Origin of the sequence: Kytococcus aerolatus, assembly GCF_900187395.1 — a bacterium.
Lineage (GTDB): Bacteria > Actinomycetota > Actinomycetes > Actinomycetales > Dermatophilaceae > Kytococcus > Kytococcus aerolatus.
Map to the genome: position 1 here is coordinate 228,081 of NZ_FYEZ01000003.1, position 102,277 is coordinate 330,357.

Genomic DNA, 102,277 nt, shown 5'->3' on the forward strand with positions numbered 1-102,277 from the left:
TCTGGTCCGGGAGGGCTCTCGGGGCAGCTCTCGAGGAGGTCTCCTCAGGCGCGGCCGTCGAACATGCTCGTCACCGAGCCGTCGGCGAAGACCTCGTGGATCGCCCGGCTGAGCAGCGGAGCGATCGGGAGGATCGTCAGGCCGTCGAAGCGGCACTCCTCGGCGATGGGGAGGGTGTCGGTGAGGATCACCTCGCGGGCGGCGGAGTCCCGCAGGCGCTCCACCGCCTTGCCGGAGAGGATGCCGTGCGTGGCGGCGATGATGACGCTCTTGGCACCCTGGGCCATGAGCGCGTCCGCGGCCTTGCAGATGGTGCCGCCGGAGTCGATCATGTCGTCGACCAGCACGCAGACCCGCCCCTCGACCTCACCGATGACCCGGTTGGCCATCGACTCGTTCGGGCGGGTGATGTCACGCGTCTTGTGGATGAAGGCCAGCGGCCGGTTGCCCAGCTTCTGCGCCCACTGCTCGGCGACCTTGATCCGACCGGCGTCCGGGGAGACCACGACGATGTCCTCGTCGCCGTACTTGGCGTTCACGTGGTCGGTGAGGATCGGCATCGCCATGAGGTGGTCGACCGGGCCGTCGAAGAAACCCTGGATCTGCGAGGTGTGCAGGTCCACCGCCATGAGCCGGTCGGCCCCCGCGGTCTTGAACAGGTCCGCCACGAGGCGGGCCGAGATCGGCTCGCGCCCCCGGTGCTTCTTGTCCTGCCGGGCATACCCGTAGAAGGGCATGACCACCGTGATCCGCTTGGCCGAGGCGCGCTTCAGCGCGTCGACCATGATCAGGTGCTCCATGATCCAGGTGTTGATCGGGGCGGTGTGGGCCTGGATGACGAAGGCGTCGCACCCGCGGACCGACTCGTTGTAGCGCACGTAGAGCTCGCCGTTGGCGAACTCGTAGGCCTCGGTGGGCACCACCTGCGTGCCCAGCTCACGGGCGATCGAGTGGGCCAGCTCCTCGTGCGCGCGCCCCGAGAACACCATGAGGTTCTTCTCGGTGGTCCGCTGGATGGCCATCGGGATCTCGCTGTCGAGATGGCTCAACGGGGGGACCTGCTCGCCTGCGTCACTCATCGTGCCTCCTGCCTCGGGATACGGTGCAGTGTCTCAGGCCTCGGAGGAGCGCTCGCGCGCCACCTCGTCAGCAGCCTGCGCGGCCTCGGCCGAGGCCGTGCCCGCACGCTTGTCCCGCACCCAGCCCTCGATGTTCTTCTGCGGGGCCACGGTGATCGCCAGGGCACCGGCCGGGACGTCCTTGCGGACCACGGTCCCGGCACCGGTGTAGGCGCCGTCGCCGACGGTCACCGGGGCGATGAACATCGTGTCCGACCCGGTGCGGCAGTGGTTCCCGATGTGGGTGCGCGACTTCGTGACGCCGTCGTAGTTCACGAAGACGCTCGAGGCGCCGATGTTCGAGTGGTCGCCGATCTCCGCATCACCCACGTAGGTGAGGTGCGGGACCTTCGTCCCCACGCCGATCTCGGAGTTCTTGGTCTCCACGAAGGTGCCGATCTTGGCGTCGCGCCCCAGGACGGTGTTCGGGCGGAGGTAGGCGAAGGGGCCGACCGTGGCGCCCTCCCCGACGGTGGAGAGCTCGCCGTGGGTCCGGACCACGGAGGCACCGGCCCCGACCTCGACGTCGGTGAGGGTGGTGTCCGGGCCGAGCACGACGTCGTCGCCGATGGTGCAGGCGCCCAGGAGCTGGGTGTTCGGGCGGATGACCACGTCCCGGCCGAGGGTGACGTCCACGTCGATCCAGGTGCTGGCCGGGTCGACGACGGTGACCCCCTCCAGCTGCCAGTGGCGCACGATCCGGCGATTCATCTCCGCCCCGAGCTCGGAGAGCTGGGCACGGTTGTTCACGCCGGAGATCTGCTCGGCGTCGTCGATGCGGTGGGCGGCCACCGTGCCGCCGGCCTCGCGGGCCAGCTGGAGGACGTCGGTGAGGTACTTCTCGCCCTGGCTGTTGTCGGTGCCGAGGTTCGGCAGGTGCTCGCGGAGCACGGCCGCGTCGAAGGCCCAGATGCCGGAGTTGATCTCCCGGAGGTCGAGCACGTCGGCGTCCTCGCCGCCGGCCTCGCGGGCCGCCAGGGCGTCCTTGTGCTCCATCACCTTGCGCACCGAGCCGTCGGCGTCGCGAACGATGCGGCCGTAGCCGGTGGGGTCCTCGAGCTCGGCGGTGATCACGGTGACCGCGGCTCCCGCGGACTCGTGGGCGGCGGTGAGATCCGTCAGCGTCTGCCCGGCCAGCAGCGGGACGTCACCCATGGTGACGATCACGGTGCCGGTCAGGTCGCCCGGGAGGACCTCCAGGCCGCACTCGGCGGCGCGGCCAGTGCCCTTGATCTCGTCCTGGTCGGCGACGAGGGCGGCGGGGTCGACCTCGGCCACGTGGGCGGCGACGCGCTCCCGCTCGTGGCGCACCACGACCGAGAGGTGCTGCGGCGCGGCCTCGCGCGCGGCGTGCAGAGCGTGCCCCAGGAGGGTGCGCCCGCCGACCGGGTGGAGCACCTTCGGGAGGGCCGACTTCATCCGGGTTCCCTCACCGGCGGCGAGGACGATGACGGCAGCGGGCTGTGCAGTACTCAACAGGACTCCAGCGATCGACGACAGGGGCCGCTGGCAGCGCGACCCGGTTTCGCACCGACTGTACTGCGTCCGCGCCGGGTCACCGCTCGGCTCCCCGGGTAGGAATCGAACCTACGTCCCTTGTCCTGATTCAAAGTCAGGCGGCCCCTACCAGCAGAGCAACCGGGGAACGCCCCCGCAGGGGCCGACCCAGCCTACGTGGCCGGTGGATCAGACGGCAGGGACGCCGAAGAAGGTGGTGCGCCGCGTGAAACGCGCCACATCATCGAGCTCGTAGAAGTCGGCGAAGCGCACCGCCGTCGCGCTGCCGTCCTTCAGGGTGCCCTCGAAGCGACCGTGGCAGGCCACCTGGCTGGTGGCCGGGTCGGCCACCACGCTCTCGAGGACGTGCTCGCCGGAGGCGATCACCCGGTCCCCCGCGTAGAAGGCCCGCAGCGCCTCGTGCCCCTCGAAGGGCTCGTACCCGGGACGCTCGTAGACCGCGTCGGGGGTGAAGAGGGCCAGCAGGGCCTCGAGATCGTCGGCGTCGACGGCGCGGTAGTAGGCACGGACGGCGGCCTCGAGGGCCGCGGCCCGCTCGGCGGGGGACTGGGTGGGGCGCTCGGTGGGGTTCATGCACCCACACTAGGAGCTTTCCCGGCGCACGGGAAGGCTCGGCGGACCGGAAGGGGCCACCCTGATCAGATGTCTCGATGTCGAGATTCTTGGTCGGCGTAGGCTGGACACATGGCCCCCACCCCGCACCCTGACCTCCCGGCCAACCAGCCCGCCGCCGACGAGGTCGACGCCGTCCTGGCGGCCTGGGAGCGGGAGCGGCCCGATCTCGACGTCAGCCCGCTGGGTGTCTTCTCCCGCGTCTCCCGCCTCGCCCGGCTCCTGGACATCGCCCGCCGGGAGGCCTTCGGGGCGGGCGGCCTGGAGGCCTGGGAGTTCGACGTGCTCTCCGCGCTGCGACGCGCCGGCACCCCCTACGAGCTCTCCCCCGGCGCCCTGGTGGCCCAGACGCTCGTCACCAGCGGCACCATGACCAACCGCATCGACCGGCTCACGGCACGGGGCCACGTGGAGCGCGAGCCCTCCCCGACCGACCGGCGCGGCGTCATCGTGCGACTCACCCCCCGGGGGCAGGAGGCCGTCGACGCGGCGATGGAGCTCCTGCTCGCCCACGAGCAGGAGCTCCTCGCTGCCCTCACCCCGGACGACCGTGAGCACCTGGCCGCCACGCTGCGGCAGGTGCTCACGGGACTGGAGGGCTGAGGCCTCCGGGAGTGGCCCGGGTCAGCGGACCTGGGGGAAGCGGCCCGGGTCGTTGGCGGTCTCGCCGTCGTCCACGGCCTCCTTGGCCGGGAGGACGATGTTCGGGTCGGGGGTCCCCACGACGGACTCGTCCTTCATCGGGTAGTCGATCTTCGACAGGACGGCGCGCATGGCCTCCAGGCGGGCGCGCTTCTTGTCGTTGCTGCGGATGACGGTCCACGGGGCGTCACCGGTGTCGGTGTAGAAGAACATCGCCTCCTTGGCCTCGGTGTACGCGTCCCACTTGTCCAGGGAGGCCACGTCGGTGGGGCTGAGCTTCCAGTGGCGCACCGGGTCGGTGTGGCGCTTGGTGAAGCGGAAGGCCTGCTCGGAGCGGCCCACGGAGAACCAGAACTTGAACAGGTGGACGCCGGAGTTCACGAGCATGCGCTCGAACTCGGGGGCGGAGCGCATGAACTCCTGGTACTGCGACGGGGTGCAGTAGCCCATGACGCGCTCGACGCCGGCCCGGTTGTACCAGGAGCGGTCGAAGAAGACGATCTCACCGCCGCTGGGCAGGTGCGGGACGTAGCGCTGGAAGTACCACTGGGACTCCTCGCGCTCGGTCGGCTTCTCGAGGGCGACCACACGGGCACCACGCGGGTTGAGGTGCTCGGTGAAGCGCTTGATGGAACCACCCTTGCCGGCGGCGTCGCGACCCTCGAAGAGGATGGCGATCTTGTCACCGTTGCGCTTGATGTGGTGCTGCATCTTGAGCAGCTCGATCTGCAGGTCGTGCTTGATCTGCTCGTACTCCGCCCGCTTCATCTTCTTGTCGTACGGGTACCCGAAGCGCCACGAGCTGGGCCCCACCGGGGTGCCCTGCGCCTTGAGCGAGGCCTTCAGGTCCTCGAGCCGCTCGGCGATCTCCGGGTCCGGGTTCGAGGGGTCCACGAGGATCGGCACCTGGGCCGGGTCGGCGACGGCCGCCTCGAGGGCCGTCTTGTCGGCGTCCTTGACCTTGCTCCCCGCATCCTTGCTCTGGGACTTCTTGCCGCTCTGGCTGGTGGACTTGCTCGTGGCCATGTGGCCTCCCCGGGTCGATGGGTGCGGACCCCCCATCCTAGGCGGCACCCACCCCGGCCAACGGGAAGCCCCACCGGAGGGCGCCTGCACTCATCGCAAGAGAAGACCACCAGCGCATTTCACGAACCACTGAATTTTCACCACGACCGCCACCCCGGCAGTGGCCGCCTCCGAGCCCGAGCCCCCGCTGGGTCTCACCAGCCTCACCACCTTCCAGGTGGCCACCACCTCCCAGTGCGGAGGCCGCCGGCAGTACAGCATCAGCGGTCAGGACTACAACTCGCACTTCACGATCCAGAACACCAAGCCGGGCGAGCCGATCACGAACATCGCCATGACCTTCTGGCTGCCGACGGACGCCGGGACCGTCTGGTACCCGGCTGGCGGCTCCTCGTCCTGCTGGTCCCGTCCCACCGCCACGGGCAACACGCAGGTACGAAACGGGCTGCTCTACCGCGCCTACACCAGCTCCTTCAGCTGCAGTGCCACCGCGACCGGCACGACCTTCCGCATCCCGAGCTCGCAGATGTTCAACTGGGTCTCCTCCTGCCAGAGCTCCTACACCGCTCCCTCGGGGATCGCCTACAACTACAACCAGACGGCGAACATCCGAGACGAGACGCTCGTGAAGGACAACGGCTGGAACAACACCATGGAGCCCTGGTGACCACCACCGACTGAAGCCAACACCGCAGGGGGCCAACTCCACCAGGGGTTGGCCCCCTGCTGTGCCGCTGCGGTCGTGCCCCTCAAGCGCCCGGGGCCCCCCCGCGGCCGGCGGCGAGCATGTCCTCGCGACTCACGACCTTGATGCGCTCGCGGCCAGCTGCCTCGCCGAGCGCCCGCTCATGGGCGTCCAGCGCGTTCCAGTTCTCCAGCAGCGTGAGCTCCACGCCCTCCGCGCGGAGGGCGTCGAGCAGGTCGTCCGGCTCCGCCGGGGCCGGCGGCAGCGTGTCCACGTCCGCCAGCAGCGACTCGATGGTCTCCTTCGCGTCGGACTTCGTGTGCCCGATGAGGCCCACCGGTCCGCGCTTGATCCACCCGGTCACGTAGGCACCCTGCTTGGGCGCGCCACCCTCCAGGACGCGGCCGGCCTCGTGCGGGATGGTCCCGGTGGTGTGGTCAAAGGGCAGGCCGGGCAGCTCGCTGCTCAGGTAGCCGACGGCGCGGTAGACCGCCTGCACGTCCCAATCGCGGAACTCGCCGGTGCCGGAGACGGTGCCGTCGCCGTTGTACTGCATCACCTCGGTGCGCAGGCCGGTCACCGAGTCGTCCCCCAGCACCTCGACGGGGGCCTGCATGAGGTGCAGGTGGATGCGGTGCGGCGCCCCGGTGGGCTCCTTCTCCAGGTACTTCAGCAGGGTGTCCACCACGAGCTTGGTCGACTTCGCCTTCTGGATGGCCTCCTGGCCGGCGTCGTCGATCTCGAAGCCCTCCTCGGTCATGACCACGTCGACGCTCGGCGAGTGCGAGAGCTCGCGGAACTCCATCGGGGAGAACTTCAGGTGCGCCGGGCCGCGGCGGGCGAAGACGTGGATGTCCTTCGCCCGGTTGGCCCTCAGCCCCTCGTAGACGTTCTGCGGGATCTCGGTGGTGAGCTGCTCGTCGGCCGGCTTGGCCAGCATGCGTGCCACGTCCAGGGCCACGTTGCCGGCGCCGATGACAGCCACCGACTCGGCCTCCAGCGGCCACTCGCGGGGCACGTCGGGGTGGCCGTCGTACCAGCTCACGAACTCGGCCGCGCCGTGCGAGCCCTGCTTGTCGATGCCCGGGATGTCCAGCGGGCGGTCGGCCATCGCGCCGGTGGCGACGATCACCGCGTCGTAGTGGCGCCGGAGCTGCTCGAAGGTCACGTCGGTCCCGAAGTCCACGTTGCCCACGAAGCGGATCCGCTCGGCGTCGAGCACCCGCCGCAGGGCCTTGATGATCTCCTTGATGCGCGGGTGGTCCGGGGCGACGCCGTAGCGCACCAGGCCGTAGGGGGTGGGCAGGCGGTCGAAGACGTCGACGGTCGCCTGCTCGTGCTCCTTGGTGAGGATGTCCGCGGCGTAGATGCCGGCGGGGCCGGCTCCGATGACGGCAACCTTCACAGGGCGCATGGGGACCTCTCGCTCGAGTGCACGGGCTCGACGGGAGGACCCCGGAGCCCGAATGGGCAAGGTCAACCTTACCAACGCGGGAGGGTCGCGCCCGGCACGGGCCACCCTCCCCGGGGACCCGGCTCAGCCGAGCTGCTCGGCCGCCTCCAGCCACTCGGCCTCGGCGGCGTCGTGCTGCTCCCGCAGCTGCGCCTCGCGGGTGCCCAGGGTGGCCAGGCGCTCGGGGTCGGTGGCGGCCTCGGCCATCTCGGCGTGCACCCTCTCCAGCTCCGCGGTGGCCTTCTCCATCTGCTTCTCGGCGCGGGACATGGCCTTGGTGAGCTGGCGCTCCTCGGCCGCGGAGAGCCCCGAGGCACCCGTGGAGCCACCGGCCGGGGCAGCGCTGGCGGGCTCGTCCGCGGCCAGGTCCCGCCCGCCGCGCCCCGTGCCCCGCCCCGCGTCGCGCAGCTCGCGGCGCAGCTCGAGGTACTGCTCGACCCCGCCGGGCAGGTCGCGGATCCGCCCGTCGCCCAGGAGCGCCACCTGCCGGTTGGCCATCCGCTCCAGCAGGTAGCGGTCGTGGCTCACCACCAGCAGCGTGCCGGCCCACCCGTCGAGCACGTCCTCCATCGAGGTGAGGGTCTCGATGTCGAGGTCGTTGGTGGGCTCGTCGAGCATGAGCACGTTCGGCTCGTCGAGCAGCAGCCGCACGAACTGCAGCCGGCGCCGCTCGCCGCCGGAGAGCTCGCTGACCAGGGACTGCTGCCGCTGCCCGGAGAAGCCCAGCCGCTTGGCCAGCGAGCTGGCGGAGACCTCCTTACCATCGAGCACCGTGTAGGAGCGCACCGTCGTCAGCGCGTCGATGACGGTCATCCCCTCCACCTCGTCGAGCTCCCGGAGGTCCTGGCTGAGGATCGCCGGCTGCACGGTCCGCCCCACCTTGAGCTTGCCACCGGCCAGCGGCACCTGCTCCAGGAGGACCCGCAGCAGGGTGGACTTCCCGGCCCCGTTCACCCCGACGATGCCGAACCGGTCCCCCGGCCCGAGGCGCCAGGTCACACCGGCCAGCAGGGTGGTCTGCTCGTCCTCCGGCGCCCCCGGGGGCACACGGACGGTGGCGTTGACCAGGTCGTAGACGTCCTTGCCCAGCCGGGTGGTCGCGAAGCGCGCGAGCGCCACCTCGTCCCGCGGCTCGGGCTCGCCCGCGATGAGCGCGTCGGCGGCCTCGATGCGGAACTTCGGCTTGCTCGTGCGGGCCGGCGCCCCACGCCGCAGCCAGGCGAGCTCCTTGCGCAGGATGTTCTGCCGCTTCTCCTCGGTGGCCTGCTCCACCCGGGCGCGCTCGGCGCGGGCCTGGACGAAGGCCGCGTACCCGCCCTCGTACTGGTGCACCTGCCCCTCGACGACCTCCCAGGTCTGGTCGACGACCGCGTCGAGGAACCAGCGGTCGTGGGTGACCACCACGAGGGCCTGCCCGGAGCGGCGGTTCTGGCGGAGGTGCTCGGCGAGCCAGGCCACGCCCTCCACGTCGAGGTGGTTGGTGGGCTCGTCGAGGAGGACGACGTCCGGGTCCTCCACGAGCAGGGCCGCCAGCGCCATCCGCCGCCGCTCACCACCAGACATGCCGGCCACGGGCGTGTCCAGCCCCCCGAGGCCCTCCGCGTCGAGGCCACCCAGCAACCCGGTAAGGACGCCGCGGACGCGCGCGTCGGCCGCCCACTCGTGCTCGGCCAGTCCGGGCAGCACGACGTCGCGGACGGTCGCGTCGGGGGCGAGGTCGTCGCGCTGGCGCAGCATGCCGACCGTCGCCCCCCGGGAGCGCACCACCCGCCCGGAGTCCGGCTCGGCCAGTCCCGCGAGCACCTTGAGCAGGGTCGACTTGCCCCCACCGTTGCGGCCCACCACGCCGATGCGGTCGCCGTCGTTGAGACCGAGGGTGACCTGGTCGAGCAGGGTGCGGGTGCCGTACACGAGGTGCAGCGCCTCGGCGTTCAGGAGGTTGGCGGGGGGATTCACGGGCGCCACCCTACGGCGCGCACGCCGGACCGCCCGGCGCGCGGGGCCCTCGACCGGCGGGTCGCTCAGTGCCGGGTGTCGACCACCCGCGCGCCGGGGGCCGGTCCGGTCGCGGTGAACACTTGGATCTCCGGGCGCAGCGCCGCCATGCCGACCGAGACGTCGATGGCGTGCTCGCGGCTCTCGCAGAGCAGGGCGACGGTGGGGCCGGACCCGGAGACGAGGCCGGTGACCGCCCCGACCTCCCGGCCGGCGTCCAGCGTCGCCTGCAGCCCGGGCTGGAGGGCGAGCGCCGGCGCCTGCAGGTCGTTCTCCAGGTGGCGGGCGATCTCGTGCGGGTCCCCGGTGCGCAGGGCCTGGAGGAGCTCCTGCGGCGGCTCCGGAGCCGCCGTCCGGGCGGCCGAGGTCTCCGGGGTGGGCGGCCCGTCCCAGCCCAGCTGCCGGTCGAGCTCGCGGTACACGTCCGGGGTGCGCAGGCCCGCGGTGGCCACGCAGAACACCCAGTGGAGCTCCCCCTGAGAGAGGACGGTGGAGAGCTCGTCGCCACGCCCCAGGCCCAGGGCGTTGCCACCCATCAGGCCGAAGGGCACGTCCGCCCCGAGCTCCGCGGCGACGTCCTGCAGGTCCAGCGGCGTGAGCTCCTCGCCCCACAGCTCGTTGGCCGCCAGGAGCACCCCGGCGGCGTCGGCCGACCCCCCGGCCATGCCCCCGGCGACGGGGATGTTCTTCTCCAGGGTGATCGCCACCGGCGACGGGCGCCGCACCCCGCAGGTCCGGGCGTAGTTCTCCCGCAGGAGCTCGGCGGCCCGCCAGGCGAGATTCGTGGGGTCGGCCGGGACACCCTCCCGGAAGGGGCCCGTCACCTGGAGGGAGGTGCTGCGCGCGCGGCGCACGGTCACCTCGTCGCAGAGGTCCACGGCGTGGAAGACGGTGGCCAGCGGGTGGTATCCCGAGTCCGGGTCCGGGGGCCCCACCCGCAGCGCGAGGTTCACCTTGGCGGGCACGCGCACGGTGGCGGCGCGGGGGGCGTCGGTCCGACTCATGGTCCTCACCCTAGGCCGCTCGCGCCGGGCGTGGGGTCTCAGGCGGAGCGGCGGGCAGCCGCCAACCGGATGAAGCCGTCGACGTCGAGGGCCTCCCCCCGGGTGCGCGGGTCGATCCCGGCCGCCACGAGCGCCTCCTCGGCGGCCGGCGCGGAACCCGCCCACCCGGCGAGCGCGGCCCGGAGCGTCTTGCGGCGCTGGGCGAAGGCAGCGTCCACGGCGGCGAAGACCTCCTCGCGGCGGGCACCCAGCGCGGCCTCGTCGCGGGGCTCCACGTCGATCCGGACCAGCCCGGAGTCCACGTTGGGCGCCGGCCAGAAGACGTTCCGCCCGATGCGCCCGGCCAACCGGGTGGGCCCGTACCAGGCACACTTCACGCTGGGCACCCCGTAGACCTTCGAGCCGGGCGGGGCGGACATCCGCTCGGCGACCTCCAGCTGCACCATGACGAGCACGGTGCGCAGGCTGGGGAAGCGCTCGAGCAGCGTGAGCACCACCGGCACGGCCACGTTGTAGGGCAGGTTGGCCACCAGGGCGGTCGGCGCCGGACCGGGCAGCTCGGTGACCTGCAGCGCGTCGGAGTGCACGACCTCGAGCCGCGTCGCGTGCTGGGGCGCCATCGCCTCCACCGTGCCGGGCAGTGCCTCGGCCAGGCGGGGGTCGATCTCCACGACCGTCAGGTGGTCGACGACCGGGAGCAGGGCCAGGGTCAGCGAGCCGAGCCCCGGCCCGACCTCCACCACCGCGTCCCCCGCACCGACTCCGGAGGCCCGCACGATGCGGCGCACCGTGCCCTTGTCGATGACGAAGTTCTGCCCCCACTGCTTCGTGGGGCTCACGCCGAGCCGGTCGGCGAGCTCTCGGATCTGGACCGGGCCGAGCAGGCCCCCGTCCGGGGCCTCGGGGGGTGCAGGGGTGGTCTCGGGCATGGGCTCATTCTGCCCCGCCCCGGGCACCACGGGCCCGCCCCACGCACGAGCCCCCGCCCGGCGCAGCACACCGGACGGGGGCTCGTGGGGCTCTCCCGAGGGGTCAGGGCTCAGCGCACCCCCCGCATCAGCGAGAGGACCGGCTTGGCCACGAGCAGCAGCAGCGCACCGATGCCGAGGGCGACCGCACCCAGGACGCCGAAGTACATGCGCTCGCCCTCCGCGCTGTAGAACTGCGCCAGCAGGCCGGACATCGCCGTGCCCAGGGCGACGGACAGGAAGTACAGCGCCACCATCTGGGTCTGGAAGGCCTCCGGCGCCAGCTTGGTGGTCACCGAGGAGCCGACCGGGCTGAGCATCAGCTCGCCCATGGTCATCACGAACAGGATGCCGACGATCGCCACCACCGGCACCGAGTTCGCCCCCGAGCCGGCCAGCGGGATGAACAGCAGGAAGGCGATGCCGCAGAGGATGACGCCGAGGGCGAACTTCACGGGCGTCGGCGGCTGCCGGCGGGCCAGCTTGGTCCACAGGGCGGCGAACAGCGGCGCGAACAGGATGATGAAGACCGGGTTGATCGAGTTGACCCACTCGATGGGGACCTCCCAGCCGAACAGGTCACGGTTCAGCCGCTTGTCACTGTAGACGGCCAGGACGGTGAACTGCTGCTGGAAGAGCGACCAGAAGGCCGCCGAGGCGAGGAAGAGGGGCACGAAGGCCCAGACCCGCGAGCGCTCGACCTCGGTGACCTGCTTGCTGGTGATCATGACGGCGAAGTAGACGACCGAGGCGATGACGACGAAGACCGTGAGCGTGGTGTCCACGTTCTCCAGGGTGACGACCCTGAAGCCGATGAGCGCCGCGATCAGGGCCAGGGCGGCCAGGGCGGCGAGCACCCAGCGACCGCGCTGGCTCGCAGGAAGGGGGTTGGGCACGTGGTGGACCGACTCCGGGAGGCGCCCCCGACCCCTCCAGTACTGGAGGAGGCCGATGAGCATGCCGACCGCCGCCAGGCCGAAGGCGAGGTGGAAGCCCCACTCCTGGCGGGCCCAACCGGTGAGCAGGGGGCCCAGGAGGCCGCCGATGTTCACCCCCATGTAGAAGATGGAGAAGCCCGCGTCGCGGCGGTCGTCCTCCTTGCTGTAGAGCTCGCCGACGAGGGTGGTGGCGTTGGCCTTCAGACCACCGGACCCGATCGCGACCAGCACCAGACCGATCCCCACACCCAGCAGGCCGGGCAGGAGGGCCAGGGCGAGGTGGCCGCACATGATGAGGATCGCGGAGAAGAACAGGGTCCGCTCCGGGCCGATCAGACGGTCGGCGACCAGCCCGCCGATGATCGTGAACAGGTACACGCTCGCGCCGTAGGCACCGATGATGCCGGCCGCCGTCCCCTCTCCGAGGCCGAGGCCGCCCTCGGAGGTCTCGAAGTACAGGTAGAGCATGAGCACGACCTGCATGCCGTAGAAGCTGAAGCGCTCCCACAGCTCGACGTTGAAGAGATTGGCCAAGACGCCGGGCTGCCCCATGAAGGTGCGTTCGTCCGGGTGCCCGGGGGATGCCTCCCGATCGGGAGGTGCGGCGGTGATGTTCGACATGACGCACAGATTTCCACTCGGAGCGGCACTCACCAAGAAGAACGCTGGCGTGTTTCTCAGCTGCCGGAAGTGATCCGGGGCCTCACCAGGGGCCGTAGGCCCGCTCGGAGTTCTCGGACAGCGCCGTGCAGAGCTCGGGCACCGAGACGTTCAGCGTGCTCGCCATGACCCGCACCGTCAGCGGGATGAGATAGGGCGCGTTCGGCGCCCCGCGGTGCGGGTGGGGGGTGAGATAGGGCGCGTCGGTCTCCACGAGCAGGTTCTCCAGGGGCACCACCGCCAGGGCGTCCCGCAGGGCATGGGCGTTCTTGAAGGTGACCGTGCCGGAGAAGCTCAGCAGGTAGCCGCGCTCGACGCACTCGCGCGCCATCGTGATGTCCCCGCTGAAGCAGTGCATCACCGTCCTCTCCGGGGCACCCTCCTCGGCGAGGACGCGCAGCACGTCGTCGTGGGCGTCCCGGTCGTGGATCTGCAGGGCCTTGCCGAGCTCCTTCGCCTTGGCGATGTGCCAGCGGAAGCTGTCCTCCTGCACGCCCCGCCCCGACTCGTCGGTGCGGAAGTGGTCGAGCCCGGTCTCCCCCACCACCCGGATGCGCTCGCCGCGCAGCAGGCCGTCGATCTCGGCCAGCGCCTCCTCGAGCTCCCCGCGCTCGGCGAGCACGGGCACTTCGTTGGGGTGCAGGGCCACGCCCCCGAGGACCTCCGGGTGGCGGGTGACGACCTCGGCGGTCACCCGGGCGGACTCGCGATCGCACCCGATCTGCACGAGCCGGTCGACCCCGACCGTCCGAGCGGCCTCGATGACACCCTGCACCCCGGCGCCGTCCCCCATCACCACCCCGTCGCGCTCGATGTCGACGTGCGTGTGGTTGTCGACCACCGGCAGCGGCAGCGGGTCGGGCAGCGGGGGCGGGTCGGTGCGCCGCGGGGTCGAGGGCTGGGCGGGCCGGTCGCCGGTCGTGGGGAGCTCGCTCACTCGGTGTCACCCCCGGCGGTCGTGAGGGAGCGCTCCCGGGCGATCGCCTCGTCGTCGAGCTTGCGGAAGATCGGGGTCGGCTTCGCCACCGGGGCACCGACCACCACCTCGCGCGGCGCCCAGCTGACGTCGGCGGCGTAGTCCCCGGTGATGACCGGGTACGGCCGGCCGTCGTCGAGGTCGGTGACCTCCTCCACCCGCGGCATCGGGGCGACGAGAAGCTCCCCGCCCAGCGCCCGCTCCACGTCGTTGGCGGCATTGGGCAGGAAGGGCGAGAGCAGGGTGTTCAGGTCGGTGACCGCCTGCGCGCAGGTCCACAGCACGGTGGCCAGGCGCTCGCGCTGGTCCTCCCCCTTGAGCTTGAAGGGCTCGGTGGTGGAGATGTAGGCGTTGGCCTCGCCCACCAGGCGCATCGCCTCGGCGAGGGCCTGCCGGTTGCGGAAGCGCTCCAGCAGCCCGCCGACGGTCTCGAAGCCGCCGCGGACCTGCTCCAGCAGGGCGGTGTCCACCTCCTGCAGCTCCCCGGGGGCGGGCACCTCGCCGAAGCTCTTCGCGATCATCGAGGCGGTGCGGTTGACCAGGTTGCCCCAGCCGGCCACCAGCTCGCCGTTGGTGCGGCGGGCGAACTCCTCCCACGAGAAGTCGGCGTCGGAGGTCTCCGGGGCGACGGCCGAGAGGTAGTAGCGGATCGCGTCGGCCTGCTGGCGCTCCAGGACCTCGCGCACGAGGATCACGTGGCCGCGGGAGGTGGAGAACTGCCGGCCCTCCAGGGTCATGAACTCCGAGCTCACCACGGTGGTCGGCAGGACGAGCTCCCCGTACGGGCCCACCTCGCCGCCCTTGCTGCCCTGCCCGTTGTGGGCCAGGAGCTCGGCCGGCCAGATCTGCGAGTGGAAGACGATGTTGTCCTTGCCCATGAAGTACGAGCTGATCGTCTCCGGGTCGTTCCACCAGCGGCGCCAGGCCTCCGGGTCGCCCGAGCGGCGGGCCCACTCGATGGAAGCCGACAGGTAGCCGATCACCGCGTCGAACCAGACGTAGAGGCGCTTCGGGGCGTCCTCCCAGTCCGGCAGCGGCACCTTGATGCCCCAGTCGATGTCGCGGGTCATCGCCCGCGGCCGGATCTCGGAGAGGATGTTCCGCGAGAAGGCGATGACATTCGGGCGCCAGGCCCCGGAGGCCTCCCGGCCGTCGAGCCACTCGGAGAGCGCCTCGGCCAGGGCCGGCAGGTCGAGCAGGAAGTGGTTGGTCTCGACGAACTCGGGGGTCTCCCCGTTGATCTTGCTCCGGGGGTCGACCAGGTCGGCCGGGTCGAGCTGGTTGCCGCAGCTGTCGCACTGGTCGCCGCGGGCGTCGGTGGCGCCGCACAACGGGCAGGTGCCCTCGATGTAGCGGTCGGGCAGGGTGCGCCCCGTCGACGGGCTGATGGCCCCCAGCTGGGTCTGCTCCACGAAGTAGCCGTTCGCGTGGACCGCGGTGAACATCTGCCGCACCACCTCGTGGTGGTTGGCGGTGGTGGTGCGGGTGAAGAGGTCGTAGGAGAGCCCCAGCGCGGCGAGGTCCTCGCAGATGCCCCGGTGCTGGACGTCGACGAACTCCTGCGCGCTCATCCCGGCGGCATCGGCCTGCACGAGGATCGGCGTGCCGTGCTCGTCGCTGCCCGAGACCATGAGCACCTCGTGGCCCCGCAGGCGCATGTAGCGGCAGTACACGTCGGAGGGGACACCGAAGCCCGCGACGTGACCCAGGTGGCGGGGGCCGTTGGCGTACGGCCAGGCGACGGCGGCAAGGACTCGGCTCATGCACGGGATTCTACGAGGCGCACCCTCGCCCCGGCCCCGCACGGGCTCAGAGCACCCGGCGGGTGACCAGCCGTTCGTCCCGGGCGGGCACGGCGAGATCCTCCCGGCGGTCCCGCATGCGGCGGTAGCGCCGCCAGGCCCACCAGGCCACCCACAGCAGCACCAGCAGGGCCACGAGCACGAAGAGCGGCGCCATCACGGCCACCAGGCTCAGCGAGATCGCCGCCACGTCCTCGGCCGCCGACACCACCGGCGTCCCGGTCCCCAGGGTGGCGGTGTTCACCATCGGCCGGGCAGAGGCCTTCCCCGAGTGCACCAGGCCGGCCACGATGATGCCGGCGATGACCCCCACCCAGGGGTGCTCGGCCATCCACGCCGAGTTGTCGATGCTCTCCGCCGCCGAGGTGGCCGCGAAGATCAGCCCCCCGGTCATCGGGCGGACGAAGGTGCCGACGGCGTCGTTGAGGTGGTCGACGACGGCCACCTTGTCCACCGTCACCTCGAGGATCAGGAGCAGCCCCGCCCCACCGATGGCCCACCAGGACTCGATCCACGCGAAATCCGCCGGCAGGCGCACCAGATCGGTGTACCGGGCGAAGAGCGCGACGATGAGGAAGGGGACGTAGGCGTTGAGGCCGGCTGCGGCCGAGAGACCGAGGCCAGTCAGGGCAGCGAGCACGGGCACTCCTGGAACGAGGGGGACGGGTTCACGCCCCATGGAACCTCCTCACCCTCGCATCCGATGCCTCCAGACGCCCACCGACGGCGCTTCGTTGTCGAGATGTGACCTGGGACGCACCACGGGGCCACGGGTGCCCCGTCCCACCCCCGACCCCCAGCCGCCCGGGATGATGGGGCCATGACTTCCGGAACCCTGGTCCTGGCCGCCACCCCCATCGGCGACCCGGCCGACGCCGCCCCCCGGCTGGCCACCGAGCTGTCGACCGCCGAGCTCGTCGCCGCCGAGGACACCCGCCGCACGCTGCGCCTGGCGGCCGCGCTGGGGGTGACGATCACCGGGGAGCTCGTGAGCTATCACGAGCACAACGAGGCCTCCCGGACCGGGGAGCTGGTCGAGCGCATCGCCGCCGGCACCCGGGTCCTGCTGGTGACCGACGCGGGCATGCCCTCGGTGAGCGACCCCGGGTACCGCCTCGTCCAGGCCTGCGCCGAGCAGGACCTCCCGGTGACCTGCGTGCCCGGGCCCAGCGCCGCCCTCATGGCGCTGGCGGTCTCCGGCCTGCCGGTGGACCGCTTCTGCTTCGAGGGCTTCCCACCCCGCAAGGCCGGGCCGCGCCGGGCGCTGCTCACCGGGCTGGCCGCCGAGCGTCGGACGATGATCTTCTTCGAGGCCCCGCACCGGCTGGCCGACACCCTGCGGGCCATGGCCGAGGTCTTCGGCGACGAGCGCCGGGCCGCGGTCTGCCGGGAGCTCACCAAGACCTACGAGGAGGTGCGCCGGGGGCCGCTGGCCGAGCTCGCCGAGTGGGCCGTGGAGGGCGCCCGCGGGGAGATCACCGTGGTCGTGGAAGGGGCCCCCGTGCAGCAGGCGGACCCGCAGCAGGCCCTCGCCCGCGTGCAGGATCTCGTAGCCGGTGGGGAGCGGCTGCGGGCCGCCTGCAAGACGGTGGCCGCCGAGACCGGGCTGGCCTCCCGGGATCTCTACGAGGCGGCGCTGGCGGCCGGCTGACAGCTCCCCCGGGGACGGCGAAGGGGGACCCACCCTGCGGTGGGTCCCCCTTCGCCGCCCTGCGGTCAGCGCGATGCCGGCCGGTCAGCGCTTGCGACGGTCCCAGTGGCGGAACCCGGCGGCGCGGGCCGACTCCTCGTCGGCGAACCACACCTCGGCCTGGGTGTCGGCGTACCCCGGGCTCTCGATGGTGTGGAAGAGGCCGGAGTCGGCATTGCCCTTGATGATCCAGCCCTCGGGGCCGGAGCCGTCCGCGGCCGCACGGGCCGAGCCGGGGCCGTAGGGCTCGTCACCGTCGAGCTCGTCGAGCTCGAGGGACTCCTCGGGGTCGACGAGCTCGTCGCCCACGGGCTCCCGGTTCTCCGCGCTGCCCGCGTCCTCCTCGTCGCCCAGCGGGTACGCACCGGCGTCGACGGTCGGGATGGCCTGGGTGCTGTCCGAGGCGAGCTGCGTGGCCCGCTCGTCGTCACCCTCCAGCTGCGAGCCCGCGGCGGCGACACCCCCGGCGGCGCCGGCCGCGGCCACACCGGTGCCGGTGCTCACGACCTGGGTGTCCCCGTCGTCGAGCGCGGCGGCGTCGAAGACGGCCTCCTCCTCGCGGAGGGCCTCCTCCTGACGACGCGCCTCCGCCTCCCGTCGGGCCTCGGCCCGACGGTCACGCTTCTTGCGCTTGCTCCGCTTGGACTCCTTGACCGGGGCGTCCTCGTCGTCCCCGGCCCCGAGCGCCGCGGCACCCGCGACACCGGCAGCACCGGTCGCTGCGGCGCTGCGCTCGCTGTAGCGCACCGCGTCGTCGTCACCACCGGTCGCCGCGGACCCGTCGGCGGGCTCCGCGTCGTCGTCCGCGTAGCGCACGTCGTCACGGTCGTCCTCGACCTCGACGCGGTCGTCGTCCACGTCGGCGATCGCGTCGAGGTGCCGGTCGTACTCGGACGCCGGGATCACCCGGGTCACGGAACGCACGGACCACAGCCAGGTGACCAGCGCACCCAGCAGGAAGGACAGCAGGATCAACCACCAGTTGCCGTTCACGCGTCGTCTCCGATCTCACGGGCGCCGGGCAGGTCGCTGAACGCGTCCTCCTCCGACTCGGCGGGCACGGCCATGCCGATGATGACGTACATCACCAGGGCGCCCAGCACGAAGGCCACCAGCAGCCACAGCCACTGCATCAGGAACTCAGCCATGTTGCCTCTCCTCTCAGTTCACCTGGAGGCTGACGCGGCGATTCTTCGCGCGTCCGTCCTCCGAGTCGTTGGACGCGACGGGCTGGGAAGAACCCGCGCTCTTCTTGGTGATGTCCCCGAAGTCGACACCCGCGACCACGAGGGCCTGCGCCACCTTCTCGGCACGCATCTCGCTGACCCGCTCGTTGAGCTGGTCGTCCGAGCGGTTGTCGGTGTGCCCGACGACGGTCACGGTGACGTCGCAGTCGGCCAGCACGCTGCCGATCCGGTAGACGTTCACGGCCGAGTCCCCGTAGAGCGCGTCGCTGCCGCTCGGGAAGGTGACCGGGTTGGCCGCGAGGATCCGGTCCATCGAGGCCGAGGCGTTCTCGCAGGTGAGGTCCTCCACCTTGCCGACCGCGGCCACGGCGGGCTCGCTGGCCTCGGTCGAGGACGGGCTCGGCGAGGAGTCGGACCCCTTGCCCTGCCCGGACTCGGAGGCACCGTCGGTGGAGCCGGACCCCTCGCCACCGCCACCGGTCGAGGAGGACCCGCCGGAGCCCTTCTCCTCGGTCCCGGACCCGGAGGACCCGCTCCCGCCGGAGGTGGGCTCGGCAGAACCCTCGGAGCCCTTGCCGCTCTCGTCGGACTCGTCACCCTTGCCCGACGTGGACCCGGACTCCTCCGCCGAGCTCGTCGGCGAGGCCTTCGAGGAGGCGCCGTCGCCCTTGGCCTCCTCGTCACCCTTCGAGCCCTCGCCACCCCGGCCACCGGCCGCGATCTTCAGCGCGTCGTCGACGATCTTCGCGTCGGGATAGGCCTTGCCCAGACCCGCGAGGACCTTCTTCCGGGCGGCCTCGTCGGCGATCTCACCGGTGAGGGTCAGCTCGGAGGCGTCACCGTCGATCCGGAGTCCCTCACCACCGGCCTGCAGCGCGGAGGTCAGGCCCCCCAGGGCGGCACCCTCCAGCAGCGGCGCGGACTCGTCGACCTTCACCTCGGCGTTCACGGCGCGCCCCACGTTCGCGTCCTTCACCGCACCGACCAGGGCCTCACGATCGGCCTCGCTGGGGGCGGAGGCGGCGAAGTCCACCTCGTCGGCGCCGCCCCGGTAAGAGACGGCGTCCGCGGCGGCGGCCGCGTCCGAGGACGACCCGGAGGACTCCCCGGAACCGCTCGCGCTGCTCTTCGAGGACTCGTCCCCGGTGGGCTCGTCGTCCTTGCCGCCGAACAGGAAGGAGCCGATGAGCGCCAGCAGCAGCGGGATCAGCGCCAGTGCTGCCCACCACCAGCCCCCGAGGCCCCGGCGGTACCGGCGCGAGACCTCGTACCAGTCCTCGTGCTCGTCGAAGCCGTCACGGTCGTCGAGGCGGTCGTCCCCACCCCACTGATCACTCATCTGCACTCCTCATTCCGCCGGGGACCCGGTCCCATGGCCTTCACGCCTCCCCCGGCGGGTGGGGGGAGGTCGTCTGGGGCGAAGCCTACCCAGCGACCCGCGGCCCACCCCGTGAGGCGTGTGTGATCTTCCTGCCTCACACTGGGAGCCTGTTCGACATCTCCCAGGGGAAGGGGGGAGCGATGGATCGCCCCCGTGGACTGCTCGCGTCCCTCGCCGTCGTGGCGCTCGCCACGGGGTGCTCCAGCGCCGACGAGGAGGCGACGGTGCACTCGTCGGACACCCGGGCCCCGGCGTCCCCCGCGGGTGGGTCGGCCCCGGCCGGCGAGTCGGCCTCCACGGCATCTGGGTCCGACGGCGAGGACGAGCCGAAGATGCTCGACTGCCTCGGGGAGGGCTCCCTCGTCCGTCCGGAGACGCTCAACCTGGACTGCCAGAACACGAACGCCACCCTGAGCCACCTGGAGTGGAACGCCTGGGCCGTCCACGGGGCCCGGGGGCGGGGAGAGCTCAGCGTGAACCCCTGCCGGCCCACCTGCGCCGAGGGTCGGGTGGAGAACTACGCGGTGACGGTCGCGGCACCCCACGCGGAGACCTCGGAGTCCGGGGCCCTGTTCACCGAGGTGGAGGTGCGCTTCACGAGCAAGCGCCCGGTCGGCTCCACGAGCCGCGAGGTCTACGAGCTCCCGCAATGATCCCCCGCCGCCACGCGGCCGGGGACGGGGACTGAGGGCCGGTCAGAGCGCCTCCTGCAGGCGCAGGACGGTCCGGGCACCCCCGGAGCGCGAGCTGGAGAACTCGACGGTCGCCCCCATCGTCTCGGCCTGCTTGGTGATGATCGTCAGCCCCAGCCCGGTGCCCTTGTGCTCCCCGGTCCCGTGGAAGCGCTGCGGACCGCGGTCCACGATCTCCGGCGGGTAGCCCGGCCCGTCGTCGTCCACCACCACGGCGCGCCGGACGACGGTCACGACGCACTCGCCCCCACCGTGCCGCTGCACGTTGACCAGCAGGTTGGCCATGATCCGCTCGAAGCGGCGCGGGTCCACGAGCACCCGGGCCGGGGAGTCACCCCGCAGCTCCACCCGGTCGCAGGGCGCGGAGACCGCGAGGAAGCGGACGGTGCGGTCCACCAGGTCGCCCAGTTCGTGCTCCTCGAGCTGCGCCACCTCGGAGCCGCTCTCCAACCGGGAGACCTCCAGGAGGTCCTCCACGAGCCGTCGCAGCCGCCCGATCTGGTTGCGCACCAGGGTGGTGGCCCGCCCGTCGGGGAGCAGCTCGGCGGCACTCACCAGACCGGTCACCGGGGTGCGCAGCTCGTGCGCCACGTCCGCGGTGAAGGCGCGCTCGGTCTCCAGTCGGCGCTGCAGGGTCGTCGCCATCGAGTCCACCGCCCGGGTGAGGGCGGCCACCTCGTCCTGCCCGCCCTGGTGGGTCCGGGCGCTCGGGTCCCCCTCGGCCATCGCAGTCGCGGCCGTGGCAGCGCGGCGCAGCCGGCGGGAGAGGGCGTTGCCCATCCACCACGAGAGGGCCAGCGAGCCGAGGGCGGCCCCGAGGAAGCCCAGCACGAGGGTGCGGAAGCGCCGGGCGTCCTGCTCGCGGAGCCCGGATCCGTCGACCTCCACCGAGAGCATCACATCCCGGCCGAGGCGCTCCGTGGCCCACATGGTCTCGCCGTCGTAGTAGCTGCGCCGCTCCCCGACCTCCATCCCGGTCACGAGCTCCTGCGGGGGCGCCTGCGGGTCGGTGGTGGCCCCCAGACGCACCCGGCCGTCCAACCGGTAGGAGTCGGCGACCGTCTCGAGCTTGGTGACCGCCTGCTGCCGCAGGTTCTCCCGCGACTGACGGGCCGCCTGCTCCGAGAGGGAGGCCCCCAGCAGGGTGCTGGTGAGCATCGAGACCAGGAGGATCGCCCCCATGATGCGGGTGCGGATGGAGTGCCGCCAGCCCGTGGGCCCGGGACGGTACGCCAGGTGCCCGACGACCCGCATCGGGACGGTGTCGTCCAGCACCCCCTCCCCGGTGCGGGCCGCCACCGACCGGCGGGCTCGCCCACCCGCGTCGGTCGCCGTCACTCGTCCACCAGTTTGTACCCCGCCCCGCGGACGGTGACGATGCGCTCCGCCCCGATCTTGCGCCGCAGACGCTGGACGGTGACCTCCACGACGTGGGTGTCACCCCAGGCGCCGATGTCCCACACGAGCTCGAGCAGCTGCGGGCGGGAGAGGACGCGCCCCCGGTGGTCCAGGAGGACCTCCAGGAGGCGGAACTCGGTGGCGCTCAGGGCGACCTCCTCGCCACCCCGGGTGACGACCATGCCCTCCGGGTCCACCGCCAGGTCCGCCACCCGGATCGTCGTGGTGTCCGGCTGCTGCGGCCCGGTCTCGGTCCGTCGCAGCAAGGCCCGAAGCCGGGCGGCCAGGACCTCGCCGTCGAAGGGCTTGGTCACGTAGTCGTCCGCCCCCGCGTGGAAGCCGGCGAGCTGGTCGTGCGGCAGGTCGCGGGCGGTGAGCAGGATGATCGGCAGGTCGGAGTCCTCCCGCACGCGCCGCGCGAAGGTGATGCCGTCCATGCGGGGCATCATGACGTCGACCACGGCCACGTCGAACTCCCCCCGGCCGAGCACCTCCAGCCCCTCGACCCCGTCCCCGGCGGTGGACACGGCGAAGCCCTGGCGCTCCAGCACCAGGGCGGTGGTCTCCCGCAGCATCTCGTCGTCCTCGACCAGGAGGACGTTCCCCTCAGGCGTGTTCCGACTCACAGGCCCCAGCGTAAGGGGGTGCCCCGCCGGGCCGCGTCCCGCCCCGGGCCCGGTCCGACCACCCTCACGGATTCTGTGAGGAAACTGTGAGGAAGGCGTGCGGACCGTGAGAGATCGGGGGCCCATAGTGGAGTCATCGCAGCGAGGGACACGCTGCGATGACATGACCCGGACGAGCCGTGGAGGGATCGACCGGAACACATGAGCCGCACCGCGGCACCTGGAGAGACAGGGAGTCACCGTACTGAGGGGTCCGGTGGCTCCCTTCTTTTCTGTCCCGTCCCGGCCCGCCGTATGGTCGACCCCGTGAACTTCGAGAAGGTCGTCTTCGGTTTCTTCGTCCTCCTGGCCGCCACCATGAACTTCGGCTACGTCCTGGGGGACATCGGCGACCCGGCCATGCACAACTCCTACGAGCTCTACGTGGCGGTGCTGGTCAACGTGGTGGCGGCCGTCCTGAAGCTCGGGGACCGCACGCACGTGGGCGCCGTCCACCTCGCGGCCAGCCTCGTGGCCTGTCTGCAGCTCGGCGCCGCCTCGGTGATGTGGGTGCTCATCGAGCAGACCGGTGACGCCGCCCCGTCCACGCACGAGATGGCCTCCGTGGTGTCCGTGGCCGCCGGTGCCCTGTTGGCCAATCTCGTCTCCCTGGTGATCCTGGTGGTCGAGACCGTCAACTACCGCGGGCGCTGAGCCGGGGCCCACGTGGTCAACCCGCTCACCCGACTCGCCGCCCACCACCGGGCCTACCGCATCGACTCCCAGCGGCGCCGCAAGGTGCCCGTGCCGGTCGACGACAGCTCGCTCGACGTCCTCCAGCTGGCCCTGCGCCGCATGCGCGGGCCGATCCTGCTGGTGATCGCCGTCTTCGCCATCTCCGTGGTCGGCCTCTCGCTCATGCCCGGGCTGGACGAGGACGGCCAGCCGTACCGGATGACGATCTTCGACTCGCTGTACTTCATGTCGTACACGGCCACGACGATCGGCTTCGGCGAGACCCCGTACACCTTCACCATCCCCCAGCGGCTCTGGGTCACCGGCTCGATCTTCGCCTCGGTGGCCGCCTGGAGCTACGCCCTGACCGCCCTCATCAGCCAGATCACCGCCCCCGGTTTCCGGAAGGCCATGAGCGTGCTGCGCGTGAAGCGGAAGCTCCACCGCACCCGGGAGCCCTTCTACATCGTGGTAGGAAACGGGCAGACCGGGAACGCCGTGGTCGACGGGCTGGTGGCGATCCACCGGGACGCCGTGGTGGTCGACCGCGACGTCGAGCGCCTGGAGCGCCTCACCATGGGGTCGGCCAGCGGTTCCGTGCTCGGTCTCCACGCCGACGCCCGACGCGCCGCCTCCCTGGGGACGGCCGGGTTGGGGAGCCCGCACTGCCACGGCGTCCTGGCCATGACGAACGACGACGAGACGAACCTGTCGATCGTCATGACCGTGAACCTCCTGCGTCCGGACGTCCCGGTCATCGCCCGGGCGCAGAGCATGGCCATGGCCGAGCGGATGCAGGACTTCTACCCCGAGCACGTGGTCAACCCGATGGACGAGTTCGGGAGCTACCTGGCGCTGCGGCTGGAGCAGCCGGTCACGCACCGTCTCACCGAGTGGCTCATGAGCCCTCCGGGCACGGAGCTGGAGGAGGCGGTGTCCGGGCTGGCCGGCGGCCGCTGGGTGGTGGTGAGCGACGGGGAGTTCGGCGAGGAGGTGGCCCGCGACCTGCGCCGGATCGGCCTGGAGGCCGAGCTCGCCCCGCCCACCGGGGCGACGGTGGACGTCTCCGAGGCGACCGGGGTGGTCGTCGGGGCCGAGAGCGACACCGTGAACATGTCGGTCGCCGCCCGGGTGCGGGCGGCGAACCCGGACTGCTTCCTGGTGCTGCGGCAGAAGTCCCTGACCGCGGCCGCCACGGTGCGGGCCTTCGCCCCGGACCTCGTCTTCCACCCGGCCGAGCTGGTGGCCCACGAGGCGATGACCTATCTCGTGAGCCCGAACTACTGGCACTTCGTCCGCAAGGTCATGGAGCGGGACGACGACTGGGCCGCCGAGGAGACGGAGCGGATCGTGGAGCGCGTGGGGACGGGCACCCCGGAGGCGGCACGCCTGAGCGTGACGGAGGAGCGGGCCCCGGCCCTCACCCGCTGGCTGGCCGCCGGCACGGTGACCCTGGGGCAGCTGCTGACCCACCCCGAGAGCGGCGAGTGCCGACAGGTCTACGCCGCCGTCCACGCCCGCGGGAGCCAGCGCACGGTCTCCCCCGGTGACGACCTGCAGCTCCGGGTCGGGGACACGCTCATGGTGCTCGGGACCCCCGCCGGGCTCGACGGGCTCACCGCCACGCTCTACGACGACTCGGCGGTGGAGCACCTCGCCACCGGTGTGCACGTCCCCCGGACCTGGGTCTTCCGGCTGTTCAGCCACCGGGCCGTGCGGCGGGCGCACCGGCGACGGCGGGCGGCACGGGCCGGGCGCGCGGCCCGCTGACGCACCCCGAGGAGCGCAGTGCCGCGCGGGATCAGACTGGCCGCACCATGGCGATCTCCCACACCCCGGTGTCCCCGACGGTGCGGTGCACGAGCTCCTTGCGCCGGGAGGTCTCCTCGAACCCGAGACGGCGGTAGAACGCGATCGCCCGGTCGTTGCCCTCGAGCACCCAGAGGGAGGCCGGGCCGGGCGGGAGCACCGCCTCCACGAGCCGCTCGGCCAGACCGGTCCCCCGCCACGGGGCGGCCACGTTGAGCGCGTGGAGCTCGAGCTCGGTGGGCAGGTCGTCCCGCCGGAGGCCAGCGGTGCACATGCCGGCGACGGTCCCGTCGGCGCAGCGGGCGATCACCGTGTCGGGCAGGTCCGGGCCGGGGCCCTCGGCATCCAGCCGGTCGGCGATCTCCCGCCGAGCTGGGACCGAGCCCTCCGCGTCGAGCCCCTCGAGCAACGCGGCCGGGAGGAGGTCTGCGTAGGCCTCGCGCCAGATGGCCACGTGCGCGTGTGCCCAGGGCAGCGCGTCCTCCGGAGCGGGGCGGGTGATCTCCACGGCGGGTGGTGCGTCCATGACGGGACGCTACCGCCCGTGCCCTCCGCACGTCTTCGCTGTCACCCGCCCGCCCACTGCCGGACGACCATCACCTCTCGCGCACGAGCGTCACCGATTCCGGTGATGGCCGTGCGTGAGAGGTGATGGTCGTCGTGGAAAGGGTTGCGAGGAGGGCGGCAGCGGGCCCTTCAGACGGCGGGGGTGGCCAGCTGCTCCGGCACCCGGCGCAGCAGGTCCGCCAGCTCCGGCATGAGATCGCCCTGCACGGAGGAGGCCCGCCAGGCCAGCACGATGTCGCGGTGCGGCGCGGGGGCGGCGAACTCCACGATCTCGATGCCACCCGGCCCGCCGGGGCGCTCCACGGCCATCCGCGGCATGAGGGTCACTCCGATGCCGGCGGCCACCATGTGCCGCAGCGTCTCCAGCGAGGTGGCCCGGAAGCCGTCCATCTCCACCGCCCCGCTGGAGCGGCACACGTCGAGCGCCTGGTCGCGCAGGCAGTGACCGTCCTCCAGCAGCAGGACCGACTCCCGCCCGAGGACCTCCGCCCCCACCGGACCCTGCCCGGCCAGCGGGTGGCCCGGCGGGACGGCCAGCACGAAGTCCTCCCGGAAGAGCGGCTCCACGCGGAGCCCGGGCTCGGTGAGCGGACCGGCCAGCACGACCGCGTCGAGGCTGCCGCCCCGCAGGCCGGCCAGCAGCTCCGGGGTGCGCTCCTCCACGAGCAGCAGGTCCAGCTCGGGCAGGTCCTGCCGCAGCTGCGGCACCACGTGGGGCAGCAGGTAGGGCGCCAGGGTCGGGAAGATCCCCAGCCGCAGCGACCCGGAGCGCGGGTCCCGGGCCTGCTCGGCGATCCGGCGGATCGCCTCCCCGTGCCCCAGCATGCGCCGAGCCCGGCCGGCGATCTGCTCGCCGGCCGGGGTCAGCATCGTCTGGCGGCCGGAGCGCTCCACGAGGGCACACCCCAGGGCCGCCTCCAGCTTCTTGACCTGGGTGCTCAGCGTCGGCTGGGAGACACCGCAGGCCGCGGCAGCGCGACCGTAGTTCCCGTGGTCGCCGAGCGCCACCAGGTACTCCAGGTCGCGGAGGTTCACTTGCTGGTCACCGTGTCCGCGACGTCGGTGGGCTCGTCCTCGGCGTCGACGACCTTGGTGCCCGCCGCCGTGTCCGCGGCCGACTGGTCGGCCGGGGCGGAGGTGCGGATCAGGTGGTCGAAGGCGCTCAGCGAGGCCGTCGAGCCCGAACCGAAGGCGACCACGATCTGCTTGTACGGCGTGGTGGAGACGTCGCCGGCGGCGAAGATGCCCGGGACGTTCGTCGCACCGCGCTCGTCGATGACGACCTCGCCGCGCGGGGTGAGCTCGACGCCCGACTCCTGGAGGAAGGCCGAGTTCGGCACCAGACCGATCTGGACGAAGATGCCCTCGAGCTCCAGCTCGTGGACCTCCTCGGTGGCGCGGTCCTGGTACGTCAGGCCGGTCACGCGGGAGCCGTCGCCGAGGACCTCCTGGGTGGCGGCGCCGAGGACGATGTCGACATTCGGCAGCGAGCGCAGCTTGTCCTGCAGCACCTGGTCGGCGCGCATCGAGTCCATGAACTCCAGCACGGTCACGTGGCCGACGATGCCGGCCAGGTCGATCGCGGCCTCGACACCCGAGTTGCCACCACCGATCACGGCGACGCGCTTGCCCTTGAAGAGCGGGCCGTCGCAGTGCGGGCAGAAGGTGACGCCCTTGTTCCGGTACTCCTCCTCGCCGGGGACGCCCATGGTGCGCCAGGAGGCACCGGTGGCGACGACCAGCGAGCGGGTGCGCAGCGTGGCCCCGGAGGCGAGCTCGACCGAGTGGTAGCCGCCCTCCTGCTCGGCGGTGGTGACGCCGACGGCCTGCTGGGACTTCACGAGGTCGACCTCGTAGTCGTTGACGTGGCGCTCCATCTCGGCGGCCAGCTTCGGCCCCTCGGTGTGGGAGGTGCCGGTGACGTTCTCGATGGACATCGTGTCGTTGACCTGCCCCCCCATCCGCTCGGCGACCAGACCGGTGCGGATGCCCTTGCGGGCGGCGTAGATGGCGGCGGTCGAGCCGGCGGGGCCACCGCCGAGCACGAGGACCTCGTAGGGGTCGGCCTCGGCCAGCCGCGCGGCGGCCTTCTCGGCGGCCCCGGTGTCGACGCGCTCGATGATCTCCTCGAGGGTCATCCGGCCGGAGCCGAAGTCCTCCCCGTTGTGGAAGACGGTCGGCACGGCCATGACGCCGCGCTCGTCGGCCTCGTCCGGGAAGGCCGAGCCGTCGATGGCCACGTGGGTGATGTTCGGGTTGAGCGTGGCCATGAGGTCCAGCGCCTGCACCACGTCGGGGCAGTTCTGGCAGGACTGGCTGAAGAAGGTCTCGAAGCGGTGCTCGCCCTCGATGTCCTTGATCTGCTCCAGGGTGTCCACGGCGGCCTTGCTCGGGTGACCGCCGATGTTCAGCAGGGCCAGCACGAGCGAGGTGAACTCGTGGCCCATCGGCAGACCGGCGAAGGTCACGGCCGAGGCGTGGTCCTCGGCGGCGCGGATGGTGAAGGAGGGGCTGCGCTCGGCGCGCTCGTCGCCCTCGGCCTCCCGGGCGGTGACGAGATCGGACATCTCGGCGATCTCGGCGCACAGGGCCAGGGTGTCCTGGCTGACCTTGTCGGTGGCACCGGGCTCGACGGTCGTGAGGAGCTCGACGGGGCGCTGGAGATTGCCCAAGAGCTGGCGGAGCTGGTTGGCGAGGTTCTGGTCGAGCACGGGGGCCTCCTGTGACGTGACGGCTCGGGCGGACGGGGTTCAGGTGTGGAAGAGGTGCTGGGGACCGGCACGGGGCGCACGTGGGTGACGTGCGCCCCGCGCTGCGGTCAGGGGATCTCCGCCGGCGGACCGGGACGTGGCCCGCCGGTCAGGCGTTCCTCACGGGGCAGGGTTCCCCGAGGGGTGGGATCAGATCTTGCCGACGAGGTCCAGGGACGGCTCGAGGGTCTCGCCGCCCTCCTCCCACTTGGCCGGGCAGACCTGGCCGGGGTTGTTGCGCACGTACTGGGCGGCCTTGACCTTGCGGACGAGCTCGGCGGCGTTGCGGCCGATGCCCTCGGAGGTCACCTCGGTGAACTGGATGACGCCGTCCGGGTCCACCAGGAAGGTGCCGCGGTTGGCGACGCCCTCGTCCTGGCGCAGGATCTCGAAGTTGTTGGAGATCTGGTGGGTCGGGTCGCCGAGCATCGGGTAGTTCACCTTGCCGACGGTCTCGGAGGAGGTGTGCCAGGCCTTGTGGGTGAAGTGGGTGTCGGTGGAGACACCGAAGACCTCGACGCCCAGGCCCTTGAGCTCCTCGTAGTGGTCGGCGAGGTCGCCCAGCTCGGTGGGGCAGACGAAGGTGAAGTCGGCGGGGTAGAAGAAGAAGATCGCCCACTTGCCCTGGATGTCGGCGTCCGAGTAGTCCTTGAACTCGCCGTTGACGTAGGCGGTGGCCTGGAAGGGCTTGATGGTGGTGTTGATGAGCGACATGCGTACTCCCTCGTGGGTTGCGTGCAGTGAAGTGCTCCCGGCTGCCCCGGTTGCTATAGCCACTGTATATGACTTCGCCCGGAATTCATAGTTGACATCTATGAACAGTGGGTGAACGCTCACTCCCCCGGCAGGGCGTGCACGATGTCGGTGACCAGCCGAGCCGCCACCTTCGCGGTCCGGGAGTCGAGGTCGAGCTGCGGGTTGTACTCGGCCACGTCCACCAGCCGGAGCTTCCCGGAGGCCGCCAGCCGGCGCACGACGGCGCTGCACACCGGCAGCGGCACCCCGAGGGCGGCCGGGGCGCTGACCCCCGGCGCGAGATCCGCCGGCAGCACGTCGAGGTCGATCTCCAGGTGCACGTGGTCCGCCCGGGCGAGCAGCTCGTCCACCAGCGCCAGGGCCCGCTCGGCGGTGGACTCGACATCGGTCAGCCAACGCACCCCCAGCGCGCGGGCGGTGTCGAAGAGGATCGCGGTGTTGCTCGGATCGGCCAGGCCGATGACCGTGTAGTCCAGCGCGCGCCCGGCGGCCTGCTCCGCCCGGGCCATCTGCAGGAAGGGGGTGCCGCTGCTGGGCTCGGGGGCCTCCCGCAGGTCGAAGTGCGCGTCGAGGTTCACCACCACGGTGCGCCCCATCGCCTCGCCCCCGCCGAGGCGCTGCGAGCGGGACCGCCCCAGGTAGCAACCCCATGCGGTCTCGTGGCCGCCACCGAGCACGATCGTCAGGTCGTCGGCGTCGAGGGAGGCGGCGATGGCATCGCCCACCGCGTCGTGCCCCACCTCCAGGTCGGTGCCCTCGTACCCCGTGTCGCCGTGGTCCAGGAGCGTGAACTCGCGGTGGACCGCCAGCCCCGCCAGGGCCTGGCGCAGCAGCGGGGGCGCCTCGGCCGCCCCCGGGCGCCCCTTGTTGCGCCGCACCCCCTCGTCGGAGGCGAAACCGACCACCCCCACCCAGGGACCCTCGCCACTCCCCGCCCGGGTCGCGAGGTGGTGCCACCGGCGGTGCTCGGGGCCGGGTCCGTCGTCCCGGCCGGTCCACGGGGAGTGCTGCTCCGTCTGCGGGAAGTTCGCGCTCATGCCGCCATTGTGGCGTGCGCGGCTCACCTGGGAAGGTCGACTCCCTCGTGCGCCAGGAGCCATCGCTTGACCTCCACCCCGCCGGCGTAGCCGTGGAGGCGCCCGGCGGAGCTCACGACCCGGTGGCAGGGGATGACGATGCTGAACCGGTTGCACCCGTTGGCGGCCCCCACCGCGCGCACCGCCCGGGGGCGCCCCAGCTCCTCGGCGATCTGCCCGTAGGTGCGCACCTCCCCATGGGGGATGCGTCGCAGCGCCGCCCAGACCTCCTGCTGGAAGGCGGTGCCCGTCAGCTCCAGCTCCAGGTCGAACTCCGTGCGCTCACCGGCGAACCACCCCGTGAGCTGGGCAGCGGCGGCGGTGAGGCTCCCCTCGTCGGGCTCCCCGAAGGCGCTGCGGTCCGGCGGCGGGGAGTGCTCGGGCCAGTAGACGCCCTGGAGCACCTCCCCGCGCCCCACGAGGGTGAGCTCCCCCACCGGCGTGCGCAGGACACGGTGGGTGCGAGGGGGCTGCTGCATGGTCGGCTCCCGCCGTCGAAGGGTGATGGGGTCACCGTACCCGTCGTGGGGCATCACCGGCCCTCCCGTGGGGACGAGCCGCTCCCCAGCCCCAGCTCTCCCAGCACCTCGCGCGCCACCGGCGGCGTCTCGATGCGGGCCGCCAGGGCGTGCCGGGCCGCCGCCCGCTCCAGGGCCAGGTGCACCTCGGCGAGCGCCGCCCGGTCCTCGGCTCCGTCCCCCGGGGCCGCGCGCAGGGCCTCCCGGTGCCGGGCGAGACGGGCGGCGTCCCAGGTGCTCACCGGCCCGGAGGGCGAGGTCCCGGCGGGCGCCTCCCCGCTCCCCAGGGCCGCCTCCAGCGAGGCCCGCAGCAGCGGCCCGGCCACCGCGTCCGGCTCGGCCAGCCCGGCCCGGGAGAGCGCCCGGCGCACCGTGGTGACCAGCGCGGCCACCCCCTCGGTGGCCACCGTGACCGCGGCGTCGTGCCGCGGCAGGTCCACCGCCTCGAGGCGCAGCGGCGTGGCCCCCAGCTCGGCGACCAGCGACTGGGCCACCGGGTCCACCTCCACCGGGCACAGGTGGCAGACCACGGCGTCGCGCAGGCGCTGCACGTCCTCGGCCTGCCCGGAGAAGACCATCGCCGGCTGCAGGGAGACGCCCAGCACCGGCAGGCCCGCGGCGAGCGCCGGCGCGAAGAGCTCCACCCCCACCCCGGGCACCGTGTGCACCAGGAGCTGCCCGGGCCGGAGCGCCCCGGCCGTCACCAGACCGTTGACCAGCCCCGCGGCGTCGCGGGCGGGCACCGCGAGGAGCACCAGCTCGGCCTCGCCCGGGACCTCCTCCGGGGCCCGCCGGATGCTGTGCGGCAGCAACCCGTGCGCCCGCTCGGCCCCGGCGTCCCCCACGGAGTGCGCGACCACCCGGTGACCGGCGGCCTCCCAGGCGGCGCCGAGGACCGCCCCGACCCGTCCGGCGCCGATGATGCCGATGCGTAGGCGGGGTGCGCCCGCGGTCTCCTCGGAGTGCATGGCGGTCACCCTACGCAGCCCGGGAGCCGATTTCTGCCCGACCCGGGAGGGTGTGACAGGCTCCCCACCATGCGCACCTGGGAGTGGGAGACCACCGAGCCGGGCGTCCACCGGACCCGGCTCACCGAGCCCGTCGACCCCGTCGCGCTGATCGAGGCGGTGGACGCCCGGCTGGCGGCCGGCGCCCACCGCGTGGAGCTGCTCCTGGACCCCGGCCGACGCGACCTGCGGGCCGTCGCCGTCCGTGCCGGGATGCGCCGCGAGGGGGTGCTCCGCGGGCTGCTCGGCCCGGGGCCGGAGGGGGACGCCCTGGTGGTCTCCCGGCTGGCCGACGACCCGCCCCGCAGCTCCCGCGAGAACCGGCTCGGGGTGCTGGACTCCGCGATGCCGCGCAAGCGCGTCATCGGTCAGGGCGTGATCCGCGACGACCGGGGGCGGGTCCTGCTCTGCGAGCTCACCTACAAGGCCGAGTGGGATCTGCCCGGGGGCATCGTCGACCCCGACGAGGGGCCGGCCACCACCGTGGTCCGGGAGATCGGGGAGGAGCTCGGGGTCGAGCTGCCGCTCGGCCCGCTGGTGTCCCTCAACTGGCTGCCCGCCTACCGCGGCTGGTCGGACGCCCTGCTCTGCCTCTTCGACCTCGGCGTCCACCCGGACCTCACCGAGCGGATGACCCTGGACCCCGGCGAGATCCGCGCCGTCCACTGGTGCACCCCCGAGGACGTGGCGCAGCACGCCGCCCCCTACGTGGCCCGCCACCTCTCCCAGGTCTGGGACGGGCAGGAGCTGCGCACCGGGGCGGCCCTCCTCACGGACGGACGGCCCGTCCCGGCGGGCCCGACGGACTGAGCCCGCCCCCGGGGACCCCGACGACCGCTGCGCTCAGGCGGCCGTGTCGTCGCGGTAGCGCCCCATGGCCGGCGTGGACGGGCTGGTGACCCGCTGGCCCCGACCACCGTCGTGGTCGTCCTCCCCCTCCGGCGGCACCCGGCACAGCCACTGGCTCACCTGACCGACCACCGCCAGCACCACCGAGGTACCCACCTGCAGGCCGGTGCGCAGCACGTCGCCCCGCACGCTCGGCACGTCGGCGTTCGGCAGGGCGGCCACGAGGAGACCGGTGAACAGCCCGGCCAGCGAGGCCCCGGCCCAGGCGGCCGCGATGGCCAGGACCACGACGAGGCGGGCCGTCGTCGGGGCCGGGGAGCGCTCCCGCCAGCGCTGGTCGGCGGCGGCGTCGGCGGTGGTCCGGCTCGAGCGCCACACCCACAGGGCTGCGGCCAGCAGCGCGCCGGCGAAGAGCAGGTCGAGGACCAGGCCCGCTCCTGCCCGGACGGGCACGGGGTTGCCGCGCCCCAGCCACCAGGTGGACAGGCCCCAGCCCACGAGCGAGGCGCCCAGCCAGGTGAGCACGAGCTGCCACGGGCGGGTGCCGGGACCCTGCGGCCCGTCGGTGGGGGTCTGGTGTCGCGGGTCACGGGTCATCGGGCGCCTCCCCAGCGCAGGGCGGGCCAGGGCGGGCCGGGCCGGACCCCTGCGGCGTCGGCGGCCCGGGTCGCCAGGGTGGCGACGGACTCCCCACCCAGCATCGCAGCCGGGTCGACCTGCGACCACGGCACCAGCACGAAGGCCCGCTCGGCGGCCCGCGGGTGGGGCAGCTCCAGCGTGCCCGTGCACCGCAGCTCGGTGCCGGTGCGCGGATCGCCCTGCTGGACGAGGTCGAGGTCGAGCGTCCTGGCCCCCCACCGGAGCTCCCGGGTCCGGCCGTGCTCGGCCTCGATGGCGTGCAGCGCGGCGAGCAGGCGCTCGGCCGGCAGCACGGTCTCCAGCAGGGCCACCGCGTTGAGGTACACCGGCTGCTCCACGCCACCCACCGGGTCGGTCTCCACGAGCGGGGAGAGGCCGGTCAGGCGGGTCCCCGGCAGGTCGCCGAGCCGGGCCACCGCGGCCGCGAGGGTCGCGGCGGCGTCCCCGAGGTTCGCCCCCAGGGCGACGACCGCCGGGCGGGTGCGCTCCCGGGTGGCCGAGACGGTCACGTCCGCGAACGGCACGGTGATCGGCGCCTGCGGCTTGTGGACGGTCACCGTGAGCCGGCGGCAGGCCTCCGCCCCCGGGAGGGCCTCGACCGCGTCGAGGAGCCGCTCGACGAGGGTCTCCAGGAGATCCACCGGCTCCCCGGCCAGCACGGCGTGCAGGGCCTCGGCGGCCTGGCCGTAGTGGAGCGTGGCGCCGATGTCGTCGCCCGCCCCGGCGCCGGGCACCAGCTCGGCCTCCAGGTCCGCGACGAAGTGCTGCCCCTCCTGCCGCTCGTGCTCCAGCACGCCGTGGTGGCCCCGGGCCTCGACCCCGCCGAGCCGGATGACCGGCCCCGCCCCGGGCGTCCGTCCGACCGGGGTGCTCACCCCTCCTGCCAGGGCCGCATCCGGGCGTGCACGCCGAGGGCGTCGACGGTGGGCGTCACCGCGTGGACCCGCACCGCCCAGGCGCCGGCCTGCGCCGAGAGCAGCGAGGTGGCCGCCGTGGCTGCGTCCCGCTCCGGGGCCGGAGCGGGCTCATCCGCCCCTCCGACGGGCACGAGTCCCGCGCGCACCTGGCCGAGGAAGCCCTTGCGGGAGGTGCCGACGAGGGTGCGGCAGCCCAGCAGGTCGGCCCCGCGGACGAAGCGCTCCAGGCCGGCCAGCAGCTCCCAGCTGTGCTCGGGTCGCTTGGCGAACCCGAAGCCCGGGTCCAGCACGATCCGCTCGCGCGGGATGCCGGCCTCCTCAGCGGCCGTCACCCGCTCGGTGAGCTCGGCGAGCACCTCGGCGGTGACGTCCTCGTAGCGCGCCTCGGCGTACATGTCCTCCGAGTGGCCGCGCCAGTGCATGAGCACCAGGTCGGCCTCGGTCCGGGCCACGACGGGCAGCATCTCCGGGTCGGCCAGGCCGCCGGAGACGTCGTTGACGATGCCCGCCCCCGCGGCGACCGTCTCGGCGGCCACGGCGGCGCGCGTGGTGTCGACCGAGATGGTGACCCCCTCGGCGACGAGGGCCTCCACGACCGGCAGCACGCGGCGCAGCTCCTCGGCCTCGTCCACCCGGGCGGAGCCGGGGCGGGTCGACTCGCCCCCGACGTCGACGATCCGCGCGCCCTGCGCCACGAGGCGGCGGGCCTGCTCCACGGCAGCGGCCGGGTCGGCCCAGCGTCCCCCGTCGCTGAAGGAGTCCGGGGTGACGTTGACGATGCCCATCACGAGCGGGGCGGGGCGGGGGGTCGGTGCGTGCATGGTCGCCTCCTCAGCGGTGGCTGGCGATGAGGCTCATCGCCTCGGCCCGGGTGGCCTGGTCGGTGAAGTGGCCGCGCACGGCGGAGGTCACCGTCCGCGCGCCGGCCTTGCGCACCCCGCGCATGGTCATGCAGAGGTGCTCGGCCTCCACGACGACGATCACGCCGCCGGGGTCCAGGTGGTCCACCAGCGCGTTGGCCACCTGGGTGGTGAGCCGCTCCTGCACCTGCGGTCGGCGGGCGTAGAGCTCCACCAGGCGGGCGAGCTTGGAGAGGCCGACCACCGTGCCGCCGCGCGGCGTGTAGCCCACGTGGGCCACCCCGTGGAAGGGCAGCAGGTGGTGCTCGCAGAGCGAGTGCATCTCGATGTCGCGGACCAGGACCATCTCGTCGTGGTCGATCGCGAAGCGGGTCCCCAGGACCTCCGCGGGGTCCCCCTCCAGCCCGGAGGTCAGCTCGGCGAAGGACCGGGCGACCCGGGCGGGCGTCTCCAGCAGCCCGTCCCGGTCCGGGTCCTCGCCGATCGCCAGGAGCAGCTCCCGGACCGCGGCCTCGGCGCGTGCGTGGTCCACGTCAGCCCTGACCGGGGCCCCAGCCGACGGGGCTCGCGCCACCCCCGGCGTGCGGCGGCTGGCTCGGGCCGTCACCGGGACCACCGGTGGCGCCGGGCTCCCCGGCCCCGTGACCGGGGGAGACCGGGCGCTCGTCGACCGGCAGCTCGTGCAGCGGGGTCGTCATGTCCCCGCGGTCGATGGCGGCACGCTCCTCGGGGGTCAGCACCGGCGGCTGTTCGGAGACCGGCCGGTCGTCGCTGGAGAGCCAGGTGGCGCGCACCGGTCGCTTCCGGACCGGCTCGAAGATCTCGGCCAGGCGCGGGGCGTTGATGGTCTCCTTGTCGAGGAGCTCCAGCACCAGGGCGTCGAGGATGTCCCGGTTGTCGTTGAGCGCGTGCCAGGCCTCGTCGTGCGCGGCCTCGATGAGCTCGCGGACCTCGGTGTCGACCACCGCGGCCATCCGCTCGGAGTAGTCGCGGCCGCCCCCCATGTCGCGCCCCATGAAGGGCTCGCCTGCGGACTCGCCGAGCTTCACGGCACCGACCTTGTCGCTCATGCCGTACTGGGTGACCATCTTCCGCGCGATGTCGGTCGCCTTCTCGATGTCGTTCGAGGCACCGGTCGAGGGGTCGTGGTAGATGAGCTCCTCGGCCACCCGACCGCCCAACGCGTAGGCCAGCTGGTCGAGCAGCTCGTTGCGGGTGGTGGAGTACTTGTCGTCCAGCGGCATCACCATCGTGTAGCCCAACGCCCGGCCGCGCGGGAGGATGGTGATCTTGCTGACCGGGGCGGTGTGGTTCATCGCCGCGGCCACCAGGGCGTGACCGCCCTCGTGGTAGGCGGTGACCTTCCGCTCCTTCTCGTTCATGAGGCGGGTGCGCTTCTGGGGGCCGGCCATGACGCGGTCGATCGCCTCGTCCAGGGCCCGGTCGTCGATGATCTGCGCGCCGGAGCGGGCCGTGAGCAGCGCGGCCTCGTTGAGCACGTTCGCGAGATCCGCGCCACTCATGCCGGGGGTGCGGCGGGCGACGGCCAGCAGGTCCACCGAGCCGGCCATCGGCTTGCCCTGGGAGTGCACCTTGAGGATGTCGTGGCGGCCCTTGAGGTCGGGGGCCTCCACCGGGATCTGGCGGTCGAAGCGGCCCGGGCGCAGCAGGGCCGGGTCGAGCACGTCGGGACGGTTCGTCGCGGCGATGAGGATGACGTTGTGCGTGCCGTCGAAGCCGTCCATCTCCACCAGGAGCTGGTTGAGCGTCTGCTCGCGCTCGTCGTGACCGCCGCCCATGCCGGCGCCGCGGTGGCGACCGACGGCGTCGATCTCGTCCATGAAGATGATCGCCGGGGCGTTGGCCTTGGCCTGCTCGAAGAGGTCACGGACGCGGGAGGCACCCACACCGACGAACATCTCGACGAAGTCCGAGCCGGAGATCGAGTAGAAGGGCACCCCGGCCTCGCCGGCCACGGCACGGGCCAGCAGGGTCTTGCCGGTGCCGGGCGGGCCGTAGAGCAGCACACCCTTGGGCACCTTGGCACCGACCTCCTGGAACTTGGCCGGCTCGGTGAGGAACTCCTTGATCTCGTGGAGCTCGTCGACGACCTCGTCGGCCCCTGCGACGTCGTCGAAGGTCACCTGCGGCATGTCCTTGTTGGCCAGCTTGGCCTTGGACTTGCCGAACTGCATGATCCGCGAGCCCCCACCCATCTGCGGGAGGATCAGCAGGAAGAGCCCGATGATGAGCAGGAAGGGCAGCAGCGTCATGAGCATGCTCATGAGGAAGCTGGGGGTCTCCGGGTCGTCGGTGAAGCCCTTCGACGGCGGGTTCTCGTTGAGCGCCTCCACCACGTCCGGCCCACGCGACTCCACGTAGAAGGACTGGATCTCCCGGGCGTTCTGCACGTCCTCGCCGGAGTACTCGCTGCCCGGCTTGAGGGTGAGGTCGACCCGGTCCGGGGTCACCTTCGCCGACTCGACCGTCCCGGCCTCGATCTGCTCCAGCGCCACGGAGGTGTCCACGCGTTCGAACGACTTGTCGCCGCTCAGGCCGAACCAGATCAGGGACGCACCGATGATCAGGAAGATCCAGATCATGGGCGAACGCCACATCTTCTTCATCGTCATCCTCGTGTGGGGGGTGGGCCCGCCGCTGCTCGCGGTGCTCTGGGAACGGGTCGTCGCGGGTCAACGCCCGGGGGCGCCCCAGTGTTCCACAGCACAGTCGTCCCTCCCCGGCCGGCGGTCCGCGCTGTGGAGCGGTGGTCGGTCAGCTGTACATGTGCGGGGCGAGCGTGCCCACGCAGCGCAGGTTGCGGAAGCGCTCGTCGAAGTCCAGGCCGTAGCCCACGACGAAGTCGTTCGGGATGTCGAAGCCCACGTACTTCGCGTCGATCTCGACCTTCTGGGCCTCCGGCTTGCGCAGCAGGGTCGCCACCTCCACGGAGGCTGCCCCGCGCAGCTCGAGATTCTCCAGGATCCAGCTGAGGGTCAGGCCGGAGTCGATGACGTCCTCCACCACCAGCACGTGGCGGTCGGTGATGTCGGTGTCGAGGTCCTTGAGGATCCGCACCACGCCGCTGGATCTCGTGCCCGACCCGTAGGAGCTGATGGCCATCCAGTCCATCGGCACGCTGTACGGCATGGCGCGCATGAGGTCGGAGACGACCATGACGGCGCCCTTGAGGACACCGACCATGAGCACGTCCTTGCCCTCGTAGTCGGCCGCGATCTCCCGGGCCATCCGGTCCAGGCCGGCGAGGATCTCCTCCTCGGTCAGCAGGACCCTCTCGAGGGCATCCCCCATGTGCTCAGCGTCCACCGGTCTCTCCATCCTCGGGCGTACAGGGCTGGGGTTCATTGTGTCCGACCGGGAGGGCCCCACGACCGCGACCCCGTCCCTGCGCCACCGGGCCCACCGGTGGCCGCCGGGCAGGTGCACCGGGCCCTGCCCGGTCCAGCCGGTGAGCAGCCGGTCCAGGCCGGCCAGGTGGGTGTGCGTCGGCACGGGGCCGGCGCCGTGCGTCCGCTGCACCAGCCGGCGCCACACGCGGGGCCGCAGGGCGGCCTCGACCCCCGCCAGCTCCTCCACCGGCCAGGCCGGGCCGGGGTGCTCGGTGAGGGCGGCCGCCCGGCCGGCCGCGAGCGCGTCGAGGAGGTCGGCGTCCGCCCGGAGGTGGTCGGCGCTGCGGGCCAGGGCGGGGACGAGGTCCTCCCCGGCCGCGTCGCCGAGGACGGCCAACGCCTGCCGGATGCGCACCCGCGCGAACCGCGGGTCGTCGTTGTGGGGGTCCTGGTGCGGGGCGAGCCCCTGGTCGGCGCAGGCCTCCCGGGTGGTGGCCCGTCGCAGGCCGAGGAGGGGGCGCTCGTAGGGGCCGCGGCGGGCCGGCATGCCCGCCAGGGAGCGGGTCCCGGCCCCGCGCAGGAGCCCCAGGAGCACCTGCTCGGCCTGGTCGTCCGCGGTGTGGGCCAGCCAGACCCGCACCGACCGGTCAGGGGCCCCCAGCCCGTCGAGCACCTCCGCGAAGGCGTCGTAGCGCGCCTCCCGGGCAGCGGCCTCCGGGCCGTCCCCCCGGCCCACCTCGACGCGGCGCACCAGCACCGGGTCGAGGCCGAGCGCCCGACAGGTGGCGGCGGCCCGGGCGGCCACCTCGGCGCTCCCGGCCTGCAGTGCGTGGTCCACCACCACCGCGCCGCTCAGGACGCGTCCGCCCCGACGGCGCAGCCGGTCGGCCTCGAAGGCCAGCCCGGCGGCCAGCGCCAGCGAGTCGGCCCCTCCGGAGCAGGCCACGAGCACGCCCGCCCCCTCCTCGGCGGCAGCACGCAGCGGGCCCCGCACGGCGTGGCGCACCGCGGCGACGGCAGCCGGCGGTCCGGGCACCTCAGGCGGTCCGTCGCGTCAGGCGCCGGTGTTGCACTCGCAGCCCTGGAGGGCGGCGATGATCTCGTCGTGGGCCTTGCGGGCGACCATCGGCTGGGTGCTGCGTTCGAAGTCGTCGCTGCTCACCACGAAGGTCAGGAGGCGACCGTCCTGGGTCACGGTGCTGCCGGCCATGCCCGAGGCCATCGGGAGGGTGCCGGTCTTGCCGCGCACGAAGCCGCGGGCCTCCTCGCGACCGTCGCCGTAGAAGCGCGGGTCGAGGGTGCCGTAGAGGCCGGCCATGGAGAGGTTGGCCATGATCCGGCCGTACTCCGGGTCCTCCCCCGAGGCGCCCTGGGCGAGGAGCTCGCCGAGCACCTGGACGGGGATCTCGTTCTTGCTCGTGAGGCCGGCGCTGTCGTGCTGCTGGTGGCCGGTGTTGTCGATCCCCCGCTCCTTGGTCATGCGCACCACCCACTGGCCGACGTCGGAGGGGTCGGACTTCTCCACCTTCAGCCCGCCGGTGGCCAGGGCGGCCTGTCGGGTGAGCGTCTCGATGCGGGCGTTGTCGCTGACCTGCATGGCGTGGACGAGCTGGTCGCGGACGGGCGCCGACTTCACGACGGCCAGCGTCTCGCCCTCGGCCTTCTTCTTCGTCCGCGGGATGCCCTTCTCCACCTTGACGCCCTCCTCGTGGAGGCGCCCGGCGAAGGTGCCGGCCACGTTCATCACCGGGTCCGGCGGGCTGGGGTGCAGGTGGCGGGCCCGGTCGTCGAAGAGCTGGGCCATGGTCACGCGACCCGACCACCCCTCGTTGAGGGCCACCTCGGACCAGTCCTCCGACCAGGTCGCCCCGGCCTGCGAGTCGTCGAGGGCCACGGTGAAAGTCTCCGGCAGGTCTTCCCCCGCCTTGCGCTTCTTCTTGATCGCGGCCGCGGTCTGCTTGGCGAGGTCCTGCAGGCCGGCCCGGTTGGCGGTCGCCAGCGGGTTGCCCATGCCGCGGGAGAGCATCGTGTCCCCCCCGGCGACGATGACGATGTTGTTCCCCTCGTCGAGCAGCACCTTGGTCTCCAGGCGCTGGTCGAGATCCCACCCGGACTGGACGATCGCCCCGACCGAGACGAGCTTCGTCATCGACGCCAGGTGGTTGGGTCGGTCGGCGTTCTGCTGGAGGAGCACCTTGCCGGTCCGGGCGTCCCGGATGTCCAGGGAGAGGAAGCCGAGAGTCTCGTCGTCGAGGGTCTTCCCCAGCGCCTTCTTGACGGTCTCCGGGCTGGGCGCCTGGTCGGAGTTCTCCAGGTGGGCGAGCACCTCCGGGGAGTCCCCGGCCTCGGCGGTCACCTTCTCCGCCTCGGCCTTCTCCTGCGGGCCGTCGCTGACCCGCGCGGCCTCGCCGGGGGCCATCTCGTGGCTGATGACGCCCTCCTTCGGGGCGGCCGGTCGCTTGACGGCCGTGGACTCCTCGTCGTCCCCTCCCTGCTCCTGCTCGGCGGGGGCTGCGGTCTCGGGGGCGTTGGTCAGGACGCCCGGCACCTTGTCGTAGACGTCGGCCGTGACGTAACCGGCTGCCAGGGCCACCACGGCCGTGCTGGCGATGAGGGCGTTGCGGGCGGAGGACTTCACCGGGGACCTTTCGGAGGCGGGCGAGGGATGCGACAGACTGGGCCACAGCCTAAACGCCGAGACGAGGAGGTCCCATGGAGTTCGACATGACCGTCGAGATCCCTTCCGGGAACAAGAACAAGTACGAGATCGACCACGAGACGGGCCGGATCCGCCTGGACCGTCTGCTCTTCACCGCCATGCGCTACCCGGCCGACTACGGGTACATCGAGGACACCCTCGGTGAGGACGGCGACCCGCTGGACGCCCTCGTGCTGCTCGACGAGCCGACCTTCCCCGGCTGCGTGGTGCGCGTGCGCCCGGTGGCCGTCTTCAAGATGGTCGACGACGCCGGCGGCGACGACAAGATCCTGTGCGTGGCCTCCGGCGACCCCCGCCGCGACCACATCCAGGACTCCTCGGACGTCTCGGAGTTCACGCTCGACGAGATCCGCCACTTCTTCGAGGTCTACAAGGCCCTGGAGCCGGGCAAGTACGTCGAGGAGGGCTCGAGCTGGGGCGACCGCTCCGAGGCCGAGAAGATCATCACCGAGGCCCTGGAGCGCGCCAAGGAGCAGGGCGTCACCACCGCCCGCTGGCCGCTGCCCGGCCACCAGTCCGACGACACCGAGCGCTCGATCGACCGCGCCGAGGGTGCCGGCGGCCAGGAGAGCCAGGCAGACAAGCCGGAGGCCTGAGTCACCCGCTGACGCCTCTCCGGCACGCACGATGGAGCCGGCACCCCCGCCGTGGGGTGCCGGCTCCTTCGTGTGTGGCTCAGGATGGTGGTCCCCGGGAGGCCCCGCCGACGCCACCGGGGGACGACGGTCACCTGACGCACACGGAGGTCACCGGTTCCGGTGACCCTCGCGTGCATCAGGTGATTGCCGTGGGGAGCTGGGGCACGTGCCCCAGACTCACTCCCAGGGGGAGTAGACGGACTTCTCGCAGGGCGGGAACTCCGCGAGCTCGACGGGGCTCTCGGCCACGTACTCCCGACCATCCACCACGACCAGGTAGGTGACCGTCATGGCGACGTTGGCGGAGTCGGCGGATCGGATGTAGAAGGCCACACGATCACCGCCGGGCTCGATGGTGAAGATGGGCGCTTCGTCCGGAGCCCAGGCGATGGCGCCACCCCTGGCGGTCACTTCCATGATCTCGACGGTGCCCACGGAGCCGGAGATGTTGGTCATGTCGATCTCGACGCGGTAGGCCTTCTGACCGCGGCTCTCACCCGGGAGCTTGCAGCTGCCGCCGCCGGGACCGGCGGCCACGATGGGCTTGTCCGGGCTCGGCTCGGGACTGCCGGGCGAGGCAGCCAGCGAGGGGGCCTGTGCGGCCACGAGCACCGACGGCGCCGACCAGGCCGCGCCCTTGGCCACGGCACGACGGGAAATGTTCGTCATGAATCTGTCCTTTTCACGGTGATCTGCGAGAGGGCGCATTTCGCCTCCCCCGGCGACGGGCACAATCTACCGCCCCCGGTACCGCCGGGTACAGCACCCGGAGCACCTCGCAAAACTAGGACGGAATGGCGGATCTAGCCACAATGACCGACCCACCAAAAATCTTGCGTGAGCACATACCTCCCCATCTTCCGAAATTCCTCCTCGCCAGAATTCCAGCCGAAGGGATCAAAGTGCATCGATGTCGATGTCCCGACCTTCGGAGGGGGTATCGGACCAAGGAAGGCAGGGCACAGCGGCCGTCCCCCCAGCCCCCCCAGACCTGCTTGGGCACACGTCCCCCGACGTCGCGGCGTCGACATACCTCGCCGAGTCCTCGGGCGTCGATCTCGGGTGGAGGAACGACCAGTGGCGGATGCCGGCCCCCCGAGGCGGCAGCGCCGGGGGGCTCTCCCGACCTCCTCGCAGATGAGGTCGGAGCGATCCTCACGGCGATCAACGACTTCTACGGCTGGCCCACGCCCCCGCTGCCCACCGCATTCCATGCCTACCGAGGGCACTGGCAGAACGCCGAGGAGCACGTCTCATTCCACTTCCCACAGTCGGGCCCGATCGTCTCGGGGCCTCTGCTTGGTGGAGCTGCCTGTCGAGATCGAACCGCGACCTGTTCATCTCGCGAGAACTCGGAGACGCTTAGGCGTTGACCCTGCAGTGAAGATCTCCGGGGCGTGCGACCCGCTGGGGTCAGGCGTCGTGGTCGGTGGGGTCGGGTCCTGGGCCTCTTCGTCGACGATGTTGACGTGGCCGGGGGTGGTATTGCGCTTGAAGGGGTGCTTGGGTTCAGGTGTCGTCGTCACGGTCGGCTCCGGGGGGTGGCTTGGGTTGACACGTGAGTGGGTGGGTCGTTGAGTGGGTCCTATTGCTCCCCGTCGTCCCTTCTGGGATTGGCGGGTCTTTTTCGTCGTGGGTGGTGGTCAGTCAAGCCAGCAGAGGGTGCGGTCGGCCGTGTCGCCGAGGAGCTCGACGAGCTGTTCGTGGGTGAGCAGGCCCTCGCCGAGGCAGTGCTCGGCCCAGCGGGAGCGGTGCTCGTCGTCCCTGGGCCAGCTGCCCAGGTCGATGGTGGTCTGCTCGATGGTGGTGATCGGCAGGCCCTCCCGGATCGTGATCTGCGAGGGCTCGAGGCGGGCGGTGTGGGTGGTGATGCCCTTGAGTCGGCGCCTCCTCGGGACCGTGATGTGGATGCCCCACGGCAGGTCGACCGCACCCCACAGATGGGCTGCTGACTGGTGGGAGAGAACGCCCCCGTCGCGGTGCAGGGGGTCGAATTGGAGCTGGAACTGGTCGCGTGAGGTGTCCAGTCGCTGCAGGGCGGTGCGGTAGTCCCCGTAGTCCAGGTCCATGATCGCGGCCACGAGGTAGACGCCCTGCCACTCCCGTGCTCGCAGAGCGACACGGCCACGGTGACAAGTACAGAGAGCATGGTGGAGACGAGCCGAGGATTTGGCTCCAGAATGCGAGATCCCCAGGCCGTGTGACCTGGGGATCTGCATGGAGCCGCCTGCCGGAATCGAACCGGCGACCTGTTCATTACGAGTGAACCGCTCTGGCCGACTGAGCTAAGGCGGCGGACCGACCGCACGCTGCCGTGCGATGCGAGCGCCTACTATACGGCCTGCCGCAAGTCCGGGCGAAATCCGCCACACCGCTCCCACCCCGGCCACACGGTGCGCCCACCCTCCGGCAGGCGCACCTCAGCAGGAGGCGTCCTCCCCCTCGGGCACCGTGCCGGAGAGCAGGTAGGCGTCCACGGCCCCGTCCACGCACGCGTTCCCGCGCCGGTAGGCCGTGTGACCGTCCCCGTCGAAGCGCAGCAGCCGCCCGTTCTCCAGCTCGCCGGCCACCTCCTCGGCCCACTCGTAGGGCGTCGCCGGGTCACGAGTGGTCCCCACCACGAGGATCGGAGCGCTCCCCTTCGCCCGTGCGGTCAAGGGCTCGTCAGGCGTGACCGGCCAGTCCTCGCAGACCGAGCCCTCCCCCCGCATCAGCTCGCCCCACAGCGGAGCAGCCTCGTCGTAGGCGGCCTCCACCTCGGCCCGGCTGCGCCCGCCGCTCCCGGCCGGACGGTCGTTGCAGGTGTAGACGGTGAACGCCTCCATGAGATTCGAGGCGTAGCCGCCGTCCGGGTGGCGGTCGGCGTACTGCCCGGCCAGCCCCATGAGCCCGGACCCGTCCCCGTCCCGCGCCTGCCGCAGGGCGGCGCGCAGGGCCGGCCAGCTGGTCTCGCTGTACATGCCGGAGGCCACCCCGTAGGTCGCCCACCCGACGGTCAGCTCCGTCACCGCCCCGTGGCCCCGGACGGGCAGCGGGTCGGTCTCGGCCTCCTCGAGGAGCTCCTTCAGCCCGTCCACGGCGGCCTCCCGGTCACCACCGAGCGGGCAGTCCCCCTCCTCGACGCACCAGTCGAGGAAGGCGTTGGTGGCCCGCTCGAAGCCCTCGGCCTGACCCACCCCCATCTCCACGGCGTCCAGATCGGTGGGCAGCACCCCGTCGAGCACCATCGCCCCCACCCGCTCGGGGAAGAGCTCGGCGTAGGTGGCGCCCAGGGTGGTGCCGTAGGACTTGCCGAGGTAGTGCAGCTGGCTGTCCCCGAGCACGGCCCGCAGGATCTCCAGGTCCCGTGCGGCGGTCTCGGTGGTGACCTCGCCCAGCCCCTTCCCGAGATCCTGCTCGCAGCCCTCGACGAAGGCCGCCACCTGCCGCTGCCCACGCTTCCGGCCCGCCGCGGAGTCCGGGTCCTCCACGCCTCCGATGAAGACGTCCATCCCCGCGTCGTCGAGGCAGTCCACCGGCTCGGAGGAGCCCACGCCCCGCGGGTCGAGGCCGACCACGTCGTAGCCCTCCCGCACAGCCGGGCCCACGACCTGGTCCGCCGCCCGGGCGTACTCCACCGCGCTGGAGCCCGGCCCACCCGGGTTCACCAGCAGCGAGCCGATGCGGCGGTCGGCGTCCTTCGCCGGGGCGCGGAAGACCGCCAGCGAGACCGTCTCCCCCGCCGGGCGGTCGTGGTCCAGCGGCACGTCCAGGGTGGCGCACTGGCCCCCCTCGCAGTCCTCCCACTCCAGCTCCTGGCCGGTGAAGCGCTCCAGGGCCGGGTCCACCGGCGGCAGGGACTCCTCGGGCGCCGCGGTGCGCAGGTCCTCCGGCAGGGCCCCCTCCTGCCCAGGCAGCGTGCACCCGGCCAGGAGCATCGCGCCACCGGTCAGCAGGGCGAGCGCGTCCCGCCTCACCGGCGCCCTCCGGCCACGGCCAGGTCGCCCTGCAGGCGGTGGACGGCCACGAGCATCGCTTCCAGCGCCAGCAGGGGCGCCACGTTCTCGGTGATGCGGGTGCGGGCCCGGTCGATCTCCTCCAGGCAAAGCAGCAGGTGCTCCGCCGAGGTCGTCCCGGCCAGGCGCTGCAGGTCCGGTGCGGCCTGGACGTTCACCAGCTGCACCGGCCCCTCGCCGTCACCGCTGGCCGCCCCGCAGGCGATGAGCAGGGCGTCCCGGTAGACCGAGGCGAGGTCGACGAGCGTGCGGTCGATGACGTCGCGCCGCCGCCGGGTGGTGCGGGCCTTCTGCTCCTTGGCCAGCTGGTTGAGCTGGGAGCGGATCGCCGGCGGCTGGGTGCGGGCCGTGGGGTCGGCCCCGTTGAGGCGCAGCAGCTCCTCCTTCTCCGCGGCGTCCCGCTCCTCGGCCACGGCCTGCGCCTCGGCGGTGGCCAGATCGTGCAGGGCGGCGGCCTGCCGCAGGGCGTCGCCCAGCCCGGAGAGCTCGGCCGGGATGCGGGTCACCCGGTGGCGGCGGGTGCGGGCCTCCTCGTCGCGGGCCAGCCACCCGGCCACCCCGATGTGGGACTGCGCCGCCCGGGCCGCCCAGGCCGCCATCGCCCGGTCCACCCCCCGGGCCACGAGCAGCTCGGTCACGGCCTCCACCGGCGGGGTCCGCAGCGCCAGCTGCCGGCAGCGCGAGCGGATGGTCACGATGACGTCCTGCGGGGAGGGGGCGCAGAGCATCCAGATGGTGCGCGGGCTGGGCTCCTCCAGCCCCTTGAGCAGGGCGTCGGCGGCCTGCTCGGTGAGCCGGTCGGCGTCCTCCACGAGCAGCACCCGCCACGCGCCGACCGTCGGGTGGTGGGCCGCCAGCAGGGCCAGCTCGCGGGCGTCTCCCACCCCGATGGAGAGCCCCGCGGTGTTCACGACCTCCACGTCGCTGTGCGACCCGTTCGCCACGGTGCGGCAGGACCGGCACTCCCCGCACCCGCCCTCCGGGCACTGCAGGGCGGCGGCGAAGGCCCGGGCGGCGTTGGAGCGCCCCGAGCCGGGCGGTCCGGTGAACAGGTAGGCGTGGGTGAGGCGCCCCGGCTCGGCCACGGCGGCGGCCAGGGTGGCGGCCAGCTCCTCCTGGCCGACGAGCTGGTCCCAGACGGGGGGCAGGGCGGTCATCGCCCGCTCCCCTCCACGCCGTCGACGGCACCGGCGAGCAGGGCGTCCACGGCCCGGCTCACCTCGGCGGCGATCTCCGCGGCCGGGCGGGCGGCGTCCACCACCAGGTAGCGCTCCGGCTCCCGCGCGGCGAGGGCGAGGAAGTGCTCCCGGACGCGGGTGTGGAAGACAGTCGACTCGGACTCCATCCGGTCGGCCTCGCCACCGCGGCGCCCGGCGGCCAGGGCCGGGTCGAGGTCCAGCAGCACGGTGAGATCGGGAAGCAGGCCCTCGGTGGCCCAGCGCGAGAGGCGGTCCACCTCGTCGGCCGCCAGCGAGCGCCCGGCCCCCTGGTACGCGATCGAGGAGTCCATGAAGCGGTCGGTGAGCACGACCGCACCCCGTTCCAGGGCGGGGCGGACCAGCGTGGCCACGTGGTGGGCGCGGTCGGCGGCGAAGAGGAGGGCCTCGGCGCGGGGGGCCACCTCGCCCCCGTGGAGGAGCAGCTGCCGGATCTCTACCCCCAGCGGCGTCCCACCGGGCTCCCGGGTGAGCAGCACCTCCCGGCCCGGCGCCACCCGCTCCAGGTGCTCCCGGAGCAGACGCAGCTGGGTGGACTTGCCGGCCCCGTCCCCGCCCTCCAGGGCGATGAACACACCGCGCATCAGGCGCCCCGGCGCGTCGCAGCCCCCGGGGCGAGCACCTCGTCGTCGGGGCGCAGACGGTCCATGAGCCGGCCGGTGAAGGAGTCCAGGGCCGCGAACTCCTCGTCGGTCATGCCGTCGAAGAAGACGCGGCGCACGTCCCGGACATGCAGGGGGGCGATCCCCACGATCGTGTCCAGGCCCTGCTCGGTGAGGTGCACGACCGCCCCGCGCGCGTCCTCCACGGCGGCCACGCGACGCACCAGGCCGCGCTTCTCCATCCGCCCGACGTGGTGGCTCAGCCGGCTGCGCTCCCACCCGATGCACCGCGCCAGCTCGGAGACCCGCAGGCAGCGGTCCTCGGTCTCGGAGAGCACCACGAGCACCTCGTAGTCGGAGATGGACACCTGCCCCCGCTCCTGCAGCGAACGGTTCAGGGCCGCGTTGATCTCGGTGGTCAGAGCCACCCACCGGCGCCAGACGATCTGCTGGGCAGGGTCCAGCCAGGGTGTGGCCTCGGAATCGCTGGACACATCACTCGTCATGGTGGTCGAGAGTATCGGGAAGATTTCCGACATCGCATAGCACCACGGGCGGGCCCGGCAGATCCCGGCGGCGGCGGCGTCCCCCCACGGGTGGGGGTGCCCAGCACACCCCGTGCCCCTACCGTGACAGGGCACACAGCCCCCTCCCGGCAGGGGGACCACCAGAGGAGGAACGCATGGCCCTGCACGGCAAGCTCTTCAACGACCACTCGGAGATCTCCAGCACCGACCAGTTCGCGCTGCAGAACAAGAAGCTGCTCAAGATCCAGATGCAGTTCGGTCCGGTCTGGGCCCGCTCCGGTTCGATGGTGGCCTACCAGGGCGACATCTCCTTCAAGAACAAGGGCTCCGGTGGGCTGGGCAAGATGTTCAAGCAGGCCGTGACCGGCGAGGGCGTCGACATGATGGAGGCCCAGGGCACCGGTGAGCTCTTCGTGGCCGACAGTGCCTCGGAGATCCAGGTCATCTACATGGAGAACGACGAGCTGAGCATCAACGGTCAGAACGTGCTGGCCTTCTCCGCCTCGATCGACTGGGACATCCACCGCATCCAGGCCCGCGGCGCCGCCATGACCGGCGGCCTCTACAACGTCGTGCTGCGCGGCACCGGCTACGTGGCCGTCACCACCAAGGGCGACCCGGTGGCCCTGGACGTCTCCGGCGGCAACACCTTCGTGGACCCGCACGCCGCCGTGCTGTGGACCGCCGGTACCCGCATGGACGTCAAGGTGGACACCGGCGGCCTGAAGTCGATGGTCCGCGGCGGCACCGGCGAGACCTTCCAGATGGCCTTCGCCGGCCAGGGCTATGTCGTGGTCCAGCCGGCCGAGAACGTGCCGCACGCCTCCGGAGGCGGGAGCAGCACCGGCAGCGGGATCGGCGACCTTTTCAACTGATCCAGCAGCTCCGGGCACCGGGCCCGTGCGCCACGGTGTGACGCAGACCACATGCGCGCTACGGTGGGGTGGACATCTCGCCCACCCCACCGTCGTCTCTGGGAGGCCCACGTGACCACGCCCGACCCGCACACCCTCGCCGTCCACGCCGGACGTCACGACCTCACCGCCCTCGGCGTGCACGCCGCCCCGATCGACCTCTCGAGCACCTCGCCCCTGCCCGACGTGGAGGCCGGCGGTGACGCCTACGAGCAGCTGGCCGGCGGTGGCCGCCCGGGTGAGGGCCAGTCGCACGTCTACCAGCGCCTGTGGAACCCGACCGTCGCCCGCTTCGAGGACGCCCTCGCCGAGCTGGAGCACACCGACGAGGCCGTCGCGTTCGCGTCCGGCATGGCGGCGGTGAGCGCCACCCTGCTGGCCTGCGTGGCCGCCGGCAAGCCCCACGTGGTGGCCGTGCGCCCGCTGTACGGCGGCACCGACCACCTGCTGGGCACCGGGATGCTGGGCACCGAGGTCACCTGGGCCACGCCCGAGGAGGTGGCCGGGGCGATCACCGACCGGACCGGCCTGGTGGTCTGCGAGAGCCCCGGCAACCCCACCCTGGACCTGGTGGACCTGGCTGCCGTCGTGGAGGCCGCCGGGGAGGCGCCGGTGCTGGTGGACAACACCTTCGCCACCCCGATCCTGCAGAACCCGGCCGACCTGGGCGTCGACCTGGTGCTGCACTCCCTGACCAAGGCCATCGGCGGGCACGGCGACCTGCTCGGCGGCGCCGTGGCCTGCAGCAGCGAGTGGGCCACGCGACTGCGCCAGGTGCGCGCCGTGACCGGTGGCCTGCTCGCCCCGCAGGTGGCCTACCTGGCCCACCGGGGCCTGCAGACCCTCGCGGTCCGGGTGGAGACGGCCACCCGCACCGCCCAGGAGGTCGCCGCGTGGCTCGACGGCCACGAGGCAGTGGCCGAGGTCCTCTACCCCGGGCTGGCCACGGGCGAGGACGCCGAGATCGTGGCCCGCCAGATGCGTGGCCCCGGGTCGATGCTGGCCTTCCGCCTCCAGGGCGGGTACGAGGCCGCCTCCCGCACCGCCTCGGCCACGCAGATGATCGTGCACGCCGTGAGCCTGGGTGGCGTCGACACGCTCGTCCAGCACCCGGCCGCACTCACCCACCGCCCGGTGCCGGCGGACGCCCGCCCGGCCGCGGACGTGCTGCGCCTCTCGGTGGGCCTCGAGTCGGCGTCGGACATCATCGCCGACCTGGAGCAGTCGCTGGCGCAGACCGCCTGACACGGACCGGCCCAGTCGCCCGCAGCAGGGGTCGCCCACCCGGTGGTGGACGACCCCTGCGGTCGTGGTGGCTCACCCGCGGCGCAGCGGGAGCGGGCAGGCCTCGGCCAGGTCGGCCACCACGAGCGGGTCGCTCGGCAGCGAGGGCTCCTCCCCGGCCTCGACCTGGTCCCCGGTGAGGGCCGGGTGCGCGCTCAGGGCCTCCAGCTCTGTCGGCTCGAAGACCCGCGACCGGGTGAGCAGCCGCTCCCCCTCCGGGGCGTCGAGGCTGAAGCCGGACCCCCGCCCCGGGACCGCGTCGAGGACCAGCTGGGTGTGCTGCCAGACCGCGAACTGCGAGCCGGAGATCCACACCGGCACGGCGTCGTCGCCCTCGGGCAGCGCACCCGGGGCGTCGCCCACCTCGGCGCCCAGGTCCAGCAGGCCGAGCAGCACGTCCCGGCGCCCCACCCGGAACTGCCCGGCGCGGTAGCACATCGGGGCCGAGCCGTCGCAGCAGCCGCCGGACTGGTGGAGCATCAACGCCCCGTGCCGGTCCCGCAGACGACGCAGCAGGTCCCGACCGGCCGGGAGCGCGACCACCCGCGGCGGCACCGATCCGGCACCGCCCCGGGTGGTGAGCTCAGCGGACACTCAGAACAGCCCCGCCGGGTCGTCGGAGTAGCTCACCAGCAGGTTCTTCGTTTGCTGGTAGTGGTCCAGCATCATGAGGTGGTTCTCCCGCCCGATGCCGGACTGCTTGTAGCCGCCGAAGGCCGCGTGCGCCGGGTAGGTGTGGTAGCAGTTCGTCCACACGCGACCGGCCTGGATGGCCCGCCCCGCCCGGTAGGCGGCGCTGCCATCACGGCTCCACACGCCGGCGCCCAGGCCGTAGAGCGTGTCGTTGGCGATCCGCATCGCGTCGTCGAAGTCCGTGAAGGTGGTCACCGCCAGGACCGGCCCGAAGATCTCCTCCTGGAAGATCCGCATCGAGTTGTCGCCGCGGAAGACGGTGGGCTCGATGTAGAAACCGTCCTCGAGGCCCTCGATCGTGGCCGGGGAGCCGCCGGTGAGGAGCTCGGCGCCCTCCTGGCGGCCGATGTCGAGATAGCTGGAGATCTTCTCGAACTGGTCGTTGGAGGCCTGCGCCCCGATCATCGTGTCGGTGTCCAGCGGGTTGCCGCGCTGGATCTTCTTCACCCGCTCGATGGCCAGCTCGAGGAACTCGTCGGCGATGTCCTCCTGCAGCAGGGCCCGCGAGGGGCAGGTGCACACCTCGCCCTGGTTGAGCGCGAACATCGTGAAGCCCTCGAGGGCCTTCTGCCGGTAGGCGTCGTCCTCGGCCAGGACGTCGCTGAAGAACACGTTGGGGCTCTTGCCGCCCAGCTCGAGGGTGACCGGGATGAGGTTCTCGCTGGCGTACTGCATGATCAGCCGGCCGGTGGTGGTCTCACCGGTGAAGGCGATCTTGCGGATGCGCGGGTTGGTGGCCAGGGCCTGCCCAGCCTCCGCACCGAAGCCGTTGACGACGTTGACCACCCCGTCGGGGACGAGGTCGCCGATGAGGCTCATCAGGTACATGATCGAGGCCGGGGTCTGCTCGGCCGGCTTGAGGACCACGCAGTTGCCGGCGGCCAGGGCCGGGGCGAGCTTCCAGGTGGCCATGAGGAGCGGGAAGTTCCACGGGATGATCTGGCCGACGACGCCCAGCGGCTCGTGGAAGTGGTAAGCCACCGTGTCCTCGTCGATCTGGGACAGGCGCCCCTCCTGGGCCCGGATGGCCCCCGCGAAGTAGCGGAAGTGGTCGATCGCCAGCGGGATGTCGGCGGCCAGGGTCTCGCGGACCGGCTTGCCGTTGTCCCAGGTCTCGGCCACCGCGATCTTCTCGAGGTTCTCCTCCATCCGGTCGGCGATGGCGTTGAGGACCTTCGCACGCTCGGCCGGGCTGGTGCGGTTCCACGTCTCGGCGGCCTTCCACGCCGCGTCGAGGGCCTTCTCGACGTCCTGCTCCCCGGAGCGAGCGGCGCGGGTGAATACCTTCCCGTCAACCGGGCTGGGGTTGTCGAAGTACTCGCCCTCCGCGGGCGGGACCCACTGCCCACCGATGTAGTTGTCGTAGGTGTCCTCGTAGGACATGACCGATCCGTCGGCACCGGGCTGGGCGTAGAGCGTCATCGTGACCTCCTGGATGTGATGGGGTCACTTCACGGTACTCCGGGACGGGGGATCTGACCAGAGGTCGGAGGAGGCGAGCGCCTGGCCCCACGTACGGTGCGGCCATGAGGGGAACCCGACGCACGATGACCGTGACCACGCTCCTGGCCGTTGCCGGGGCCCTGCCCGCTGCAGCGCTGGACGTCCCGGAGCCGCCGGAGTCGGGGAACGTGGCCGATCTGGCCGACGTGCTCACCGACGAGGAGGAGCAGCAGGTCGCCGAGCGCATCGACGCCGGCAACGAGTCGACGGAGAACGCGCGCGTGGCGGTGCTCACCGTCCCCTCGCTGGAGGGTGAGGAGCTCGAGGACTACTCGCGGCGCGTGGCCACCGAGTGGGGCGTCGGCGAGTCCGGGAAGGACAACGGCGTGCTCGTGCTCCAGGCCGCCGAGGAGCGGGAGGTCCGCATCGAGGTGGCCGACGGGGCCCGGGAGCACGTCTCGGACGACGAGGCCGAGCAGGTCGTGGACGTCATGACCGGGCGCTTCGGCGACGAGGACGTGGCCGGCGGCTACACCGAGGGCGTCGACGATCTCTACGCCCTGGCCCGGGACGAGAACCCCTACGCGATGAGCACCGGGGAGAAGGTGGCCGCCTGGGTGGGCGGGGCGCTGGCCTCCCTCGCGCTGGGGTTGCTGGCCTTCTTCGGGGTGCGTAGCGCCCGCCGGGCCGCGGCGAACGAGGCGAAGGAGAAGGAGCTGACGCAGCAGCTCATCGCCGAGGCACGGGCCCAGGACCCGGAGCTGCCCGAGCCCGACGAGGAGGAGCTCGAGGCCTTCCACCGGTACCGCAAGGAGCACCAGGGCCAGCCGCTCCCGGGCGGGGTGCCACTCACCTACGCCGCGTGGCTGCCGCTCTACGCCGCCGCCCCCACCCAGTACGGCGCGGTGGACCCGGCCTCCACGACCACCAGCACCACCTCGTTCGGTGGTGGCGGTGGCTTCACCGGCGGCGGGGCCAGCGGCAGCTACTGAGGCGCGGCCGGCCGGCAGACAGGGGCCTGCTGTGCCCGGTCCGCCGGTCCGCCCGGCGCGGGCGGACCGGGCAGCGCGGGCTCAGCGGGCTGAGGCATCCGTCGCAGAGGGGTCATCTATCAGGTGATGGGTCGACCGTTCCGCTGGCACGTGCCTGCGGAACGGTCGACCTATCAGGCGATATCTGACTCCTGCAGAACCTCTGTGTGCGGGGCGGCAGGAGAACCGGCCCAGGTCCCTCAGGTGTGTGCTGGGCCGGCAGGGGAACCCGCCCGGGCGCCTCAGGCCCCCTGGCGGTCGGCGTTGGCCGCGTGGGCGTCGCAGGCGTACTGTGCGAGCCCCGGCGCGACCTCCTCGTAGGTGCGGCGGAACCGCTCGTCGGTGACGTACAGCTCGCCCAGGCCACGATGGATGGCCGGCGTGCAGTCGTAGAACCAGCGGATCACGTGCTGGCGGTGGGCCTCGGCGGCGTCCATCGCCCGCTCCGAGGTGGCGGGCTCACCGGCCTGCATCGCGGCGGCCAGGTCGGCGAGCAGCTGGTCGGACTCGGCCTTGACCTGCTCCCACTGCGCCTTGTCGTACTGCGCGGTCCGCTGCCGGGACTGCTCCCAGACGGGGCTGTCGCCCCAGCGCTGCTGGGCCTCGGCCTCGTAGTCGTCGAGGTCGGCGGCGAAGGAGTCGCCGAAGATCTCGCGCTGCTCGGCGCGGCTGATGCGGTACGGGTTGGTGTTCTCGGTGGGGTCGTGCTGCGTGGTCATCTCGGCCTCCAGTGCCGTGTCGATGGCGTCGAGCAGCCCGGTGAGCTCCTCGACCTGGTGCATGACCGCCTCACGACGCTCCCGCAGCCGGGTCACCGCGTCACCCTCCTGCTCCACCTGCGCGATCTCCTCCAGGGAGAGGCCCAGGCGTCGCAGGAAGACCACGCGCTCCAGACGGGCGAGGTCCTCCGGGGTGTAGAGCCGGTAGCCGGCCCACGAGCGGTGCGAGGCTCCGGCCACGCCCACCGCCTCGTAGTGGTGCAGCGTGCGCACCGTCGCCCCGAGGATCTCGGCCACCTGGCCGACGGTCAGGTCGTCCTGTTCGGTCATGGCACCACTGCACCGCCTCACGTCGCGTCAGGGTCAAGCATGCACCCGACGGGCAGGTCGCCAGCCCGCACATGATCCTCAAGATTCATCTGGCAGAAACCCCTTTGACACCTTCCTGACATCACAACGCGATGTTATGCCTCAACACACCACCAGTTCACCGAGGAAGGGACCGTGATGCACCACGTGGGGTCCACCACCGCCAGGACCGTCTCGCGCCGCACGCTGCTGACGCTGGCCGGCCTGTCCGGAACCACCATCGCCCTAGGGATCTCGTCACCGGAGCCCGCCGGAGCGACCCCGCCGCCCCGCGAGGACCTCTTCGGCCTCGGAGTCGCCTCCGGAGCACCCTCGAGCGACGGCATGGTGCTGTGGACCCGGCTGGCCCCGGAACCGCTGGCGGAGGACGGCCACGGGGGCATGCCCTCGCAGCCCGTCTCCGTCCGCTGGGAGGTGGCCCGCGACGAGGGTTTCCGCGACGTCGTGCAGCGCGGAAACGCCCTTGCGCAGCCCGAGCTCGCCCACTCCGTGCACCCCCAGGTGAAGGGCCTCGAGCCAGCGACCCGGTACTTCTACCGCTTCCGCGCGGGCCGCTCTATGAGCACCGTCGGCACCTTCCGGACCCTGCCCGCCCCCGGTGCCGCGGTCGACTCCTTCGCCATGGGCGTGGCCTCCTGCCAGGCCTGGTATCACGGCCACTTCACCGCCTGGAAGCACCTGGCCGCCGAGCCGGAGCTCGACCTCACGGTCTTCACCGGGGACTACATCTACGAATACGGCATCCGTTCCGGCGACAACCTGCTGCGCCAGGGGGTGGAGCTCGGACCGGAGCACGCCCGCCCCGTGGAGACCCTGGCCCAGTACCGCCTGCGCTACTCCCTGTTCAAGACCGACCCGCACCTGCAGGCCGCTCACGCTCGTGCACCGATGGTGTTCACCTGGGACGACCACGAGGTGGAGAACAACTACGCCAACTCCCAGTCCCAGTACGGGGTCTCGCCGGAGGACTTTCTCCATCGCCGTGCCGTGGCCTACCGCGCGTATTACGAGAACCTGCCCCTGGGCGCAGAGGCCCTGCCGCGCGGGCCGCACAGCCATATCCACCACAGCTTCGACATCGGGGCCCTGGCGCGGCTCTCGGTGCTCGACAGCCGTCAGTACCGCGACCCGGTGCCGCAGGACCTCTCCGAGGCGGACGACCCGGGTCGCACGCTGCTGGGACGCCCCCAGGAGGACTGGCTCGCTGAGCGGCTCTCCAGCTCGGCTGCACAGTGGAACGTCCTGGCCAACGGCGTGGCCGTGGTGCCGGTGACCGACGATCGCGTGGACCAGTGGGACGGTTTCCCCGCTGCCCGCCGTCGGCTCCTGGACCAGCTCGCCCGCACCTCCGACCCGGTGGTTCTCACCGGCGACATCCACCACCACGCCGCGGCCGAGCTGTGGGCCGACGCCTCGGCACCCCCGGGCGAGAGCGATCCGGTGGCGGTGGAGCTCATCTGCACCTCCATCGGCTCGGACGGCGACGGTCACGCCGGTGGGCACCCGGACTGGACACAGCACCCGTACGTCAAGGCAATGGACGCCCGCCGTGGCTACGTCCACGTGACGCTGACCCCGAGCGAGGCGACCTCGACCTTCGTGGTGGTGCCGTGGGTCGAGGCGGACGACACCGCTCCACGCGAGGTCGCGTTCCGGTTCCGCACTCCCGCCGGTTCCCGCCGCCTGCTGCCGGCTTGAGCCGGCCCACCCCGACATCCTGCTCCGCCCGACCGAGAGGACCCTCGTGCTCCGTCGCCCCGCCCCTGTCACCGACCTGCGCGCCACCGGCAGCCTGATGCGCATCGAGCTGCACTGGACCCCGCAAGACTGGTCCACCCCGGTGGACCACCACCGCGTGCACGCCTTGCCCACCGACCAGGTCACCCACCGGTTCCTCCGCCATCCCGGCGAGGACACGCTCGTCGCGCGCACCATCTACCCCCGCTTCACCCACGACCGTCTGAACCCTGCGGGTCAGGCGTGGACCTACGTGGTGGTCACCGTGGACGCCGCCGGCCAGCGCTCCCGCCCCTCGGCACCGGCCCGGGCCACCTCGACGCGCTCGGTGACCACCGGCCGTCCGGTGGCCACACTCGGGTCGTTCGACCGGAAGAGCCTCGAGCTGCGCTTCGCACCGGCCGGGTACAAGAAGATCCCCACCGCCCACCCCGACGGCGTCATCACCCTCGGGCCGCAGGACGGCACGGCCCAGCTGCCCTACCTGCTGCCGGGCCCGGGGGACCGGTGGGCCGGCTCCCGCGCCTACTCCCTGCGCTGGACCCCGGCCGTCGAGAGCGCACCGGCGCGTCCGGCACTCGCCCTGTGGGGCATCGACACCACGCGCCTGGGCGGCCGCCTCGAGGCTCAGATCGGCGACTGGAGCCACGCATTCGATCTGCCGAAGGGCGCCACCAAGGGGTCCCGCACAGGCGACGCGACGGTCGAGGACAGCCCGCTGCACCCCGTCGAGCTGGAACTCGAGCTGCCTGCGACCGCGCTATCCGCCGCCGCACCGACCCTGGAACTCACCCTGGCCGAGGGCGGATGGGTCGCCTGGGACGCCATCGGGCTGTTCGAACTGGGCTGAGCCTCGGGCGGTCCGGTGTCCTACGGGCGCCGGGCCGCGTCAGGACCTCTTGCGGGTCCCGGCCTTCACGGTGCGCTTCGTGGTGGACGCCGGCTTCTTCGGCGCCGCCTTGCGGACCGGCTTCTTCTTCGGCCCCTCGGCGCGCTTCTGGGCCAGCAGCTCGAAGGCCTGCAGCTCCGAGACGTCCTCCGGCCGCATGGCCCGCGGCACGGTCACGTTCGTCTCGCCGTCGGTGATGTACGGGCCGAAGCGCCCGTCCTTGATGACGACCTTCTTGCCGGAGACCGGGTCCTCGGCGAACTCCGCGATGGGCGGGTTGGCCGCGCTGCGCCCGCGCCGCTTCGGCTCGGAGTAGATCTTCAGCGCCTCCTCGAGGGTGATCTCGAAGATCTGGTCCTCGCTGGCCAGCGAGCGCGAGTCCGTGCCCTTCTTGAGGTACGGCCCGTAGCGCCCGTTCTGGGCGGTGATCTCGGTGCCGGTCTCCGGGTCCTTCCCCACCACGCGCGGCAGGGAGAGGATCTTCAGCGCGTCCTCCAGCGTCACCGAGCGCACGTCCATGCCGCTGAGCAGCGAGCCGGTCCGCGGCTTCACCACGTCCTTGCCGCGCCCGCTGACCTTCTTGCCCTCGGCCTCGAAGCGCGCGACGTCCTCGTCGGTGAACACCTCCGAGACGTACGGGCCGTAGCGCCCGGTCTTGGCCACGATGTCGCGACCAGTCTCCGGGTCCTGCCCCAGCACCCGCCCGTCCGACGCCGCCTCGGCGAGGAACTCCCGCGCCATCGCCGGGGTCAGCTCGTCGGGGGCGATGTCGTCGCTGATGCTGGCCCGCAGCGGCTTCGGCTCCTCGCCCGGCGCGGTGCCTTCGGTGGTGAGCGGCTCGGCGCCCGCGGGGACCTCCCCGGTCGCCGGGTCGGTCCCGGCCGGGGCGACCTCCTCCACGTACGGCCCGTAGCGGCCCACCCGCACGACGATCCCGTCGCCGATGTCGATGGTGGAGACGCCCTTGGCGTCGATCTCGCCGAGGTCCTCCACGAGATCGCGCAGGCCGGCGGTGCTCGTGGCCTCGTCCCCGAAGTAGAAGCGCTGCAGCCAGGCCACGCGCTCCTCCTCCCCGGCGGCGATGGCGTCGAGCCCCTCCTCCATCTGCGCGGTGAAGTCGTAGTCCACCAGCGTCGGGAAGTGCTTCTCGAGCAGGTTGGTCACCGCGAAGGCGAGCCAGGTGGGCACCAGCGCGTTGCCCTGGGTGCGCACGTAACCGCGGTCCTGGATGGTGCCGACCGTCGCCGCATAGGTGGACGGACGACCGATCCCCTTCTCCTCCAGCGCCTTGACCAGCGTGGCCTCGGTGTAGCGCGGCGGCGGGGAGGTCTCGTGCCCGCGGGCCTCGACCGGGTCGGCGTCGAGCACCTGCCCGGCGTGCACCTTGGGCAGGCGGGTCTCCTTGGAGCCCTTGCCCTTGGCCGCCCCCGCGGAGGCCTCTTCGGCGTAGCGCTCGGCGTCGCGGCCCTCCTCGTAGGCCGCCAGGAAGCCGCGGAAGGTGATGACCGTGCCCGAGGCCGTGTACTCGGCCTTGCGGGCCGGCTTCCCGCCCACCTCGGCACCCTCGAGCTCGGCGTCGATGCGGACTGTCGCCGTGGAGCCCTTCGCGTCGGCCATCTGCGAGGCCACGGTGCGCTTCCAGATGAGCTCGTAGAGCGCGTACTCGCTGCCCCGCAGCTCGCCGGCCAGCTGGGCCGGGGTGCGGAAGGTCTCACCGGCCGGGCGGATCGCCTCGTGGGCCTCCTGCGCCCCCTTGGCCTTCGTGCCGTAGTGGCGCGGGGAGTCCGGCACGTACTCGGCGCCGTACAGGTCGCGGGCCTGCTGGCGGGCCGCGGTGATGGCCGACTGCGAGAGTGTCGTCGAGTCGGTACGCATGTAGGTGATGTAGCCGTTCTCGTACAGCCGCTGCGCCACCCGCATCGCGTCCTTCGAGCCCAGGCGCAGCTTGCGGCTGGCCTCCTGCTGGAGCGTGGAGGTGATGAAGGGGGCGGCCGGGCGGCGCGTGTACGGCTTCTCCGACACGTCGGCGACGGCGACCTCGGCGCGGGCGGTCGCGGTGGCGACGGACTCGGCGTCGGCCTGGCGCAGGTGCACCACCTCGGCGGCCTTCTTGAGCTCGCCAGCGTCGGTGAAGTCGCGGCCGGTGGCCACGCGCATCCCGTCGACGCTGTGCAGGCGGGCCACGAAGGACTGCCCGGCGTCGGTGGCGCCGGCCTGCGGGGCGAGGGTGGCCTCGACGTCCCAGTAGGAGGCCACGCGGAAGGCCATGCGGGCGCGCTCGCGCTCCACCACCAGGCGGGTGGCCACGGACTGCACGCGGCCGGCGGAGAGGCCCTGCTTCACCTTGCGCCAGAGCACCGGGGAGACCTCGTAGCCGTAGAGGCGGTCGAGGATGCGGCGCGACTCCTGGGCGTCGACCATGCGGTCGTCGAGGTCGCGGGTGGTGTTCACCGCGTGCTGGATGGCGTCCTTGGTGATCTCGTGGAAGACCATGCGCTTGACCGGCACTTTGGGCTTGAGCGCCTGCAGCAGGTGCCAGGCGATCGCCTCGCCCTCGCGGTCCTCGTCGGTGGCCAGGTAGAGCTCGTCGGCCTCCTTGAGCGCGCGGCGCAGCTCGGTGACCTTCTTCTTCTTGTCGGCGTCCACCACGTAGTAGGGGTCGAAGCCGTTCTCCACGTCCACGGCGAACTTGCCGTAGGGGCCCTTCTTCATGTCCGTCGGGAGCTCGGACGGGGTCGGCAGGTCGCGGATGTGGCCAACCGAGGCCTCGACGCGGTACTCGTCACCGAGGTACTGGCCGATGGACTTCACCTTGGTGGGCGACTCGACGATGACGAGCTTGCTGCCCTTGGCTGCCTGGGACATGGCACTCCTTCTGCCGACCGGACGTGCGCTGGAATCGTCAGCGCTCTGCGGCGCCCGGGCCGACGGGCGTCACCGTAGCCCACGACCGGCGGTAGTAGCCGCGAGGGGGCCGTGCTGGGGCGGCGCCCTTGGCCCTGTGGCAATTTGGGCACGTAACGCCCCAGGATTGCCGTGCCACCCGGCGTGTCGCGGCCATTTGGGCACGTGATGCCCCGGAGTTGCGGGGGCGTGAGGGGCCCGGGTCGGATAGTGACCACTTTGGGGTGAAACTGGTAACCATCGGCGCAGGACGCCTTGCGAGGCGGGCGGATCCTGCGGCACTACGCTGCTGACCATGACCCGCGGGAGGGAGCGTCGCGCGCCCAGTGTCAAGAACCTGGTGCTCTCATGGTTCAGGAGGGACGCCACCCCACAGGTCTTCCTGGTGTACGCCGACGAAGTCCACGGCGAGAGGGAGTTCGTCTGGGAGCCACCCCATCGCAGGACACCGCCGTGGAGATGGTGAGCCGCCCGCCGCCCTTTCCCGGCACCGAGTCCTGGTTCACGGACGCCCCCTGGATCAGGGACGCCGACCCCCAGGACCACCAAGTGTTCGTCGTGATGTCTGGCGAACCCGCGACCTGCTGGGGCAGGGTGGCCTACTCCAGCCGCCAGAGCGCGGAGGACCACGTGGCTCGCGCGGGGGACGGCACCCTGTTCGTCCTGCCTCTGGAGCTCACGGCTTGACCCGGTGTGCGGGACGGAGGCCCGGGGCGGGGACGGCTAGTCGGCCAGAGTGCGCACCTCGTCGGCGAGGTACTCGCGCACAGAGATCTCGTCCGGTTCCGGCGGTGCAGTGCGCCCCTCGGGAAACGGCCGGGCCCGAAACGCCTCCAAGGCCGCCCGGTCGTCCCAGATCTCCAGCAGACAGACCCGGGAGTCGTCCACCGGGTCAGCCGAGACCACGAAATCTATGCAGGCAGGTTCCTGCCGCGCCAACTCCATGACGTAGCGGTGCCCCTCGACCAGATCCCCCCGGCGGGCGGGGTCCACCCGCATCCACCCGGCCACGACGATCGCGCTCATGCTTCCTCCTGGATGATCGCGAGTCCCCCTTCGAGGACCACATGTGAACATCGTGCGCGTGCACCTCAAGGGTAGTAACTGCCAGGGGTGGACATGGCAAGGTGACGCCAATCAGCCAGCACCACGCCTGGTTGTCGGTGGATCCCGGCAGGGTGGGCCCATGGCCACCATCTACTGCACCGCCACCAGCCTGGACGGGTTCATCGCCGACGACGCCGAGAGCCTCTCGTGGCTGTTCAACACCCCCGGGCACGCCGACGACCCGGGCGGCCGCCACGGTGACGGCGACTCGCTCGGCTTCGATCGCTTCTTCGAGGGCGTGGGCGCCATCGTGCTGGGCGCCTCCACCTACGCCTGGCTTGAGCGCGAACTCACCCAGGACGGCGCTGAGTTCACCTGGCCGTACTCCCACCCCACCTGGCTGATGACCCACCGCGACATCACCCCCATCGATGGGGTGACGCGCGCCAGCGGCGACGTCACCGAGCTGCACCCCCAGCTGGTGGAGGCGGCCGGCGACAAGGGCGTGTGGGTGATGGGCGGCGGTGACCTCGCGGGGCAGTTCGCCGATGCGGGGCTGCTCGACACCGTGTGGGTGCACCAGGTGCCCGTCACACTCGGCGCCGGCAAACCACTGCTTCCACGGCGCCTGCGGCTGCGGCGCGAGGCCCTGGAGCGCGACGGCCAGTTCACGGCCATGCGCTTCGCCGTGGTCGGACCCGAACCTCGGGGCTGACCCTCAGCGCACCAGCAGCCCGTCGGCCACCAGGTCCCGCAGCACCGGCAGCACCTGTCGGGCCAGGTCGCTCTGGTCGGCCTCGGTCAACACCGCGATGCCGGCCAGCCCCTGGCGCGCCGTCAGGTCGCCGTCGCACACGCCCACCAGCCCCGCGGTGACCGTGTCCACCTGGAACGCCCGCCGCAGCCCACCGCCCTGCCGGATCAGCACCACCTGCGGGTCCGGATCGCCCGGGTGGGCGTAGTAGCGCTCCTGCGTCACGTCATCGGCGTACTGCCACGCGATGTCCAACAGCTCGTCGTCGGAGTGCTCCGCCAGCCAGGTCCGCGCCCGCACGCCGGCCAGAACGTGCGGCCCCATCGCGGCGTCCACCTGCCCGCGCGCCTCGTCCAGCGCGATCCACGGCTCCCGCTCGACCTCGGGCCGATGCAGGGTGATCACCCCGAACCCGATCGATGCCGTGCCGCGCGCCGCGAAGTCGTCCAACCACGCGCCGTACATGGCCTCGTACTGGCCGTCCCCCGGGGTGTGGCCGCCGTCGCGGGCCCAGGTCTCGGCGTACTCGGCGGGGTCCTGCACCTCGCGCAGCACCACCCACGCGTCCACGCCGAGCCCCGCCAGCCACGGCCGCACCCGGTCGCGCCAGTCCTCATCGGGCCCGATCTCCCAGTTGCCCAGCATCTGCGCCATGCCCCCGGGAGCCAGCAGCGCGGCCACCTGCCCGATCAGCCCGGACGTGATGCCGTCGGCCTCCACCCCACCGTCGCGGTACTCGTACACCGGCACCCCCTTGGTGCGCGGGGTGATGACGAACGGCGGGTTGCTCACGATGAGGTCGAACTCCTCGCCCGCGACCGGCTCGGTGAGCGACCCGTGCCGCAGGTCCAGCTCCACCCCGTTCAGCGCGCACGTGAAGCGCGCGAACTCCAGCGCCCGCTCGGAGATGTCTGTGGCCACCACGCGCTGGGCGTGGTGCGTCAGGTGCAACGCCTGCACCCCGCATCCGGTGCCGATGTCCAACGCGCGCGCCACCTCGGGCCGGGGGGTCCACGCCGCCAGGGTGACGCTCGCCCCGCCGATGCCGAGCACGTGGTCCTCGGGCAGGGGCCCACCGCCGGCCTGCAGCTCCGGCAGGTCGGAGACCACCCACCAGGAGTCGTGTTCCGTGGCGTGGGGGCGCAGGTCGACGGCAGCGCGGTAGGTGTCGCCCTCGACGCGCACGATGCCGAGCGCCAGCGCGCCCTCGGCCCCGAGCGTGGGCAGGGCCGTGGCGAGCTCCTCGACGGTCAGCGGCAGGCCGAGCCCGAGCAGGCGGGTGAGGAGCGCGACCGGCTCGCGGCGACCCCGGGTGGCCAGGTCCGCCGGCAGGGACTGCTCGCGCTCCAGGGCGTCGGAGGCCACCTCGCCGAGGCACGCGCGGATGCCGTCGATCGTGTAGCCGGCCGCGGTCAGGTCGGCGCGCAGGGCCGCGACCTGCGGGGCCAGGTCGGTGCCGTCGGCGGCCACCAGGCGGGGCGGCGGCACGCTGGTGGTGGACGGGGCGGGCTGGCCGGGCTGCGTCGAGGAGCTCACGGGGCCAGTCTCCCAGCCCGGGTCGGTTCCCCGCCGTCACTCCCACCAGGGAGCGCTCACCATGCCCGGCGCGCGGCCCGGCTCGGCGTAGTGCTCGTGCCCGAGCCAGGCGCCGAACGCCTCCTCGGGGAGGGCCAGCATCATCCCCACGTCGCTGACCTGGCTGGCGTGGCACTCCAGGGCGCGGCGCTTCACGTCGAGGACCGGGCGCACGTCGACGTGCCAGTGCAGCTCGGCCTCCGGGGTGCCCAGCGGGTTGCCGTCGTCCATCGGGGCGTCGGGGTCCATGCCAGGCATGCCGGCGGCCCGGGCCTCCTCGAAGGCACGGCGCACGGCGTCGCGGTTCATGCTGGCCTCCAGCAGGCGCGGACGACGGGCGGCGAGCTCGACCGCGGCGTGGGCGACCCGGTGGGCCTTGATGTGGTCGGGGTGGCCGTAGCCGCCGTGCCAGTCGTAGGTGACCAGCACGTCGGCCCCCTCGGCGTCGAGGACCCCCGCCAGGGCGCGGGCGGCCTCGAGGGTGTCGGCGCCGTGGAAGGAGGTCTCCGCACCGTTCTGCTCCCAGCCGGTCATGCCGGAGTCGGCGTAGCCCAGCCAGTGCACGGCCTGCGTGCCAGTCACCCGGGCGGAGGCCTCGGCCTCGGAGCGGCGGCGGTCGACGAGCGTCTCCCCCGGCGCGAGGTCGTCCGGGCAGAAGCCGTGGTCGCCGTTGGTGGCGTACACGACGACCACCCGGTGACCGGCGTCGGCGAGCATCCGCATGGTGCCGGCGGTCTGCGAGGCCTCGTCGTCCGGGTGGGCGTGCAGGAAGACGACGGTCAGCGGCGCGGAGGTGGGTGTCACGTCCCGCATTGTCTCACTGCCGGGGTGCCTGGCGCCCCACCTCCTTGGCAATTTGCGCACCTGACACCCCCCGTCTTGACGCGACACGCCGAGGAAACCGGCGAACCGCAGTGCTCAGGTGCCCAAATTGGCGGAGGGCGCGGGGCGGGAGGGCGCGGGTGGGCAGTCACTGCGGCGCGGTCGGGCGCACCTCCACGCACTGGTCGGCCGCCCGCATGAGGCTCTCGTCGTGGGTGGCCACGACGACGGCCGCGCCGTCGGCTGCCCGCTCCTGCAGCAGGCCCGTCACAACCTCCCGGTTCCCCGCGTCCAGCGACGCCGTCGGCTCGTCCGCGAAGATGACATCCGCCCGCGCGTAGATGGCCCGGGCCAGGGCCAAGCGCTGCTTCTCCCCACCACTGAGGTGCGCGGCAGGTTCCTTCTCCCGCCCTTCGAGCCCCGTCGCGCTCAGCGCCGCGCGCATCCGGGAGAGGTCACCCGCGACCCGCCGCCCCCACCAGGACATCGCCACGGTCACGTTGAAGCCCACCGTCTCCTCATCCATCACCCCGCTGTCCTGCAGGATGAAGGCCGCCCGCTCCGCCCAGAAGCGCCGACGCTGGCGGGGGCTCCAGCTGCTCGTGTCCTGACCGTCGACGAGGACGACACCCGAGGCAGGGGTGAGCAGCAGCCCCATGGCGTGCAGGGCCGTCGTCTTGCCCGAGCCGCTGGGGCCCACCAGCGCCGTCACCTCACCCGGCCGGGCCAGGGCGTCCAACGGCTCGAAGGGGCGACGCCCCGAGACGTCCACCGTCAGCTGTCGCGCTTCGATCATCAACTCACCTCGTTCAGACGGCGCGCTGCAGGGAGCGCGAGAAGACCCAGGCCACGGCCCGGTGGTGCACCAGGGGCAGGAGGGCGGCACAGACTGCGCCGGCGATGACGGGGACCAGCCAGGCCTCACGATTGAGGAGGACGGCCACGCCGATCACGCCGGCTGTCACCACCCACCCGGGCAGCGAGCGCGCCAGAGCGATCGCCCACGGGGAGCGGCCGCGCACCTGGAGCACATGATCACGGCGGGCCGCCAGCAGGGCCGCGATCACCGCGGACAGCGCGCTGGAGATCAGCAGCGCCGCGCCCAGTGCCGCCACCGCGGCCAGGTTCAGGACCACCAGGTAGCGGCTCATCTCCGCCCGCAGGATGCCGTCCTCGGCCACTCGGATGACCTGGACCCCGGCGGGGAGCCCAGCATCCCTCAGCCGCTGGCCGGTGGTGTCGACATCGTGGAAGAGGAGGTTGCCGCTGGAGGCCACGGAGATGAGGAAGTTCGCGTTGTAGGTCTCGCTGACCGGGCCGGCTTCGAGGCTGACCACCCGGTCGGGGTGCTCGAGGTCACCGCTCCCGGCCTCGAGGACGGGCACACCGCCGGAGGGGGAGGTCACCGCGAATCGACCAGTCGCCTCCCCCGGCGGGACCGCCCCGTCGGTCCAGAGGTCGAGATCGGGCTCGAGACGTCGCTCGACGGACGCCGGGATCCCCGCCTCCTCGGACCACGCCGCGGACGGGTCGTTCGCCCGGACGAGATCACGCCAGCGGTCGTTCGCGAGCTCCACACGGCTGTGCTCGTCCAGGCCGTACTCCTCACCCGGCAGGGCGTACGACATGGCCGCCTCTCCGTCGGCTTCCGCGTCAGCCACCACCCGCCCGAAGGCAGGCATGGCGTCCTGGAAGTCCCCCTCGCCCCCGACCGCGAAACGGACCCGCACCTCGTCCTCCAGTTGGTACCAGAAGGCCTGCTGATCGGCAGCGGACTCCGCGTGGCGCAGGGTGGTGACCGCGCCGGGCAGGGTCAGCATCACGAGCACGAGCGAGGACGCCATGAGGAGGGTGGCCGGACGGCGCAGCAGGGCCAGCGGGTGCTCTCGGCGCGCGATGCGGCCGGGGTCCGGGCGAGTGAGGCCTGCGGTCAGCGCGGCCGCCACCGCCATCGCCACCATCACCACACCCCAGAAGACGCAGGCCATCCCCACCGCGTAGGGGGCGAACTGGGCTCCCTTCGTCACGGCGACGACCACACCCAGCAGCACGATCGCCAGGGCTCCGGGCAGGACGCTCCACAGGGCCAGGCGTGCGAGGTCCTCCCGGTTCACACGAGCGGTGGAGGCCCCTGCCAGCACTCGCAGCCCACGCCCCCGGGAGCGCACCGCGAACCACAGGAGCACCACGGCCGCGGCCAGCAGGGAGAGAGCCACGCAGACCGTGAGGAAGGTGGGCTGGCGCCACAGGTACTGGAGGTTCTGAGCCACGGTGTCGTCGGACCAGACCACGTGGATTCCCCGGGACTGCGCCCAGGCAAGCACCTCGGCCCGGGCGTCGCCGTTCTGCACGAGGTACTCACCGCCGGACGGGCTGTTGGCCAGGTGGTTCGGGCCAGCGACCCGGCCGTCGGGCTGGCTCCCGAAGGTCGGGACGGCGTCGAGCGGGAGGTCGCCGTTCAGCGGGACGAACACCTGCGCCCCACGCTCGCCCTCGGGGTCCGGGAGGACGCGGACGAGCCCCCAGCCCCCTGCCGCATCCGCCTCGGTCACCTGGCGAACTTGGTCCTTCTCGGCGATCTGAGACTGGGCGAAGTCCAGTCGCACCCGGTCGGAGGCACCCACGGCCACCGGGAAGGTGCGGTCGTGCAGATCGGTCACCATCCAGGCCATCAGGCAGGCCAAGATCGCGACGAGAACCCCCGCCACCGCCGTCACCACTCGGTACATGAATCCCTGCCCCCTCTCTCCCCACCCCAACGCCACCTTGGCTCGCCACAGGATGCCCCAACCGGGCAGGCAGCCGTCCCCGCCACACCGATGCACCAGCACCCTCTCCGCAGTCCTCCCCGGGCACCGCCCGGCGCATCTGTGCGGCGCAGATGTTTGTCGCCGGGCCCGTCCTGCAACCATCTGCGCCGCATGGATGCCACCCCCACGGGAAGCAGCCGCGCCCCCGCCCGCGCACCCCTACCGTCCGGGCCGGCGGGGTGCGACCATGCCCCGGTGACCTCCGCCTCGCCCGACGCCGCCCCGATCATCGCCGCCCGGGGCCTGACCAAAACCTACGGCGACTTCACCGCCGTCGACAGCATCGACTTCGAGGTCGCCCCCGGCGAGTCCTTCGGCCTGCTGGGCCCCAACGGCGCGGGCAAGTCCACCACCATGCGGATGATCGGCGGCACCCTCAACCGCACCGCCGGCTCGATGCTGGTCACCGGCCTGGACCCCGACACCCACGGCCCGGAGGTGCGCGCCTCGCTCGGCGTCGTGCCGCAGCAGGACAATCTCGACACCGAGCTCTCGGTGCGCGACAACCTGATGGTCTACGGCCGCTACTTCGGCCTGCCGCGCCCCTACCTGCGCGAGAAGGCCGACGAGCTCATCGAGTTCGCCCAGCTCACCGAGAAGGCCCGGAGCAAGGTCAACGACCTCTCCGGCGGCATGAAGCGGCGCCTCACCATCGCCCGGTCGCTCGTCAACGAGCCGAGGGTGCTGCTCCTCGACGAGCCCACCACCGGCCTGGACCCGCAGGCCCGCCACGTCCTGTGGGACCGGCTCTTCCGCCTCAAGGAGGTCGGCGTGACCCTCGTGGTCACGACGCACTTCATGGACGAGGCCGAGCAGCTCTGCGACCGCCTCATCGTGGTGGACCACGGCTCCATCCGCGCCGAGGGCTCCCCGCGCGAGCTGATCCGCACCTACTCCACCCGCGAGGTGCTCGAGCTGCGCTTCGGGGCCGACCGCAACGCGGCGGCCGTGCCGCGCCTGGAGGGCATCGGCGAGCGCACCGAGGTGCTCCCCGACCGGGTGCTCCTCTACGCCGACGACGCCGAGGCCGCCCTGGAGGCCGTGACCTCCCGCGGGCTGGAGCCGATCACCTCGCTGGTGCGCAGGTCCTCGCTGGAGGACGTCTTCCTCCACCTCACGGGACGGTCGCTCATTGACTGACGCCGCCCACCACACCGCCATCGGCAGCACCACCGACCCGACGCCCGGCACCAACGACCTGACCCACCTGCGCCGCCTGGCCTCCTCCGGCCGCGTGCCGCCGCCGGAGGAGATGGCGCGCCGGGCCCGCCGCTGGGGCTGGTGGTACTACGTCGAGTACTGGACGGTCACCGCCAAGGCGTGGGTGGCCTCGATCCTCGTCTACGCCATCGCCGAGCCGCTGCTCTACCTCGTGGCGATGGGGGTGGGCCTGGGTGCACTGGTCGACTCCGGCAGCGGCGGTGCCGACGGGGTTCCCTACCTGGTCTTCGTGGCCCCCGCCCTGCTGGTCTCCACGGTGGTGATGTCCTCGGCCGGGGAGTTCACCTACCCGGTGATGGCCGGCTTCGAGTGGGACCGGCTCTACCACGGCCCGGCGGCCACCCCGACCTCCCCGGCCCAGCTGGCGGCGGGGCAGTTCCTCGGCGTCATGCTGCGCTTCGTGGTGCAGGCCGGCATCTTCCTGGCGATCATGGCCGTCTTCGGGGCGCTGCGCTCGCCCTGGGCGTGGCTCTGCGTGCCGATCGCCGTGCTGGCCGCCGGGGCCTTCGGCGCCCCGCTGCAGGCCTACGCCGCCTCGCTGGACTCCGAGGGGCAGGAGTTCACCTTCGTGCAGCGCTTCGTCGTCATGCCGATGTTCCTCTTCGCCGGCACCTTCTTCCCGCTCACCGAGATGCCCGTGCTCCTGCGACCGATCGGATGGGTCTCCCCCATCTGGCACGGCACCGAGCTGGCCCGCTGGGCGGCCTACGGGGCGGACCTGCCGGTCTGGCGGGCGGTCCTGCACGTCGGCTTCCTCACCGCGCTCACCCTCGGCGGGCTGCTGGCGGCCCGCCACCTCTACACCCGGAGGCTCGGCTCATGAGCGCCCGGACCCGCCCGCTGGCCGGCCTGTACGGCGGCAACGTGCGCGCAGTGCTGGAGCGCGGGCTGAAGGTGATGGCCCGGCAGAACTGGCTGGTGCTCGTCTCCGGCTTCCTCGAGCCGGTGCTCTACCTGCTGGCCATGGGGTGGGGCCTGGGCGGACTGGTCGGCCAGGTGGAGGGCCCCGGCGGTCGTGCGGTGGAGTACGCCGCCTTCATCGCTCCGGCCCTGCTGGCCACCTCGGCGATGAACGGCGCGATCTACGACACCACCTGGAACGTCTTCTTCAAGCTGCGCTTCGCCCGGCTCTACCAGGGGATGCTGCAGACCTCGCTGGGGCCGCTCGACGTGGCCGCCGGGGAGATCCTGCTGGCGCTCGTCCGCGGTCTGCTCTACGCGCTGGGCTTCATGGCCGTCATGGCGCTCATGGGGCTGCTCACCTCCTGGTGGGCGCTGGCGATGGTGCCGGTGGCCCTCCTCATCGCGCTCGGTTTCGCGGCCCTGGGGATGGCGGTGACCAGCTACCTGCACTCCTTCCAACAGATGGACCTGATCCAGCTGGTGCTGCTGCCGATGTTCCTCTTCAGCGCCACGCTCTTCCCGGTGGAGGTCTTCCCCACCGGGGTCCAGTGGCTGGTCAAGGCGCTGCCGCTGTGGCACGGCGTGGAGCTCATGCGGCACCTGGCCGTCGGGCACCTCACCTGGGCCTCGGCCGGGCACGCGGCCTACTTCGTGGTGATGTCGGTGGTCGGCATCACCTGGGCGGCGCTGCGGCTGCGCAGGCTCTTCCTGCGCTGAGCCGCGTCCCGCGCGCCCCTGCCTCCCCGCTGTGGACACCCGTGGGCCATCTATGCGGCGCACATGGTCGTCAGGCGGGCGGAGCAGCAGCCCTCTGCGCCGCATCGCTGAGGCACCCTCCGATGCGGGCACACCAGCACGTCTGCCCCCGCCCGGGGGGACAATGGCCCGATGCAGCCCGGCCCCGACACCGCACCCCGCCACGGGTCCGGCGCCGTGCCCACGCCCGCCGACTGGCTCACGCTGCTCACCGCCGGTGGGCAGGCCGACCGGCTCGTCCACCACCGCACCACCCCCGCCCGCGCGGCCGTCACTGCGCCCCTCCCGGAGTGGCTCAACCCGCAGGTGGCCGCCGCCCTGACCGGTGCCGGCATCGACCAGCTGTGGTCCCACCAGGCGGAGCTCGCCGAGCACGCCCACGCCGGGCGGCACGCCGTGATCGCCAGCGGCACCGCCTCGGGCAAGTCGCTGGCCTACCTGCTGCCGGTGCTCTCGGCGCTGGCCGACGGGTCGCACCACGTCACCGGCCGCGGCGCGACCGCGCTGTACCTCTCGCCCACCAAGGCCCTGGCGCAGGACCAGCTGACCGCCGTCGAGCGCTGGGCCGTCCCCGGGGTGCGCCCCACGGTCGTCGACGGCGACACCCCGCCCGAGGAGCGCCGCTGGGCCCGGCAGCACGCCACCTACGTGCTCACCAACCCCGACCTGGTGCACCACTCCCTCCTGCCCGGCCATGAGCACTGGCGAGCCTTCCTCCGCCGGTTGCGCTACGTGGTGGTCGACGAGTGCCACACCCACCGCGGCGTGCCCGGCGCCCACGTGGCCCTCGTGCTCCGACGGCTGCTGCGCATCGCCGCCCGCTACGGCGCCGAGCCCACCGTGCTCCTCGCCTCGGCCACCGTCGCCGACCCGGCCGACCACGCCCGCCGCCTCCTCGATGCCCCGGTCGAGGCCGTGACGCAGGACGGCTCGCCCCGCGCCCAGGTGACCTACGCCCTGTGGGACCCCCAGCCCGAGGCCACGACGGGTGGCGACGCGGACCCCGGTGGCGCGGGCCGGGGTGCCCCGGCCCGCCCCTCCACCCTCACCGAGGCCGCCCGCCTCAGTGCCCGCCTCATCGGCCGCGGCCACCAGGTGCTCACCTTCACCACCTCCCGGGTGGGCGCCGAGGTGGCCGCCCGCGCCGTGACCGACCAGCTCGAGGCCACCGGCTCCGCCCCCAGCGCGCTGCCGGTCGCGGCCTACCGCGGCGGCTACCTGCCCGAGGAGCGCCGCGATCTCGAGCGGCGGCTGCGCTCCGGGGAGCTGCGCGGGGTGGCGGCGACCACGGCCCTGGAGCTCGGCATCGACCTCTCGGGCCTCGACGCGGTGGTGATGGCCGGCTGGCCCGGGCGGCGGGCGAGCTTCTGGCAGCGCGCCGGGCGGGCGGGTCGCTCCGGCCGGCCCGCCCTGGCAGTGCTGGTGGCCGGGGACAACCCACTCGACCAGTACCTCGTGGCGCACCCGGAGGCGATCTTCGACGCCGGGGTCGAGGCCACCATCGTGGACCCCACCAACCCCCGCGTGTTGGCCGAGCACCTGGCCTGCGCGGCGGCCGAGCTGCCCCTCACCGAGGCCGACGTGCTGTGGTTCGGCCCCACCACGCCCACCGTGCGCGACAGCCTGGTGCGCGCCGGACTGCTCCGGCAGCGGCCGACGGGCTGGTACTGGGCCAGCAGCGACCGCGCCCACGACCTGGTGGACCTGCGCGGCATGGGCGAGACCCTGCAGCTCGTCGAAGGACGCACCGGACGGGTGCTGGGCACCATCGACGCCTCCCGGGCCGACGCGACCGTCCACACCGGCGCGGTCTACCTGCACGCCGGGATCACCCACGTGGTCACCGAGCTCGACCTGGACGACGGCGTGGCCACCCTCGCGGTGGGTGACCCGGGCTGGATCACCCGGGCGGTCACCGAGGAGGCCTTCGACGTGCGCCGCGTCCACGACAGCGCCCCCGGGGGCGGCGCGGGGGCGGACTGGTTCGTCGGCGACGTCCTGGTGCGCACCCGGGTGGCGGCCTTCCGGCGGATGCTGCCCTCCGGGGAGGTGCTCGGCCAGCACCCGCTCGACCTGCCGGAGCGCTCGATGCCGACCCGCTCGGTGTGGTTCACCCTCACCCCGGAGGCACTCGCGGCAGCCGGGGTGGACGAGCTCGACCTGCCCGGGGCGCTGCACGCCGCGGAGCACGCCCTCATCGGGATGCTCGGCCTGGTGGCCACCTGCGACCGGTGGGACGTCGGCGGCGTGTCCACCCCGCTCCACCCGGACACGGGGCTGCCCACGGTGATGGTGCACGACGGCCACCCGGGTGGGGCCGGTTTCGCCGAGCGGGGCTTCGCCGCCCGCGCCACCTGGGTGCAGGCCACCCTGGAGGCGGTGGCCGCCTGCCCGTGCGCCGACGGCTGCCCGGGGTGCGTGCAGTCCCCCAAGTGCGGCAACGGCAACGAACCGCTCTCGAAGTGTGGCGCGCTCCACGTGCTGCGGATCCTCGTGGGGCAGGGGTCCGCACAGTAGCCTGAGGCCTGCTTGCACGTCCCCCAACAGAAGGCACCCCATGCTCATCCTCGGCCTCATCATCCTGCTCCTGGCCGCCCTGTTCATCGCCTACGTCGTCCTCGGGGCCGACTCCACCGTCGCCCTGGAGGCCCTGAACATCCGCTGGGAGATGCCGGCCCTGCAGCTCTTCCTCGCCGGCATGGCCACCCTGGCCGCGATCGGCCTGGGCCTGTGGCTCATCGCCCGCGGCACGAAGGCCAGCGCCCGCAAGCGCAAGAAGCAGCGCGAGCTCGAGCGCCAGGCGCAGGAGTCCCGCGCCGCCCGTCCGGTCGCCGAGCCCGCCGCCGCCCCGCGCGAGGAGCGCGCTTCCGAGGTCCGCGAGTCCGAGGTGGACTACTCGCTCGGCACCGACGAGCGCCCTGCCGAGCGCGGCGCCGTGCGCACCGACGAGGCCTACCCGCAGCGCACCGACGAGGTCTACGCCGACCGTCGTCCCGGGGACCGCCTCTGAGGCAGCCCCACGGCGCGCCGCACCTGGCGCCCCGCAGCAGCGACGGAGGCCGGAACCACCTCGTGGTTCCGGCCTCCGTCGCGTACGAGTGCCTCCGACCGGGTCAACGACCCGGTGCCGGTGCGACCCGCGGTGGCGGCGTCCTGCGTGGCGGGCTCCCCGGTGGGGAGCCCGGACGGGGGCCGGCCGTGGACCGGGCCCGGGCCTCCCCGAAGGGGGTCCCGGAGTCCACGGACACCTCGACGGTGACGTCGAAGCCGTCCACCCGGCAGGATCGGAGGCTCGCCCCGTTGTCCCGGGCGACCTGCCGTGCGGTGAGGCACGGCTGCCCGCTCAGGACGGTGGGTTCGGTGTCCCCCGAGGCGGCCAGCGACGAGAGGTCCGCCGCCGTCCGCGCCGTGGAGGCCGCCAGCCAGCACTGCCCGGCCACGATCCCGCTGGCGAGCAGGGACAGGAGCACGGTGCAGACGAGCATCGCCGCCATCGTCCCGCTGCCCCGCTCCGCACGATGCAGCCAGCGCTCGGTGGCCCGCCGGAACCATCGATGACGTCGGCCCATCAGCGCACCCCCGGCTCCTTGCGGGCCCGGGCGGTGGACTCGGGGTCGAGCCCCGGGAACCACGCGGCCGGCCCCCGGGCGGAGGACTCGACGGTCACCGAGACCATCCGTCCCCGCCCCTGGATGTGGACGTCCGCCCCGTCGGGGGCCAGGCGCCGGGCCTGACGTTCGACCTCGAGGCGGGACTCGCCGCGGGACGCGGCCCGGGCACCGACCCGGGCCGCGTCCGTCACCTGCAGCAGGTCCACCACCAGCACCATCGCGGTCAGCGCCATGCCCAGGACCAGCACGATGACCGGCATGATCATGGCCAGCTCCACCGAGGCGAAGCCTCCCTCGCCACGCAGCGACCGGGCAGGCACCGGACCGCGGCGTGGACCTCGATGGTGCCGGGGCATCACTTGCCCCCGAAGTTCCCGAAGGCAGCGCGGATGACCGTCTCCATGAGGTCCGGGACGACCTTGTCGAGCATGGCCATGCCGGTCACGAGCACCGCCGCGATGACGAAGATGCCGATGGCGTACTCGGCGACGGCCATGCCCTCCTCGCCCTCGCGGAAGCGCTGGATCTCGGGCTGGACGAAACGGGTGATCTTGTTCTGCATGGGAACTGCCTTTCTGTGTTGTTGAGTCGTGGAACCCACCCGGGTGGTGGGCCCCCCTTCCACCGGGTCAGGTCTGACCCAGGGTCTGTGTCGCCATCACCACCACCAGCGGCACCACCGCGATGAGGACGAAGGCAGGCATGAACACCGTTCCCAGTGGGATCACCAGGAGGACGGGAAGTCTCTGGGCGGCGTGCTCGAGGGCGGCCGACCGGTCGCGCCGCAGGTCCACCGCGGCGCGGCGGAGGGTCTCCGCGGGAGGGGCGCCGGCCCGCTGGGCGAGCTCCAGCGCCTGGGCGGCGGGCTGCCAGGCCTCCGGCAGGCCCTTCCACACCGTGCTCCCGCCCATGCCCCACCGGCGGGCCGCGACCACCTGCCGCAGGTGCCCGGCGAGCGGCTCGCGCACCTCGTCCGCGACGGCGGCGAGCGCCTCGGTGACGCCGATCCCGGAGTCGAGGGTGAGCGCCAGCAGGTCGAGGGTGGCGGCCAGATCCTCCACGTCGGCCTCCGGCGGGGACTGGCGTCCTGCTCGCCACCGCCGCCACCGGGCCCACGGACCGGAGCGCTCCCTCGCGCCGTCGGTCGCGGCACCAGCGGCCTCACCCTCCTCGGGCACGGTCCCGGCGGGCCAGAGCCACCAGATCGTCAGGCCCGCCAGGAGGCCGATGAACAGCGCGTTCACCGGATCACCCGCCCGCGCAGGGCCCGTGCCACGAGGCGCCGGGAGACGACCCACCCGCCCGCCAGGAGCACCAGCCCCACGGCCGCGCTCAGTCCCCCGAGGGGCGAGGAGAGGTAGAGCTCCTGCGGGGAGTAACCCAGACTGGCCGCCCCGGCCACGCCGACCACGGGCAGGACGCTGAGCATCCCCATCGAGGCCATCGCCCCCGAGGCTGCGGAACGGGCCTGCTGCCGCGCCTCCCGGCCGCGCCGGACCACTTCGGCCGCCGTGGCGACCGCCGGGGCCAGGGGCGCACCGGCCCGCTCGCTGAGCGACCACGCACTGGCGACGTGGTGCAGGGCCATGTTCCGCCCCTCGCGGGCCACGCCGGCCCACACCGCACCCAGGTGCTCGCCGCGCCCGGCGGCCTCCACCAGGGGGTCGACCCACGGCACCGGGGTGCCGCTGGCCGAGACCATGACCAGCGCCTCGTGGGGCGGCAGTCCCGCCCGCAGCGCGGAGGCCAGCCCGTCGAGCACCCGCAGGAGCGACTCGTCGGAGACCGACCGGCCGCGCCACTGCTGCCAGCGTTCCCGCAGCGGGGCCAGGACGGGGGCGAGCAGGTCGCCGGGCTCGGCACGGGAAAGCTCCCGCACCGTGCCGACCGCCTCCGCGCGCACCCGCTCCTCCCGGCGCCGCACCGCGGCCCCGGCGAGGTCCACGGCCACCGCGTCCCCCGAGCGCCCGGGCCAGGCGCACCACGCCCCCACCAGCAGCAGGGCCACCACCAGACCGATCACCGGGACCACCCCAGTCGTTCCTGGAGGTCGTCCCAGGCCTCGGCCGGGCGGAGCGCGTCCTCGCGCCACTCCAGGGCCGGACGGCACACCACGCGCCCGCCGGCACCGGCCTGCAGCACCCCCACCTGGGAGAGCACCCGCCGACCCGGCAACCGCTTGACGTGCAGCACGCAGTCCAGCGCGCTGGCCAGCTGGGCGTGGACCGCCGCGGGCGTCATGTCCGCCAGCGCCCCGAGGGCCTCGAAGCGGGCCACCACGTCCTCGATGGCGTTGGCGTGCACCGTCCCGCAGCCGCCCTCGTGGCCGGTGTTCAGGGCCGCCAGCAGCTCCCGCAGCTCGGGGCCCCGGACCTCGCCCACGACGACGCGGTCGGGCCGCATCCGCAGCGACTGCTTGACCAGGTGGGTCATGTCGATCGCCCCGCGTCCCTCGACGTTCGCCGACCGGGACTGCATCCGCACCACGTGGGGGTGGACCACCGCCAGCTCCCGGACGTCCTCCACCACGAGGATCCGGTCCTCGGGGTCGACCATCCCCAGGAGCGTGGCCAGCAGGGTCGTCTTGCCCGACCCGGTGCCCCCGGAGACCACGAAGGCCAGGCGGCGGGCCACGAGCTGCCGGAGCACCCGGGCGCCCAGCTCGTCGACGGTGCCCAGCCGCAGCATCTCCTCCATGCTCGGCACCACCGCGCGGGGGACGCGCAGGGACAGGTGGGCAGCTCCCTCGACGAGCGGGGGGAGCACGGCGTGGAGCCGGATGCCACCGGGCAGCAAGCCGTCCACGCAGGGGGAGGTGTCGTCGAGCCGCCGTCCGGAGAGACCCGCGAGCCGCACGGCCAGCTGCCGCACCTCCTCCGGGCTCCCGAGGTCCACGGACTCCCGACGGAGCCCCTGCCCCCGGTCCACCCACACGCCGCCGACGCCGTTGACCAGCACGTCGGTCACCCCCGGCTCGGTGAGCACCGCCTCCAGCGGACCGGCTCCCAGGACGGCCCGCCCGAGATCCCGCTGCCGGGTACGCACCCCCCGCCCACCCAGGCGGAGCCGGTCGGCGTCGGTGAGCTGTTCGATGCTCTGCGTCGTCGGGCTGACCCCGCGCGCGATCTGGTCCCGCACGCTCACGCCGCCACCTCCACGGCGCCGGTGAGCAGCTGCTGGGCCAGGTCCCGCACCGGCCCGGGCCGGGAACCCACGGGCTCTCCCCGCTCCTCGCACCGGGAGACCGCCGGGTCGTCGGGCAGCACCGCGGACACCGGGTGCCCGCTGGCAGCCTCGACGGCCTCGACCACGCGCGCCCCCACCTGCCGCCCCCGGACGACGACCCCGGTGCGCCCGAGGACGCTCCGCAGCCCCTCGCCGAGGGCAGGGGCCACGGCCACCGGGCCCAGACCGCCCCCGACCAGGACGTGCACCTCGTGGCAGGCGCTGGCCCAGCCCAGGAAGTCCCCCGAGCCCAGCGGGGGCAGGTCCACCACCACCAGCTCGGCCTCCTGCGCCAGGGCCCGCCGGGCGTGGTGCTCCACCGAGCGAGGCACCCGCGCCCAGGCGGCAGCGCCGGCCGGCTCCCGGCAGAGCAGACCCACCTGCCCCACCCGCGGCAGCGCGGCCAGGAGCTCGGCGCCGGGGAGGTCACCGTCGGTGGCGAGCAGGTCCTCCCAGCGCAGACCGGGCTGCCCCTCCATCGCCAGACCGACCGCCAGGCCGACCCCCCAGCGCGAGCTGTCGACGGCCACGGTGTGCAGACCCGAGGCGCCCCCGAGGTGGGCGGTCGCCGCGGCGAGGGTGGAGACCCCGAGCCCTCCGGTCGCACCGGTCAGGCCGATCACGTGTGCTGTCATGGCCCCCACGATGGCCGGGCCACGCGCCCCCTCGCGGCGCCCCGGCCCCACCCCTGTGGAGGGGCCGATTCAGCCCCGCCCCGCCTGTGGACGACCCGGCCCACGGGATCCCCCTCAGCCCCGGGGAGCCCCTCAGAAGTACACGGCGAGCGGCCCGTCCGGCCCCTCGATGCACCGCACCGGCGTCTCGAAGACCCCGGAGAGCAGCTCGTCCCGCAGGATCTGCGCCGGCGGGCCGGTCTCCACCACCCGGCCGTCCTTCATGACCACGATCGTGTCGGCGTACCGGGCCGCGAAGTTGATGTCGTGCACCACGAGCACGATCGTCCGCTCCAGCTCGTCGGCGGCCCGCCGCAGGTGCTGCATCATCGAGACCGCGTGCCGCATGTCCAGGTTGTTCAGCGGCTCGTCGAGCAGCACGTGCGGGGTCTCCTGGGCCAGCACCATCGCCACGTAGGCCCGCTGCCGCTGCCCGCCGGAGAGCTCGTCGAGGAAGCGCCCCTGGAGCGGCTCCAGCCCGAAGAAGTGCAGCGCGTCGTCCACCACCCGGTGGTCCTCGGCGGTGAGTCGCCCCCCGCAGTGGGGGAAGCGCCCCAGCCCGACGAGCTGCCGCACGGTCAGGCGGGTCACGAAGTGGTTCTCCTGCCGCAGCACGGAGACCACCTTCGCGAGCGTCTTGCCGGGGGTGCGGGTCACGTCGTAGCCACCCACCGTGGTCGTGCCCGCATCGGCACCGAGGAGCCGCCCCATGATCGTCAGCAGGGTCGACTTGCCCGCCCCGTTGGGACCCACCAGGGCGGTGATGCCCGGTCCGGGGATCTCGAGGTCGACCGGCCCGATGGTGACCTCGTCGGAGTAGGCCTTGTGCACACCGCTGGTGATGATCACAGCGTTCCCTTCCGCAGGACGACGGCCAGGAAGACCAGGCCCCCGACCAGCTCGATGATGATGGCGACCGCGCCCTCGGCGTAGAAGACGTGCTTGAGCAGGAAGTAGGCACCGCCCAGGATCACGAAGCCCAGCAGGGCCGCGAAGGGGAAGAGGTACCGGTGGTCCCAGGTGCCCGCCAGCTGGTAGGTCAGCAGGGCCACGAGGAAGCCGAGGAAGGTCAGCGGTCCGACCAGGGAGGTGGAGGTGGCCATGAGCACGGCGACCCAGAAGAGGGTGATCATCACCTCGCGGCGGTGGTCCACCCCCAGGTTCTGGGCCACGTCCGGCCCCATCCCCATGACGTTGATGCGCCGCGAGCGCAGCCAGAGCGCCAGGGTGGCCACGAGGCAGAGCGGCACGGCCACCGGGAGATAGCTGGGGTCGGCGTTGGCGACGGAGCCGAAGAGCCGGGCGGTGAGCACGTCGAACTCGCTCGGGGTGAGCAGGCGCTGCATGAAGGCGCTCATCGAGCCCAGCCCGCCGCCGATGACGATGCCGACGAGCAGCATGGCGTGGATGGAACGGCGCCGGGAGGTGAGCAGGCTGCCGAAGAGCAGGACCGCCAGGACGACCATGAGGGCCACGCTCAGGACGTACTGCGGCAGCCCCTGCAGGCGGCCGAGGCCGGCGGCGCCGAAGAAGTAGACCGCGGCGGTGCTGATCGCCACGTAGAGCGCCTCGAAGCCCATGATCGACGGGGTGACGATCCGGTTGGCGGCCGCGCACTGGAAGGCGACCGTGGCCACCGCCTGGCCGGTGACGACCACGGCGAGGACGACGAGGCTGGTGGCCCGCATCTCGGCGATGATCCAGAAGCCCTCGCTGCCGACGGGCAGAGGGTTGTCCCAGGCGAGCAGGCCGAAGGCGACGAGCCCGGCGAGCACCGTCAGGGCACCGAGGGTCAGGGCGTAGCGGCGGCGGGCCGAGGGGGTGGCGAAGGGCCCGGTCAGGGCGCGGTCAGCCACGGCGATCACCCCACAGGATCAGCGAGACGAAGACGAGGGCGCCGACGATGCCCAGGACGAGCGAGACGGGGATCTCGAAGGGGGCGATGATCACCCGGCCGATGAGATCGCACACCGTCACCAGGGCGATGCCCAGCAGGCACACCCACGGCAGGTTGGAGCGCAGGTCGTCGCCGCGCCACAGGGAGACGACATTCGGCACGATGAGGCCGAGGAAGGGCAGGTTGCCGATGACCACCGTGACCACCCCGGTGGCGATGGCGATGAGCCCGGTGCCCAGCAGCATCACCACCCGGTAGTTGAGCCCCACGGTGGTGGCCACCTCCTCGCCCAGCCCGGCGACGGTGAACCGGTCGGCCACGAGGAAGACGGCCACGACCACCAGGGCCACCACCCAGAGCACCTCGTACTGGCCGCGCAGCACCGAGGTGAAGGACCCGGCGAACCAGACGCCGAGGCTCTGCAGGGAGTCCGTGGCCAGGGCGATCCAGCTCGTGAGGGCCCCGACGACGGCACCGAGCATGATCCCGACGATCGGCACGATGAGCGAGGAGGTGAGCCGCACCTGCCGCAGAAAGAGGAAGAAGACCATGGTGCCGAGGAAGGCCATGGTCACGGCCCCGGCCATCTTGGCCAGCAGGCCGGCGGTCGGGAAGAAGATGAGCATGAGGAGCAGGCCCAGCCCGGCCCACTCGGTGGTGCCCACGGTGGTGGGCTCCACGAAGCGGTTCTGGGTGAGCATCTGCATCACGAGCCCGCACATGGCCATCGCCGCACCGGCGAGCACGAGCGCCACGGTGCGGGGGATGCGGGTGATGTAGAGCATCTCCCGGTTCACCGGGTCGTCGCTGGTGATGTCCAGGACACCGGTGAACAGGGAGACGACGAGCAGGACGGCCACACCGAGGGTTCCCCAGAGGAGTCCGGGGTCGACCAAGCGGTCGGCCCGGTGCTGCCGGGCCGACCGCTCGGGTGCGGTGTGGGTCGAGCTCACTTGCCCTCGAGCCCGTCAGCCACCTGGCCGATGAACTCGGTGTAGGTCTCGATGCCACCGTTGGTGTAGGCGTCGTTCGGCATGTAGAACACCTTGCCCTCCTTGACCGCGGGCACCTTCTGCAGGGCCTCGGAGCTCTCGATGATCTCCTTCGCCGGCTGGTAGCCCTCCTCGTCGGCGGCCACGGCGGCGTCACGGTCCATGACGAGGATGATGTCCGGGTTGGACTTCGCGATCGCCTCGACGGAGATGTCGTCACCCTGGTGATCCTCGGAGGCACCCTCCACCTCGAGGGCCGGCTCCAGGCCGAGCACGTCGTAGAGCGGACCCATGGTGCGGCCGAAGGTCGGTGCCACGTAGCCGATCTCGCCGCCGGAGACGATCACGCTCATGACCGTCTGCTCCGGGTCATAGGTCTTCTCGAAGCGCTTGACCTCGGCGTCCAGCGCCTCGTTGAGCTTCTTCGCCTCGGACTGCTTGCCGAAGATCTCGCCCAGCGCGGTGGTCTGGCGCTTCAGCTCGTCGTCCAGCGGCTCCCCGTCACGGGGGGTGAGCTCCACGAGGGCCGCCTCGGGCACGAGCTTCTCGATGTCCTTGCGGAAGTCGGCGAAGCGCCCACCGTTGAGCACCAGGTCGGGCTGCGCGGCCACGAGGGTCTCCAGGTTCGGCTCGCGGTGGCTGCCGAGGTCCTTCACCTCGTCCTCCTCCGGGTAGGAGATGCCCTCGGGGATGATCGGCTTCGGAGCGGCGACGAGCTCGACGCCCCACGAGTCCAGCGTCTCGAACATGCCGTTGTCGGTGGCCACGACGGCCTTCGGCGGGCGCTGGACCTCGACGGTGCCGAAGTTGTCCTCGATCTCCACCGGGCCCTCGGCCGCGCCCTCCTCGGAGGACCCGCCCTCGGTCGGGGAGGACTCGCCCTCGCCGGAGGAGGCCGGGGTGGTCTGCGAGCTCTCCGCGGCCTTCTCGTCGTCACCGCCACCAGCGGTGCTGCCGCAGGCCGTGAGCACCAGTGCGGCGACCGGGAGGAGGGCCAGGCCCTGCAGGCGTCGGGGGTGCAGCATGTTGGTTCCCTTCGATGTGACGTGGGCCTCTGCCCTTGGCGGAGGTGAGGCTACCCTACATTTCGGGATCTTGTGAGGTGACCCTTACCCCGATACCCGGGGGCGGGCCGCACCCTCCTGCGGGGGCGCCGACAGCCCGCGCCGCCGCGGGATGGAGCGACGAAGGCGCTGGGAAACAGGGGGGAAATAGGTGAAGGCCCCAGCCGGGGGGGCAGCTGGGGCCTTCTACGCGCCATGCCCTGGGGGGGAAGGGCAGGTGCGTGTCGCGCTCAACCCGAAGGGAGCGCGATACGTCAATCATGCACGCCGTGGCAGCACCACGCAAGTCCACGGCCGCGATGGTCGCGAGGATCACACCGCGGCAAGGGCCTCACCCCGCCTGGGGGACCCGCCCGGAGCGGACCGCGTCGGCCACCCGCTCCCCGGCCCGGACGGCGCCCTCGAGCGACTCCGCGGCGTGCCGCAACCACAGAGCCACGCCCTCCGGCGTCCCGCCCGCATAGGCCGCGAGCGCACCGTGGTACTCCACGCCGCCCCCCGGACGGTGCCCCGCCTCCACGACCGCCACACCCAGCGGGTCGAGCCCCCGCGAGCGCACCACCGCCCGCTCGAGGGCCCGCGCCACCAGCCCGTTGCCCCGCACGAAGGGACGCACCACGGCCACCTCCGCGTGGGCGACGGCCGCCACCAGCACCGCGGGCACCTCCGGCGGGGCCGTGAGCACCTGGGTGAGCCCCGTCAGGCGGGGCGCCACCGCCTCGGCCGGCGGCGGGTCCCCCAGCTCGGTGAGCTCCCGCACCGGCTCGCCCGCGTGGCGGGGCCGCCCGGCGTCCACGTCGGCCACCACCCCCCGGACAGCGGCCAGGTGGAGCCGCGCCAGCACCTGCGAGGGCGCCGAGGCGGTGAGCGACTCCAGGTGCGCCGCCTCCTCGGTGGCCCGCACCGCACCGCGGACGACCGGCTCCACCGGGTCAGGGTCCTCGGACCACGGGCGCACCCCGGCCATCGCCTCGCGCACCCAGTCGACCGGCCACTCGGCCCCCTCCAGCGCCGCGGAGGCGTGCGCCCCCTGCACCCGCGACTCCACCGCGCACTCGTCAGCCCGGCGACGCATCGCCTCGTGCCACCGGAGCCGGGTGCAGGCCTCGCGTGCGGCATCCACACCCTCGGCCACGCCGGGCAGCTCCAGGAGCCTCATCAGGGGGTGCGGGGCGGCGGGGAGGGGCGTCGACATGCGCACAGCGTAGGCGGCGCCACCCACCGCCGGGTGAGCGAACTCACCCACCCCACGAGGCGGAGGAGTGGCCGAATCCGCCCAGCACCCCGCACAATCGAGGACGGACCCCTACCATGGGGTGAAGAGAACGGGCTGAAGAACTCGACGACGGGAGCAGTCATGGCCACTCCGGCCTCGAAGACCTACGAGAAGACCCAGGGCACCAAGCGGAGCTTCGCCACCCGCGACGGCGAGCGCAGCCTCGGCGAGATCGTCTCCGGCGCTGCCGCCAACGCCCAGTCGCTGGTGCGTGACGAGATCGCGCTGGCCAAGGCGGAGATCAACCAGGACGTCAAGAAGGGCGCCAAGACCGGGGCCGGCTTCGGTGTGGCCGCCTTCTTCTTCCTGTACGGCTTCGGCCTGCTGCTCATGGCCGCCGCCTTCGGCATCGCCACGGTGCTGCCGACCTGGGCGGGCTTCCTCATCGTGGCCTGCGTGCTGCTGCTCATCGCGGCCGTCGCCGCCGCCTTCGCGGCCGGTCAGATGAAGAAGATCCAGGGCAAGCCGCAGCGCGCCATCAAGGCCGCCGACCGCACGAAGGTCACCCTGAAGGCCGCCGCGGACCCGAACACCGAGACGCCGCGCGTCTGAGCCGGCGCCGCCGGACCCGCCCGAGGCGGCGGTCACCCCACGGGGTGGCCGCCGCCTCGTCGCGTCAGCGGTAGCCCTCGGGGACCTCCCGGACGACCTGCGGGTCCCAGGGGCGGTCCACCCCGCCGAGGCGCAGCACGGTGGAGAGCAGCCAGCCCGTGTAGCCCCAGACGAAGATGCCGTCCGCCTCGAAGCCCGGGGTCCGGAAGGTGCTGCCCGGCAGCCGGGCGGAGAACCGCGCCGCCGGGGCGACCAGGTCCTCCAGGGGCACCACGTGGACGCTCGCCACCTCCTGCTCGCTCACCACCCCCACCCGGTGCGGCTCCCGCCACCAGGCCACCACCGGCGTGACCGGCCGGAAGCTGGGCGCCACCGGCAGCTCCGGCAGCGTGGCCACCACCTCCGCCGAGGGCGGCTCGAGACCCACCTCCTCCCAGGCCTCCCGCAACGCCGCCTCCTGCGGGCTCTCCCCGGCGTCGATCCCCCCACCGGGGAAGGAGACCTGCCCGGCGTGGCTCGACATCCGGGAGGCCCGCCGCGTGAGGACGACGCCCTCCGGACCCACGAGCACCAGGACGGCCGCCCGGCGCATCCGCGACTCGTCCACCTCCAGCGGAGGGCGCCGCAGCGGGGCGGCGAGGCGCTCCACCGGGTGGGCGTCCGCCTCCGCCTGGAGGTCGCTCAGCCAGGCCGGCACCGGCTGAGCGGTCACAGCTCGACCCTGCCGTCCACCGGCTCGAGACCGCGTGCCCGGGGCGGGAGCAGCGCTTCGTCCGGCGGCAGGAAACCCACCGGCACGGAGCCCTTCACGAGCTTCCACGCCTCCTTCTCCCCGGTCACACCGGTCTCGGCCGAGGGGCACCAGCGGGCCACCGGGCAGGCGCCGCAGGCCGGGCGGCGCGAGTGGCACACCCGGCGACCGTGGAAGATCAGCGTGTGGGAGAGGTCGGTGTGGACCTTCCGGGGGAAGAGCCCGGCCACCTCGTGCTCGGCCTTCACCGGGTCCGTCTGGTCCGTCCACCCCATCCGTCGCGCCAGCCGCCCGAAGTGCGTGTCGACGGTGATCCCCGGGACGTCGAAGGCGTTGCCCAGCACCACGTTGGCGGTCTTGCGCCCGACCCCGGGCAGCTTCACGAGGTCGGTCAGGCGTCCCGGGACCTCCCCGCCGTGGTCGGCCACCAGGGCCTGTGCCAGGGCGATGATGGAGCGCGTCTTGGCCCGGTAGAAGCCCGTGCGGCGGATGATCTCCTCCACCACCTCGTGCTCGGCGGCGGCCAGCGACTCGGCGTCGGGGTAGGCGGCGAAGAGGGCGGGGGTGACGGCGTTGACCGCCACGTCCGTGGTCTGGGCCGACATGACCGTGGCCACGAGGAGCTCGAAGGGGTCGCGGAAGTCCAGCTCGCACTCCGCGTCGGGGTGGCGCTCGGTCAGGACGCGGTACATGCGCCGGGCGCGGCGGGTGCGTGCCAGCGGGGTCTCGTCGGGCAGCGGGGCCGGTGGCGTGCTCATCGGGGCCACGATAGGCCGCTGGCACCGAGGGCGACGGTGGTGCCCGGGTGGGGATCCCGGCGCCACGCCGGGGTGTCACATGGCACACTCTGGGGCGTGGACCTCGACATCGTGACCCGTTCCCCCCTGTTCGCCGGCCTGGACGAGTCCTCCGCCGCGGCCCTCATGGCGCGCACCGAGCGCATCGCCCTGAAGCGCGGCGAGGAGATCTTCACCGAGGGCGACCCGGGCGACAAGCTCTACGTCATCGCCTCCGGCAAGCTCAAGCTCTCCCGCACGAGCCACGACGGTCGGGAGAACCTGCTGGCCGTGCTCGGCCCGGGCGAGATCATCGGTGAGATCAGCTTCTTCGACCCCGGCCCCCGCACGGCCTCGGCGATCACGGTGAGCGACTCCGAGCTGCTGAGCCTGGCCCACGAGCACCTCCAGGGCTTCCTCGAGGCCAACCCGAACGCCTCGGTGGCCCTGCTCGGCGCCCTGGCCCACCGCCTGCGCCGGACGAACGACAACGTCGCCGACCTGGTCTTCACCGACGTGCCCGGCCGCGTGGCCAAGGCCCTGCTGGACCTCGCCCAGCGCTTCGGCGTCGACGACGGGACCGGCCTGCTGGTGCGCCACGAGCTCACCCAGGAGGAGCTGGCCCAGCTGGTCGGCGCGAGCCGCGAGACGGTCAACAAGGCCCTCGCCGACTTCGTGGCCCGCGGCTGGATCCGCCTCGAGGCCCGCGCGGTGCGCCTGCTCGAGGTGGAGCGCCTCCGCAAGCGCGCCCGCTGACCCCGGGCCGGCCGGCAGCCTGACCGCCGACCGGGGTCGCCCATCCGCCGCGGCGGGGCCACCGCTTCCCTCACGAGATGCGCACCGGTCCGCAGGTGCCTCCAGATGCGCACCGGTCCGCATCTGGACAGTCGAGGTGCGGACCGGTACGCACCTCGCCGAGGGCTGACAACCGAGAAGCGGACCGGTACGCACCTCGGTCGGGGACCGACACCTGCCGACATGTGAGATGCGGACCAGTGCGCTTCTCGGGCGGACGCGGGCACCTGAGAAGCGGACCGGTGCGCATCTCGGCCGGCGGCGGGGCGGTCACCCGTGGGTGCGCAGGTACTCCAGCTGGGCGAGCACCGTGAGCCGGGCGGCTGGCCACACCTCCCGCGGCACGTCGGCGTAGACCGTCCGCACCACCGCGTCCGCGAGGTCCTCCCCCACCCCGGGGGTCACCGCCGCCGCAGCCACCGCCACCTGCTCGAGCCGCTGGGCCCGGTGCTCCCGGTACCAGGCCACCACGCCGGCGGCGTCGGCCACGAAGGGGCCGTGCCCGGGCAGCAGCGAGGTCACCTCGCCCGAGGCCGTGAGGCGCTCGATCCGCTCCAGCGAGCCCAGGTAGGCCTCCAGGTCGCCGTCGGGGTGGGCCACCACCGTCGACCCGCGACCCAGCACCGTGTCCCCGGTGAGCAGCCGGTTCTCGGCCGGCAGCACGAAGGAGAGCGAGTCGCTGGTGTGCCCCGGCGTCTCCACCACGAGCAGCTCCAGCCCCCCGGCCCGCACCACATCCCCGGCCCCGAGGTCGTCGTCGCCGCCCGCCCTCCGGGCCCGCCGCACGGGCGCCCCGGTGAGCCGGTGGAACTCGTCCGCCCCGGCCGCGTGGTCCTCGTGGCCGTGGGTGAGCAGGGTCAGCCCCACGCGGGCCCCCCACGACTCCACCGTGGAGACGATGGCCCGCAGGTGCGCGTGGTCCAGCGGGCCGGGATCCACGACGACGACCTCGTCCGAGGCAGGCTCCCGGAGCAGCCAGGTGTTGGTGCCGTCCAGCGTCATCGGCGAGGGATTCGGGCAGAGCAGGCAGTACGCCCGCTCGGAGATGCGGCTGGTCGCCCACTCGCCCCCGTCGGGGAGGTGGCTGCGGGTGGAGCGCATCAGCGCTCCCAGGGGGTCCGCATGGACAACCCGTCGGGGAACTCCTCGCTCACCGGGACCTCGGCCGGCCAGGGCATCACCTCGGGGACCACGCCCCGGTCGGTGAGCGCCTCGTCCACGCTCCCCACCGCGGACAGCTCCTCCAGGTTGGCCAGGGTGGGCGGCAGCATGAGCCCCGGCGTCGCGAGCGCACGCTGGACCAGATCCGCCGGGCGCTCCCAGCCGGCGTGCACGGCCTCGGAGGTGTCGGCGTCGGCCTCCTGCCCGGACGGGATGCGGGCGGCGAAGAACCACGTGTCGTAGCGCTTCGGCTCGCACTCGGGCGTCGTCCAGTGGTCCCGAACGCTCAGGCAGGCCGTGTCCACCCGGAGGTCGTGCTCGGCGAGGAGATCCGTGAAGGAGCGCTCCCGGGCCTCGACGGCGGCCCTCCCGGCCACCAGGGCCGGGGCGTCGACCTCGGCCTCGGCCACCGGAGTGCCGTCGGCGTGGACGGCGAGCAGGACCCCGGTCTCCTCGAAGACCTCCCGGGCGGCGGCGAGCACGAACAGCTCCACCAGCTCCTCGTCGGTGCCGGGCATCCGGGCCACCCACTCACGCGGGCTGGGACCGGCCCACACCTCGGCCGCGCCCGTGTCCCGCGGGTCCACGGCACCCCCGGGGAAGACCATCATGTCCGGGGCGAAGGCCATCGTGGAGGCGCGCGTCTGGAGGAACACCTCCACCCCGCCCGCCGGCGCGTCCCGCAGCACCATGACCGTCGACGCACGGCGCGGCGGTGGCGGCTCGGGGCGCGCGGCCGGGTCGGTGTGCAGCCAGGCCCGGGAGGGCTCCACCAGGCGTGGCGGCATCGGGAAGTCCCGGACGGTGACCTCCCGGCCCGGGTGGTCGGGGTGCGGAACGGTGGGCACGGTCAGTCCCGCACGGCCAGGACGAGCTCGACCTCCACCGGGGCCCCGAGCGGCAGGGCGGCCACACCCACGGCGGAGCGGGCGTGCTGCCCGGCCTCGTCGCCGAAGGCCACACCCATGAGCTCGCTGGCCCCGTTGACCACCTGCGGCTGCCCGGTGAAGCCCGGCTCGCTGGCGACGAAGCCGACGATCTTCACGACCCGCTCGACCCGGTCGAGATCACCGAGCACCGACCGGGCGGCGGCCAGGGCGTTGATCGCGCAGGTGCGTGCGAGCTCCTGGGCGGCCGCGGCGTCCACGGTCCCCTCCCCGGAGCCGACCACACCGGTCGCGGCGAGCTCGCCGGCCACCATCGGCAGCTGACCGGAGGTGTGCACCAGCCCCCCGTGGAGGACGGCCGGGACGTAGGCGGCCACGGGCGTGGGCACCTCGGGCAGCTCGATGCCCGCCGCGGCGAGGCGCTCCTCGACGGCCCCCATCACGCAGCCTTCTCGCGCTTCAGGTAGGCGACCGGGTTCGAGCCGTCAGGGCCGGGGATGACCGTGACGAGCTCCCAGCCGTCCTCCCCCCACTGGTCGAGGATCTGCTTCGTGGCGTGGACGATCAACGGAACGGTGGCGTACTCCCATGTGCGCATGCACCGAGCCTAGCGCCGCCGTTGCGTACCCTTCTCCCATGTCCTCGCGTGCTCATCGCCGCCTCCACCCGTTGGCGGCGCTCCTCGCCCTGCTGGTGAGCAGCCTCCTGGCCGGCATGCTGGCAGCCCTCCTCTTCCTGCCGGCGGTCATCGGGATCGGCCGCGGCACGGAGGCGGGGGTGTCCTACTTCGACAACCTCCCCTCGGACTTCGAGACCGGGGAGGTGACCCAGCAGACCCGGATCGTCACCAGCGACGGGAAGACGATCGCCACCCCCTTCGGCGAGAACCGCGTGGTCGTCGAGCCCGACGAGATCTCGCAGCACATGAAGGACGCGCAGGTCGCCATCGAGGACGAGCGCTTCTACGAGCACAACGGCGCCGACCCCAAGGGCATCGCCCGCGCCCTGTTCAACAACGCCGGCGGCGGCGGGACCCAGGGCGGCTCCACGCTCACCCAGCAGTACGTGAAGGTCTCCCTGCAGGACCAGGCGCTCCGGGACGGGGACCTTGAGGCCGCCCGCCGCGCCGCCACCCAGGACGGTCTGGCCGGGTACGCCCGCAAGCTGCGGGAGATCAAGTACGCGCTCTCGCTGGAGAAGACCCACTCCAAGGACGAGATCCTCACCAACTACCTCAACCTCGTCTACTACGGCGACCGTGCCTACGGCGTCGAGGCCGCCGCCCAGCACTACTTCTCCACCAGCGCCAAGGAGCTCACCCCCGCCCAGGCGGCCACCCTGGCCGGCATCGTGCGCGCTCCCGGCTCGACCGACCCGGTGCGCAATCCCGAGGCGGCCATCGAGCGGCGCAACGTCGTGCTCATGAAGATGCACGAGCTCGGCCAGATCACGCAGGCCGAGTACACCGAGGCACGCCGCTCCCCGCTCGGGCTCGACCTCTCCTACCCGCAGCGCTCGTGCGCCTCCAGCGACTACCCCTTCGTGTGCACCTACGTGGTCGAGTGGCTGCTGGACCGCCCGGAGCTGGGCGAGACCGAGGGAGAGCGCGAGACCCTCCTGGACCGTGGTGGCCTGACGATCACCACGACCTTCGACAGCAGCCTGCTGGACAAGGCCGGGCAGGAGCTGCGCGAGGCGGTGCCGCCGGACAACGACAACGCCGTGGCCGCCGCCACCGCCGTCGTCGAGCCCGGGACCGGTGCCGTGAAAGCGATCGCCCAGAACCGCCCGTACGGCGAGGACCGGGGCAAGGGCGAGACGAACGTCGGGTACTCGGTGGACCGGCCGTACACCACCAGCGGCGGCTTCGCCATCGGCTCGACGGCCAAGATCTACACCGCCACCCAGGCCATCCGTGACGGCTTCCCCGTGCAGGGCATGATCGGTCTGCGCCGCACCACCGACCTGACCGCCGTGAACTCGCGCGGCGAGGAGCGCACCGTCCCCAAGGGCGTCTTCCACCCGGCGGAGTTCGAGGAGTGCGCCGGGGTGAAGGAGGGCGAGCTGTGGGCCGTCCAGAACGACCACGGCTCCTTCGACGACGCCATCCCGTTCAAGATCGCCACCGAGGAGTCGGTGAACACCGCCTACTCGGAGCTGACGACCGCCCTCTCCCCCTGCCGCGTGCGCGACACGATGACGGACATGGGCCTGCACCGGGCCTTCCTGGAGGAGGACGGCAGCTACCGCCCGTTCAGCACCAAGCCGGGCTCGGTCGCCCTCGGCGCCGACGAGGCCAGCCCGCTCACGGTGGCGAACTCCTTCGCCACCCTGGCCTCCGGCGGCGTGCGCTGCGACCCCTACCCGGTCGAGGGGATCGAGGACGTCGACGGGAAGACCATCGAGCTCGACACCCGCACCTGCGAGCGCGTCCTCAGCGAGGACGAGGCGTCCGCGGTGACCGAGGTGTACCGCTCCGTGCCGGAGACCACCAGCGGTGGGGCCTCCCGCGCGAGGCTCTCCGGGGGGCGCGTCTCGGCCGGCAAGACCGGGACCGCCGACGGCTCCGACGAGACCTGGTACACCGGGTACACCCCCCAGCTGGCCACCTCGGTGTGGGTGGGGACGCCGGACAGCCTCGGCCAGCTGCGCGACATCACCCTCGGTGACAAGACCTACCCCGGCTGGCTGTACGGCTCGACGCTGGCCGCCCCGACCTACCGCGAGATCATGGACTTCGCCCACCAGGGCCTGCCGAACGAGTCCTTCCCCCAGTCCTCCGTGGACCTGCGTCAGGGCGAGGTCGTGGAGGTGCCGGATCTCACCGGGCTCACCGTGCTGGAGGCCCGCCAGGTGCTGCGCGAGGCCGGGCTGCTGGCCCTCAACACGAAGCCCTGGGCGCCGGCCGACGCGCTGGTCAAGCGGGTGGTGACCACCGAGAACGGGCGGCAGGACTCCGCCCGCTTCGTGGAGATCACGCCGCACACCGGCGAGGAGGAGCCGACGCCCGAGAAGATCCGGCAGATGCTGGAGGAGCAGGGCAAGCTCGTGGAGGGCACGGTCGCCGACGGGGCGACCGGCGAGAACTGAGGCTCAGCCCAGCTTGCTGCGCACCAGCGTGGAGACGCGGCCGCCGTCGGCCCGCCCGGCGACCTTGGCCTGGGCGGCCTTCATCGTCGGCCCCATGCCGGAGAGATCCGTCGCACCGGTCTCGGCGATGGCCTCGTCGACGAGCTGCTCGAGCTCGGCGTCGGTGAGCTGCTTCGGCAGGTAGTCCTCCAGAACGGCCAGCTCGGCCTGCTCCCCCTCGACGAGCTCGGGGCGGTTCGCCTTCTCGTACTCGGCGATCGCGTCGCGGCGCTTCTTGGCCTCCTTGGTGATGACGGCCAGCACTCCCTCGTCGTCGAGCTCGATGGCGGTGTCCCCGGCCACCTGCGCGTTCTGGACGGCGGTGAGCACCTGCCGGAGCGTGGAGGAACGGACCTTGTCACGGGCCTTCATCGCGGTGGTCAGGTCGGCGGAGATCTGCTGCTTGAGCTGGCTGGTCATGCGGTCATCATCCCACCGCCGCGCCCGGTGGCAGGATGGACCGCGTGATCGCACTGCCGGGCCCCGCTCGCCCTTCCGCGGACTCCACCGCCCTCGCCCGCCGCGCCGCCACCGGCCTGGGCCTCGCCGGCCTGGCCGGGGTGGCCTGCTTCGGCTGGGGGACGCTCGTGGAGCGGCACCTGTACACCCTGCGCCGGGTGGAGCTGCCGGTGCTGCCGGCCGGGGCGCTGCCGCTGCGGGTGCTGCACGTGAGCGACCTGCACATCGTCCCGGGCCAGGAGCGACGCCGCCGGTGGGTGCACGACCTAGCCGCCCTGGAACCGGACCTGGTGGTGAACACCGGGGACAACATGTCCCACCCGGACGCGCTGCCCTGGGTGCTGGAGACCTTCGCGGCGCTCATGGAGCTCCCCGGGGTGTTCGTGCGGGGGTCGAACGACTACTACTCCCCGCGCTTCCGGAACCCGCTCGGCTACGTCATCGACGGGCGCAGCCAATACAAGGGCGAGCGGACCGTCCGGGACCTGCCGTGGCAGGAGATGACCGACGCCTTCACCGAGGCCGGGTGGCGGGACCTGACGCACGTCCGGGAGCGGATGGTGATCGAGGGCGTGGACCTGGAGCTCGTCGGCACGGACGACGCCCACCTGGACCTCGACGAGTACGAGCTCGTGGCCGGCCCTGCCGCCCCCGACGCGGACCTGACGATCGGCGTGACCCACGCCCCGTACCAGCGACTCCTGGACTCCTTCGTCGGGGATGGTGCGGGGCTGGTGCTGGCCGGGCACACCCACGGTGGCCAGGTGACCGTGCCCGGGTACGGCGCGCTCACGACGAACTGCGACCTGGACCGGCGGCGGGTGAAGGGTGCCTCCCGCTGGTGGGTGGGTGCCGGGGAGCAGCTGGGCTCCCCCGCGCCGGACGACGCGGCGTGGTTGCACGTCTCGGCGGGCCTGGGCCATTCCCGCATGGCGCCCTACCGCTTCGCCTGCCGCCCGGAGGCGACCCTGCTGACCCTGGTGCCGGAGGCCTGAGGAGCCCGCTCGCGGCGGCGGCTCGTCGACGCACCCCAGCCCAGGCCCGCACCCCACTCGCCCCGCATCCCCGCACGAAGGTCACGTGGTGCACACACCGCTCACCGGTTTCCGTGACCTCGGTGTGCACCACGTGACCTTCGTCGTGGGGCGGCACCTGCGTCCCACGTGACCTGCGTGGTGGGCCGGCACCTGCGTCCACAGGCCCGGGACCCGGTGACCTGCTCCTCCACAGCCCTCCGGACGCAGCCCGGCCGACCACTCCACGCCCCGGACAGGCTGTGGCCATGGACTCCTCCACGGGCGGTGAACCCCTCCCACTACCCCCACTGGTCACGGCAGCCCGTGGAGGGGTCCTCACCACCCGCTGGCTGCTGGAGAACGGCAGCATCCGTCGTGAGGTCGAGCGCCTGGTGCGCTCCGGCACCCTCGTCCGGGTCGGCGAGGGGGCGCTGGTCGTGGGCACGGCCCTGGCCGGGGCGGCTCCTGAGCAGCGCCATCTGCTCACGGCCCGGGCCCTGCAGCTCACCTGGCCGCGGCCGGTGGCCCTGAGCCACGGCACAGCCGCCATCGCCCACGGCCGTGCCCCGGGGCGACAGCCGCGTCATCGGCCTCCCGTGGGCGGTGCTGGGCGTGGCCGAGGAGGGGCTCGAGGCCGCCGTCGTCGCCGGGGATGCCGCACTGCACCGCCAGCTGGTGACCCGCGGGCAGCTCCTCGAGGTGGCCGCGGTGCAGCCGCGACGCCGGGGAAGCGGGACGCTCGGGCGTGCCGTGGCCCGCATGGACCCGGCGTGCGAGTCACCCGGGGAGTCGCTCAGCCGGTTGCTGCTGGGGCGCCTGGGGTTCCGGGTCCGCTCCCAGGTGCAGCTGGTCGATCGGTACGGCGCCTTCTTGGCCCGGGTGGACTTCCTCGTGGAGGGCAGCCGGGTGGTCGTGGAGTTCGACGGTCTGGGGAAGTACGCGACGCCGGACGACCTGCGCCGGGAGAAGCTGCGCCAGGAGCGGCTGGAGCGAGAGGGCTACGTGGTGGTCCGGCTGGTCTGGGGCGACCTGCAGCACCCCGCCGAGGTGGACGCCCGCATCCGCCGGGCCCTGGCCCGCGCCGGATCGGCGCGACGACCATCACCAGCTGCACGCGCGGGTCACCGGAAGCGGTGACGGTGGTGCGTCGGGGGTGATGGTCGTCGGCGTGAGAGCGGGTGGAGCGGCCTGCGGGGGCGGCGAACCGGCCCGACCCCTGCTCAGTCGAGGGTGGTGCGCAGGGTGTCCTCGCGGACGAGGAGGAGCAGCCCCGCCGCCACGAGCCCCAGCGGCACGAGCCACAGGTACACGGGCGTGAGGGCGTCGGTGTAGCTGGAGACGACGATCTCCCGCAGCGGCGCCGGCATCTGCTGCAGCGCGTCCGGGGTCAGCGAGGCCCCGGCCCCACCGGCACCCGCCCGGGCCTGTGCCTCGGCCGGCAGACGCTCGACCAGCAGGTCGTGCAGCCGTGTGGTGAAGAGTGACCCGACGAGGGCCGAGCCGAGCGTGGCACCGATCTGGCGGAAGTAGTTGTTCGCCGCCGTGGCCATCCCCACCTCGCGCAGCGGCACGGAGTTCTGCACCACCAGCACGAGGATCTGCATGGAGAGCCCGATCCCGACACCCAGCACGGCCAGGGAGGTGAGCACCTGCCAGAGCGGGCTGGCGGCCTCCAGGAGCGAGAGCAGGTACAGCCCGACGGCGATGATCAGCGAGCCCACGACCGGCAGCATCTTGTACCGGCCGGTCCGCGAGACGGCGGCACCGGCACCGATGGAGGTCACCAGCAGCGCACCCATCATGGGGATCATGAGCAGCCCGGCCTCGGTGGCCGACTTGCCGTAGGCCATCTGCAGGTAGGTGGGCATGTACCCCAGGGCGCCGAACATCGCGACGCCGATCGCCAGCCCCGCCACCGTGGTGAGCACGATGTTGCGGTGCACGAAGAGCCGCAGCGGGATGACCGGGTCCACCGCGGAACGCTCCACCAGCAGGAACACGCCGGCCGAGAGCACCATCACGGCCAGAAGGGCGAGGATCTGCCAGGAGCCCCAGGCGTAGGTGTGGCCACCCCAGGTGACGGCGAGGATGAGGCAGGTGGCTGCCACGGCCAGCAGCACCATGCCCTTCCAGTCCACGGCCGCGCGCTGCCGGGTGTGCGGTAGCCGCAGGAGGAACACGGCACCGTAGAGGGCGATCGCGCCGAGCGGGATGGACATCCAGAAGGCCCAGCGCCATCCGATGCCCTCGGTGAACCAGCCGCCCAGGAGCGGCCCGGCCACCGAGGAGACGGCGAAGACGCCACCCATCAGACCCATGTACTTGCCGCGCTCCCGGGCCGGGACGACGTCGGCGATGATCGTCTGGCTGAGGATCATCAGGCCACCGCCACCGATGCCCTGGACGACGCGGGCACCGATGAGGAAGTGGATGTCCTGGGCCAGGCCACCCAGCACGGACCCGACGACGAAGGTGATGATCGCGCCGACGAGGAGCGGCTTGCGGCCGATCTGGTCACCGAGCTTGCCGTAGACGGGCATCATCACGGTGCTCGCCAGGATGTAGGCGGTGATGACCCACTGCATCTGGTTCACGCCGTCGAGCTCACCGACGATCGTCGGCAGCGCGGTGGACAGGACCGTCTGGTTCAGCGAGGCGAGCAGCATCGAGAGCATGAGGCCGGCGAAGATCCAGGCGAGATGACCGCGGGACTCCGTGACCTCGACCGGCGCGGCGTCCCGGGGGACGGCAGCGGTCGGGGCGGTCTCCGCAGGAGTCCGCAGACTCATGGACGTGCTGCTCACAGGGTGTTCCTCCAGAGGTGGTGGGTGAATTCGAGGGCGTGGTCGACGTCCGCCTCGGTGAGGAGGGCGCCGGCGGTGCGGCTGCCGGCGACGGGGTGCCGGTGGGCGTGCTGCAGGACGGCCGCGGCGGCGGTGACCAGCAGGGAGACCAGCTCCTCGGCGGGGGCGTCGGCTGCCGCGACGAGCTGGTGGTCGGCGAGCCGCTCGGTGAGGGCCTCGGCCAGCAGTCGACGGGCCTCCTCGACGGCGTGCATGCGCAGCGACTGCAGCTCCGGGTGGGCCGCGGTGAGCTGCCGCCGCCGGGCGACGTCCTCGTGCGGCGTGGCGGTGCGCAGGACGGCCAGCAGCAGGTGCGTGGTCTGGGTGACGAGATCGCCCGCGGGGTCGAAATCGTCGAGGAGGCAGTCCGGCAGGTGGGGGTCCCGCACGCCGAGCACGGCGGCCTGCTTGCTGGGGAAGTAGTTGAAGAAGGTGCGCGGGGAGACACCGGCGGCCTCCGTGATGCGGTCGATCGAGACGGCGCCCATGCCGTGCTCGAGGACGAGCTCGGCCGCGGCGTCGTGGAGGGCGTTCCACGTCTCGGTGCGACGCCGCTCGCGCAGGGTGGGGGTTTCAGTCACCAGACAATTATTGCACTCCTGCAAAGAGTGCAGTGACGCGTTGGGTGTGATGTCACGTACAGGCCGTCCCGGATGCGCCGCCACCCACCCGTTGCGACGATGGGCGCATGGACATCACCGAGGTCATCGCCCACCAGCACGCCGAGCAGCGCCGCCTCTTCGGGATCCTCGAGGAGTGGGATCGCGAGGACACCGAGGGCCTGGCCGCCCTCTGGAAGCGCCTCTCCGCCTTCCTCGAGGTCCACGCCGCGGCCGAGGAGCGCTACTTCTACCCCGAGCTCCTGCGCCTGGGCACCGGCGGCGCGGACGCCCCCGACGCGCAGCACGAGGTCGAGGACGCGGTCCAGGACCACAACGACCTGCGGGAGGCCATCAAGCGGGCGGACGCCGCGCGGACCGGCAGCGACGAGTGGTGGAAGGCCGTGATCGACGCGAACGTCGCGAACAGCACGCACATGGCGGAGGAGGAGCGGCAGGACCTGGCCGACTTCCGCCAGCAGGCCAGCCTGGAGCTGCGCCACCGCATCGCCGTGGAGTTCTACCGCTACGAGGCGCTCCGCCCGGGCGGCGTGGCCCCGCGCGCCACCGACGTCAAGGGGTACCTCGAGCGGAAGGACACCGGCGAGCCCACCGAGATGGCCGAGCAGGCGGCAGCGGACGCCCGGCGCGCCAGCGACCCGGAGAAGCCCCTCTCCGACGAGGACTCGCTCCAGGCCTCCCCGGAGACGATGGACGAGTGAGGCCGGCCCGTCGACGGGCCGTCTCACCTCACCCCTTGCACCGCCCGGGCGGTGGTGGCACCGTGACGGGGATCACTGACCGGCACCCGCCGGCACCCGAGGAGAGGTGAGCCCATGAGTGCCCAGCCCAGCCCCACCGTCCCGGCGACGATGCGCGCAGCGGTCTGGGAGGGGGGCTCGCCCTCGCTCCGCGTCGAGGAGATCCCCGTCCCGGAGCCGAAGGAGGGCGAGGCGCTGGTCCGCGTCGCCGCCTGCGGGGTCTGCCACACCGATCTGCATGTGCTCAAGGGGGAGGTCGCGTTCCCCGGGCCGGCCGTCGTCGGCCACGAGATCAGCGGCACCATCGCTGCCACCGGGCCCGGCGTGGAGGGCCTGGCCGTGGGCGATCGGGTCGTGGGGGCGTTCATCATGCCGTGCGGGCGCTGCCGCCACTGCGAGCGCGATCGCGACGACATGTGCGAGACCTTCTTCGCCGAGAACCGGTTGAAGGGCAATCTCCTCGACGGCACGACCCGCCTGGCCCGCCCGGACGGGTCGCGCCTGTCCATGTACTCGATGGGCGGCATGGCCGAGTACGCCGTCGTGCCCGTCACCGCGCTCACCGGGCTGCCGGAGGGGCTGCCGCTGGACCGCTCGTGCGTGCTCGGCTGCGCGGGGTTCACCGCCTACGGGGCGCTCGCGGCCTCGGGACTGGTCGCGGGTGAGTCGATGGCGGTGGTGGCCGTGGGCGGCGTCGGGTCCAGCCTCGTGCAGCTCGGCCGCCACCTCGGCGCGGACCCGGTGGTGGCGGTGGACGTCTCCGACGAGAAGCTCGAGGGTGCCCGGGGGCTGGGCGCCACGGCCACCGTGAACTCGACGACGCAGGACGCGGTGGCCGCCGTCCGCGAGGCGGTGCCCGGCGGCGTCGACGTGGTCTTCGAAGCCCTCGGCCGGCCCGAGACCTTCGAGCTCTCGCAGGCCCTGCTGACCGACGGCGGGCGCATGGTGGCCGTCGGCATCGCGGCCGGGGACGCCACGGCACGGGTGCCGATCACGCAGCTGGTGCGCCGCGGTCACACGATCCGCGGGTCCTTCGGCGCCCGCACCCGGCAGGACCTGCCCCGCGTGGTGGAGCTCGCCGCCGAGGGCGGCTTCGACGTGCAGGGCGCCGTCACCCGGACCTACGCGCTGGAGGAGGCCGACGCGGCCTACCGGGACCTGGCGGCCGGCCGCATCACCGGCCGCGCGATCGTGGTCATGCCCGGGGCGGACTGAACCGGCCCTCCACGGGCAGATCCACCGTGCTCGTTCAGGATCACCATGAGTGGACGGTGATTCTGGACGAGCACCGTGGATCTGGGGCGGAACCCGTCGGCCTGCGGTGGCGGGCCCCAGCCCCAGAAGTACCTTCCCCTCGACGAGGCACCCCCCGTTATATTCCCCCCATGGCCAACCCAGCCAGAGAACTGGCGCAACTCCTTGAGTCATGGCGTGCAGAGCGAACAACGACCCCACTCGCCATACGACGGAAGCGAGCACAGGAGGAAGGCACCAGCCTCGCGGCGCAACATGACCGCGCGATCGCGCTCTACTCCGAGACGCTTGCCTGGATTGAGCGGCTCGCGAACGGCGGCATCGAAGTCGATCATTTTCGAGAGGCCACCCCAGAGTGGCAAGCCGCCCTTTTTTCCTTCAACTTTGCCTGGTCGAGCAACCCCCACTCCCCTGCCGGGATTGACGGCTCTTCCCAGATGAGGGTGTAGGCGACGCAGCAGCCGTGGTGGGAGGGCGCGGCGCGTCGGTGCCCGGATAGTGGTCGAGGCCTTCCGAGGATGGAAGTTCTCACACTGCCCATCCAGGAAGACCTCGACGTGCCTGACGCTACCTTCGCGACCCCTGATGTGACGACTTTCTGCCGCCTCGACGAGCTCGGTCTCGTGGTCGTGGGCCAGCAGGTGGAGCCGGACCGCGCGGTGCTCCTGTGCCGCGTCGAAGAGGACGATGCGGCGCGCTGGTGCCGGCGCTGCGGCTGCGAGGGGAGGGCGCGGGACACCGTCACCAGGGAGCTGGCCCACGAACCGCTGGGGTGGCGGCCGACCACGCTGTTGCTCACGGTCCGCCGCTACAAGTGCACCGGCTGCGGGCACGTCTGGCGGCAAGACACCACCCGTGCCGCCGAGCCCCGAGCGAAGCTGTCCCGGACCGCGCTGCGGTGGGCGCTGGTCGGACTCGTCTGCCAACACCTCACCGTTGCTCGCCTCGCCGAAACTCTCGCCGTCTCCTGGGACACAGCCAACGCCGCTGTGCTGGCCGAAGGCCAGCGGCTCCTGCTGGACGACCCGACCCGATTCGATGACGTGAAGGTGATCGGCGTCGACGAACACGTCTGGCGTCACACCCACCGCGGCGACAAGTTCGTCACCGTCGTCATCGACCTCACCCCGGTCCGCGACAAGACCGGGCCATCGCGGCTGCTGGCCATGGTGGAGGGCCGCTCCAAGGAAGTGTTCAAGACATGGCTCGCTGCCCGGCCCAAGGCCTGGCGCGACGGCCTCGAAGTCGTCGCCATGGACGGGTTCACCGGCTTCAAGACCGCCACCACCGAAGAGCTCCCGCAGGCCGTCGCCGTCATGGATCCCTTCCACGTCGTCCGCCTCGCCGGCGACGCCCTCGACCGCTGCCGGCGCCGGGTCCAGCAAGAACTGCACGGGCACCGCGGCCGCAAGGACGACCCGCTCTACTCGGCGCGCCGGACCCTGCACACCGGCGCCGACCTGCTCACCGACCGTCAACACGAGCGCCTCGGCAAGCTGTTCACCGGGGACCGGCACGTCCAGGTCGAGTGCACCTGGGGCATCTACCAGCGCATGATCTCCGCCTACCGAGACCCCAACCGGGTCACCGGCCGCGTCGAGATGAGCTCGGTGATCGATGCCCTCGCCGACGGGGTGCCCCGACCGCTGGTCGAGCTGCGCAAGCTCGGCCGCACCCTGGCCAGACGCGTCTGCGATGTCCTGGCCTACTTCGAGCGACCCCGCACCAGCAACGGACCTACCGAGGCCGTGAATGGACGACTTGAGCATCTTCGCGGGCTGGCCCTCGGGTTCCGCAACCTCACCCACTACATCGCCCGAGCACTCCTCGAAGCTGGCGGATTCAGGCCCCGACTACACCCTCGTTTGTGAAGAGCCTATTTGATTTGGCGCTATTTGGCGGACGGGGGATTCTGCACGACTTTCCGTTCTCGTCGCTTGGGAGAGCCGAGAGGATTTTCCGTGAGCTACAGGTACCGGCAGACCTGGTCCGCGCTGCACGAGTCGGGGTCGGGCTGCGCGGCGTCGTGCCTGAGCTCGGCGATGGTGTCTCGGAGCGCTGTGAGCTGGGCGATCTGCTGCTCGATCTCGGCGAGGCGCGCGTCGAGGAGATCGCGCACGTGCTCGCAGGGAGCAGCGCCGCCGTCGCGGATGTCGAGGATCTGGCGGATCTGGGCGAGGGTGAGGCCCGCGGCCTGGCCGCGGTGGACGAAGTCGATCCGGGCGGCCGTCTCGGGCGCGTAGTCGCGGTATCCGGACGGCGTGCGCTCGGCCGGGGGCAGCAGGCCCTGCTCCTCGTAGAACCGCAGCGTCTTCGCCGTCGTTCCCGCCCGCTCGGCGAGTTCCCCGATGCGCATCGCAGGCCCCCTTTTCTTTCGGCAGAAGCCTTCTTGACCTTCCCCTGCACTGGAAGGTCCAGTATGGCCGAGAAAGAAGAGAAACCCAAGTGACGGGAGCTGCGATGCCCACGAAGTACGACCTCGCCATCATCGGATCGGGCGGTGGTGCGTTCGCCGCCGCGATCCGCGCGACCACGCTCGGCAAGTCGGTGGTGATGATCGAGCGCGGGACGCTCGGTGGCACCTGCGTGAACACCGGCTGCGTGCCGTCGAAGGCCCTGATCGCCGCGGCCGACGCACGGCACTCCGCGGCCGACGCTGCCGACCGGTTCCCGGGGATCGCGACGACGGCGGGGCCAGTGGACATGCCCGCCCTGATCGCCGGGAAGCAGGCGCTGGTCGAGTCGCTGCGGGGCGAGAAGTACGCCGACGTCGCCGACTCCTACGGTTGGGCCGTCCGCCGCCGCGACGCCGCGTTCGCCGGCACCCCCGACGCACCGGTCCTCCAGGTCGCCGGGGACGACGGGAGCACCGAGACGATCGAGGCCGGGCACTACCTGGTCGCGACCGGCTCTCGGCCGTGGGCCCCGCCGATCGACGGCCTGGACCAGACCGGGTACCTGACCTCGACCACGGCGATGGAGCTGACCGAACTCCCTGAGTCCCTGCTCGTGCTCGGCGGCGGCTACGTCGCCCTGGAGCAGGCGCAGCTGTTCGCCCGGCTCGGCTCCCAGGTCACCGTGCTGGTCCGGTCCCGGCTCGCGTCGAAGGAGGAGCCGGAGGTGTCCAGGACGCTGCAGGAGGTGTTCGCCGACGAGGGCATCCGGGTGGTCCGCCGCGCGCTGCCGACGCGGGTGTCCCGCGACGCCGCGACCGGGCAGGCCGTCGTCACCGCGGACGTCGCCGGCGGCCGGGAGGAGTTCCGCGCCGACCAGGTGCTCGTCGCCCTCGGACGACGACCGGCCACCGATGGGCTCGGCCTCGACAGGGTCGGGGTCAAGACCGGGGACCTCGGCGAGGTGGTCGTCTCCGACCGGATGCAGTCCTCCCACCCGCGGATCTGGGCCGCGGGCGACGTGACCGGCCACCCCGAGTTCGTCTACGTCGCCGCCCACCACGGCACCCTCGTCGCCGAGAACGCGTTCGCCGACGCCGATCGGGCCGTGGACTACGCCCGACTGCCGAGGGTGACGTTCACCGGCCCGGCGATCGGCGCGGTCGGGATGACCGAGAAGGACGTCGTCGCCGCCGGGATCCGCTGCGACTGCCGCGTCCTGCCCCTGCACCACGTGCCCCGCGCACTGGTCAACCGCGACACCCGCGGCTTCGTCAAGATCGTCGTGGACGCCGACACCGGGAAGATCCTCGGCATCACCGCCGTCGCCAAGGACGCCGGCGAGCTCGCCGCCGCCGGGGTCCACGTGCTCGGCAAGACGGTCGCCGAGGTCGCCGACGCCTGGGCCCCCTACCTGACCATGGCCGAGGGCATCCGGATCGCCGCCAAGGCCTTCACCACCGACCCGTCGCTCCTGTCGTGCTGCGCGTGAACGAACTGGAGGAACCCACGATGTCTGACCTCAGCATGCAACTGCCCGAGCGGCTCAGCCGACTGGGAGAGACCGGCCTGCTCATCCCGCTGCTGCGGCTGCTCGCCGACGGTGACCCCGTCACCGTCCAACAGCTGTCCGTGGCTGCGGGCCGCACGATCGACGAGGTACGGCTCGGACTGGCCGCGATGCAGGACACCGAGTACGACGACCAGGGCCGAATCGTCGGCCAGGGCCTCACGCTGCGCCCTACACCGCACCGGTTCACCGTCGACGGTGAGGAGCTCTACACCTGGTGCGCCCTGGACACCCTCATCTTCCCGGCCCTCCTCGATCGCCCAGCGCGCGTGGAGTCCGTCTCCCCGGCCAGCGGAGAGACGATCCGCGTCACCATCGATCCGGTTGCCGGTGTCACCGGCGTCACACCCCCGAGCGCCGTGGTGTCGCTGGTGAACCTGGAGCAGATCACCTCGATCCGCTCGGCCTTCTGCAACCAGGTGCACTATTTCGCCTCCGTCGACGACGCCACCGGGTGGCTCTCTGAGCATCCCGGTGCCGAGGTGGTGTCGGTGGCCGAGGCCTACCGGATCGGCAACGAGCTCACAACGAGCCTGCTCGACCTGCTTCAGGACGACACCCCGGTGGCCGACGACTGTCCCCGCTGCTGTTGACCCGCGACACAGAAGGATTCGAGGCTCTTCATAGATGAGGGTGTAGGGCATGTCGCGCGGTCGGGTGGCGCGTCGGTGTGGGGGTAGGGGTCGAGGTCCTCCGAGGATGGAGGTTCCTACACGCCCATCTCGAAAGACCTCGACATGTACGAGGGACTGCTGCACGGATAGGTGACATCTGATCTGTGGTGCCGAGAGGTGCTGCTGGAAGGACGTGCACTGTGCCTAAGCCCTACCCCCGAGAGTT

Annotated in this window: 99 protein-coding genes, 2 tRNA genes and 1 pseudogene; 31 read left to right on the forward strand and 71 right to left on the reverse strand. The window is 72.6% G+C overall.

Annotated elements, in window-relative coordinates; all coding sequences use genetic code 11:
- Nucleotides 1-44: 44 nt before the first annotated feature.
- From CFT82_RS10390 to CFT82_RS10405, 4 genes are all read right to left on the reverse strand, one after another.
- On the reverse strand, nucleotides 45-1,022 hold the full coding sequence (locus tag CFT82_RS10390) for a ribose-phosphate diphosphokinase (RefSeq protein ID WP_088819199.1): 978 nt from the start codon (nucleotides 1,020-1,022) through the stop codon (nucleotides 45-47).
- Between the two features lie 90 nt (nucleotides 1,023-1,112).
- On the reverse strand, nucleotides 1,113-2,594 hold the full coding sequence (gene glmU / locus CFT82_RS10395) for a bifunctional UDP-N-acetylglucosamine diphosphorylase/glucosamine-1-phosphate N-acetyltransferase GlmU (RefSeq protein WP_088819057.1): 1,482 nt from the start codon (nucleotides 2,592-2,594) through the stop codon (nucleotides 1,113-1,115).
- A 90-nt stretch (nucleotides 2,595-2,684) separates the two neighbouring features.
- Nucleotides 2,685-2,763 (reverse strand) — tRNA-Gln (locus CFT82_RS10400).
- Nucleotides 2,764-2,804: 41 nt separating this feature from the next.
- Entirely contained in the window at nucleotides 2,805-3,209 is a 405-nt protein-coding gene (locus tag CFT82_RS10405) for a nuclear transport factor 2 family protein (protein WP_088819059.1), read from the reverse strand.
- Nucleotides 3,210-3,320: 111 nt separating this feature from the next.
- Between CFT82_RS10405 and CFT82_RS10410 the strand changes: the two genes are divergently transcribed.
- Nucleotides 3,321-3,851: a MarR family winged helix-turn-helix transcriptional regulator gene (locus tag CFT82_RS10410; protein WP_088819060.1), complete on the forward strand. Its 531-nt coding sequence runs from the start codon at nucleotides 3,321-3,323 to the stop codon at nucleotides 3,849-3,851.
- Nucleotides 3,852-3,872: 21 nt separating this feature from the next.
- Here CFT82_RS10410 and ppk2 read toward each other — a convergent pair whose 3' ends face one another.
- Nucleotides 3,873-4,916 (reverse strand): polyphosphate kinase 2, encoded by a 1,044-nt coding sequence (ppk2, locus tag CFT82_RS10415; protein ID WP_234994404.1) that lies wholly within the window; start codon nucleotides 4,914-4,916, stop codon nucleotides 3,873-3,875.
- A gap of 160 nt (nucleotides 4,917-5,076) precedes the next feature.
- Here ppk2 and CFT82_RS10420 point away from each other — a divergent pair, with 160 nt between their 5' ends.
- Nucleotides 5,077-5,583: a hypothetical protein gene (locus CFT82_RS10420; protein WP_088819062.1), complete on the forward strand. Its 507-nt coding sequence runs from the start codon at nucleotides 5,077-5,079 to the stop codon at nucleotides 5,581-5,583.
- Nucleotides 5,584-5,665: 82 nt separating this feature from the next.
- Here CFT82_RS10420 and CFT82_RS10425 read toward each other — a convergent pair whose 3' ends face one another.
- The 8 genes from CFT82_RS10425 to CFT82_RS10460 form a co-directional block, all read right to left on the reverse strand.
- Nucleotides 5,666-7,015: an FAD-dependent oxidoreductase gene (locus CFT82_RS10425; protein ID WP_088819063.1), complete on the reverse strand. Its 1,350-nt coding sequence runs from the start codon at nucleotides 7,013-7,015 to the stop codon at nucleotides 5,666-5,668.
- A 123-nt stretch (nucleotides 7,016-7,138) separates the two neighbouring features.
- Nucleotides 7,139-9,010 carry an ABC-F family ATP-binding cassette domain-containing protein gene (locus tag CFT82_RS10430; RefSeq protein ID WP_407656034.1) on the reverse strand — a complete coding sequence of 624 codons (1,872 nt, stop codon included), beginning with the start codon at nucleotides 9,008-9,010 and terminating at the stop codon, nucleotides 7,139-7,141.
- A gap of 65 nt (nucleotides 9,011-9,075) precedes the next feature.
- Entirely contained in the window at nucleotides 9,076-10,053 is a 978-nt protein-coding gene (locus tag CFT82_RS10435) for a 4-(cytidine 5'-diphospho)-2-C-methyl-D-erythritol kinase (RefSeq protein WP_088819066.1), read from the reverse strand.
- Nucleotides 10,054-10,091: 38 nt separating this feature from the next.
- Complete coding sequence (rsmA, locus tag CFT82_RS10440; RefSeq protein ID WP_088819068.1) at nucleotides 10,092-10,982, reverse strand: 16S rRNA (adenine(1518)-N(6)/adenine(1519)-N(6))-dimethyltransferase RsmA; 891 nt, start codon at nucleotides 10,980-10,982, stop codon at nucleotides 10,092-10,094.
- Nucleotides 10,983-11,092: 110 nt separating this feature from the next.
- Entirely contained in the window at nucleotides 11,093-12,580 is a 1,488-nt protein-coding gene (locus CFT82_RS10445) for a peptide MFS transporter (RefSeq protein ID WP_088819070.1), read from the reverse strand.
- Between the two features lie 82 nt (nucleotides 12,581-12,662).
- The gene (locus CFT82_RS10450) at nucleotides 12,663-13,556 is read right to left on the reverse strand and encodes a TatD family hydrolase (protein WP_088819072.1); all 894 of its coding nucleotides are present in this window, start codon (nucleotides 13,554-13,556) and stop codon (nucleotides 12,663-12,665) included.
- Nucleotides 13,553-15,358 (reverse strand): methionine--tRNA ligase, encoded by a 1,806-nt coding sequence (gene metG / locus CFT82_RS10455; RefSeq protein ID WP_088819073.1) that lies wholly within the window; start codon nucleotides 15,356-15,358, stop codon nucleotides 13,553-13,555. The genes CFT82_RS10450 and metG overlap by 4 nt, the downstream gene beginning before the upstream one ends.
- Nucleotides 15,359-15,404: 46 nt before the next feature.
- Nucleotides 15,405-16,037, reverse strand: a complete 633-nt coding sequence (locus tag CFT82_RS10460) for a DUF4126 domain-containing protein (RefSeq protein ID WP_088819075.1) — start codon at nucleotides 16,035-16,037, stop codon at nucleotides 15,405-15,407.
- A 180-nt stretch (nucleotides 16,038-16,217) separates the two neighbouring features.
- On the opposite strand from CFT82_RS10460, the gene rsmI reads away from it, so the two are divergent.
- The gene (gene rsmI, locus CFT82_RS10465) at nucleotides 16,218-17,048 is read left to right on the forward strand and encodes a 16S rRNA (cytidine(1402)-2'-O)-methyltransferase (RefSeq protein WP_088819077.1); all 831 of its coding nucleotides are present in this window, start codon (nucleotides 16,218-16,220) and stop codon (nucleotides 17,046-17,048) included.
- Between the two features lie 84 nt (nucleotides 17,049-17,132).
- Here rsmI and arfC read toward each other — a convergent pair whose 3' ends face one another.
- From arfC to CFT82_RS10480, 3 genes are read right to left on the reverse strand one after another with little or no spacing between them, the layout of a single operon-like run.
- Nucleotides 17,133-18,080, reverse strand: coding sequence for a channel accessory protein ArfC, sunset domain variant (arfC, locus tag CFT82_RS10470; RefSeq protein ID WP_088819078.1), 948 nt, complete (start codon nucleotides 18,078-18,080; stop codon nucleotides 17,133-17,135).
- The gene (arfB, locus tag CFT82_RS11925) at nucleotides 18,077-18,235 is read right to left on the reverse strand and encodes a channel accessory protein ArfB (RefSeq protein ID WP_088819080.1); all 159 of its coding nucleotides are present in this window, start codon (nucleotides 18,233-18,235) and stop codon (nucleotides 18,077-18,079) included. The genes arfC and arfB overlap by 4 nt, the downstream gene beginning before the upstream one ends.
- Nucleotides 18,236-18,248: 13 nt before the next feature.
- On the reverse strand, nucleotides 18,249-19,613 hold the full coding sequence (locus CFT82_RS10480; protein ID WP_088819081.1) for an OmpA family protein: 1,365 nt from the start codon (nucleotides 19,611-19,613) through the stop codon (nucleotides 18,249-18,251).
- A gap of 182 nt (nucleotides 19,614-19,795) precedes the next feature.
- Here CFT82_RS10480 and CFT82_RS10485 point away from each other — a divergent pair, with 182 nt between their 5' ends.
- On the forward strand, nucleotides 19,796-20,308 hold the full coding sequence (locus CFT82_RS10485) for a hypothetical protein (protein WP_143469616.1): 513 nt from the start codon (nucleotides 19,796-19,798) through the stop codon (nucleotides 20,306-20,308).
- A 42-nt stretch (nucleotides 20,309-20,350) separates the two neighbouring features.
- Here the strand turns inward: CFT82_RS10485 and CFT82_RS10490 are convergent, their stop codons facing one another.
- Entirely contained in the window at nucleotides 20,351-21,685 is a 1,335-nt protein-coding gene (locus CFT82_RS10490) for a sensor histidine kinase (RefSeq protein WP_088819085.1), read from the reverse strand.
- Complete coding sequence (locus tag CFT82_RS10495; RefSeq protein WP_234994405.1) at nucleotides 21,682-22,371, reverse strand: response regulator transcription factor; 690 nt, start codon at nucleotides 22,369-22,371, stop codon at nucleotides 21,682-21,684. The genes CFT82_RS10490 and CFT82_RS10495 overlap by 4 nt, the downstream gene beginning before the upstream one ends.
- 306 nt (nucleotides 22,372-22,677) lie before the next feature.
- On the opposite strand from CFT82_RS10495, the gene CFT82_RS10500 reads away from it, so the two are divergent.
- Both CFT82_RS10500 and CFT82_RS10505 read left to right on the forward strand, forming a co-directional pair.
- A complete protein-coding gene (locus tag CFT82_RS10500; RefSeq protein WP_088819201.1) occupies nucleotides 22,678-23,064 on the forward strand; it encodes a DUF6394 family protein in 387 nt (128 codons plus the stop codon).
- Between the two features lie 12 nt (nucleotides 23,065-23,076).
- Nucleotides 23,077-24,855 carry an NAD-binding protein gene (locus tag CFT82_RS10505; protein ID WP_088819089.1) on the forward strand — a complete coding sequence of 593 codons (1,779 nt, stop codon included), beginning with the start codon at nucleotides 23,077-23,079 and terminating at the stop codon, nucleotides 24,853-24,855.
- A gap of 31 nt (nucleotides 24,856-24,886) precedes the next feature.
- On the opposite strand, the gene CFT82_RS10510 is transcribed toward CFT82_RS10505, so the two are convergent.
- The 7 genes from CFT82_RS10510 to CFT82_RS10540 all read right to left on the reverse strand — a co-directional run bounded on the left by CFT82_RS10510 (nucleotide 24,887) and on the right by CFT82_RS10540 (nucleotide 31,529).
- Complete coding sequence (locus CFT82_RS10510; RefSeq protein WP_088819090.1) at nucleotides 24,887-25,420, reverse strand: GNAT family N-acetyltransferase; 534 nt, start codon at nucleotides 25,418-25,420, stop codon at nucleotides 24,887-24,889.
- Nucleotides 25,421-25,590: 170 nt separating this feature from the next.
- Nucleotides 25,591-26,496, reverse strand: a complete 906-nt coding sequence (locus CFT82_RS10515) for a LysR substrate-binding domain-containing protein (RefSeq protein WP_088819092.1) — start codon at nucleotides 26,494-26,496, stop codon at nucleotides 25,591-25,593.
- Nucleotides 26,493-28,172 (reverse strand): alkyl hydroperoxide reductase subunit F, encoded by a 1,680-nt coding sequence (gene ahpF, locus CFT82_RS10520; RefSeq protein WP_088819094.1) that lies wholly within the window; start codon nucleotides 28,170-28,172, stop codon nucleotides 26,493-26,495. Before ahpF ends, CFT82_RS10515 begins: the two co-directional genes overlap by 4 nt.
- A 189-nt stretch (nucleotides 28,173-28,361) precedes the next feature.
- Nucleotides 28,362-28,925 carry an alkyl hydroperoxide reductase subunit C gene (ahpC, locus tag CFT82_RS10525; protein WP_088819096.1) on the reverse strand — a complete coding sequence of 188 codons (564 nt, stop codon included), beginning with the start codon at nucleotides 28,923-28,925 and terminating at the stop codon, nucleotides 28,362-28,364.
- Between the two features lie 119 nt (nucleotides 28,926-29,044).
- A complete protein-coding gene (gene hutG, locus CFT82_RS10530) occupies nucleotides 29,045-30,004 on the reverse strand; it encodes a formimidoylglutamase (protein WP_088819097.1) in 960 nt (319 codons plus the stop codon).
- 23 nt (nucleotides 30,005-30,027) lie between these two features.
- Nucleotides 30,028-30,522 carry a methylated-DNA--[protein]-cysteine S-methyltransferase gene (locus tag CFT82_RS10535; RefSeq protein WP_088819202.1) on the reverse strand — a complete coding sequence of 165 codons (495 nt, stop codon included), beginning with the start codon at nucleotides 30,520-30,522 and terminating at the stop codon, nucleotides 30,028-30,030.
- Nucleotides 30,523-30,575: 53 nt separating this feature from the next.
- Nucleotides 30,576-31,529 (reverse strand): Rossmann-like and DUF2520 domain-containing protein, encoded by a 954-nt coding sequence (locus tag CFT82_RS10540; RefSeq protein ID WP_088819099.1) that lies wholly within the window; start codon nucleotides 31,527-31,529, stop codon nucleotides 30,576-30,578.
- A 69-nt stretch (nucleotides 31,530-31,598) separates the two neighbouring features.
- Between CFT82_RS10540 and CFT82_RS10545 the strand changes: the two genes are divergently transcribed.
- Nucleotides 31,599-32,378, forward strand: a complete 780-nt coding sequence (locus CFT82_RS10545) for an NUDIX domain-containing protein (protein ID WP_234994406.1) — start codon at nucleotides 31,599-31,601, stop codon at nucleotides 32,376-32,378.
- Nucleotides 32,379-32,411: 33 nt separating this feature from the next.
- On the opposite strand, the gene CFT82_RS10550 is transcribed toward CFT82_RS10545, so the two are convergent.
- From CFT82_RS10550 to CFT82_RS10580, 8 genes and pseudogenes are all read right to left on the reverse strand, one after another.
- Nucleotides 32,412-33,014, reverse strand: coding sequence for a DUF3180 family protein (locus CFT82_RS10550; RefSeq protein ID WP_088819100.1), 603 nt, complete (start codon nucleotides 33,012-33,014; stop codon nucleotides 32,412-32,414).
- Nucleotides 33,011-33,931 carry a 2-amino-4-hydroxy-6-hydroxymethyldihydropteridine diphosphokinase gene (gene folK / locus CFT82_RS10555; RefSeq protein ID WP_234994407.1) on the reverse strand — a complete coding sequence of 307 codons (921 nt, stop codon included), beginning with the start codon at nucleotides 33,929-33,931 and terminating at the stop codon, nucleotides 33,011-33,013. Before folK ends, CFT82_RS10550 begins: the two co-directional genes overlap by 4 nt.
- Nucleotides 33,928-34,794, reverse strand: a complete 867-nt coding sequence (folP, locus tag CFT82_RS10560) for a dihydropteroate synthase (protein ID WP_234994408.1) — start codon at nucleotides 34,792-34,794, stop codon at nucleotides 33,928-33,930. The genes folK and folP overlap by 4 nt, the downstream gene beginning before the upstream one ends.
- 10 nt (nucleotides 34,795-34,804) lie before the next feature.
- Nucleotides 34,805-35,365: a GTP cyclohydrolase I FolE gene (gene folE, locus CFT82_RS10565; protein WP_234994410.1), complete on the reverse strand. Its 561-nt coding sequence runs from the start codon at nucleotides 35,363-35,365 to the stop codon at nucleotides 34,805-34,807.
- A 1-nt stretch (nucleotide 35,366) separates the two neighbouring features.
- Entirely contained in the window at nucleotides 35,367-37,466 is a 2,100-nt protein-coding gene (gene ftsH / locus CFT82_RS10570; protein WP_088819101.1) for an ATP-dependent zinc metalloprotease FtsH, read from the reverse strand.
- Between the two features lie 142 nt (nucleotides 37,467-37,608).
- The gene (hpt, locus tag CFT82_RS11930) at nucleotides 37,609-38,160 is read right to left on the reverse strand and encodes a hypoxanthine phosphoribosyltransferase (RefSeq protein ID WP_200815144.1); all 552 of its coding nucleotides are present in this window, start codon (nucleotides 38,158-38,160) and stop codon (nucleotides 37,609-37,611) included.
- Between the two features lie 429 nt (nucleotides 38,161-38,589).
- Nucleotides 38,590-39,219: pseudogene (gene tilS, locus CFT82_RS12375) on the reverse strand (tRNA lysidine(34) synthetase TilS); the annotation flags it as partial.
- Nucleotides 39,220-39,237: 18 nt separating this feature from the next.
- Nucleotides 39,238-40,821, reverse strand: a complete 1,584-nt coding sequence (locus tag CFT82_RS10580; RefSeq protein ID WP_088819105.1) for a D-alanyl-D-alanine carboxypeptidase — start codon at nucleotides 40,819-40,821, stop codon at nucleotides 39,238-39,240.
- Between the two features lie 74 nt (nucleotides 40,822-40,895).
- On the opposite strand from CFT82_RS10580, the gene CFT82_RS10585 reads away from it, so the two are divergent.
- The gene (locus tag CFT82_RS10585; protein WP_088819106.1) at nucleotides 40,896-41,498 is read left to right on the forward strand and encodes an inorganic diphosphatase; all 603 of its coding nucleotides are present in this window, start codon (nucleotides 40,896-40,898) and stop codon (nucleotides 41,496-41,498) included.
- Between the two features lie 219 nt (nucleotides 41,499-41,717).
- Here the strand turns inward: CFT82_RS10585 and CFT82_RS10590 are convergent, their stop codons facing one another.
- The 7 genes from CFT82_RS10590 to CFT82_RS10620 all read right to left on the reverse strand — a co-directional run bounded on the left by CFT82_RS10590 (nucleotide 41,718) and on the right by CFT82_RS10620 (nucleotide 47,860).
- Nucleotides 41,718-42,209 carry a hypothetical protein gene (locus tag CFT82_RS10590; protein ID WP_088819107.1) on the reverse strand — a complete coding sequence of 164 codons (492 nt, stop codon included), beginning with the start codon at nucleotides 42,207-42,209 and terminating at the stop codon, nucleotides 41,718-41,720.
- A 974-nt stretch (nucleotides 42,210-43,183) separates the two neighbouring features.
- A complete protein-coding gene (locus tag CFT82_RS10595; RefSeq protein ID WP_143469618.1) occupies nucleotides 43,184-43,609 on the reverse strand; it encodes a hypothetical protein in 426 nt (141 codons plus the stop codon).
- A gap of 149 nt (nucleotides 43,610-43,758) precedes the next feature.
- A tRNA-Thr gene (locus CFT82_RS10600) sits at nucleotides 43,759-43,835 on the reverse strand.
- Between the two features lie 125 nt (nucleotides 43,836-43,960).
- The gene (locus CFT82_RS10605) at nucleotides 43,961-45,496 is read right to left on the reverse strand and encodes an alpha/beta hydrolase (protein WP_234994411.1); all 1,536 of its coding nucleotides are present in this window, start codon (nucleotides 45,494-45,496) and stop codon (nucleotides 43,961-43,963) included.
- Nucleotides 45,493-46,692, reverse strand: coding sequence for a DNA polymerase III subunit delta' (locus CFT82_RS10610; protein WP_088819110.1), 1,200 nt, complete (start codon nucleotides 46,690-46,692; stop codon nucleotides 45,493-45,495). The genes CFT82_RS10605 and CFT82_RS10610 overlap by 4 nt, the downstream gene beginning before the upstream one ends.
- A complete protein-coding gene (gene tmk, locus CFT82_RS10615) occupies nucleotides 46,689-47,336 on the reverse strand; it encodes a dTMP kinase (protein ID WP_088819112.1) in 648 nt (215 codons plus the stop codon). Before tmk ends, CFT82_RS10610 begins: the two co-directional genes overlap by 4 nt.
- On the reverse strand, nucleotides 47,336-47,860 hold the full coding sequence (locus CFT82_RS10620; protein ID WP_088819114.1) for a MarR family winged helix-turn-helix transcriptional regulator: 525 nt from the start codon (nucleotides 47,858-47,860) through the stop codon (nucleotides 47,336-47,338). Before CFT82_RS10620 ends, tmk begins: the two co-directional genes overlap by 1 nt.
- A gap of 176 nt (nucleotides 47,861-48,036) precedes the next feature.
- Here CFT82_RS10620 and CFT82_RS10625 point away from each other — a divergent pair, with 176 nt between their 5' ends.
- Together CFT82_RS10625 and CFT82_RS10630 are read left to right on the forward strand one after the other, a co-directional pair.
- The gene (locus CFT82_RS10625; RefSeq protein WP_088819115.1) at nucleotides 48,037-48,756 is read left to right on the forward strand and encodes an AIM24 family protein; all 720 of its coding nucleotides are present in this window, start codon (nucleotides 48,037-48,039) and stop codon (nucleotides 48,754-48,756) included.
- Nucleotides 48,757-48,867: 111 nt separating this feature from the next.
- The gene (locus CFT82_RS10630) at nucleotides 48,868-50,040 is read left to right on the forward strand and encodes a trans-sulfuration enzyme family protein (RefSeq protein WP_234994413.1); all 1,173 of its coding nucleotides are present in this window, start codon (nucleotides 48,868-48,870) and stop codon (nucleotides 50,038-50,040) included.
- A gap of 72 nt (nucleotides 50,041-50,112) precedes the next feature.
- Here CFT82_RS10630 and CFT82_RS10635 read toward each other — a convergent pair whose 3' ends face one another.
- Both CFT82_RS10635 and exaC read right to left on the reverse strand, forming a co-directional pair.
- Nucleotides 50,113-50,673 (reverse strand): DUF779 domain-containing protein, encoded by a 561-nt coding sequence (locus tag CFT82_RS10635; protein WP_088819120.1) that lies wholly within the window; start codon nucleotides 50,671-50,673, stop codon nucleotides 50,113-50,115.
- Nucleotides 50,674-52,194 (reverse strand): acetaldehyde dehydrogenase ExaC, encoded by a 1,521-nt coding sequence (gene exaC / locus CFT82_RS10640; protein ID WP_088819121.1) that lies wholly within the window; start codon nucleotides 52,192-52,194, stop codon nucleotides 50,674-50,676.
- A 104-nt stretch (nucleotides 52,195-52,298) separates the two neighbouring features.
- On the opposite strand from exaC, the gene CFT82_RS10645 reads away from it, so the two are divergent.
- Entirely contained in the window at nucleotides 52,299-53,207 is a 909-nt protein-coding gene (locus tag CFT82_RS10645; protein ID WP_088819123.1) for a TPM domain-containing protein, read from the forward strand.
- 281 nt (nucleotides 53,208-53,488) lie between these two features.
- Here the strand turns inward: CFT82_RS10645 and CFT82_RS10650 are convergent, their stop codons facing one another.
- Nucleotides 53,489-54,295, reverse strand: coding sequence for a MerR family transcriptional regulator (locus tag CFT82_RS10650; protein WP_088819124.1), 807 nt, complete (start codon nucleotides 54,293-54,295; stop codon nucleotides 53,489-53,491).
- A gap of 177 nt (nucleotides 54,296-54,472) precedes the next feature.
- Between CFT82_RS10650 and CFT82_RS10655 the strand changes: the two genes are divergently transcribed.
- Both CFT82_RS10655 and CFT82_RS10660 read left to right on the forward strand, forming a co-directional pair.
- The gene (locus CFT82_RS10655; RefSeq protein ID WP_088819126.1) at nucleotides 54,473-56,032 is read left to right on the forward strand and encodes an alkaline phosphatase D family protein; all 1,560 of its coding nucleotides are present in this window, start codon (nucleotides 54,473-54,475) and stop codon (nucleotides 56,030-56,032) included.
- 46 nt (nucleotides 56,033-56,078) lie between these two features.
- Nucleotides 56,079-56,921, forward strand: coding sequence for a hypothetical protein (locus CFT82_RS10660; protein ID WP_088819127.1), 843 nt, complete (start codon nucleotides 56,079-56,081; stop codon nucleotides 56,919-56,921).
- 39 nt (nucleotides 56,922-56,960) lie between these two features.
- Here CFT82_RS10660 and topA read toward each other — a convergent pair whose 3' ends face one another.
- Entirely contained in the window at nucleotides 56,961-59,825 is a 2,865-nt protein-coding gene (gene topA, locus CFT82_RS10665) for a type I DNA topoisomerase (protein ID WP_088819129.1), read from the reverse strand.
- 492 nt (nucleotides 59,826-60,317) lie between these two features.
- Between topA and CFT82_RS10670 the strand changes: the two genes are divergently transcribed.
- The gene (locus tag CFT82_RS10670) at nucleotides 60,318-60,551 is read left to right on the forward strand and encodes a hypothetical protein (RefSeq protein WP_088819131.1); all 234 of its coding nucleotides are present in this window, start codon (nucleotides 60,318-60,320) and stop codon (nucleotides 60,549-60,551) included.
- Between the two features lie 36 nt (nucleotides 60,552-60,587).
- On the opposite strand, the gene CFT82_RS10675 is transcribed toward CFT82_RS10670, so the two are convergent.
- Nucleotides 60,588-60,890, reverse strand: coding sequence for a putative quinol monooxygenase (locus CFT82_RS10675; RefSeq protein ID WP_159461909.1), 303 nt, complete (start codon nucleotides 60,888-60,890; stop codon nucleotides 60,588-60,590).
- A gap of 160 nt (nucleotides 60,891-61,050) precedes the next feature.
- On the opposite strand from CFT82_RS10675, the gene CFT82_RS10680 reads away from it, so the two are divergent.
- Nucleotides 61,051-61,626 carry a dihydrofolate reductase family protein gene (locus tag CFT82_RS10680; RefSeq protein WP_088819134.1) on the forward strand — a complete coding sequence of 192 codons (576 nt, stop codon included), beginning with the start codon at nucleotides 61,051-61,053 and terminating at the stop codon, nucleotides 61,624-61,626.
- A gap of 3 nt (nucleotides 61,627-61,629) precedes the next feature.
- On the opposite strand, the gene CFT82_RS10685 is transcribed toward CFT82_RS10680, so the two are convergent.
- The 4 genes from CFT82_RS10685 to CFT82_RS10700 all read right to left on the reverse strand — a co-directional run bounded on the left by CFT82_RS10685 (nucleotide 61,630) and on the right by CFT82_RS10700 (nucleotide 66,791).
- Nucleotides 61,630-63,201 carry a N5-glutamine methyltransferase family protein gene (locus CFT82_RS10685; RefSeq protein WP_234994415.1) on the reverse strand — a complete coding sequence of 524 codons (1,572 nt, stop codon included), beginning with the start codon at nucleotides 63,199-63,201 and terminating at the stop codon, nucleotides 61,630-61,632.
- A gap of 36 nt (nucleotides 63,202-63,237) precedes the next feature.
- A complete protein-coding gene (locus tag CFT82_RS10690; RefSeq protein ID WP_234994417.1) occupies nucleotides 63,238-64,044 on the reverse strand; it encodes a PIG-L deacetylase family protein in 807 nt (268 codons plus the stop codon).
- Between the two features lie 166 nt (nucleotides 64,045-64,210).
- Entirely contained in the window at nucleotides 64,211-64,858 is a 648-nt protein-coding gene (locus CFT82_RS10695) for an ABC transporter ATP-binding protein (protein ID WP_234994419.1), read from the reverse strand.
- 13 nt (nucleotides 64,859-64,871) lie between these two features.
- Nucleotides 64,872-66,791 (reverse strand): hypothetical protein, encoded by a 1,920-nt coding sequence (locus tag CFT82_RS10700; RefSeq protein ID WP_088819139.1) that lies wholly within the window; start codon nucleotides 66,789-66,791, stop codon nucleotides 64,872-64,874.
- 276 nt (nucleotides 66,792-67,067) lie between these two features.
- Here CFT82_RS10700 and CFT82_RS10705 point away from each other — a divergent pair, with 276 nt between their 5' ends.
- The 5 genes from CFT82_RS10705 to CFT82_RS11780 all read left to right on the forward strand — a co-directional run bounded on the left by CFT82_RS10705 (nucleotide 67,068) and on the right by CFT82_RS11780 (nucleotide 72,762).
- Nucleotides 67,068-68,012 (forward strand): ABC transporter ATP-binding protein, encoded by a 945-nt coding sequence (locus CFT82_RS10705; RefSeq protein WP_234994421.1) that lies wholly within the window; start codon nucleotides 67,068-67,070, stop codon nucleotides 68,010-68,012.
- The gene (locus tag CFT82_RS10710) at nucleotides 68,005-68,916 is read left to right on the forward strand and encodes an ABC transporter permease (protein ID WP_234994422.1); all 912 of its coding nucleotides are present in this window, start codon (nucleotides 68,005-68,007) and stop codon (nucleotides 68,914-68,916) included. The genes CFT82_RS10705 and CFT82_RS10710 overlap by 8 nt, the downstream gene beginning before the upstream one ends.
- Complete coding sequence (locus CFT82_RS10715; RefSeq protein ID WP_088819143.1) at nucleotides 68,913-69,713, forward strand: ABC transporter permease; 801 nt, start codon at nucleotides 68,913-68,915, stop codon at nucleotides 69,711-69,713. Before CFT82_RS10710 ends, CFT82_RS10715 begins: the two co-directional genes overlap by 4 nt.
- A 171-nt stretch (nucleotides 69,714-69,884) precedes the next feature.
- Nucleotides 69,885-72,269, forward strand: a complete 2,385-nt coding sequence (locus CFT82_RS10720; protein WP_088819144.1) for a DEAD/DEAH box helicase — start codon at nucleotides 69,885-69,887, stop codon at nucleotides 72,267-72,269.
- 40 nt (nucleotides 72,270-72,309) lie between these two features.
- Nucleotides 72,310-72,762: a hypothetical protein gene (locus tag CFT82_RS11780; protein WP_088819146.1), complete on the forward strand. Its 453-nt coding sequence runs from the start codon at nucleotides 72,310-72,312 to the stop codon at nucleotides 72,760-72,762.
- 103 nt (nucleotides 72,763-72,865) lie between these two features.
- Here the strand turns inward: CFT82_RS11780 and CFT82_RS10730 are convergent, their stop codons facing one another.
- The 12 genes from CFT82_RS10730 to CFT82_RS10785 form a co-directional block, all read right to left on the reverse strand.
- Entirely contained in the window at nucleotides 72,866-73,321 is a 456-nt protein-coding gene (locus CFT82_RS10730; RefSeq protein ID WP_088819148.1) for an Rv3654c family TadE-like protein, read from the reverse strand.
- Nucleotides 73,321-73,683, reverse strand: coding sequence for a TadE family protein (locus CFT82_RS10735; RefSeq protein ID WP_143469620.1), 363 nt, complete (start codon nucleotides 73,681-73,683; stop codon nucleotides 73,321-73,323). The genes CFT82_RS10730 and CFT82_RS10735 overlap by 1 nt, the downstream gene beginning before the upstream one ends.
- A gap of 35 nt (nucleotides 73,684-73,718) precedes the next feature.
- Entirely contained in the window at nucleotides 73,719-73,925 is a 207-nt protein-coding gene (locus CFT82_RS10740) for a hypothetical protein (protein ID WP_088819151.1), read from the reverse strand.
- A gap of 67 nt (nucleotides 73,926-73,992) precedes the next feature.
- Nucleotides 73,993-74,607, reverse strand: a complete 615-nt coding sequence (locus tag CFT82_RS10745; RefSeq protein WP_159461910.1) for a type II secretion system F family protein — start codon at nucleotides 74,605-74,607, stop codon at nucleotides 73,993-73,995.
- Nucleotides 74,604-75,395 carry a type II secretion system F family protein gene (locus CFT82_RS10750; protein ID WP_159461911.1) on the reverse strand — a complete coding sequence of 264 codons (792 nt, stop codon included), beginning with the start codon at nucleotides 75,393-75,395 and terminating at the stop codon, nucleotides 74,604-74,606. Before CFT82_RS10750 ends, CFT82_RS10745 begins: the two co-directional genes overlap by 4 nt.
- Nucleotides 75,383-76,507: a TadA family conjugal transfer-associated ATPase gene (locus tag CFT82_RS10755; protein WP_327078695.1), complete on the reverse strand. Its 1,125-nt coding sequence runs from the start codon at nucleotides 76,505-76,507 to the stop codon at nucleotides 75,383-75,385. The genes CFT82_RS10750 and CFT82_RS10755 overlap by 13 nt, the downstream gene beginning before the upstream one ends.
- Entirely contained in the window at nucleotides 76,504-77,223 is a 720-nt protein-coding gene (locus tag CFT82_RS10760; RefSeq protein ID WP_143469621.1) for a hypothetical protein, read from the reverse strand. The genes CFT82_RS10755 and CFT82_RS10760 overlap by 4 nt, the downstream gene beginning before the upstream one ends.
- A 132-nt stretch (nucleotides 77,224-77,355) precedes the next feature.
- Nucleotides 77,356-78,111 carry an iron ABC transporter ATP-binding protein gene (locus CFT82_RS10765; protein WP_088819159.1) on the reverse strand — a complete coding sequence of 252 codons (756 nt, stop codon included), beginning with the start codon at nucleotides 78,109-78,111 and terminating at the stop codon, nucleotides 77,356-77,358.
- Nucleotides 78,108-79,118 (reverse strand): iron chelate uptake ABC transporter family permease subunit, encoded by a 1,011-nt coding sequence (locus CFT82_RS10770; protein WP_327078696.1) that lies wholly within the window; start codon nucleotides 79,116-79,118, stop codon nucleotides 78,108-78,110. Before CFT82_RS10770 ends, CFT82_RS10765 begins: the two co-directional genes overlap by 4 nt.
- Nucleotides 79,111-80,112: an ABC transporter permease gene (locus tag CFT82_RS10775; protein ID WP_088819162.1), complete on the reverse strand. Its 1,002-nt coding sequence runs from the start codon at nucleotides 80,110-80,112 to the stop codon at nucleotides 79,111-79,113. Before CFT82_RS10775 ends, CFT82_RS10770 begins: the two co-directional genes overlap by 8 nt.
- Nucleotides 80,109-81,176 carry a siderophore ABC transporter substrate-binding protein gene (locus CFT82_RS10780; RefSeq protein ID WP_088819163.1) on the reverse strand — a complete coding sequence of 356 codons (1,068 nt, stop codon included), beginning with the start codon at nucleotides 81,174-81,176 and terminating at the stop codon, nucleotides 80,109-80,111. The genes CFT82_RS10775 and CFT82_RS10780 overlap by 4 nt, the downstream gene beginning before the upstream one ends.
- 370 nt (nucleotides 81,177-81,546) lie before the next feature.
- The gene (locus CFT82_RS10785) at nucleotides 81,547-82,410 is read right to left on the reverse strand and encodes a Fic family protein (RefSeq protein ID WP_088819211.1); all 864 of its coding nucleotides are present in this window, start codon (nucleotides 82,408-82,410) and stop codon (nucleotides 81,547-81,549) included.
- 162 nt (nucleotides 82,411-82,572) lie between these two features.
- On the opposite strand from CFT82_RS10785, the gene CFT82_RS10790 reads away from it, so the two are divergent.
- Nucleotides 82,573-83,043 carry a phage holin family protein gene (locus CFT82_RS10790; RefSeq protein WP_088819164.1) on the forward strand — a complete coding sequence of 157 codons (471 nt, stop codon included), beginning with the start codon at nucleotides 82,573-82,575 and terminating at the stop codon, nucleotides 83,041-83,043.
- 64 nt (nucleotides 83,044-83,107) lie between these two features.
- Here the strand turns inward: CFT82_RS10790 and CFT82_RS10795 are convergent, their stop codons facing one another.
- Together CFT82_RS10795 and nth are read right to left on the reverse strand one after the other, a co-directional pair.
- On the reverse strand, nucleotides 83,108-83,755 hold the full coding sequence (locus CFT82_RS10795) for an NUDIX hydrolase (RefSeq protein WP_200815128.1): 648 nt from the start codon (nucleotides 83,753-83,755) through the stop codon (nucleotides 83,108-83,110).
- Entirely contained in the window at nucleotides 83,752-84,552 is an 801-nt protein-coding gene (nth, locus tag CFT82_RS10800) for an endonuclease III (protein ID WP_088819165.1), read from the reverse strand. Before nth ends, CFT82_RS10795 begins: the two co-directional genes overlap by 4 nt.
- A 96-nt stretch (nucleotides 84,553-84,648) precedes the next feature.
- Here nth and CFT82_RS10805 point away from each other — a divergent pair, with 96 nt between their 5' ends.
- A complete protein-coding gene (locus CFT82_RS10805; RefSeq protein ID WP_088819166.1) occupies nucleotides 84,649-85,326 on the forward strand; it encodes a Crp/Fnr family transcriptional regulator in 678 nt (225 codons plus the stop codon).
- A 309-nt stretch (nucleotides 85,327-85,635) separates the two neighbouring features.
- On the opposite strand, the gene CFT82_RS10810 is transcribed toward CFT82_RS10805, so the two are convergent.
- Genes CFT82_RS10810 through CFT82_RS10825 form a run of 4 tightly spaced genes read right to left on the reverse strand, consistent with a single transcriptional unit; the run spans nucleotide 85,636 to nucleotide 88,011 of the window.
- Nucleotides 85,636-86,466, reverse strand: coding sequence for an MBL fold metallo-hydrolase (locus CFT82_RS10810; RefSeq protein ID WP_088819167.1), 831 nt, complete (start codon nucleotides 86,464-86,466; stop codon nucleotides 85,636-85,638).
- Nucleotides 86,466-87,374: an NUDIX hydrolase gene (locus CFT82_RS10815; RefSeq protein WP_088819168.1), complete on the reverse strand. Its 909-nt coding sequence runs from the start codon at nucleotides 87,372-87,374 to the stop codon at nucleotides 86,466-86,468. The genes CFT82_RS10810 and CFT82_RS10815 overlap by 1 nt, the downstream gene beginning before the upstream one ends.
- A gap of 2 nt (nucleotides 87,375-87,376) precedes the next feature.
- Entirely contained in the window at nucleotides 87,377-87,853 is a 477-nt protein-coding gene (locus CFT82_RS10820; protein WP_088819169.1) for a RidA family protein, read from the reverse strand.
- On the reverse strand, nucleotides 87,853-88,011 hold the full coding sequence (locus CFT82_RS10825) for a DUF4177 domain-containing protein (protein ID WP_088819213.1): 159 nt from the start codon (nucleotides 88,009-88,011) through the stop codon (nucleotides 87,853-87,855). Before CFT82_RS10825 ends, CFT82_RS10820 begins: the two co-directional genes overlap by 1 nt.
- A 38-nt stretch (nucleotides 88,012-88,049) precedes the next feature.
- Here CFT82_RS10825 and CFT82_RS10830 point away from each other — a divergent pair, with 38 nt between their 5' ends.
- The gene (locus tag CFT82_RS10830; RefSeq protein ID WP_159461912.1) at nucleotides 88,050-90,503 is read left to right on the forward strand and encodes a transglycosylase domain-containing protein; all 2,454 of its coding nucleotides are present in this window, start codon (nucleotides 88,050-88,052) and stop codon (nucleotides 90,501-90,503) included.
- A gap of 3 nt (nucleotides 90,504-90,506) precedes the next feature.
- On the opposite strand, the gene CFT82_RS10835 is transcribed toward CFT82_RS10830, so the two are convergent.
- On the reverse strand, nucleotides 90,507-90,962 hold the full coding sequence (locus CFT82_RS10835; protein WP_088819171.1) for a GatB/YqeY domain-containing protein: 456 nt from the start codon (nucleotides 90,960-90,962) through the stop codon (nucleotides 90,507-90,509).
- 53 nt (nucleotides 90,963-91,015) lie between these two features.
- Here CFT82_RS10835 and CFT82_RS10840 point away from each other — a divergent pair, with 53 nt between their 5' ends.
- Complete coding sequence (locus CFT82_RS10840; protein WP_234994457.1) at nucleotides 91,016-91,996, forward strand: metallophosphoesterase; 981 nt, start codon at nucleotides 91,016-91,018, stop codon at nucleotides 91,994-91,996.
- Between the two features lie 582 nt (nucleotides 91,997-92,578).
- The gene (locus tag CFT82_RS10850) at nucleotides 92,579-93,154 is read left to right on the forward strand and encodes a DUF559 domain-containing protein (protein WP_088819174.1); all 576 of its coding nucleotides are present in this window, start codon (nucleotides 92,579-92,581) and stop codon (nucleotides 93,152-93,154) included.
- A gap of 83 nt (nucleotides 93,155-93,237) precedes the next feature.
- On the opposite strand, the gene CFT82_RS10855 is transcribed toward CFT82_RS10850, so the two are convergent.
- Together CFT82_RS10855 and CFT82_RS10860 are read right to left on the reverse strand one after the other, a co-directional pair.
- Nucleotides 93,238-94,806: an MDR family MFS transporter gene (locus CFT82_RS10855; RefSeq protein WP_088819214.1), complete on the reverse strand. Its 1,569-nt coding sequence runs from the start codon at nucleotides 94,804-94,806 to the stop codon at nucleotides 93,238-93,240.
- Between the two features lie 11 nt (nucleotides 94,807-94,817).
- The gene (locus CFT82_RS10860; protein WP_143469622.1) at nucleotides 94,818-95,441 is read right to left on the reverse strand and encodes a TetR family transcriptional regulator; all 624 of its coding nucleotides are present in this window, start codon (nucleotides 95,439-95,441) and stop codon (nucleotides 94,818-94,820) included.
- A 107-nt stretch (nucleotides 95,442-95,548) separates the two neighbouring features.
- On the opposite strand from CFT82_RS10860, the gene CFT82_RS10865 reads away from it, so the two are divergent.
- The 4 genes from CFT82_RS10865 to CFT82_RS10875 all read left to right on the forward strand — a co-directional run bounded on the left by CFT82_RS10865 (nucleotide 95,549) and on the right by CFT82_RS10875 (nucleotide 99,345).
- Entirely contained in the window at nucleotides 95,549-96,181 is a 633-nt protein-coding gene (locus CFT82_RS10865) for a hemerythrin domain-containing protein (protein WP_088819175.1), read from the forward strand.
- Between the two features lie 114 nt (nucleotides 96,182-96,295).
- The gene (locus CFT82_RS10870) at nucleotides 96,296-97,435 is read left to right on the forward strand and encodes a zinc-binding dehydrogenase (RefSeq protein ID WP_200815129.1); all 1,140 of its coding nucleotides are present in this window, start codon (nucleotides 96,296-96,298) and stop codon (nucleotides 97,433-97,435) included.
- Between the two features lie 170 nt (nucleotides 97,436-97,605).
- On the forward strand, nucleotides 97,606-97,923 hold the full coding sequence (locus CFT82_RS11590) for a hypothetical protein (protein WP_143469623.1): 318 nt from the start codon (nucleotides 97,606-97,608) through the stop codon (nucleotides 97,921-97,923).
- A 108-nt stretch (nucleotides 97,924-98,031) separates the two neighbouring features.
- Nucleotides 98,032-99,345: an ISL3 family transposase gene (locus CFT82_RS10875; protein ID WP_088819217.1), complete on the forward strand. Its 1,314-nt coding sequence runs from the start codon at nucleotides 98,032-98,034 to the stop codon at nucleotides 99,343-99,345.
- Between the two features lie 95 nt (nucleotides 99,346-99,440).
- Here CFT82_RS10875 and CFT82_RS10880 read toward each other — a convergent pair whose 3' ends face one another.
- Nucleotides 99,441-99,830, reverse strand: a complete 390-nt coding sequence (locus CFT82_RS10880; RefSeq protein ID WP_010155367.1) for a heavy metal-responsive transcriptional regulator — start codon at nucleotides 99,828-99,830, stop codon at nucleotides 99,441-99,443.
- 104 nt (nucleotides 99,831-99,934) lie between these two features.
- Between CFT82_RS10880 and merA the strand changes: the two genes are divergently transcribed.
- Entirely contained in the window at nucleotides 99,935-101,359 is a 1,425-nt protein-coding gene (gene merA, locus CFT82_RS10885) for a mercury(II) reductase (RefSeq protein ID WP_088819176.1), read from the forward strand.
- A gap of 20 nt (nucleotides 101,360-101,379) precedes the next feature.
- Nucleotides 101,380-102,030 carry an organomercurial lyase MerB gene (gene merB, locus CFT82_RS10890; protein ID WP_010155369.1) on the forward strand — a complete coding sequence of 217 codons (651 nt, stop codon included), beginning with the start codon at nucleotides 101,380-101,382 and terminating at the stop codon, nucleotides 102,028-102,030.
- Nucleotides 102,031-102,277 lie beyond the last annotated feature (247 nt).

Coding starts and splice junctions, on each gene's coding strand:
- CFT82_RS10390 (WP_088819199.1), bottom strand. CDS start 1,022: ATGGCCATCCAGCGGACCACCGAGAAGAACCTCATGGTGTTCTCGGGG.
- CFT82_RS10405 (WP_088819059.1), bottom strand. CDS start 3,209: ATGAACCCCACCGAGCGCCCCACCCAGTCCCCCGCCGAGCGGGCCGCG.
- CFT82_RS10410 (WP_088819060.1), top strand. CDS start 3,321: ATGGCCCCCACCCCGCACCCTGACCTCCCGGCCAACCAGCCCGCCGCC.
- ppk2 (WP_234994404.1), bottom strand. CDS start 4,916: ATGGCCACGAGCAAGTCCACCAGCCAGAGCGGCAAGAAGTCCCAGAGC.
- CFT82_RS10425 (WP_088819063.1), bottom strand. CDS start 7,015: ATGCGCCCTGTGAAGGTTGCCGTCATCGGAGCCGGCCCCGCCGGCATC.
- CFT82_RS10435 (WP_088819066.1), bottom strand. CDS start 10,053: ATGAGTCGGACCGACGCCCCCCGCGCCGCCACCGTGCGCGTGCCCGCC.
- rsmA (WP_088819068.1), bottom strand. CDS start 10,982: ATGCCCGAGACCACCCCTGCACCCCCCGAGGCCCCGGACGGGGGCCTG.
- CFT82_RS10445 (WP_088819070.1), bottom strand. CDS start 12,580: ATGTCGAACATCACCGCCGCACCTCCCGATCGGGAGGCATCCCCCGGG.
- metG (WP_088819073.1), bottom strand. CDS start 15,358: ATGAGCCGAGTCCTTGCCGCCGTCGCCTGGCCGTACGCCAACGGCCCC.
- rsmI (WP_088819077.1), top strand. CDS start 16,218: ATGACTTCCGGAACCCTGGTCCTGGCCGCCACCCCCATCGGCGACCCG.
- arfB (WP_088819080.1), bottom strand. CDS start 18,235: ATGGCTGAGTTCCTGATGCAGTGGCTGTGGCTGCTGGTGGCCTTCGTG.
- CFT82_RS10480 (WP_088819081.1), bottom strand. CDS start 19,613: ATGAGTGATCAGTGGGGTGGGGACGACCGCCTCGACGACCGTGACGGC.
- CFT82_RS10485 (WP_143469616.1), top strand. CDS start 19,796: ATGGATCGCCCCCGTGGACTGCTCGCGTCCCTCGCCGTCGTGGCGCTC.
- CFT82_RS10510 (WP_088819090.1), bottom strand. CDS start 25,420: ATGGACGCACCACCCGCCGTGGAGATCACCCGCCCCGCTCCGGAGGAC.
- ahpC (WP_088819096.1), bottom strand. CDS start 28,925: ATGTCGCTCATCAACACCACCATCAAGCCCTTCCAGGCCACCGCCTAC.
- hutG (WP_088819097.1), bottom strand. CDS start 30,004: ATGAGCGCGAACTTCCCGCAGACGGAGCAGCACTCCCCGTGGACCGGC.
- CFT82_RS10535 (WP_088819202.1), bottom strand. CDS start 30,522: ATGCAGCAGCCCCCTCGCACCCACCGTGTCCTGCGCACGCCGGTGGGG.
- CFT82_RS10540 (WP_088819099.1), bottom strand. CDS start 31,529: ATGCACTCCGAGGAGACCGCGGGCGCACCCCGCCTACGCATCGGCATC.
- CFT82_RS10545 (WP_234994406.1), top strand. CDS start 31,599: ATGCGCACCTGGGAGTGGGAGACCACCGAGCCGGGCGTCCACCGGACC.
- CFT82_RS10550 (WP_088819100.1), bottom strand. CDS start 33,014: ATGACCCGTGACCCGCGACACCAGACCCCCACCGACGGGCCGCAGGGT.
- folP (WP_234994408.1), bottom strand. CDS start 34,794: ATGCACGCACCGACCCCCCGCCCCGCCCCGCTCGTGATGGGCATCGTC.
- ftsH (WP_088819101.1), bottom strand. CDS start 37,466: ATGACGATGAAGAAGATGTGGCGTTCGCCCATGATCTGGATCTTCCTG.
- CFT82_RS10585 (WP_088819106.1), top strand. CDS start 40,896: ATGGAGTTCGACATGACCGTCGAGATCCCTTCCGGGAACAAGAACAAG.
- CFT82_RS10590 (WP_088819107.1), bottom strand. CDS start 42,209: ATGACGAACATTTCCCGTCGTGCCGTGGCCAAGGGCGCGGCCTGGTCG.
- CFT82_RS10595 (WP_143469618.1), bottom strand. CDS start 43,609: ATGGACCTGGACTACGGGGACTACCGCACCGCCCTGCAGCGACTGGAC.
- CFT82_RS10610 (WP_088819110.1), bottom strand. CDS start 46,692: ATGACCGCCCTGCCCCCCGTCTGGGACCAGCTCGTCGGCCAGGAGGAG.
- tmk (WP_088819112.1), bottom strand. CDS start 47,336: ATGCGCGGTGTGTTCATCGCCCTGGAGGGCGGGGACGGGGCCGGCAAG.
- CFT82_RS10620 (WP_088819114.1), bottom strand. CDS start 47,860: ATGACGAGTGATGTGTCCAGCGATTCCGAGGCCACACCCTGGCTGGAC.
- CFT82_RS10625 (WP_088819115.1), top strand. CDS start 48,037: ATGGCCCTGCACGGCAAGCTCTTCAACGACCACTCGGAGATCTCCAGC.
- exaC (WP_088819121.1), bottom strand. CDS start 52,194: ATGACGCTCTACGCCCAGCCCGGTGCCGACGGATCGGTCATGTCCTAC.
- CFT82_RS10645 (WP_088819123.1), top strand. CDS start 52,299: ATGAGGGGAACCCGACGCACGATGACCGTGACCACGCTCCTGGCCGTT.
- CFT82_RS10650 (WP_088819124.1), bottom strand. CDS start 54,295: ATGACCGAACAGGACGACCTGACCGTCGGCCAGGTGGCCGAGATCCTC.
- CFT82_RS10655 (WP_088819126.1), top strand. CDS start 54,473: ATGCACCACGTGGGGTCCACCACCGCCAGGACCGTCTCGCGCCGCACG.
- topA (WP_088819129.1), bottom strand. CDS start 59,825: ATGTCCCAGGCAGCCAAGGGCAGCAAGCTCGTCATCGTCGAGTCGCCC.
- CFT82_RS10675 (WP_159461909.1), bottom strand. CDS start 60,890: ATGAGCGCGATCGTCGTGGCCGGGTGGATGCGGGTGGACCCCGCCCGC.
- CFT82_RS10680 (WP_088819134.1), top strand. CDS start 61,051: ATGGCCACCATCTACTGCACCGCCACCAGCCTGGACGGGTTCATCGCC.
- CFT82_RS10695 (WP_234994419.1), bottom strand. CDS start 64,858: ATGATCGAAGCGCGACAGCTGACGGTGGACGTCTCGGGGCGTCGCCCC.
- CFT82_RS10700 (WP_088819139.1), bottom strand. CDS start 66,791: ATGTACCGAGTGGTGACGGCGGTGGCGGGGGTTCTCGTCGCGATCTTG.
- CFT82_RS10715 (WP_088819143.1), top strand. CDS start 68,913: ATGAGCGCCCGGACCCGCCCGCTGGCCGGCCTGTACGGCGGCAACGTG.
- CFT82_RS10720 (WP_088819144.1), top strand. CDS start 69,885: ATGCAGCCCGGCCCCGACACCGCACCCCGCCACGGGTCCGGCGCCGTG.
- CFT82_RS11780 (WP_088819146.1), top strand. CDS start 72,310: ATGCTCATCCTCGGCCTCATCATCCTGCTCCTGGCCGCCCTGTTCATC.
- CFT82_RS10730 (WP_088819148.1), bottom strand. CDS start 73,321: ATGGGCCGACGTCATCGATGGTTCCGGCGGGCCACCGAGCGCTGGCTG.
- CFT82_RS10740 (WP_088819151.1), bottom strand. CDS start 73,925: ATGCAGAACAAGATCACCCGTTTCGTCCAGCCCGAGATCCAGCGCTTC.
- CFT82_RS10760 (WP_143469621.1), bottom strand. CDS start 77,223: ATGACAGCACACGTGATCGGCCTGACCGGTGCGACCGGAGGGCTCGGG.
- CFT82_RS10780 (WP_088819163.1), bottom strand. CDS start 81,176: ATGCTGCACCCCCGACGCCTGCAGGGCCTGGCCCTCCTCCCGGTCGCC.
- CFT82_RS10785 (WP_088819211.1), bottom strand. CDS start 82,410: ATGTCGACGCCCCTCCCCGCCGCCCCGCACCCCCTGATGAGGCTCCTG.
- CFT82_RS10790 (WP_088819164.1), top strand. CDS start 82,573: ATGGCCACTCCGGCCTCGAAGACCTACGAGAAGACCCAGGGCACCAAG.
- nth (WP_088819165.1), bottom strand. CDS start 84,552: ATGAGCACGCCACCGGCCCCGCTGCCCGACGAGACCCCGCTGGCACGC.
- CFT82_RS10810 (WP_088819167.1), bottom strand. CDS start 86,466: ATGCGCTCCACCCGCAGCCACCTCCCCGACGGGGGCGAGTGGGCGACC.
- CFT82_RS10820 (WP_088819169.1), bottom strand. CDS start 87,853: ATGGGGGCCGTCGAGGAGCGCCTCGCCGCGGCGGGCATCGAGCTGCCC.
- CFT82_RS10825 (WP_088819213.1), bottom strand. CDS start 88,011: ATGCGCACATGGGAGTACGCCACCGTTCCGTTGATCGTCCACGCCACG.
- CFT82_RS10830 (WP_159461912.1), top strand. CDS start 88,050: ATGTCCTCGCGTGCTCATCGCCGCCTCCACCCGTTGGCGGCGCTCCTC.
- CFT82_RS10835 (WP_088819171.1), bottom strand. CDS start 90,962: ATGACCAGCCAGCTCAAGCAGCAGATCTCCGCCGACCTGACCACCGCG.
- CFT82_RS10855 (WP_088819214.1), bottom strand. CDS start 94,806: ATGAGTCTGCGGACTCCTGCGGAGACCGCCCCGACCGCTGCCGTCCCC.
- CFT82_RS10865 (WP_088819175.1), top strand. CDS start 95,549: ATGGACATCACCGAGGTCATCGCCCACCAGCACGCCGAGCAGCGCCGC.
- CFT82_RS10870 (WP_200815129.1), top strand. CDS start 96,296: ATGAGTGCCCAGCCCAGCCCCACCGTCCCGGCGACGATGCGCGCAGCG.
- CFT82_RS11590 (WP_143469623.1), top strand. CDS start 97,606: ATGGCCAACCCAGCCAGAGAACTGGCGCAACTCCTTGAGTCATGGCGT.
- CFT82_RS10880 (WP_010155367.1), bottom strand. CDS start 99,830: ATGCGCATCGGGGAACTCGCCGAGCGGGCGGGAACGACGGCGAAGACG.
- merA (WP_088819176.1), top strand. CDS start 99,935: ATGCCCACGAAGTACGACCTCGCCATCATCGGATCGGGCGGTGGTGCG.
- merB (WP_010155369.1), top strand. CDS start 101,380: ATGTCTGACCTCAGCATGCAACTGCCCGAGCGGCTCAGCCGACTGGGA.